General features: G+C 70.9%; 101 protein-coding genes and 1 pseudogene (1 of these 102 only partly in view). 49 read left to right on the top strand and 53 right to left on the bottom strand.

The features are described 5' to 3' along the window. On the top strand, positions 1-737 hold the 3' portion of the coding sequence (fdhD, locus tag ACZ68L_RS00510) for a formate dehydrogenase accessory sulfurtransferase FdhD (protein WP_469572944.1). It extends 112 nt beyond the left edge of the window; the window shows 737 of its 849 coding nt (coding positions 113-849); the start codon falls outside the window, past its left edge; the stop codon is at positions 735-737. 186 nt (positions 738-923) lie between these two features. On the opposite strand, the gene ACZ68L_RS00505 is transcribed toward fdhD, so the two are convergent. After that, positions 924-1,967: a bile acid:sodium symporter family protein gene (locus tag ACZ68L_RS00505; RefSeq protein ID WP_469572942.1), complete on the bottom strand. Its 1,044-nt coding sequence runs from the start codon at positions 1,965-1,967 to the stop codon at positions 924-926. Positions 1,968-2,085: 118 nt separating this feature from the next. Here ACZ68L_RS00505 and ACZ68L_RS00500 point away from each other — a divergent pair, with 118 nt between their 5' ends. Both ACZ68L_RS00500 and ACZ68L_RS00495 read left to right on the top strand, forming a co-directional pair. Next, positions 2,086-2,988: a LysR substrate-binding domain-containing protein gene (locus ACZ68L_RS00500; protein WP_469572938.1), complete on the top strand. Its 903-nt coding sequence runs from the start codon at positions 2,086-2,088 to the stop codon at positions 2,986-2,988. Positions 2,989-3,337: 349 nt separating this feature from the next. Beyond that, a complete protein-coding gene (locus ACZ68L_RS00495; RefSeq protein WP_469572936.1) occupies positions 3,338-5,137 on the top strand; it encodes an AMP-dependent synthetase/ligase in 1,800 nt (599 codons plus the stop codon). A gap of 94 nt (positions 5,138-5,231) precedes the next feature. Here ACZ68L_RS00495 and ACZ68L_RS00490 read toward each other — a convergent pair whose 3' ends face one another. From ACZ68L_RS00490 to ACZ68L_RS00480, 3 genes are read right to left on the bottom strand one after another with little or no spacing between them, the layout of a single operon-like run. Then, on the bottom strand, positions 5,232-7,295 hold the full coding sequence (locus ACZ68L_RS00490; protein ID WP_469572934.1) for a PQQ-dependent sugar dehydrogenase: 2,064 nt from the start codon (positions 7,293-7,295) through the stop codon (positions 5,232-5,234). Positions 7,296-7,306: 11 nt separating this feature from the next. Next, complete coding sequence (locus tag ACZ68L_RS00485; RefSeq protein ID WP_469572933.1) at positions 7,307-8,947, bottom strand: glycosyl hydrolase family 8; 1,641 nt, start codon at positions 8,945-8,947, stop codon at positions 7,307-7,309. Positions 8,948-8,956: 9 nt separating this feature from the next. Next, positions 8,957-10,018: a chitinase gene (locus ACZ68L_RS00480; RefSeq protein ID WP_469572932.1), complete on the bottom strand. Its 1,062-nt coding sequence runs from the start codon at positions 10,016-10,018 to the stop codon at positions 8,957-8,959. Between the two features lie 344 nt (positions 10,019-10,362). Between ACZ68L_RS00480 and ACZ68L_RS00475 the strand changes: the two genes are divergently transcribed. Together ACZ68L_RS00475 and ACZ68L_RS00470 are read left to right on the top strand one after the other, a co-directional pair. Further along, positions 10,363-11,199, top strand: coding sequence for an aldo/keto reductase (locus ACZ68L_RS00475; protein ID WP_469572931.1), 837 nt, complete (start codon positions 10,363-10,365; stop codon positions 11,197-11,199). An 88-nt stretch (positions 11,200-11,287) separates the two neighbouring features. Next, entirely contained in the window at positions 11,288-11,770 is a 483-nt protein-coding gene (locus ACZ68L_RS00470; protein ID WP_469572928.1) for an RICIN domain-containing protein, read from the top strand. 508 nt (positions 11,771-12,278) lie between these two features. On the opposite strand, the gene ACZ68L_RS00465 is transcribed toward ACZ68L_RS00470, so the two are convergent. The 5 genes from ACZ68L_RS00465 to ACZ68L_RS00445 all read right to left on the bottom strand — a co-directional run bounded on the left by ACZ68L_RS00465 (position 12,279) and on the right by ACZ68L_RS00445 (position 17,038). Next, entirely contained in the window at positions 12,279-12,836 is a 558-nt protein-coding gene (locus ACZ68L_RS00465; RefSeq protein ID WP_469572926.1) for a hypothetical protein, read from the bottom strand. Between the two features lie 435 nt (positions 12,837-13,271). Beyond that, a complete protein-coding gene (locus ACZ68L_RS00460; protein ID WP_469572924.1) occupies positions 13,272-14,429 on the bottom strand; it encodes a CaiB/BaiF CoA transferase family protein in 1,158 nt (385 codons plus the stop codon). Beyond that, a complete protein-coding gene (locus ACZ68L_RS00455; protein WP_469572922.1) occupies positions 14,426-14,791 on the bottom strand; it encodes a hypothetical protein in 366 nt (121 codons plus the stop codon). Before ACZ68L_RS00455 ends, ACZ68L_RS00460 begins: the two co-directional genes overlap by 4 nt. Positions 14,792-14,870: 79 nt before the next feature. Beyond that, positions 14,871-15,896, bottom strand: coding sequence for a class I SAM-dependent methyltransferase (locus ACZ68L_RS00450; protein WP_469572921.1), 1,026 nt, complete (start codon positions 15,894-15,896; stop codon positions 14,871-14,873). Between the two features lie 20 nt (positions 15,897-15,916). Continuing rightward, on the bottom strand, positions 15,917-17,038 hold the full coding sequence (locus ACZ68L_RS00445) for an AraC family transcriptional regulator (protein ID WP_469572920.1): 1,122 nt from the start codon (positions 17,036-17,038) through the stop codon (positions 15,917-15,919). Positions 17,039-17,119: 81 nt separating this feature from the next. On the opposite strand from ACZ68L_RS00445, the gene ACZ68L_RS00440 reads away from it, so the two are divergent. Continuing rightward, a complete protein-coding gene (locus ACZ68L_RS00440) occupies positions 17,120-17,989 on the top strand; it encodes a Rossmann-fold NAD(P)-binding domain-containing protein (RefSeq protein WP_469572919.1) in 870 nt (289 codons plus the stop codon). Positions 17,990-18,048: 59 nt separating this feature from the next. On the opposite strand, the gene ACZ68L_RS00435 is transcribed toward ACZ68L_RS00440, so the two are convergent. After that, positions 18,049-18,792, bottom strand: coding sequence for a class I SAM-dependent methyltransferase (locus tag ACZ68L_RS00435; RefSeq protein ID WP_469572917.1), 744 nt, complete (start codon positions 18,790-18,792; stop codon positions 18,049-18,051). An 80-nt stretch (positions 18,793-18,872) separates the two neighbouring features. Here ACZ68L_RS00435 and ACZ68L_RS00430 point away from each other — a divergent pair, with 80 nt between their 5' ends. Beyond that, positions 18,873-19,835 carry a LysR family transcriptional regulator gene (locus tag ACZ68L_RS00430; RefSeq protein ID WP_469572916.1) on the top strand — a complete coding sequence of 321 codons (963 nt, stop codon included), beginning with the start codon at positions 18,873-18,875 and terminating at the stop codon, positions 19,833-19,835. A gap of 406 nt (positions 19,836-20,241) precedes the next feature. On the opposite strand, the gene ACZ68L_RS00425 is transcribed toward ACZ68L_RS00430, so the two are convergent. Then, complete coding sequence (locus tag ACZ68L_RS00425; RefSeq protein ID WP_469572914.1) at positions 20,242-20,547, bottom strand: 4a-hydroxytetrahydrobiopterin dehydratase; 306 nt, start codon at positions 20,545-20,547, stop codon at positions 20,242-20,244. A 63-nt stretch (positions 20,548-20,610) separates the two neighbouring features. Here ACZ68L_RS00425 and ACZ68L_RS00420 point away from each other — a divergent pair, with 63 nt between their 5' ends. Beyond that, positions 20,611-21,516, top strand: coding sequence for a helix-turn-helix domain-containing protein (locus tag ACZ68L_RS00420; protein WP_469572912.1), 906 nt, complete (start codon positions 20,611-20,613; stop codon positions 21,514-21,516). Here the strand turns inward: ACZ68L_RS00420 and ACZ68L_RS00415 are convergent. The 10 genes from ACZ68L_RS00415 to ACZ68L_RS00370 form a co-directional block, all read right to left on the bottom strand. Further along, positions 21,506-22,249, bottom strand: coding sequence for a YoaK family protein (locus ACZ68L_RS00415; RefSeq protein ID WP_469573309.1), 744 nt, complete (start codon positions 22,247-22,249; stop codon positions 21,506-21,508). The genes ACZ68L_RS00420 and ACZ68L_RS00415 overlap by 11 nt on opposite strands. 501 nt (positions 22,250-22,750) lie before the next feature. Continuing rightward, positions 22,751-25,078: a protein translocase subunit SecD gene (secD, locus tag ACZ68L_RS00410; protein ID WP_469572910.1), complete on the bottom strand. Its 2,328-nt coding sequence runs from the start codon at positions 25,076-25,078 to the stop codon at positions 22,751-22,753. Between the two features lie 30 nt (positions 25,079-25,108). Continuing rightward, positions 25,109-25,711, bottom strand: a complete 603-nt coding sequence (locus ACZ68L_RS00405) for a hypothetical protein (protein WP_469572907.1) — start codon at positions 25,709-25,711, stop codon at positions 25,109-25,111. Then, positions 25,708-26,532 (bottom strand): rod shape-determining protein, encoded by an 825-nt coding sequence (locus ACZ68L_RS00400; RefSeq protein ID WP_469572905.1) that lies wholly within the window; start codon positions 26,530-26,532, stop codon positions 25,708-25,710. Before ACZ68L_RS00400 ends, ACZ68L_RS00405 begins: the two co-directional genes overlap by 4 nt. Before the next feature lie 154 nt (positions 26,533-26,686). Continuing rightward, entirely contained in the window at positions 26,687-28,798 is a 2,112-nt protein-coding gene (ligA, locus tag ACZ68L_RS00395; RefSeq protein WP_469572903.1) for an NAD-dependent DNA ligase LigA, read from the bottom strand. Between the two features lie 46 nt (positions 28,799-28,844). Continuing rightward, positions 28,845-30,908, bottom strand: a complete 2,064-nt coding sequence (locus ACZ68L_RS00390; protein WP_469573307.1) for a phage holin family protein — start codon at positions 30,906-30,908, stop codon at positions 28,845-28,847. A gap of 140 nt (positions 30,909-31,048) precedes the next feature. Then, positions 31,049-31,462 carry a hypothetical protein gene (locus ACZ68L_RS00385; protein ID WP_469572901.1) on the bottom strand — a complete coding sequence of 138 codons (414 nt, stop codon included), beginning with the start codon at positions 31,460-31,462 and terminating at the stop codon, positions 31,049-31,051. 162 nt (positions 31,463-31,624) lie between these two features. Then, positions 31,625-33,064, bottom strand: a complete 1,440-nt coding sequence (locus tag ACZ68L_RS00380) for a gamma-aminobutyraldehyde dehydrogenase (protein ID WP_469572899.1) — start codon at positions 33,062-33,064, stop codon at positions 31,625-31,627. 90 nt (positions 33,065-33,154) lie between these two features. Further along, entirely contained in the window at positions 33,155-33,556 is a 402-nt protein-coding gene (locus tag ACZ68L_RS00375; RefSeq protein WP_469572896.1) for a YybH family protein, read from the bottom strand. 48 nt (positions 33,557-33,604) lie between these two features. Beyond that, entirely contained in the window at positions 33,605-35,146 is a 1,542-nt protein-coding gene (locus tag ACZ68L_RS00370) for a purine-cytosine permease family protein (protein WP_469572894.1), read from the bottom strand. A 98-nt stretch (positions 35,147-35,244) separates the two neighbouring features. On the opposite strand from ACZ68L_RS00370, the gene ACZ68L_RS00365 reads away from it, so the two are divergent. The 3 genes from ACZ68L_RS00365 (at position 35,245) to ACZ68L_RS00355 (ending at position 38,239) form a co-directional block, all read left to right on the top strand. Further along, on the top strand, positions 35,245-36,696 hold the full coding sequence (locus tag ACZ68L_RS00365) for a PucR family transcriptional regulator (protein ID WP_469572893.1): 1,452 nt from the start codon (positions 35,245-35,247) through the stop codon (positions 36,694-36,696). A gap of 143 nt (positions 36,697-36,839) precedes the next feature. Then, the gene (locus ACZ68L_RS00360) at positions 36,840-37,622 is read left to right on the top strand and encodes an MBL fold metallo-hydrolase (protein ID WP_469572891.1); all 783 of its coding nucleotides are present in this window, start codon (positions 36,840-36,842) and stop codon (positions 37,620-37,622) included. Next, positions 37,619-38,239 (top strand): DedA family protein, encoded by a 621-nt coding sequence (locus tag ACZ68L_RS00355; RefSeq protein ID WP_469572889.1) that lies wholly within the window; start codon positions 37,619-37,621, stop codon positions 38,237-38,239. The genes ACZ68L_RS00360 and ACZ68L_RS00355 overlap by 4 nt, the downstream gene beginning before the upstream one ends. On the opposite strand, the gene ACZ68L_RS00350 is transcribed toward ACZ68L_RS00355, so the two are convergent. From ACZ68L_RS00350 to ACZ68L_RS00340, 3 genes are all read right to left on the bottom strand, one after another. Continuing rightward, complete coding sequence (locus ACZ68L_RS00350; RefSeq protein WP_469572887.1) at positions 38,229-39,287, bottom strand: MBL fold metallo-hydrolase; 1,059 nt, start codon at positions 39,285-39,287, stop codon at positions 38,229-38,231. The genes ACZ68L_RS00355 and ACZ68L_RS00350 overlap by 11 nt on opposite strands. 49 nt (positions 39,288-39,336) lie before the next feature. Then, complete coding sequence (locus tag ACZ68L_RS00345; protein ID WP_469573305.1) at positions 39,337-40,614, bottom strand: aminotransferase class I/II-fold pyridoxal phosphate-dependent enzyme; 1,278 nt, start codon at positions 40,612-40,614, stop codon at positions 39,337-39,339. Between the two features lie 210 nt (positions 40,615-40,824). Next, on the bottom strand, positions 40,825-41,676 hold the full coding sequence (locus tag ACZ68L_RS00340) for an SMP-30/gluconolactonase/LRE family protein (protein WP_469572886.1): 852 nt from the start codon (positions 41,674-41,676) through the stop codon (positions 40,825-40,827). A gap of 472 nt (positions 41,677-42,148) precedes the next feature. Here ACZ68L_RS00340 and ACZ68L_RS00335 point away from each other — a divergent pair, with 472 nt between their 5' ends. From ACZ68L_RS00335 to ACZ68L_RS00325, 3 genes are all read left to right on the top strand, one after another. Next, positions 42,149-43,657 (top strand): phosphatase PAP2 family protein, encoded by a 1,509-nt coding sequence (locus ACZ68L_RS00335; RefSeq protein WP_469572884.1) that lies wholly within the window; start codon positions 42,149-42,151, stop codon positions 43,655-43,657. A gap of 175 nt (positions 43,658-43,832) precedes the next feature. Next, positions 43,833-44,642 carry a methyltransferase domain-containing protein gene (locus tag ACZ68L_RS00330; protein WP_469572883.1) on the top strand — a complete coding sequence of 270 codons (810 nt, stop codon included), beginning with the start codon at positions 43,833-43,835 and terminating at the stop codon, positions 44,640-44,642. Positions 44,643-44,666: 24 nt separating this feature from the next. Further along, a complete protein-coding gene (locus ACZ68L_RS00325; RefSeq protein ID WP_469572882.1) occupies positions 44,667-45,020 on the top strand; it encodes a VOC family protein in 354 nt (117 codons plus the stop codon). Positions 45,021-45,197: 177 nt separating this feature from the next. Here the strand turns inward: ACZ68L_RS00325 and ACZ68L_RS00320 are convergent, their stop codons facing one another. From ACZ68L_RS00320 to ACZ68L_RS00285, 8 genes are all read right to left on the bottom strand, one after another. Next, entirely contained in the window at positions 45,198-47,177 is a 1,980-nt protein-coding gene (locus ACZ68L_RS00320) for a DUF5107 domain-containing protein (RefSeq protein WP_469572881.1), read from the bottom strand. Positions 47,178-47,514: 337 nt separating this feature from the next. Continuing rightward, complete coding sequence (asnB, locus tag ACZ68L_RS00315) at positions 47,515-49,362, bottom strand: asparagine synthase (glutamine-hydrolyzing) (protein WP_469572880.1); 1,848 nt, start codon at positions 49,360-49,362, stop codon at positions 47,515-47,517. A 1,013-nt stretch (positions 49,363-50,375) separates the two neighbouring features. After that, complete coding sequence (locus ACZ68L_RS00310) at positions 50,376-50,951, bottom strand: GNAT family N-acetyltransferase (RefSeq protein ID WP_469572878.1); 576 nt, start codon at positions 50,949-50,951, stop codon at positions 50,376-50,378. 127 nt (positions 50,952-51,078) lie between these two features. Next, positions 51,079-52,854 carry a CocE/NonD family hydrolase gene (locus ACZ68L_RS00305; protein WP_469573304.1) on the bottom strand — a complete coding sequence of 592 codons (1,776 nt, stop codon included), beginning with the start codon at positions 52,852-52,854 and terminating at the stop codon, positions 51,079-51,081. A 181-nt stretch (positions 52,855-53,035) separates the two neighbouring features. After that, on the bottom strand, positions 53,036-53,980 hold the full coding sequence (locus tag ACZ68L_RS00300; protein WP_469572877.1) for a S66 peptidase family protein: 945 nt from the start codon (positions 53,978-53,980) through the stop codon (positions 53,036-53,038). After that, positions 53,977-55,965, bottom strand: coding sequence for a prolyl oligopeptidase family serine peptidase (locus ACZ68L_RS00295; RefSeq protein ID WP_469572875.1), 1,989 nt, complete (start codon positions 55,963-55,965; stop codon positions 53,977-53,979). The genes ACZ68L_RS00300 and ACZ68L_RS00295 overlap by 4 nt, the downstream gene beginning before the upstream one ends. Positions 55,966-55,987: 22 nt before the next feature. Continuing rightward, the gene (locus ACZ68L_RS00290; RefSeq protein ID WP_469572874.1) at positions 55,988-57,331 is read right to left on the bottom strand and encodes a M20/M25/M40 family metallo-hydrolase; all 1,344 of its coding nucleotides are present in this window, start codon (positions 57,329-57,331) and stop codon (positions 55,988-55,990) included. After that, positions 57,324-58,157 (bottom strand): M55 family metallopeptidase, encoded by an 834-nt coding sequence (locus tag ACZ68L_RS00285; RefSeq protein WP_469572873.1) that lies wholly within the window; start codon positions 58,155-58,157, stop codon positions 57,324-57,326. The genes ACZ68L_RS00290 and ACZ68L_RS00285 overlap by 8 nt, the downstream gene beginning before the upstream one ends. 217 nt (positions 58,158-58,374) lie before the next feature. Here ACZ68L_RS00285 and ACZ68L_RS00280 point away from each other — a divergent pair, with 217 nt between their 5' ends. Genes ACZ68L_RS00280 through ACZ68L_RS00270 form a run of 3 tightly spaced genes read left to right on the top strand, consistent with a single transcriptional unit; the run spans position 58,375 to position 60,740 of the window. Continuing rightward, entirely contained in the window at positions 58,375-59,319 is a 945-nt protein-coding gene (locus ACZ68L_RS00280; protein ID WP_469572872.1) for an ABC transporter ATP-binding protein, read from the top strand. Beyond that, the gene (locus tag ACZ68L_RS00275; protein ID WP_469572871.1) at positions 59,316-60,290 is read left to right on the top strand and encodes an ABC transporter permease; all 975 of its coding nucleotides are present in this window, start codon (positions 59,316-59,318) and stop codon (positions 60,288-60,290) included. Before ACZ68L_RS00280 ends, ACZ68L_RS00275 begins: the two co-directional genes overlap by 4 nt. Positions 60,291-60,335: 45 nt before the next feature. Further along, the gene (locus ACZ68L_RS00270; protein ID WP_469572869.1) at positions 60,336-60,740 is read left to right on the top strand and encodes a GntR family transcriptional regulator; all 405 of its coding nucleotides are present in this window, start codon (positions 60,336-60,338) and stop codon (positions 60,738-60,740) included. 87 nt (positions 60,741-60,827) lie between these two features. Here the strand turns inward: ACZ68L_RS00270 and ACZ68L_RS00265 are convergent, their stop codons facing one another. Beyond that, complete coding sequence (locus ACZ68L_RS00265) at positions 60,828-61,385, bottom strand: DinB family protein (protein ID WP_469572868.1); 558 nt, start codon at positions 61,383-61,385, stop codon at positions 60,828-60,830. Between the two features lie 31 nt (positions 61,386-61,416). Then, positions 61,417-61,767: an alpha/beta fold hydrolase gene (locus ACZ68L_RS00260; RefSeq protein ID WP_469572866.1), complete on the bottom strand. Its 351-nt coding sequence runs from the start codon at positions 61,765-61,767 to the stop codon at positions 61,417-61,419. A gap of 5 nt (positions 61,768-61,772) precedes the next feature. Here ACZ68L_RS00260 and ACZ68L_RS00255 point away from each other — a divergent pair, with 5 nt between their 5' ends. After that, positions 61,773-62,171, top strand: a complete 399-nt coding sequence (locus tag ACZ68L_RS00255; RefSeq protein WP_469572865.1) for an amidase family protein — start codon at positions 61,773-61,775, stop codon at positions 62,169-62,171. Positions 62,172-62,173: 2 nt separating this feature from the next. Here ACZ68L_RS00255 and ACZ68L_RS00250 read toward each other — a convergent pair whose 3' ends face one another. Then, the gene (locus tag ACZ68L_RS00250; RefSeq protein ID WP_469572863.1) at positions 62,174-63,175 is read right to left on the bottom strand and encodes an aldo/keto reductase; all 1,002 of its coding nucleotides are present in this window, start codon (positions 63,173-63,175) and stop codon (positions 62,174-62,176) included. A 114-nt stretch (positions 63,176-63,289) separates the two neighbouring features. Between ACZ68L_RS00250 and ACZ68L_RS00245 the strand changes: the two genes are divergently transcribed. Further along, the gene (locus tag ACZ68L_RS00245; RefSeq protein WP_469572861.1) at positions 63,290-64,180 is read left to right on the top strand and encodes a LysR family transcriptional regulator; all 891 of its coding nucleotides are present in this window, start codon (positions 63,290-63,292) and stop codon (positions 64,178-64,180) included. Positions 64,181-64,199: 19 nt separating this feature from the next. On the opposite strand, the gene ACZ68L_RS00240 is transcribed toward ACZ68L_RS00245, so the two are convergent. From ACZ68L_RS00240 to ACZ68L_RS00225, 4 genes are all read right to left on the bottom strand, one after another. After that, positions 64,200-64,931, bottom strand: coding sequence for a methyltransferase domain-containing protein (locus ACZ68L_RS00240; RefSeq protein WP_469572858.1), 732 nt, complete (start codon positions 64,929-64,931; stop codon positions 64,200-64,202). A 110-nt stretch (positions 64,932-65,041) separates the two neighbouring features. Beyond that, positions 65,042-67,489, bottom strand: a complete 2,448-nt coding sequence (locus ACZ68L_RS00235; protein WP_469572857.1) for an ATP-binding SpoIIE family protein phosphatase — start codon at positions 67,487-67,489, stop codon at positions 65,042-65,044. Positions 67,490-67,686: 197 nt separating this feature from the next. Beyond that, positions 67,687-70,149 carry an MFS transporter gene (locus tag ACZ68L_RS00230; protein ID WP_469572855.1) on the bottom strand — a complete coding sequence of 821 codons (2,463 nt, stop codon included), beginning with the start codon at positions 70,147-70,149 and terminating at the stop codon, positions 67,687-67,689. A gap of 188 nt (positions 70,150-70,337) precedes the next feature. Continuing rightward, positions 70,338-70,781, bottom strand: coding sequence for an SRPBCC family protein (locus tag ACZ68L_RS00225; protein ID WP_469572853.1), 444 nt, complete (start codon positions 70,779-70,781; stop codon positions 70,338-70,340). 567 nt (positions 70,782-71,348) lie between these two features. Here ACZ68L_RS00225 and ACZ68L_RS00220 point away from each other — a divergent pair. Both ACZ68L_RS00220 and ACZ68L_RS00215 read left to right on the top strand, forming a co-directional pair. Next, complete coding sequence (locus ACZ68L_RS00220) at positions 71,349-72,953, top strand: alpha/beta hydrolase (protein ID WP_469572851.1); 1,605 nt, start codon at positions 71,349-71,351, stop codon at positions 72,951-72,953. 54 nt (positions 72,954-73,007) lie between these two features. After that, the gene (locus ACZ68L_RS00215) at positions 73,008-73,568 is read left to right on the top strand and encodes a GNAT family N-acetyltransferase (RefSeq protein ID WP_469572850.1); all 561 of its coding nucleotides are present in this window, start codon (positions 73,008-73,010) and stop codon (positions 73,566-73,568) included. A 125-nt stretch (positions 73,569-73,693) separates the two neighbouring features. Here the strand turns inward: ACZ68L_RS00215 and ACZ68L_RS00210 are convergent, their stop codons facing one another. Beyond that, complete coding sequence (locus tag ACZ68L_RS00210) at positions 73,694-74,266, bottom strand: adenylosuccinate lyase (RefSeq protein WP_469572848.1); 573 nt, start codon at positions 74,264-74,266, stop codon at positions 73,694-73,696. A gap of 360 nt (positions 74,267-74,626) precedes the next feature. Here ACZ68L_RS00210 and ACZ68L_RS00205 point away from each other — a divergent pair, with 360 nt between their 5' ends. From ACZ68L_RS00205 to pssA, 10 genes are all read left to right on the top strand, one after another. Next, the gene (locus ACZ68L_RS00205; RefSeq protein WP_469572846.1) at positions 74,627-76,408 is read left to right on the top strand and encodes a 3-hydroxyacyl-CoA dehydrogenase family protein; all 1,782 of its coding nucleotides are present in this window, start codon (positions 74,627-74,629) and stop codon (positions 76,406-76,408) included. Between the two features lie 91 nt (positions 76,409-76,499). Next, complete coding sequence (locus tag ACZ68L_RS00200; RefSeq protein WP_469572844.1) at positions 76,500-77,315, top strand: TetR family transcriptional regulator; 816 nt, start codon at positions 76,500-76,502, stop codon at positions 77,313-77,315. Between the two features lie 102 nt (positions 77,316-77,417). Further along, a complete protein-coding gene (locus ACZ68L_RS00195; protein WP_469572842.1) occupies positions 77,418-78,215 on the top strand; it encodes a GNAT family N-acetyltransferase in 798 nt (265 codons plus the stop codon). A gap of 359 nt (positions 78,216-78,574) precedes the next feature. Next, on the top strand, positions 78,575-80,092 hold the full coding sequence (gene ccrA / locus ACZ68L_RS00190; protein ID WP_469572840.1) for a crotonyl-CoA carboxylase/reductase: 1,518 nt from the start codon (positions 78,575-78,577) through the stop codon (positions 80,090-80,092). Between the two features lies 1 nt (position 80,093). Next, positions 80,094-82,106: a protein meaA gene (locus ACZ68L_RS00185; RefSeq protein WP_469572838.1), complete on the top strand. Its 2,013-nt coding sequence runs from the start codon at positions 80,094-80,096 to the stop codon at positions 82,104-82,106. Next, positions 82,103-83,065, top strand: a complete 963-nt coding sequence (locus ACZ68L_RS00180) for an HpcH/HpaI aldolase/citrate lyase family protein (RefSeq protein ID WP_469572837.1) — start codon at positions 82,103-82,105, stop codon at positions 83,063-83,065. Before ACZ68L_RS00185 ends, ACZ68L_RS00180 begins: the two co-directional genes overlap by 4 nt. Positions 83,066-83,067: 2 nt before the next feature. Then, the gene (locus tag ACZ68L_RS00175) at positions 83,068-83,595 is read left to right on the top strand and encodes a MaoC family dehydratase (protein WP_469572836.1); all 528 of its coding nucleotides are present in this window, start codon (positions 83,068-83,070) and stop codon (positions 83,593-83,595) included. 2 nt (positions 83,596-83,597) lie between these two features. Next, positions 83,598-84,803 carry an acyl-CoA dehydrogenase family protein gene (locus ACZ68L_RS00170; protein ID WP_469572835.1) on the top strand — a complete coding sequence of 402 codons (1,206 nt, stop codon included), beginning with the start codon at positions 83,598-83,600 and terminating at the stop codon, positions 84,801-84,803. 181 nt (positions 84,804-84,984) lie between these two features. Then, complete coding sequence (locus tag ACZ68L_RS00165) at positions 84,985-85,632, top strand: phosphatidylserine decarboxylase (RefSeq protein ID WP_469572834.1); 648 nt, start codon at positions 84,985-84,987, stop codon at positions 85,630-85,632. Further along, on the top strand, positions 85,619-86,476 hold the full coding sequence (gene pssA / locus ACZ68L_RS00160; protein ID WP_469572832.1) for a CDP-diacylglycerol--serine O-phosphatidyltransferase: 858 nt from the start codon (positions 85,619-85,621) through the stop codon (positions 86,474-86,476). Before ACZ68L_RS00165 ends, pssA begins: the two co-directional genes overlap by 14 nt. Positions 86,477-86,711: 235 nt before the next feature. On the opposite strand, the gene ACZ68L_RS00155 is transcribed toward pssA, so the two are convergent. Further along, positions 86,712-87,743: a zinc-binding alcohol dehydrogenase family protein gene (locus ACZ68L_RS00155; RefSeq protein WP_469572829.1), complete on the bottom strand. Its 1,032-nt coding sequence runs from the start codon at positions 87,741-87,743 to the stop codon at positions 86,712-86,714. 117 nt (positions 87,744-87,860) lie between these two features. Here ACZ68L_RS00155 and ACZ68L_RS00150 point away from each other — a divergent pair, with 117 nt between their 5' ends. The 3 genes from ACZ68L_RS00150 to ACZ68L_RS00140 all read left to right on the top strand — a co-directional run bounded on the left by ACZ68L_RS00150 (position 87,861) and on the right by ACZ68L_RS00140 (position 90,488). Then, entirely contained in the window at positions 87,861-88,721 is an 861-nt protein-coding gene (locus tag ACZ68L_RS00150; protein ID WP_469572826.1) for a PP2C family protein-serine/threonine phosphatase, read from the top strand. 156 nt (positions 88,722-88,877) lie between these two features. Next, the gene (locus tag ACZ68L_RS00145) at positions 88,878-89,831 is read left to right on the top strand and encodes an MASE1 domain-containing protein (protein WP_469572824.1); all 954 of its coding nucleotides are present in this window, start codon (positions 88,878-88,880) and stop codon (positions 89,829-89,831) included. 129 nt (positions 89,832-89,960) lie between these two features. Next, on the top strand, positions 89,961-90,488 hold the full coding sequence (locus ACZ68L_RS00140) for an SRPBCC family protein (protein WP_469572821.1): 528 nt from the start codon (positions 89,961-89,963) through the stop codon (positions 90,486-90,488). 128 nt (positions 90,489-90,616) lie between these two features. On the opposite strand, the gene ACZ68L_RS00135 is transcribed toward ACZ68L_RS00140, so the two are convergent. Beyond that, a complete protein-coding gene (locus ACZ68L_RS00135) occupies positions 90,617-91,732 on the bottom strand; it encodes a glycerate kinase (protein WP_469572820.1) in 1,116 nt (371 codons plus the stop codon). Positions 91,733-91,863: 131 nt separating this feature from the next. Here ACZ68L_RS00135 and ACZ68L_RS00130 point away from each other — a divergent pair, with 131 nt between their 5' ends. The 3 genes from ACZ68L_RS00130 to ACZ68L_RS00120 all read left to right on the top strand — a co-directional run bounded on the left by ACZ68L_RS00130 (position 91,864) and on the right by ACZ68L_RS00120 (position 94,585). Next, complete coding sequence (locus ACZ68L_RS00130) at positions 91,864-92,358, top strand: NUDIX domain-containing protein (protein ID WP_469572818.1); 495 nt, start codon at positions 91,864-91,866, stop codon at positions 92,356-92,358. A gap of 192 nt (positions 92,359-92,550) precedes the next feature. Then, complete coding sequence (locus ACZ68L_RS00125) at positions 92,551-93,777, top strand: hypothetical protein (RefSeq protein ID WP_469572817.1); 1,227 nt, start codon at positions 92,551-92,553, stop codon at positions 93,775-93,777. Positions 93,778-93,820: 43 nt separating this feature from the next. Next, the gene (locus ACZ68L_RS00120) at positions 93,821-94,585 is read left to right on the top strand and encodes an SIR2 family NAD-dependent protein deacylase (protein ID WP_469572815.1); all 765 of its coding nucleotides are present in this window, start codon (positions 93,821-93,823) and stop codon (positions 94,583-94,585) included. 236 nt (positions 94,586-94,821) lie between these two features. Here ACZ68L_RS00120 and ACZ68L_RS00115 read toward each other — a convergent pair whose 3' ends face one another. After that, the gene (locus ACZ68L_RS00115) at positions 94,822-95,226 is read right to left on the bottom strand and encodes a (2Fe-2S) ferredoxin domain-containing protein (protein ID WP_469572813.1); all 405 of its coding nucleotides are present in this window, start codon (positions 95,224-95,226) and stop codon (positions 94,822-94,824) included. 336 nt (positions 95,227-95,562) lie between these two features. Here ACZ68L_RS00115 and ACZ68L_RS00110 point away from each other — a divergent pair, with 336 nt between their 5' ends. After that, a complete protein-coding gene (locus ACZ68L_RS00110) occupies positions 95,563-96,147 on the top strand; it encodes a TMEM165/GDT1 family protein (protein ID WP_469572811.1) in 585 nt (194 codons plus the stop codon). Positions 96,148-96,291: 144 nt separating this feature from the next. Here ACZ68L_RS00110 and ACZ68L_RS00105 read toward each other — a convergent pair whose 3' ends face one another. Both ACZ68L_RS00105 and ACZ68L_RS00100 read right to left on the bottom strand, forming a co-directional pair. Further along, positions 96,292-96,816, bottom strand: coding sequence for a methylated-DNA--[protein]-cysteine S-methyltransferase (locus ACZ68L_RS00105; protein WP_469572810.1), 525 nt, complete (start codon positions 96,814-96,816; stop codon positions 96,292-96,294). 20 nt (positions 96,817-96,836) lie between these two features. Further along, positions 96,837-98,309: an AlkA N-terminal domain-containing protein gene (locus tag ACZ68L_RS00100; protein WP_469572808.1), complete on the bottom strand. Its 1,473-nt coding sequence runs from the start codon at positions 98,307-98,309 to the stop codon at positions 96,837-96,839. A gap of 342 nt (positions 98,310-98,651) precedes the next feature. On the opposite strand from ACZ68L_RS00100, the gene ACZ68L_RS00095 reads away from it, so the two are divergent. From ACZ68L_RS00095 to ACZ68L_RS00085, 3 genes are all read left to right on the top strand, one after another. Then, the gene (locus ACZ68L_RS00095; protein ID WP_469572807.1) at positions 98,652-99,839 is read left to right on the top strand and encodes a PstS family phosphate ABC transporter substrate-binding protein; all 1,188 of its coding nucleotides are present in this window, start codon (positions 98,652-98,654) and stop codon (positions 99,837-99,839) included. 176 nt (positions 99,840-100,015) lie between these two features. Further along, a complete protein-coding gene (gene rpmF / locus ACZ68L_RS00090; protein WP_469572805.1) occupies positions 100,016-100,186 on the top strand; it encodes a 50S ribosomal protein L32 in 171 nt (56 codons plus the stop codon). Positions 100,187-100,190: 4 nt separating this feature from the next. Further along, the gene (locus ACZ68L_RS00085; protein WP_469572802.1) at positions 100,191-100,337 is read left to right on the top strand and encodes a hypothetical protein; all 147 of its coding nucleotides are present in this window, start codon (positions 100,191-100,193) and stop codon (positions 100,335-100,337) included. A 355-nt stretch (positions 100,338-100,692) separates the two neighbouring features. Here the strand turns inward: ACZ68L_RS00085 and rpsN are convergent, their stop codons facing one another. Then, positions 100,693-100,998 (bottom strand): 30S ribosomal protein S14, encoded by a 306-nt coding sequence (gene rpsN, locus ACZ68L_RS00080; RefSeq protein WP_469572801.1) that lies wholly within the window; start codon positions 100,996-100,998, stop codon positions 100,693-100,695. Beyond that, positions 100,998-101,234, bottom strand: a complete 237-nt coding sequence (gene rpmB, locus ACZ68L_RS00075) for a 50S ribosomal protein L28 (RefSeq protein WP_469572800.1) — start codon at positions 101,232-101,234, stop codon at positions 100,998-101,000. Before rpmB ends, rpsN begins: the two co-directional genes overlap by 1 nt. 67 nt (positions 101,235-101,301) lie before the next feature. Here rpmB and rpmG point away from each other — a divergent pair, with 67 nt between their 5' ends. From rpmG to rpsR, 4 genes are all read left to right on the top strand, one after another. Further along, on the top strand, positions 101,302-101,466 hold the full coding sequence (gene rpmG / locus ACZ68L_RS00070; RefSeq protein WP_469572798.1) for a 50S ribosomal protein L33: 165 nt from the start codon (positions 101,302-101,304) through the stop codon (positions 101,464-101,466). A gap of 32 nt (positions 101,467-101,498) precedes the next feature. Then, positions 101,499-101,753 (top strand): type B 50S ribosomal protein L31, encoded by a 255-nt coding sequence (locus ACZ68L_RS00065; protein ID WP_361449992.1) that lies wholly within the window; start codon positions 101,499-101,501, stop codon positions 101,751-101,753. Next, complete coding sequence (locus tag ACZ68L_RS00060) at positions 101,753-102,907, top strand: CobW family GTP-binding protein (RefSeq protein WP_469572796.1); 1,155 nt, start codon at positions 101,753-101,755, stop codon at positions 102,905-102,907. The genes ACZ68L_RS00065 and ACZ68L_RS00060 overlap by 1 nt, the downstream gene beginning before the upstream one ends. Positions 102,908-102,971: 64 nt before the next feature. Next, entirely contained in the window at positions 102,972-103,208 is a 237-nt protein-coding gene (rpsR, locus tag ACZ68L_RS00055) for a 30S ribosomal protein S18 (protein WP_361449986.1), read from the top strand. 763 nt (positions 103,209-103,971) lie between these two features. Here the strand turns inward: rpsR and ACZ68L_RS00050 are convergent. Continuing rightward, positions 103,972-105,387, bottom strand: a complete 1,416-nt coding sequence (locus ACZ68L_RS00050) for a phytoene desaturase family protein (RefSeq protein ID WP_469572795.1) — start codon at positions 105,385-105,387, stop codon at positions 103,972-103,974. 173 nt (positions 105,388-105,560) lie between these two features. On the opposite strand from ACZ68L_RS00050, the gene ACZ68L_RS00045 reads away from it, so the two are divergent. Then, positions 105,561-105,956, top strand: a complete 396-nt coding sequence (locus ACZ68L_RS00045; RefSeq protein ID WP_469572793.1) for a VOC family protein — start codon at positions 105,561-105,563, stop codon at positions 105,954-105,956. A gap of 15 nt (positions 105,957-105,971) precedes the next feature. Here ACZ68L_RS00045 and ACZ68L_RS00040 read toward each other — a convergent pair whose 3' ends face one another. Beyond that, complete coding sequence (locus ACZ68L_RS00040; RefSeq protein WP_469572791.1) at positions 105,972-106,403, bottom strand: MarR family winged helix-turn-helix transcriptional regulator; 432 nt, start codon at positions 106,401-106,403, stop codon at positions 105,972-105,974. A 92-nt stretch (positions 106,404-106,495) separates the two neighbouring features. Here ACZ68L_RS00040 and ACZ68L_RS00035 point away from each other — a divergent pair, with 92 nt between their 5' ends. Then, on the top strand, positions 106,496-107,362 hold the full coding sequence (locus ACZ68L_RS00035) for an SDR family NAD(P)-dependent oxidoreductase (RefSeq protein ID WP_469573302.1): 867 nt from the start codon (positions 106,496-106,498) through the stop codon (positions 107,360-107,362). A 148-nt stretch (positions 107,363-107,510) separates the two neighbouring features. Here the strand turns inward: ACZ68L_RS00035 and ACZ68L_RS00030 are convergent, their stop codons facing one another. Both ACZ68L_RS00030 and ACZ68L_RS00025 read right to left on the bottom strand, forming a co-directional pair. Continuing rightward, entirely contained in the window at positions 107,511-108,356 is an 846-nt protein-coding gene (locus tag ACZ68L_RS00030) for an inositol monophosphatase family protein (protein WP_469572789.1), read from the bottom strand. A gap of 63 nt (positions 108,357-108,419) precedes the next feature. Continuing rightward, positions 108,420-110,402: a gamma-glutamyltransferase family protein gene (locus ACZ68L_RS00025; RefSeq protein WP_469572787.1), complete on the bottom strand. Its 1,983-nt coding sequence runs from the start codon at positions 110,400-110,402 to the stop codon at positions 108,420-108,422. A gap of 678 nt (positions 110,403-111,080) precedes the next feature. Between ACZ68L_RS00025 and ACZ68L_RS00020 the strand changes: the two are divergent. Then, positions 111,081-111,191 (top strand): annotated as a pseudogene (locus ACZ68L_RS00020) (hypothetical protein); the annotation flags it as partial. A gap of 287 nt (positions 111,192-111,478) precedes the next feature. Here the strand turns inward: ACZ68L_RS00020 and ACZ68L_RS00015 are convergent. Both ACZ68L_RS00015 and ACZ68L_RS00010 read right to left on the bottom strand, forming a co-directional pair. Continuing rightward, on the bottom strand, positions 111,479-111,838 hold the full coding sequence (locus ACZ68L_RS00015; RefSeq protein WP_469572784.1) for a PhlB family protein: 360 nt from the start codon (positions 111,836-111,838) through the stop codon (positions 111,479-111,481). A gap of 145 nt (positions 111,839-111,983) precedes the next feature. Further along, positions 111,984-112,655 (bottom strand): TetR family transcriptional regulator, encoded by a 672-nt coding sequence (locus tag ACZ68L_RS00010; protein WP_469573300.1) that lies wholly within the window; start codon positions 112,653-112,655, stop codon positions 111,984-111,986. Positions 112,656-112,800: 145 nt separating this feature from the next. Between ACZ68L_RS00010 and ACZ68L_RS00005 the strand changes: the two genes are divergently transcribed. Continuing rightward, positions 112,801-113,328, top strand: a 528-nt coding sequence (locus ACZ68L_RS00005; protein ID WP_469572783.1) for an electron transfer flavoprotein subunit beta/FixA family protein, incomplete at its 3' end; no start/stop codon positions are given.

Here is a 113,328-nt window from a genome sequence, read left to right as displayed (position 1 = left end):
AGCCGCTCGCCATCACGATGCGGACGCCGGGCGACGACTTCGCGCTGGCGGCGGGCTTCCTGGTGAGCGAGGGCGTGATCGGCGACGGATCCGAGGTGCAGCAGATCGTCTACTGCGCCGGGGCCGCGGCGGACGGCGTCAACACGTACAACGTGGTGGATGTGAAACTCGCCCCCGGTGTCGCGGTTCCCGACATCACGCTCGAACGCAATGTGTACACCACGTCGTCCTGCGGGCTGTGCGGCAAGGCGAGCCTCGACGCGGTGCGCACCACGACCCGGCATCCGATCGCCGACACTCCCCCGGTGCGGGTGGAGCCCGCCCTGCTCGCCGTCCTCCCCGACCGGCTGCGCGCCGCCCAGCGGGTCTTCGACCGGACGGGGGGTCTGCACGCGGCGGCGTTGTTCTCCGAGACGGGTGAGTTGCTCGACGTCCGGGAGGACGTCGGCCGGCACAACGCGGTCGACAAGCTGGTGGGCCGCGCCCTGACGGACGGCCGGCTGCCGCTGTCCCGGAGCATTCTGCTGGTGTCGGGGCGGGCCTCGTTCGAGCTGGCCCAGAAGGCGGTGATGGCCGGGATCCCCGTGCTCGCGGCGGTCTCGGCACCGTCGTCCCTCGCCGTCGATCTGGCGGCCGAGACCGGGCTGACCCTGGTCGGTTTTCTGCGGGGTCCTTCCATGAACGTGTACGCGGGTGAGGAGCGCGTCGCCCTGGAGGTGACGGCCGGCCGGAGCTGAGTCTCCCCGCCCGCCTGCACGGGTCCGGGTTCCGGCCGACGGGGAGCGCGCCCCCTGCGCCGGCCGGCCCCATCCCGTGGCGTGCACGCCCGCGACGGGACGTCGACGCGTCACAGGGGCGGTTTCAGCCCACCATCCGTGTCACAGGGGCGGTTTCAGCCCACCCGCCCGCGTCACAGAGCGGTTTCAGCCCACCGCCAAGGACTCCTCCGCCGCCGGACCACTCGTCCTCGCCGCCCCGACGGGGTTGTCCTCCAGCGGGTCGCGCGAGCGGCGTTTGGCGATCACCGCGCACACCATGAGCTGCATCTGGTGGAAGAGCATCAGCGGCAACACGGCGAGGGACGCCTGTGCACCGAACAGGACGCTCGCCATCGGGAGTCCGGAGGCCAGGCTCTTCTTCGAACCGGCGAACTGGATGGCGATCCGGTCCTCCCGGTCGAAGCCGAGCCGCTTCGCCCCGTACCAGGTCAGGATGAGCATCAGCGCGAGCAGCACCGCTTCGGCACCGAGCAGCGCCCCGAGCCGGGCCGGGGTGACCTGGTGCCAGATGCCCGCGACCATGCCCTCGCTGAACGCCGTGTAGACGACGAGCAGGATCGAGCCCCGGTCGACACGGCCGAGGACCTTCTTGTGGCGGGTGATGAAGCCGCCGATCCAGCGGCGCAGCAGCTGCCCCGCGACGAACGGCAGCAGCAGCTGCACCCCGATCTTCAGCAGCGCGTCCGCCGAGAATCCACCGCCGCTGTTGCCGAGCAGCGCGGCCGCGAGCAGTGGGGTGAGGAAGATTCCGGCGATCGAGGAGAAGGAGCCCGCGCAGATCGCCGCCGGCACATTGCCGCGGGCGATCGACGTGAAGGCGATCGAGGACTGGATGGTCGAGGGGACGAGGCAGAGAAAGAGGAAGCCGCTGTGGAACTGCGGCGTCAGGACGTACGGCACCAGCCCCTTGCCCGCCAGCCCGAGGAGCGGAAACGCCACGAAGGTGCAGACCAGGACGGTGAGATGGAGCCTCCAGTGCTTGAGGCCGTCGAGCGCCTCGGCGGTGGAGAGGCGGGCGCCGTACAGGAAGAAGAGAAGGGCGACCGCTCCGGTCGAGGCGCCGCCCGCCACGTCCGCGGCGGTCCCCGACGCGGGCAGTATCGCGGCGAGTACGACCGTGCCGATCAGCGCCAGGATGTACGGGTCGATCGGCAGCCAGGACGGCAGCTTCAAGGTGCGGCGGCTCATGTGCTCCACATGTTCTGTTGGTTCCGGTCGTGCCCTGCCCATCCTGCTCTTGATCAAGGCAATCGGGAATCCCGCACACCACTCTCACTGTCATCACGGTTCGCGATAACCTGGGCTCATGTACGACCCCGCTCAGCTCCGCACCTTTCTCGCCGTGGCCCAGACGCTGAGCTTCACCCAGGCCGCCCGCCGGCTCGGGGTACGGCAGTCCACGGTGAGCCAGCATGTGCGGCGGCTGGAGGACGCGGCCGGGCGCCCGTTGTTCACCCGGGACACGCACCGGGTCGACCTCACGCCGGACGGCGAGGCGATGCTCGGTTTCGCCCGGACGATACTTGAGGCGCATGAGCGGGCCGCGGCCTTCTTCACCGGCACCCGGCTGCGCGGGCGGCTGCGGTTCGGGGCCTCGGAGGACTTCGTACTGACCCGGCTGCCGGAGATCCTGGAGTCGTTCCGCCGCGACCATCCGGACGTCGAGCTGGAGCTGACGGTGGAGCTGTCCGGGACGCTCCACCAGCGCCTGGCGGCGGGCCGGCTGGATCTCGTCCTGGCCAAGCGGCGCACCGGCGACACCCACGGGGAGCTGGTCCGGCACGACGCGCTGACCTGGATCGGCGCGCCGCGACTGCGGATCGACCCGGACCGTCCGGTTCCGCTGGTGCTCTTCCCGCCGCCGGGCATCACCCGGGCCCGCGCCCTGGAGGTCCTGGAGGAGCACGGCCGGTCCTGGCGGATCGCCTGTACGAGCACCAGCCTCAGTGGGCTGATCGCGGCGGCCCGTGCGGGGCTCGGCGTGATGGCTCACAGCCGGGGGCTGATCCCACCGGGCCTGGCACCGGTGCCGGCCAGATCGGGACTGCCTGAGCTCGGCGACGTGGACTTCGTCCTGCTGCACGGCCGCCGCCGGGACGGCGCCCAGGAGGCGGCTGACGCCCTGGCGGCGGCGATCCTGACGGGCGGCGACCGGCTGATCCGAGATGTCGGCACGATCGGTTCGCTCAGTGGCCGGGTCGATGCATGACGGTACGCCGTCATGGGGAGAGCGGACGGCAGCCGCGGTTGCGCGGCCGGCCCGGTCGGGCACGACGGGCGTCGGCCCATCTACGGACCAATACCCCGGTATCCGCCCGGAACGGGAGTGACTGAGGCGTACAGATTCGGTGGAGATTCCGCCGTCGGCCGCTTACTCCGTGGTCTCAGCCACGCCCGAGCCTTGCCCATCTGGCCGGATTTCGGTGGCTGACCTGTGCATATGCCACGTTGTCCGCCGGTTCGGGCCCCTCCCGCCGCGCCGTCCGGTGGGGTAGCGTCACGGCGCTGTGCGGAGCGCCACGAGGAGCAGGTCATTGCGCGAGTTCACTGTCCCACCCATGGCGGCCGCGCCCCTCGTGGGCGGCTTGGCCGATGTGGTGTTCGACTACGCCGAGGAAGATCCGCGCCGGGTCTCGCTCGGCCGGAAGGACGAGAGCGGTCACTGGCGGGATGTCACCGCGGCGACGTTCCGCGACGAGGTCCTGGCGCTCGCCAAGGGGCTGATCGCGCACGGCGTCAGGTTCGGCGACCGGGTGGCCCTCATGTCGCGTACGCGCTACGAGTGGACGCTCTTCGACTTCGCCCTGTGGACGGTCGGCGCCCAGTCCGTACCGGTCTACCCGACCTCCTCGGCCGAGCAGGTCTTCTGGATGCTGCACGACGCCGATGTGTCCGCCGTCATGGTCGAGCACGAGGACCACGCCATGACGATCGCGTCGGTGATCGACCGGCTGCCCCGGCTGCAGCGGCTCTGGCAGCTGGACGCGGACGCGGTGACCGAGCTCGTCGGAGCGGGCGCCCATGTCGAGGACGAGGTGGTGCACCGGCACCGGCGCGCGGTGACGCCCGAATCGGTGGCGACCATCATCTACACCTCGGGGACGACCGGACGCCCCAAGGGCTGTGTGATCACGCACGCCAATTTCATGTTCGAGACGGACACCATGGCCTCCCGCTGGGAGTCGGTCTTCCACTCCAAACCGGGTGACGAGGCCGCCACGCTGCTCTTTCTGCCGCTGGCGCATGTCTTCGGCCGCATGGTCGAGGTCGCCGCCGTGCGCGGCCGCGTGAAGCTGGGCCATCAGCCGGAGCTGTCGGCGAAGGCCCTGATGCCGGACCTGGTGTCGTTCCGGCCGACGTTCATCCTGGCGGTGCCGTACATCTTCGAGAAGGTCTTCAACGCGGCCCGGCGCAAGGCGGAGGCCGAGGGGCGGGTCGGGCCGTTCGACAAGGCCGTGGACATCGCGGGGAAGTACGCCGAGGCGATGGAGGCGCGAGCGTTCGGGACAGGTCCCGGACCGTCCGCCGGACTGCGGGTGCAGCACCAGTTCTTCGACAAGGTCGTGTACAGGAAGGTGCGCGAGGCGATGGGCGGCCGGATCCGGCACGCCATGTCCGGCGGTTCGGGGATGGAGCGGCGGCTAGGGCTGTTCTTCGAAGGCGCGGGTGTCACGGTGTACGAGGGGTACGGGCTGACCGAGTCGACCGCGGCGGCCACCGCCAATCCGCCGGAACGCACGCGGTACGGCACGGTCGGGCAACCGATCCCCGGCACCACGGTGCACATCGCCGAGGACGGCGAGGTGTGGTTGCACGGCGGCAATGTGTTCACGGGCTATCTCGGGGCGCCGGAGGCCACCGACGCGGTGCTGCGCGACGGCTGGCTGGCCACCGGGGACCTGGGGTCGCTCGACGAGGACGGCTATCTGACGATCACCGGGCGGAAGAAGGAGATCCTGGTGACGTCGGGCGGCAAGAGCGTGTCACCGGCCGGTCTGGAGGAGCGGGTGCGGGCGCATCCGCTGGTCGCGCAGTGCATCGTCGTCGGCAACGACCGGCCGTACATCGCGGCACTGGTCACGGTCGACCAGGAGTCGGTGGACCACTGGCTCGCCATGCAGGGGCGGGAGCCCATGAGGCCGGAGGACCTGGTGCGGGATCCGGACCTGGAGATGGAGGTACGACGGGCGGTGGTGGCCGCCAACACGGCGGTCTCGCAGGCCGAGTCGATCCGTACGTTCCGGATCCTGGCGCATCCGTTCACCGAGGAGCACGGTCTGCTCACCCCGTCGCTGAAGCTGAAGCGCAAGGCGATCGAGACGGCGTACGCGGTGGAGGTCGACGCGCTGTACCGCTGAGGCACGGTCGTGCCCCAGCGGTACCGCGCGGGCTGGAGTCTTTCGTTTGGATCAGGCCCGATCACCGGGCCCGGCAGGATCCGCACGAGAGGCTTCAGGTGATCGAGATGCGGAACAGCTTGTCCGAGCCGTCCGGTTGGTTCCCCTTGTTGTCGCAGTTGGTGGTGGAGAGCCAGAGCTGGTCCTGGCCGGGCACCTTGGTGACCGTGCGCAGTCGGCCATAGGTACCGACGTAGTAGGCGCTCGGCGTGCCGAGGTTCTCGGTGTCACCGGTGATCGGCACCCGCCACAGCCTCTCGCCCTTCAACGCGGCCATGTAGATGACGTTGCGGACGATGGCTATCCCGCTGGGCGAGGCCTCGGAGACGCTCCAGGTCTTCTTCGGGTTGGTCATTCCGGCGGTGGAGCAGCTGCCCTCGCAAACGGGCCAGCCGTAGTTGTTTCCCGGCTTGATGAGGTTGAGCTCGTCCTTCTTGCTGTCGCCGAACTCCGCTTCCCACAAGCGGCCGTTGCGGTCGAACGCGAGGCCCTGGGGGTTGCGGTGGCCGTAGCTGTAGACGTAGTTGCCGAACGGGTTGCCGGGGGCGGGCCTGCCGTCCGTGGTCATCCGCAGGATCTTGCCGTTCAGCGAGTTCTTGTCCTGGGCGAGGTCAGGGGTCTGGGCCTCGCCGGTCGAGGCGTACAGGTAGCCGTCGGGGCCGACGGCGAGCCGTCCGCCGTTGTGGTACCTGCTCTTCTTGATTCCCTGGAGCAGGACCGTGTATCCGCCGAGGGAGGTGCCGTCGTACGTCATGCGGGCGACCCGGTTGCCCTCGGACGCGGTGTGCATGAAGTACACGTAGTGGTTCGTGGACCACTTGGGGTCGACAGCCACGCCGAGCAGACCGCCCTCACCGTCGGTCGTGACGGCGTTGGGCACGGTGCCGACCTGGGTCCTGGTGCCGCCGGGCGTGACCTTGAAGACCTTGAAGCTGTCCCGCTCGGTCACCAGCGCGGTCTTCCCGTCGGGCATCCAGTAGGTGCCCCAGGGGATGGACCAGCCGGTGGAGACGGTGGCGATGCCGGACGGTACGCCGCCGTCGGTGGCGCAGGCCTGGGTGGTGAAGGTGACGGTGTTGCTGGGCGGCGAGGCGTTGCCCGCCGCGTCCTTGGCGACGACGTCCAGGGTGTACGGGCTGGCGCAGGCGAGCCCGGTGAGGGTGGTCGTGGTGGCGGGTGGGGTGCCGCTCACGGTCTTGTAGACGGTGCTTCCGCTGCGGACCTCGTAGGCGGTGACGGCCTTGTCGTCCGTCGAGGCGCCCCACTTCAGGACGACGTCGTTGGCGGTGAGGCCCGAGGTGGACAGGGTGCCGGGTGCCGAGGGCGCGGTGGTGTCGGAGCCGGGCAGGGTGGTGCAGTCCACGACGGGGCTGACCGGGGAGACATTGCCGGCCGCGTCACGCGCGAACACGGTGATGTTGTACGTGGTCCTGGCCGTGAGCCCGGTCAGGTTCTTCGTCGTGGCGTTCCCGGCCGCCTCGGCGAACTTGTTGCCGTGTTCGTAGATGTCGTACGCGGTGACGCCCACGTTGTCCGTCGCGGCGCCCCAGTTCAGCGTGAGGCTGTTCTCGGTGATCGCCGAGCAGCCGGGCTGTCCCGGTGCGGTGGGGGCCTCGGTGTCCGACGGGCCGACCGTGAAGTCGACGTAGTCGAGGTTGGGCAGCCCGTCGGCCGTCATGGACGTCAGCCGGATCTTGTTGCTGCCCGCCTTCACCGGGGTGGTCAGAGTGGAGGTGGCCCAGGTGTTCCAGTCGGTGGTGGCGTCGAAGGAGCGGGCGGCGGAGACGACCGTACCGCCGACGGCGACATCCGCGGCCCGGCCGGCCGTCGTCCCGTTGGAGTACCGGATGGCGATCCTTCCGGTCCCGGCCGAGGCAGCGGTGACGGTGAACTCCACATAGCTCCCGACGACGTTGTCGCCGTTGACGAAGCCGGTCCCGGAGTAGCCGGAGTGGTTGGACTCCACGACTCCCCGGACGATCGTCGCGGACTCCGCCTCGTACCGGGCGGCGGCCGCGGAGGCGGATTGCGGGACGGCCTGCACCAGTGCGGTACAGAGCAGCGCCACCGCGAGGGCGGCCGTCGTGCTCCGTAACGTGGTGAGCGTTCTGACCTGCATCTGAACCTCCGTCAGGGAACCCAGTAGTTGCCGGATGCGACGATCATCGACTGCAGCTGGACGCTCCCGCCGTAGTAGAGCTGGGGGTCGATCGAGGTGGTGGCGAGCTTGTTCCAGAGAGCGTCGAGCCAGGCCTGGGAGCCGGAGTCGGTCAGCGCGGTCACGACGAACGGGGCGGTGAAGGCCATGTCGTCGCCGCTGTCGAAGGAAGTGCCGTTGAGGTGGTATCCGGTGACGATCTTCTTCGGGTCACCACCGGTCTTCGACTTGATCCAGGAGTTGAGCTTGCGTGCCGAGGCGAGCGAGGCGGCGTCCCCGCTGGTGACGGCATCGGTTCCGATGCGCCACGGGTCGCGGCAGGCGTTCCAGGAGTAGTCGCCGTCATTGGGCCCTTCGAGCACCTCGCCGGCGGCGGGCTTGGGCGTGCTGTTGGTGTTGACGACGAAGTCCGCCAACAAGCCCGTATTCGCAGCGTACTTGGACTGCTGACTGGTGATCAGACCCTGATGCGCCGTGCGCACGGTGTCCCAGGCGCCATCGCCCGTGGCCTTCTTGAAGGCGCGGAAGTGGTCGATCATCCAGTCCGAGGACCGGGTCATCCAGTAGTGGGACTCACCGGAGTCCGACCAGTCGCCGAGCAGCATGAGGTGGGTGGTCGGGTTGACCTCGCTCTTCTTGATGGCGTTGATGTGCTTGACCGCGAGATCCTTGTAGTTGTACGTGCCCGTGGAGCCCCACTGCTTGTCCGCGAGAAGCAGGCCGTAGGCGACGTCGAGGTCCCCGTCGGTCGCCGAGTCCGAGCCGTCGACGCTCTTGCAGGAGGCGTCCTGTTCGGCGGCGAGCAGGTTGGCGTTGTTGACCGAGGGATGCGCGAGCATGTACTTCACCATGCCGTCGAAGACGGTCTTCGCCTCCGGATCCGCCCCCGCCATCGTCGCGGTGACGACCATGCCGTACCCCTGGGCCTCGGCGACGTAGGGGTGGTCGGCGTCCGGCGAGATGACCTCGTACCAGCCGTTTCCGCAGTTCTTCCTGATGAACGCGGACTTCCAGGCGTTGTACGTCTTGATCACGGCCTGGTCGAGCGTCGACTGCGAGCCCGACGGCTTCAGCGTACCTGCCGTGTAGGGGAATTGATGGCTGCCGAAGGGCACCGCGGGACCACCGGCGGCGGGGACCGCGATGTCCAGGTAGTCGAGGTTGGGGCCGCCGTTCGCGGTGGTCGCGGTGGCCCGGACGGTGTTGGCTCCGGTGGCCGGCTGCACGGGGACGGTCTTCGTCGCCCAGGTGTCCCAGGATCCCGTAGCACCGAACGAGACTCCGGAGGCGACGACCGTACCGTTGACACTGATGTCCATCGGCCGGTCGGTGGCGGTGCCGTTGGCATAGCGGATGGCGAGCGAGGTGCTCCCCGCGGCGGCGTTCACCGTGAACTGCACGGATGATCCCGCGACGTTGGTGTAGTCGACGAAGCCCGTGCCGGAGTAGCCGGTGTGGTTCGTGGCCACGACCGCCTGGGAGAGCGTCGCGCCCTCCGCCTCGTAACGGGTGGCCGCCGCGGCCGCGGGCGGCGCGGCGAGCAGGGGCAGCAGCAGCCCGGCGGCGGCGAGTGCCGTGCCGCCGATGGTCAGCGTGCTCGAAGTGGTGCGCATCGGACCTCCTCAGCCCTTGTACTGGACGACGATCCTGGTGAAGTCGTACGGGGACTGGGACACCCCACTGCAGGCGTCCGGGTCGCCGCCGGAGCCGCAGGCGCGGTCCCGGTTGACGGACCAGAAGGCGTAGCGCGCGATGTGGTGCTGCTGCGCGTAGCCGAGGATCGTCCTGAAGTCGGTGGTGGTGACGGTCTCGTCCGACTCGTCGGTCTTCCCGTTCATCGAGGAGACCCCGATGTGCCGGTACGCCGCGTCGTCGCTGTATCCGTAGGCGCTCTTGACGGCGGCCTTCAGCCCGTCGAGCGCGCTGACCGTGGCCGCGCCCATGGTGCCGGTGTGCCCGCCGAAGTCGAACGGCATGACGACCCAGCCGTCGTTGTCCAGGCCTGCCGCGGCACCCCGCTTGATGAGGTCCTTGCCGTTGGCGTCGGGCCCGGTCGGGGTGGTCCCCGTGGTCACGTACGTCACGATGCCCGGGTTCCTGGTCTTGACGATCTTCAGTGCGTCGACCACCCGCTGCCGCACGGTCGCCTTGGAGAACTCGGTGTCCTCGATGTCGATGTCCAGCGCCTTGAGGTGGTAGGCGTCGATCACCTTCTGGTAGGCCCCGGCCAGCGCGGAGGCGCTGGAGCACTTCTCGCCCAGCTTGTTGCCGCTCCAGCCACCCGCCGATACGACGATGTCGCCACCGGCCGCCCGGATGGACTCGATGGCGGCCTGGTCCGAGCCGCCGGTCAGCGCCCGGTCGCCGTCCCACTTCGGGTTGCAGGTGCCGTCCGAGAGGATGAAGGCGAGCGTGAACCACTTCACGCCCGTCGCCGCCATCACATCGGCCGGTTTCTGCGGGTTTCCCCAGCCCAGGTACTCGTACGGGGCCGCGGCCATCGCGCCGGGGCCGCTGGCCGTCGTGGCGGCGCCCGTCGAGGCAGCGGTCGGGGAGTCGGCACCCGGAGCCCCGTCCGCCGTGGCGGCGGTGGCCTTCGGGACGTGGGCCAGCAGAGGCAGAAACATACAGCTGAGGCCCGCGAGGACGGCGACGGTACGGCGTGGGGGTCGGTCAGCGTGCACGGGTGCTCCCTTCCGGATCGACGTTAGGAAAGGTTCCTAACCATCACTGCATGGGATTCCCTGGAGGACGATCTGTCAATGCTCCGCGCGGGCCCAAATATCAAGACGCGTACGTGAGTTCGCAGGATCTGGGACAGCTCGGACGCGAACCGAGGACGTCGCGTCACGCCCGGGACGAGGTCGGGCGGCACCGGGTGAGGCCCGGACGGGGCGAGATCGACGGGCCGGGATCACCGCGGGCCCGACAGGGGGCGGCCACGCACAGTGGGTCGGCGGGGAATGCCTGGCCCCCCGTGATCGTTGACCATGAGAATCCCAACCGACGACGTAAGGATCGACCGCTCGTGAGCAAGGTCCCCTCCATCACCCTCAACAACGGCGTCGAAATGCCGCAGCTCGGCTACGGTGTCTGGCAGGTGCCGGACGACGAGGCCGCGAGGACGGTCGCGACAGCCATCGAGTCCGGGTACCGGAGCATCGACACCGCCGCGATCTACGAGAACGAGAAGGGCACCGGCCGGGCTGTGGCAGCCTCCGGCGTCGCCCGCGAAGAGCTCTTCATCACGACGAAGCTGTGGAATTCCGAGCAGGGCTACGACTCCACCCTGCGCGCCTTCGACGCCTCGCTCGACAAGCTGGGTCTGGACTATGTCGATCTCTACCTGATCCACTGGCCGGTCCCGGCCAAGGATGCCTACATCGACACGTACAAGGCGTTGGAGAAGATCTGCTCCGAAGGCCGCGCGAAGGCCATCGGTGTCTCGAACTTCCTCCCGGAGCACCTGGAGCGCCTGCTCGGCGAGACCTCCGTGGTCCCGGTGATCAACCAGATCGAGCTCCACCCGCAGCTCCAGCAGGCCGAGTCGCGCGCCTTCCACGCCAAGCACGGCATCGCGACCGAGGCCTGGTCCCCGCTGGGCCAGGGCAAGGGGCTCCTGGAGGTCCCGACGGTCGTAGCGATCGCCAGGAAGCATGACCGCACACCGGCCCAGGTGGTGCTCCGCTGGCACATCCAGACCGGCAACGTGGTGATTCCGAAGTCCGTGACGCCGTCCCGGATCGTGGAGAACCTCGATGTGTTCGGCTTCGAGCTGGACGCCGACGACCTGGCCGCGTTCGCCGCGCTGGACGAGGGCAAGCGCCTCGGTCCGAACCCGGGCGAGTTCAACGTCGGCGCCTGAGCCGAGCAACCGCGTATCGACGGCGACACCGACCGCCGCCCGGCCGCCCGGCCGGGCGGCGGTCCGCCACACAGGGAGGAACCGGAGCATGAGCGGCAACAGCGCGCCGGTCGTCGCAGCGGGCCGCTATCGGCTGCGCAACGTGGGCAGCGGTCTGCTGCTGGAGGTGTACGGCTCCGCCAAGGGCGGCGGCGCCCCGGTACAGCAGGGCGAGGAGAACGGTTCGGCGACCCAGCGCTGGCAGCTCTCGCCCGTCCACGAGGGCGCGGCGCTCCACCACCTGGTCAACGTCCACAGCGGCAAGCGGCTGGACGTCGCCAACGCCTCCACCGAGAACGGCGCCCTGGTCCAGCAGTGGCGTGCCAACAACTACGGCGCCCAGGAATGGCTGATCGAGCAGCACCTGGACGCACCGGGGGTGGTGACGCTGGTCAGCTTCATCAGCGGACTCGTCCTCGAAGTGGCCGACGGCAGCACGGCGGACGGCGCTCGGGTCCAGCAGTGGGAGGACACCGACTCCCCCGGTCAGTGGTGGCAGTTGGAGCCGGCGCCCGACACCCCCGAGAGTTAGGGCCGGCCCGGCGGATCACGGATCAGGGGCGGACGGGCCACGCACTTCGAGGGCCGTGCGCCCCTCGCCCCTTCACCCGTCCGGACCAACGTCCACCATCGGGGCGCGTCCGGGCATCGCGTGATTCCCGGGGGCCTCGTCGTCCGCTTCCGGGTGCCGGTCGGCCCGGCCGCAGGAACGGCCCGGGTTCCTGGCGACCGGGGCGCGGGGCGGCGTCCGCCGCGCCGGAGCCGGGTCCTGCCTCCCGGCCACCGGCCCCTGCCGCGAGCCGAAAGCCGGAGGCCACGCGCGACGCGGCCCTCATGGCCCGCTGGCAACGCCTCGCCGTCCGGCTTTAATATGGCATGGCAGGTGAATGGGTTGTCAGGCGTTGGTCAGATGTGGGCATCTGGAACCGGCGCGTGTACCGGTTCCAGATGCCCGGCTGGAACCCCGGCCCGATTCCGGCGGGCCGGGGTTCTACGTCAGGCCGGTGACCGGGTCACCGACCTTGGTCCGACGGGTTCGGTCACCACTTGCCGCCCTCGAAGTGGCGCTCGATCACCCGGAAGCTGCCCACCACTCCGTTCTCGACCCACACGCCGCCCCGGACGTGGCCCGGGAAGACGCCGTCGCTGGAGCTGTGCGGTCCGACGGTGGCGATGGGGGCACCGTTGTCGCAGGTGACCCCACGGAAGACCTCGATGGTCCGGCGGCTGTCGTTGCGGATGTTGAGGCTGGTGGAGCCGAGGCCGCTGACCACGGTGATGCAGCCACCCGGCTCGTCGGAGTACGTGCGCTCGTTGATGTGGATCCGGCCCTCGTAGTGGTCACGGCCTTCGTCGTAGCCACGACCCTCGTAGCCACGACCCTCGTAGCCACGACCCTCGTTGCCCTTGCCCTCGCCGCCCTTGCTCTCGTTGCCCTTGCCGGCGTCGCCGCCGTCGAGAGCCGAAACGGGTGTGGCCTGCTGGGCGACCGGGGCGGCCTGAGCCGACGGGGCAGCGGAGGCGTAGGTGATGCCGGTGGCGGCCAGAGCCGCGGCGGCCGCGACGGCGGCTGTAACGATGGTGGAACGGGTAACCATGTCGCTTCTCCTGTCTCAGAGAGGTCGGCTGAGCAGTCGACCCGGGATGAACGTACTGACGGCTCTCATTCCTTTCATATCGGACACGTTGACGGCCGACGCCGGGACGCCGATCGAGGGACAATGAGTACGCCAAATGCTATTTCCATATAATTGGATAAGACGCCAATCGCCTTGATCCGAAGGCAAATTGATGTCCCGTTAGCCTGTAAGGGCGACATTCTGACGCCCACTCACCCTGGCGGCAGCGTGTCTCCTCTTGACACGCCACGGGCGAGTCGGCAAGCGCCGTGCCGGAGGAAGCGAGCGGGACCATGACAACCGTTCCACCGGGGAACTCTCCGGCACGCGCGCACCCGGGTCGTGGGCCGAGAGGGGTACGGACGCGGTGCCGACCGGCGGCTCAGCTGTTCAGCTGTTCAGCTGTTCAGCTGTTCAGCTGTTCAGCCAGCGTCTGAGGTCGTCGGTGTGCTCGCCGAGCCTCGGCGGGCGCCGCTCGTAACGCGGCGGGGTACGGGACAGCCCGATGGGGTTGGCCACCAGGCACAGCGGATCGTCGGGGTCCGAGTCGGCCGGTGTGACACGCGGGGACAGACCCAGGCGTTCGGCCAGGCCGAAGGCGCCCGCAAGGTCGTTGACCGGACCGCAGGGCACCCCGAGCGGGGTGAGCAGGTCGAACCACTCGGTGGCGGTGCGCAGGACGAGCCGCGCGGAGATCTCCTCGGCCAGCGCGTCGACGTGCGCGACGCGGTCCTGGTTCGAGGCGAATCTGGCGTCGGTGGCGAGTTCCTCGGCACCCAGGCCCCGGCAAAGGGCGAGGAACTGGCGGTCGTTGCCGACGGCCACGACCAGCGGCCGGTCCGCCGCCCGATAGACCTCGTACGGGGCGATGGACGGGTGCCGGTTGCCGAGGATGCCCGGCACCTGACCGGCCAGAGTGTATCCACCCGCCTGATTGACCATGCTCGACAGCAACGTGGACAGCAGGCTGACCTCGACGTGCTGGCCCTCGCCGGTCGCGTCGCGGTGGCGCAGCGCCGCCAGGACCCCCACGGCCGCGTGCAGGCCCGTGAGTACGTCGACGAGTGCCACGCCCGTCTTGACGGGCTGCCCCGGCGCGGGCCCGGTCACACTCATCAGCCCGCCGACCGCCTGCAGCAGCAGGTCGTAGCCGGGCAGCGCGGCGCCTTCACCGGCCCCGAATCCGGTCACCGAGCAGTAGACGATGCCAGGGTTGAGCGCGTTGGCCTCCTCGTAGGAGAGCCCGTACTTGCCCATCGTGCCGGGACGGAAGTTCTCGAAGAGCACATCGGCGCGGCGCACCAGTTCGCGGGCGTCGCGGCGACCCTTCTCCGTGCCGAGATCGATGGCGAAGGACCGTTTGTTGCGGTTCACGGAGAGGAAGTAGGTGGACTCGTCATGGGCACGCGGCGGACCCCAGGCCCGGGTGTCGTCGCCGGAGCCCGGACGTTCCACCTTGATGACGTCGGCGCCCAGGTCCGCGAGGAGCATGGTGGCGTACGGGGCGGCGAGCACCCGCCCGAAGTCGGCTATCACCACACCCGACAGGGGTCCGGGGACGGCGGCGTTCACCGGGCCACCGTCCGGGGGCTCCGCGCGTACACCGCGGTCGTGGTGGTGAAGAAGTCCCGTGCGGCACAGCCCTGTTCACGCCCGACGAAGCCGCTGTGCCCCGACCCGTCGAAGGATGCGCGTGAATCACCTCCGGCCGACTCGGCGTCGGTGCGTGAATCACCTCCGGCCGACTCGGCGTCGGCGTGCGTTTCGTCGGCGTCGAGGCGTCGCACCGTCGTCTCCTCGCCGAACCAGCGGGTGGGGACGGCCAGTTCGCCATGGGTCGGCCCCATTCCCTCGCGGTCGGGCGCATCGTGGCCCGCGAGCACGGCCGGGCCGGGTCCCTGGCGGCGGGTCGGCCGGTTCAAGGTCTCACCCACGCGTCGGCCCCCCGCACCCGCACCGCGGACCGGCCGGTCCGGTCCGTCGTTTCCCGGGAACCTAGCAGGTCGACACCGGTCAGCCCCTTCGGCCCAGGTGCACCGTGCGTGCCATGAGCAGGAAGACGTCGGGGCGGTGGCGCAGTCCGGCCGGGTCCTCGGGGTCGAGCAGCCGGTCCAGTACGGCGATGTCCTCGGCCGAGAGGACCTCTCCGAACATCTCGCGCCGACGGCTGAACTCGGCGATGACGTTGTCGAGCGCCGGCCCTGAGAGCGGTGCCGGAAGGTCGAGCAGGAAGCTCCGGGTGCCCTGCGGGTCCAGCCCCACCGCCGTGAACAGGGCGCTCCAGTCCTCGGTCTCCCGCTTGGAGCCGGGCAGTGCCGCCCGCATGTCCTCGAACCGGTCCGCGGTGATCACGTCGAGCCTGGCCTCCAGACCGGGCCGCCCCATGCCGATGTCACGCGGGAGCTGGCGCGGCGGCAGACCGCCCTCGACCAGGGCGACGGTCCCACCGGGGCGCAGCAGCTCGGCGAACCCCGCGAGAACGGCGCGCTGGTCACCCATGTGATGCAGGGCGTTGCCCGCCCAGATCAGATCCGCCTCCCCCAGTCCGTCGAGGTCGTCGGGGAGTTCGGCCTGCTGGGTGCGGACCCGGTCACCGAGGCCGAGCCGCTGCGCGCGGGCCCGGGTGCGTTCCAGCAGGGCCGGGGTGCCGTCGACGGCGATCACCTCCGCCTCGGGGAACACCTGGGCGAGCAGACAGGAGATCACGCCGGGACCGCTGCCGATGTCGAGCACCCTGCGGACCTCCGGGGCCGTGGGCAGACCGGCGATCCAACGGGCCGCTTCCGTGTACTGCGGGCTGCTGAGCTCGGCATTCTGCTCCAGCAGCGGGCCCATGACGTCCCAGCCGAATTCGGTGTTGTCGTGGTGATGACCATGCGTGGTGTCCGAGTGACCACCGTGCACGGTCCTGTGCTGACGGCTGTGGGTGGCGCGGTCCTGATCGGCGTGAGTGCCATCGGACTGGGAACCGTGACCGCCATCGTGCCCAGAACCGTGAGTGGCGTCGTGCTGGTGACCGTGATCGGTGTGCTGAGTCATGCGGACAGCCTCACCACACATCACGCATCCGGCAAGCTTTCTTGCCGGTTCAGCAATCCGCCGCCGCTCCGGTACTCCTGCGGACTGACACCTCGGACGCGCTTGAACGCGGTGCTGAACGCGAAGGACTGGCTGTACCCGACCCGCCGCGCCACCGCCTCGACCGTGGCGTCCGTCTCCCGCAGCAGGTCCGCGGCGACGGCGAGGCGCCATCCGGTCAGGTAGGTCATCGGAGGCTCCCCGACCAGCTCGGTGAAACGCCGGGCCAGCCCGGCCCGGGAGACCCCGGTACGGGCGGCGAGACCGGCGACCGTCCAGGGGTGGGCGGGGTCCCGTTGCAGCAGCCGCAGAGCCTGCCCGACGACAGGATCACCCATGGCCCGGTACCAGGCGGGGGCTTCGGCGCCGGGCCGGGCGAACCAGGTCCGCAACACGGCGATCAGCAGCAGATCGAGAAGACGGTCCAGGACCACGCTCTGGCCGGGCTCGTCCTTGGAGATCTCCTCGTCGAGCAGCGTCAAGAGAGGGCTGCCCCGCCCGTCCGAGGGCAGATGGACCAGCGGGGGCAGGGCATCGAGCAGTCGCCGGCTGATCTCGCCGTCCAGCAGATAGGTGCCGATGAGCATGGCCGCCGCGCCACCGGGGGCGTTGCCCCAGGTGCGTACCCCCAGCTGCATGGATTCGGAGAGCGGCTCGCCGCGCAGTGTGGTGCAGGTGCCGCCGGGTCCGATCACGGCGTGCGGCGCGGTGCCGGGGGTGTCGGCGACGGTGTACGCATCCGGACCGCGCGCTATGGCGATGTCACCGGGCCGCAGCCGCACAGCGTCCGTGCCTGTGCCCGTGCCTGTGCCTGTGCCTGTGCCTGTGCCTGTGCCTGTGCCTGTGCCTGTGCCTGTGCCTGTGCCTGTGCCTGTGCCCGTGCCCGTGCCCGTGCCCGTGCCCGTGCCCGTGCCCGTGGCTGTAGCTGTAGCTGTAGCTGTAGCTGTAGCTGGAACGATCCAGGCCTCCCCGTCGGTCACCGACATCAGACAGAGCGGGGCCCGGTCCTCGATCCGTACGGACCACGGAGGCTCCATCACCATCCGGAGCAGGAAGGCGCCCTTGGCCCTCGGCCCGTCCAGGAGTCCCGCGAGTGCATCCATGCCCAGCAGCGTAGACGCACGCGTATGGAGCTGAGCGGTACGGGGATGTCGTGGACTGCGCCGCCGGACGATCCTTGAGCCATGACACAGAACACGGAGAACGTGCGGCGGCAAACGGTGCTGGTGACGAGTGGTACGGGAAAGACCGGCCGCCGGGTCGTGGAGCGGCTGGCCGCTCGCGGGGTCCCGGTGCGGTCCGGTTCGCGCGGTGGTGAGGTCCGCTTCGACTGGGCGGACGAGTCCAGCTGGGCGGAGGCGCTGCGGGGTGTGGACGCGTCATATGTGACGTACTACCCGGATCTGGCGGCGCCCGGTGCGCCGGAGGCGATGGCGGCCTTCGGGCGGATCGCGGTGGAGAACGGGGTGCGGCGGCTGGTACTGCTGTCCGGACGGGGCGAGCCGCAGGCGGTGGTGGCGGAGGAGAGCCTGCGCGCATCGGCGGCGGGGGTGGAACTCACCGTCGTCCGGTCGGCGTTCTTCGCACAGAACTTCAGCGAGGGCGCGATGTTGGACGGAGTGCTCGGCGGTGAGGTGGTGTTCCCGGCGGGCGGGACCGCTGAACCGTTCGTGGACGTCGACGATCTGGCCGACGTGGTGGTGGCCGCGCTCACCGAGGACGGCCATGCGGGCGTGGTGCATGAGCTGACCGGGCCGCGGCTGCTGACGTTCGACGAGGTCGCGTCGGAAATCGCGCGGGCCACGGGGCGCACGGTGCGGTATCTGCCGGTGACCGGACCGGATTACGCGCGAATGCTGGAGCGCTACGGCGTGCCGGGGTCCGAAGCCGGTTTTCTGGCCGACCTGTTCACGGTGCTGCTCGACGGGCACAACGCGACGGTGACCGCGGGCGTGAAGCGGGTGCTCCGGCGCGATCCGCAGGACTTCGGGGCGTTCGCCCGTGCGGCGGCGCGGGCGGGTGCGTGGGAGGTCCGTGACACGGTCCGGGATTAGCACCGTCGGCCCGTGGGGCGGCCGAGAGCATCGGAACGCACTCGTGGGGGGCGCCGGTCTCAGTCTCCGCGTCTCAGCGCCAGGAGCCGGTAGCGCGGATCGGGGCGCGGCCGGTCGGGCTCGGGCAGCGCCGTCAGTACGGCCGCGAGCCGCTCGGCCGCCGCCCCCGGCAGGTGCAGGCGTGAGGCGTAATAGCCCGCACGCACCGCCTGTGCCGCACTCAACGGGGTCCGGCCCTGGCCATGCCCCCGGAAGTGTGCCTCCCCCACCACGTCGAGGCCGACCTCCGATCCGTACCCGACGACCAGGTTCGCTGAATCGGACGGACCCGCGTCGAGATAGGGGGCGAAGGCCTCGTCGATGTCGCTGCCCACGTCATGGGCCGCGTCCTTGTCGACGGTGGTGACGAACACACCACCGGGCCGCAGTACCCGCGCCGCCTCGGACACCACCGCCCGCACATCCCCTTCGCCACGCAGCAGATGCAGCAGCCAGATCGCGCCGACCACGTCCACCGCAACGTCCGGCAGCGGCAGCCGGCGCGCGTCGGCGAGCGCCACCGCACCGATCCGCTGCCGGGCCACCCGTGCCATGCCGTACGAGGCGTCGGTACCGAACACGCCGAGTCCGGGACGGGCGAGGGCCATTCGCTCGGTGACCAGGCCCGTACCGCAGCCGATGTCCAGCAGGGTGCGGGCGGCGGACGGGACCAGCCCGAGCACCGCCGCAGCCGCCGCCTCGGCCCTGGGCACGCCACCACGGGTGGCGTCGTAGGCAGCCGCCTCGGTGTTGTAGTTCAGCACCTGGCCAACTCTAGGACAGACCTCTACCGAATGGGCACCGACATATTGCCGGTAGGCGACTGGGCCCATAACTTTCGTTTATGGAGCTGGAGTTGCGGCATCTGCGAACCGTACGCGCCATCGCCGACACCGGAAGCCTGACCAAGGCCGCCGCGGCCCTCGGCCTGGCCCAGCCGGCGCTGAGCGCGCAACTGCGACGGATCGAGAAGGCTCTCGGCGGCCCGCTCTTCGAGCGGGACCACACCGGCGCGCGGCCCACGCTCCTCGGTGAGCTGGTGCTCGAACGGGCCCGGGTGGTGCTGCCCGCCGTGAGCGAACTCCAGGAGGAGGCGGTGCGCTTCGCCAATGCCTGGGGAACGATGGAACGCTTCCGGCTCGGTGGCACGCACGGACCGCTGCTGGGCGGCCTCGTCGACCGCCTGGTCGCCGCGCACCCGACCGCGCCCGTGTCGACGTACACCTCCTGGTCGGTCGCCGAGATCGCTGCCCAACTGGTCGACGGGAGGCTTGACTTCGCGCTCATCGGGACCTGTGGGGAGAGCCCGCCACCGGCGAACGACCGGCTGACGTGGCAGGTGGTCGGGGTCGACCCGGTCTTTGTGATGCTGCCGGACTCCCATCCGCTCGCCGACGAGCCGGAGCTCGACCTCTCCGCGTTGGCGGGCGAGTGCTGGGCGGACGTGCCGGGCGAGGGTTGCTTCGCCGACTGTTTCGTCGGTGCCTGCGCGCGGGCCGGGTTCAGCCCGGTGTCGGTGTACGAGACGGACACGGCGTCCGTCGTCCATCTGGTCCAGGTCGGGCGGGCGGTCGGGCTGTGCCGGGCGACCTTCCCGCCGACGCCGGGGGTGGTGACCCGCCCGCTCTCCGGTTCACCGCTGAGCTGGCGCCATCTGCTGGGCTGGCACCCCCGCTCGGCTGCGGCCGCAGCGGCGTCCGGAGCGGTGAGCGGGCACACCCGGGCGGCGTTCGCGGAGGCGGCCGGGCGCAGCGAAAGCTATGCGCGCTGGCTCGCCCGGCATCCACGTTTCGGCGCCGCGATGTGAGGTGGTCGCGATGGGACATGGCATCGCGTGCCGGCGGATCGGCGCCGCACTGTGACAGGTCACCGCATACCGACATGCCGACGGTCACATTGCGATGTGACATGCCACCACACACCAACAGATTTGGCATCGCAATGTGACATGTCACATTGCCAGCGCCTCGCCCGGGTCCCGTAAGGAGACCCGGCCTGGCCCATCCGCCGGCCCGGCCCCACCGTGCCACCCCACCGCCTCGAACCGGCGGTGCGCGCCATGCCGCGACTGCGCACCGCCCCGTCACGGCGCCCACTCGCGTCACCCACCCGAGTCGCCCACCCACGTCACCCCGGCCCCCATCGGGCGCCCGCCCCCCGTCGGGCGCCCGGCCCGGAGGCGTCGGGGTTGGGCGGCGTGCCCGCCCGTCCTGCTATCTCACGCCGTGTCCGGGAGCGATCGCCGCCACCCGCGCCGCCAGGTTGAGATCGTGCTCGGTGACCACGCCACCCGCGTCATGGGTGTTCACGGACAGGGTGACCGTGTTGTAACCGAGGGTCAGATCGGAGTGGTGATTCAGTTCGTCCTGGATCTGGGCCACGTGCACGGTCAGCCCTACGGCGGCGAAATGCGTGTGGAGCCGGTAGGTACAGGTGATGCTGTCACCCTCCAGCGACCAGCCGGGCAAGTCGCCCAGACGGTCCTCGATCTCTTTCTGAGACAATGGTGCGGCGGGCATGCTGCGACTCCCTCACGAGCGATCGGTGCCGGTCGACGGTGCCGGTGACGTTACGGTCTTGGTATGACAACTGTCGCGCTTGACACGGGGGTAGGGCCGCTACTGCGCAGCTGGCGGGAGCAGCGTCGGATCAGCCAGCTCGAACTGGCCCTCCGCGCCGATTCCTCGGCCCGGCACATTTCCTTCATCGAGACGGGCCGCTCCCGCCCCAGCGAAGACATGATCCTGCGGCTGGCCGAACACCTCGACATCCCGGTCAGGGAACGCAACGCCCTGCTCGTGGTCGCCGGTTACGCGCCCCGATACGCACAGACCGCGCTCGACGACCCGGCGCTGGGCGCGCTGCGCGAGGGGATGGAGCGGCTGCTCCACGGGTACGACCCGTATCCGGCGCTCGTCGTCGACGGCATGTACAACGTGGTGGCGGCCAATCGGGGTATCGCGATGCTGCTGGAGGGCGTGGCCGGGCATCTGCTGGTTCCGCCGCTGAACGCCATGCGGCTCACGCTCCATCCGGAGGGCCTGGCGCCACGCATCCGTAACCTTCGGGAGTGGCGGGCCGATCTGCTGGCACAGATGGAACGCCAGATCGCCCTGGCCCGGTCGGCCGAGCTGCGTGAGCTGTACGAGGAGGTCGCGGGCTATCCCGCACCGGACGGCACCGACAGGGCCGAGAGCTCCGAGGGCGCCGGAAGCGGCGGGAGCGGCAGAAGTACCGGGGCCATCGGCGAAAGCACGGGCAGGAACGGGGGCGGCGGGCACGGGGACGACAAGGCAGTCGGCCCCGCGTCATCTCTGCCCTTCGCGTTGCCCCTGCACATCGAGCACGGCGGGCAGGTGCTCTCGTTCGTCTCGTCCATCGCGACGTTCAACACACCGATGGACGTGACGGTGGCCGAACTGGCCATCGAGACCTTTCTGCCCGCCGACCCTGCCACCGCCGACCATCTGCGGTCCCTTACTTCCTGACGACGGGGCGGGCCCAGGGTGCGTCCGAGCGTGCCAGGACGGCGGCGACGGTGCTCGCGACGGCCAGCACCGCCACGGCGAGCAGCAGAGGGAGGCTCGGGTGCCCGTGCAGCACGGCCGCGGCACCGATGAGCGCGCCGGTCATCATGGCTGCGGCTGAGAGCGCCCGTCGTCCGGCCTTGCTGCCCCGTCCGCCGGCGAACCGGCTGTCGGAGAGGATGCCGGTGATGGTCAGGGTCAGCACGGTGGTGGTGAGGTCGGGAACCGCCAGTGCCCGGGACACGGCGTTCTGCGCCCCGAGACCGAGGCCGAGCAGTGCGACGAGGGCGAAGCGGACCCCGCCGATGAAGGGATGGCCGGACACCACGGTGACGACCAGCGCGGCCAGGACGCAGACGGTCTCCACGAGGAGCGCGTAGAGCAGCATCCGGCCCCGATGCGACAGCGCACGGTGCACGATCAGACCGCCGAGCAGTGCCCCCACCGCGAACGCCGCGAGTGCGACGAGGGAGGCCGCGAACGAGAATCCGGGGGCTCCCGCGATCGCGAAGCCGGAGAAGACCACGTTGCCGGTCATGTTCGCCACGAAGACCCGGCCGAGTTCCAGATAGCTGACGGCGTCGACGAGTCCGGTGACGACGGTCAGGGCGAGCATCAGGGGCGGCAGCGGTCCATGCCGGTCATTCAGGTCCGGTACGACGGTGGACCATGCCTCACGCAGCACGACGGGCACGGGCATGGGCACGCTCCGATCACGAGGTGGGTGCTCGGAATTGTGCCGCCCCGGGTGTCCGTAACACCACGACCGCCGCACGCGGCCCCCGCCCGGAAGGAAACATGGGTTCCTGGGACGGGGGCATCATGCGGCGCAAAGTGGCCAGGGGCCGTCCGGCCCCGGCCCGTCGGACAGGCGCCAGGCCCTCTCGTTCGGATCAGGTGGATCACGCCGGGCTCGGGTGCCCGATGTCGGGCCTCGCCGCGTTGTCGTCGGCCGCCATGGCTCTCCTCCGCCATGCGATCCACACCACCGGGCTCCGCTCGCCGATCCGGCCTGATCCGAACGAAGGTCCCTAAGGGCTGTCCCGCAATCCCTGACGGGCGCGCGACGACAGCTACGGCACCTCGCCGCGTTGTCGGAACGTCCGCATACATCCAGTATGCGGACGTCCCTCCGCCTTGCGATGCACCACATCTGACGCCGCGCGCTGATCCACCACGGATTGCGGGACAACCCTTAGACGCGTGCTCCGTTGTCGAGCGGATCCCGGCGCGCCGTTCGCGTTCCGGAACGGCGACTCGGGGCCCTCTTGCGGGCGGGTGGCGGGGCCTTGCTGCTCCGCTCCAGGACGAGCGCGGCCGGTACGGCGGTCAGCACGGAGGAGTACGTGCCGACGCAGATGCCGATGAGCAGGGCGAGCGCGAAGTCCGCGAGGGAGTCGCCGCCCAGCACGGCGAGAGCGGTCAGGATGAACAGGGCTCCCATCCCGGTGTTGACCGTTCTGGGGACGGTCTGGAGAACGGCCTGGTTGGCGATCGTGCCGACGGGTGTGCGACGGGCCTTCGCCCACAGTTCCCGTAGCCGGTCGAACACCACCACCGAGTCGTTGACGGAGTATCCGATGACGGTGAGGAGCGCGGCCAGGAAGATGCCGTCGACGGTGCGTCCGAGCCAGGCGAAGGCGCCGACCAGGATGATGACGTCATGGACCAGCGCCCCGACCGAGGCCAGGGCGAAGGTCCAGCGGAACCGGATCGCCAGATACGCCAGCTGCACGAGGACGGCGATGCCCAGCGCGATCAGGGCATTGCGCCGGAGTTCGTCCCCGAGGCTGGGGCCGATGAGTTCGTCACGGATCTTGGTGGTGTTGCCGCCTTCCTCCGCGAGGGCCGCCCGCAGGGCCTGTTCGCCGTCGTCGTCGAGCTCTCCGGTGCGTACCGAGAGGTCGCCCGCACCGGCCGTGGTGACCTCGGCGTCGCCGAAACCGGCGTCGGCCAGGGCGTCGCGGGCGCGCTCGACGTCGACGGGCCGGCTCGTCGAGTACTCGACGAGCCGCCCGCCGGTGAACTCGACGCCCAGGTTGACGCCGCGTACGACGATGCCGAGGACCGCGACGGCGATCAGTGCCGTGGAGATCAGCAGCCAGCGGCGCGGGGAGCGCATCAGCTGGGGGTCGCGGCGGGTCAGCCAGGTCCGCACCCGGCCGGGACTGGCGATGCCGTTGACGCCCCGGTAGTCACTGACGAAGCGTGAGCCGGAGGCCATCTCGGTGAGCGCGCGGGCGATGACGAGGGCGGAGAACATCGAGGCGATGACACCGATGGCGAGTGTGACACCGAAGCCCTTCACCGGTCCGGAGCCGAGGAAGAAGAGCAGCCCGGCTGCGATCAGTGTCGTCACGTTGGAGTCGGCGACGGCACTCCAGGCACCGCGGAACCCCGCGGTCAGCGACGAGCGCAGCGTGCGGCCCGGACGCTGCGCGTGTTCTTCCCTGGCCCGTTCGAAGACCAGCACGTTGGCGTCGACCGCCATCCCGACGGCCAGAACGAATCCGGCGAGGCCGGGCAGGGTGAGGGTGACGCCGAGAGCGACCAGGGCCGCGTAGGAGATCAGTCCGTAGGCGGCGAGCGCGACGGCGGCGAGCGCGCCGAAGAGCCGGTAGACGACGGTGATGAAGAGCGCGGTGGCCGCGGCGCCGATGAGGGCGGCACGGGCGCTGGCGTCGATGGCGGCGGCGCCGAGCGTCGGCCCGACGGTCCGCTGCTCGACGATCTCGACCGGGAGCGGCAGGGCGCCGCCCTTGATGAGCAGGGCCAGTTCTCTGGCCTCGTCGGCGCTGAAGGAGCCGGTGATCTGGGTGGAGCCCGAGGGCAGACCCACGCCGCAGCCGACCGAGGGGGACACCTGCGGCGAGGAGATGATCTGCTGGTCGAGGACGATGGCGACGCGCCGCCGCTCGTCCTGGACCGGATGACAGGCGGCCTCGCCGGTCAGCCGGGTCCAGTCCCGGCCCGCCTTCTTGTGGAAGTCGAGGGAGACGGTCCAGCCGGCACCCTGTTGGGCGTCGAACACGGCGGTGGCGTCCTTGACTCCCGCGCCGGAGAGCCGGGCCGGGCCGAGGTCGAGGGAGCGCCCCTGCTCGTCGGCGAGCGTCGGCCCGCGGTCGGCCCGGTCGTCCGCCTTGCCGTCCGCCTCGTCGTTGTTCCGTGTGCCGGGGCCCTGGACGGCGTGGAAGCTGAGCTGAGCGGTTCTGCCGATGACTTCGGCGGCCTTGCGCGGGTCCTGCACGTCCGGGAGCTCGACGATGATCCGGTCCTCGCCGGAGCGGGTCAGGGTGGGCTCGGCGACGCCGAGGGAGTCGATGCGCTGGCGGAGCACCTCAAGGGTGCGGTCGGTGCTCTCCCGGTCCGCTTTCGCGGTATCGGAGTCCTTGGCCTGGAGCACCATTCTGGTGCCGCCCTGAAGATCGAGGCCGAGTCTGGGTGACATGGTCAGGGTGATGAGCGCGGAGACGAGCAGAACGGCCGCAGCCAGAACCGCTCGCACCGTGGTGGCGCGAGTCATGGGATTCCTCCGAGGGGGCGCCGGGCGCCCTCACCTCGGCGAGGACGGGACGGCGGTTCTGTGGGACGGGCCCGGTGGCAGGACGGGTGGCCGGTGAACGGCCGTCCCCGGAGGTCCGCGTACGCCGGGGAGCGCGACGCGGAAGCGGCCGGTGGCACGAAGGAGTGCGGCGGGGGGCCGCTGGTGGGTGTGGTGCGGCGGGCGGATGCCGGGTGGGCCGGACAGCAGGATGTCGGGGCCGGGCGGCTGGAGTTGGTGCGCGGTCCGGGCGTGGTCGGTGCCGGCCCTGGGCTGGGGAGCGGTCGTGGGCGCGGGCCGGTGGCGGTCGGTCGCCGTGGCCGTGCGGGTGCGGCGGGTGTCCTGGGCGGTGCTTGTCCGGGCGGTCCGGTCGGTGTGCGGGGTGGGCTGATGGGCGCCGGGCGAGTACGCGGCGGCGGGCGGCACACCGGCGAACGGCTGGACGGGGAGTACGGCTCCGGCTGCCGCGGGGGCGCCGCCGACGACGGTGAGTACGACGAGCAGGAGGGCGACGAGGAACTGCCTGGCCGCCGGTACGCGTTCGCGGTGCGCCGGGGTGCCCGGCCGTGCCCTCGGGGGCGCGTTCCCCGGGGGCGGCCCCGGGAGGGGGGTCACCTCTGTCGACCGGGCAGGGCCGGTGCCGCGCCGGCGCGGCGGAGCACGGAGCTGAGGATCAGCCCGGCGCCGCGTACGACCGTGGTCGCCGGGTCTTCGGCGAGACGTACCGGAACGCCGAGCCGGACCGCGATCCGGTCGGTGATGTCGGGGCGGGCGGCGCCGCCCCCGGCGAGCAACGGGCCCTTGCGCAGGGCCCCCAGGACGGCGCCGTGCCGGTCCTGCTGCCACATTGCCATGACCATGTCCAGGACGGTGTGCACGACGGCGGTGGGTGGCTCGCAGGGGTCGAGGTCGCTCAGTCCCGTCTCGGCCTGGCGGGCGTCACGGACCAGTCCGTCGACGAGAAGGGTCACCTCGGTCAGCTCGGCGCCGAGGTCGACGACGAGCAGCGGGCCGCCGTCCCGCGGTCCGGCGTACGCGGCGGCGGCTCTCGCGCTGTCCAGGGCGATGACGCCGATCGGCCCGAGCGCGGCGATGAGTTCTCGCGCGACGGCGCGGTGCTCGGATCCCGCGAGGACGGGATGGCTGAGGACGATCACGGTGTCGGTGCGGTCCGCGCCCAGCGCCGTCTCGGCGATACGGCCGAGCATCCGGCCGCAGGACACGGGGTCGACGATGCGCCCCCGCCGGACGGGGCGCCCGTGCCCGGGTTCGGCGCCGGGGTCGCCGCAGGCTCCGGTGTCCGCGATGACGCCGTGGCCGGGCAGCCAGGCACGGGTCCGGGAGCTGCCGAGGTCGAGCGCGAGGCCGCGAGTGACACCCCGGTAGTCCCGGCGGACGGACGGGTCGAGTCCCGGTCCGTCGTGCAGTGAACGCATCGCCCCTCCCCCCGGCCTGCCACCGCGGCCGTTCACACCCATGGATCCGCTGATAGCGAGGCATGGCCGAGCCCTCACTATGCAATAGGGAGGCAAAGAAAGCCACTCCCAGGTAAATCCAAGGGCTCGGCGTTGCGTGGTCTGCGTCCTGTCGTCAGACCTCCGACGGAAGGAATCCGGCGATCAGTTCGGCGAACTCGTCCGGCGCCGCGATCCGGACACCGAGGTCCTCGGCCTTGGTGCGCTTGGATCCGGCCTTCTCGCCGGCCACGAGGAGGGTGGTGCGCTTGGAGACGCTGGACGAGGACTTCCCGCCGGCCCGCTCGATCAGTTCGTTCATCTGATTCCGGGACAGCTTCTCCAGCGCACCGGTCATGGCGCCGGTCACCACCACGGTCATTCCGTCGAGGGGCAGCCCGGCGGCCCTCTCCCCGTCCGCCGTGGCGGCCGCTTCCGCACCCTCCTCGCCCGGCTCGGGCGGCGGCGTCGCTCCGGGCTCCGACATGGTGACCCCGGCGGCCACCAGCTTCTCGATCAGCGGGGCCAGCTCCACCAGCTCCGCGACGACGCCCGCGGCCTTCTCCTTGCCGATGCCGTCGACCCGCTGGAGCTCCTCGGCGTCGGCGGCCCTGATCCGGTCCATGTCCGCGAAGTACCGGGCGATCCGCCGTGACATGGAGCGCCCGGTGCCACGTACCCCCAGCGCGCAGAAGACGCGGGAGAGCGGCTGGGTCCGTGCCGTTTCGATGGCGGCGAGGAGGTTGTCGGTGCTGGTCTCGCCCATCCGCTCCAGGCCGAGCAGCTGCTCCCGGTCGAGAGTGAAGAGGTCCGCGAAGTCGGCCACCAGGCCGGCGTCGACGAGCTGGACCACCCTGGTGGCGCCGAGGCCCTCGATGTCGAGCTGGTCGCGGCCCGCCGCGTACGAGATGGACGCGACAAGGCGGCAGTCACGGCCCCGGACACAGCGCCAGCGCTGCTCGCTGGTGTCGATCTCCGAGCCGCATTGCGGGCACGCCCCGGGGAAGACGACGGGCTGCTCGTCACCGGTGCGCACATGGGCGACGGGCGCCTCGATGCGGGGGATGATGTCGCCCGCCTTGTAGACCATCACCCGGTCGCCGATGCGCAGATCGCGGCGGGTGATGTCGGCCGGGTTGTGCAGCGTGGCATAGCTGACGGTCGAGCCGTCGATCTCGACCGGTTCCAGAACGGCGCGCGGTGCGATGATGCCGGTCCTGCCCACGTTCCACTCCACGCCGAGGAGCCGGGTGACCTTCTCCACGGCGGGGAGCTTGTAGGCGATGGCCCAGCGCGGCGCCCTGGTCCCGGAGCCGGCCTCGCGCTGATCGGCCGCGAGATCCGCCTTGATCACGATGCCGTCGATACCGAACGGCAGCGACGCGCGCAGGGCCGCGACCTCCTCGACCCGGGCCTGCACCTCCTCGACGCCGGTGACGGTGCGCGGCGCCACGTCCGTGTCCGCCGCGGTGTGCACGCCGAGCGCGGCAACGTAGGAAAGGACCTCGCTGTGCGGGAGTTCGGCGAGGGTGCCCGTCAGCTCTCCGGACTCGGGCAGCGGCAGGGCGCCGTAGGCGAAGAACGTCATCTCCACCGTGTACGCCCGGTCCTTGGCGCGCAGGGTGCCGGCCGCGCCGTTCCTCGGGTTGGCGAAGGGGGCACCGCCGTGCTCGGTACGCACGGCGTTGGCCTGTTCGAACTGCTCGTTCGTCATGAGGATCTCGCCGCGTATCTCGATCGTCACCGGCTCGGCGAGTCGCTCGGGAAGGCCGGACACGGTGCCGATCGCGTGCGAGACGTCCTCGCCCGCGGTGCCGTCGCCCCGGGTGATCAGCCGTTCCAGACGGCCCGCCCGGTAGCGGGCGGCGACCGCCAGGCCGTCGAGCTTCGGCTCCACGCTCCACGCGGCGACGGGCCTGCCGATCCGGCGCTCCAGGGACGCGGTCCAGGTGGCGAACTGCTCGGCGGAGAAGACGTTGTCCAGCGAGAGCATCGGCACCGTGTGCGGCACGTCGCCGCCCGCGGCGCCGCCCGCCACCTTGCCGGTCGGCGAGGCCGCCAGCACCTCCTGCGGGTGCTCCTGTTCGTATGCGGCGATCCCCCGCACCAGCCGGTCGTACGCGTCGTCGTCGAGCGCGCTCTCGCCCGTGGCGTAGTACGCGGCGGCGGCCTGCGACGCCTCTTCGACCGCGGCGGCGTAGGCGGCGGCATCGGCGAGCACAACAGCTGAGTTCGTCATGGCCCCCATCCTGCCGCCCACCACTGACAACGCCCCTCAGCACTGACAACGCCCCTCAACCGACCGCCGGAACCGTTCCGTCCGCCTCGTCGGCGCCACCCACCGCGCCCGGCTGTGCCAGCGGGATCTGCGGTCCCGAGCACTCCCGGAGCCAGCGCCGCAGCACCTTGTGCACCTGCTCGGCCCCGACCAGCTCCGTGCCTTCCGCCACCGGTGCCGACAGGTCCGCCGGCCAGAGCAGGAACGGCCGGGACTGCTCGCCGCCCAGACCGCCGTGCGAGCCGATCTGCTCCTCGAAGGCGTGCACACGGCCCGTGGGTTCGTCGTACATCGAGTTCACCATGATGTCGGCGACGTGCGGGAAGGTGTCCGTGCGGCGCACCGCGGCCGCCGTGCCGGGCCCGAAGGACGCCAGTGGCCCCTCCCCGTCCTTCAAGTCCGACAGCGGGATCTCGACGCCACCGCGGCCCAGCACCACCGATCCGTGGCGCTCGCTGCGCACCAGCAGGAAGCCGATGCCGGGGTGGTTGGCGAGGGTGCCGAGCAGTGCGGGTCGGCTCCGGTCGAGCTGTTCGCGCGAGGCCCGCCCCGCCATGTCGGGGAAGGAGATCAGGCCGAGGTTGCCGGAGGCGAGGACGACGGGGTCGGACGGTTTCGCGCGGTGCTCCGCCTCGCCCTCCTCGACCGGCCGGCGGTGCAGGGCGATCCGTACCGCGTCACGCGCCTCCGAACCGCTGCGGGTGCGCTGAGCCCGACGGGGCACGGGCAGCCCGCAGCCCGCCCGCACCAGGTCCTTGAGCGTCAGCCCGTACGCCCCCGCGAAGGTCTCGCCGGGGCTCTGCCCGTGGTCGGAGAGCAGCACGATCCGGTAGGTGCGCGGGGTGTGTTCGGCGACCTTGACGATCAGGGCGAGCGAGCGGTCCAGGCGCGCGAGTACCTTCTCCGCGTCCCGGCTGTGCGGTCCGGAGTGGTGCGCCACCTCGTCGTACGCGACCAGGTCGGCGTAGACGGCGGTGCGTCCGGCGAACATGTCCCCGATGACGGCGGCGACCACCACATCGCGTTCGACGACGGTCGCGAAGGCCCGGATAAAGGGGTAGAGCCCACCGCGCTTGATCCGGGGCGCGTCCTTGCGTATTCGCGCCCTGGTGGACTGGCCGATCTCGCGGCAGACCTCGGCGGCGAACGAAAGCGCGGTACGGACAGCATTGGCCGGATCGGAGAAGTAGGCGAAGTACCCGGCGCGGGAGCGGCGGCCCTTGCCGAGCCGGGCCGCCATGGACAGGACGAGCGCCAGCTGGCCGGCGCCCCCGCTGAAGAGGTTGCCGCGGCTGGCTCCGTCGACCGTGAGCAGCCCGCCGTCACGGGTGCGTGCGATGGCCCGGCGCTGGAGTTCGAGGGCGCTCGCGGGGCGGCTGGAGACGATGACGTCGCCGCTCTCCTTCTCGTACCAGCGGAAGGCGGGGATGTCGTGGTTGCTGCCGTGCAGGATGCCGAGCTGGCTGGACCCGGTCTGGCTGGACCAGTCGGTGCGCCAGGGTATGAGCCGGTGGCCGTCCTCGTCCGCGAGCCACCGCGCGACGGTCGGCATCAGGCCGGATGCGGCGGCGTGGGCGAGCACGTCGTGGCCGACGCCGTCGAGCTGGATGAAGACGGTGCCCGGTGGGCCGCTGCGCCCGCTGTCCGTACCGCTGCGCCGTCGGCGGCGGTCGGCGAGCCGGGAGAGGCGGCGCCGGTAGGCGTTGTCGTCGCGGACGGCGAGCGCCGTGGAGGTCGCGGAGGCGACGGCGGACATCACCGCGGCGACGACGACCGCGGTCTCCGGGTTGGCGGCGCCGCGCCCGTCCGGTATGAGTCGCAGGGCGAGGAGCAGCAGCGAGCCGTTCAGGAAGAAGACGAGCATCCCGAGGACGAGTGCGGGCACGATGAGCAGCGCCCGTACCAGGACGGGCCAGACGAGTGCGGAGAGCAGACCGAACGCGCCGGCGCCCCAGGCCGCGGTGAACGCGGTCTTGGTGATGCTGTCACCGTCGTCGGACTGGAGCTGGAAGTCCGGCAGAATCCCGGCGAGTGCCAGCATCGTGAGCGTCGAGACCGCCCACACCACAACCACTCGCATCAGGGCGCTGCCGGCTGTTCGCCATCGCCCGTCATCCACGCCGTTTCCCACCTCACGTCCGGACCCCGCCGATCCGGGCCCTTGCGCCCCAGCCTTTCACAGCGGGGCCCAGGGCCGCCGCCGACGACGGCCGGGGGCGGTCAGCAGCCGTCGTATCCGGCGGTCGGCATGGAGAGCCGACGGTGCACGCTGGCCTTGGTACGGGCGCTGTACGGCGGCTCGTCGAGTCCCGCGAGCTCCAGGCGCACGCCGCGCCGGGCGCACTCCGCGGCGAACTCGGGCACTGAGGTGAGAGCCCGCGCCAGCACCCGGTCGTTGGCGGCGACGAACAGTTCGACGTCACCGCTCTCGACGTCCGTCCACAGGGCGTGGTGGTCGGGGCGCAGCCCGTAGAAGCGCAGTTGCCGGGTGACGACGTATCCCTTGTCGGCGGCCCAGCGGGCGCACATGTCGTGCTGGCCGCGGGTGTCCACGAGGAACGGATCGCGGTCCAGTTCTTCGAGCGGCGTGAGACTGGCGATGGCCGCCACCCGTACGTCCTGCCCGTCCCCCATGGCCGTTCCCCCCGTGCTAGGCGTAGGGGGCGACCCTACCCCTCCGGCTCCCGCGCAAAAAGGCGCGTGCCGGGACGACGGGAGCGCGGAACACGGACACGGAACACCGGTGCGCCCCCGCGCCGGACGGAACCGGGCGGGGGCACACGTGGGAGGCAGGGATCAGAGCGACGTCATGACGTGCTTGATGCGGGTGTAATCCTCGAAGCCGTACGCGGAGAGGTCCTTGCCGTAGCCGGACTTCTTGAATCCGCCGTGCGGCATCTCGGCGACGAGTGCCATGTGGGTGTTGATCCACACGCAGCCGAAGTCGAGGTTCTTGGACATCCGCATCGCCCGTGCGTGGTCCTTGGTCCATACGGAGGAGGCCAGGGCGTAGTCGACGCCGTTGGCGTACGCGACGGCCTGGGCCTCGTCCGTGAACTTCTGGACGGTCATGACCGGGCCGAAGACCTCGTTCTGGATGATCTCGTCGTCCTGCTGGAGACCGGACACGACCGTCGGGGCGTAGAAGTAGCCCTTCTCGCCGACCCGGTGGCCGCCCGCCTCGACCTCGGCGTGCTCCGGAAGGCGGTCGATGAAGCCGCTGACCTGGGCGAGCTGACCGGCGTTGTTGAGCGGGCCGTACAGCACGTCCTCGTCGTCCGGCTGCCCCGTCTTCGTGTCGGCGGCGGCCTTGGCGAGGGCGCTGACGAACTCGTCGTGGACGGACTCGTGGACCAGGACCCGGGTCGCGGCCGTGCAGTCCTGGCCCGCGTTGAAGAAGCCGCCGACGATCAGGTCCTCGACCGCCTTCTCCAGGTCGGCGTCCTCGAAGATCACGGCCGGGGCCTTGCCGCCGAGCTCCAGGTGGACCCGCTTGACGTCCTTGGCCGCGCTCTGCGCGACCTGGATGCCGGCCCGTACCGAACCGGTGATGGAGGCCATCGCCGGGGTCGGGTGCTCGACCATCGCACGGCCGGTCTCGCGGTCGCCGCAGATCACGTTGAAGATGCCGCGGGGCAGCTCCAGCTCCTCCAGTACGCCGCCGATGATCTCGGCGATCAGGACGGTGGAGGCGGGGGTCGTGTCGGAGGGCTTGAGCACGACGGCGTTGCCCGCGGCGAGCGCCGGGGCGAACTTCCACACGGCCATCAGCAGCGGGTAGTTCCACGGCGCGACCTGCGCGCAGACGCCGACCGGCTCGCGGCGGATGATCGAGGTCGTCCCGTCCATGTACTCGCCGGCCGAGCGGCCTTCGAGCATCCGCGCCGCGCCGGCGAAGAAGCGGACCTGGTCGATGGCCGGGGCCAGCTCCTCGGTGCGGGTGAGGTGGAGCGGCTTCCCGGTGTCCCGGCTCTCGGCGGCCACCAGCTCGTCGGCCCGTGCCTCCATCGCGTCGGCGATCCTGAGCAGGGCCAGCTGCCGTACGGACGGGGTGGTGTCCCGCCAGACGGGGAACGCGGCAGCGGCGGCGGCCATCGCCGCGTCGACGTCGGCCTCGCCGGAGAGCGGGGAGGTCGCGTAGACCTCGCCGGTGCTGGGGTCCACGACGTCGAGGGTGCGGCCGTCCGAGGCGTCCGCGAAGACGCCGTCGATGTAATTACGGAACGTGGTGCTCATGGAACCGGTCTCTCTCATGGTCGGGCTCGTGGTCGGGCGGCGGTGGAGGTGGGACGCGTGGTCGGGCGGCGATACCGGTGGGAGGCGCCGTCACTCTGCCGTACGGGCGGACAGGTGCTCATGGACGGCGGGCCAGCTGCCGTCGGCGGCGCGGGCGAACACGATGGTCTCCCGCTCGTGGACGGTCTCCTCGCCGGCCCGGGTGGCGATCGTGGTCTCCACGTCGTGGCTGAAGACGGCCGTGGTGCCGTAGTGCTGGATGAGCTGTCCGGTCGAGACGCAGCGCACGATGCGGAAGTCGTCCTCGGTCACCCACCGCTGCCACAGCTTCCGGTACTCGGCGGTGGAGCCGAGCCGCTGCGGGGTGGAGTGGAAGACGAAAGTGGCGTCCGGGGCGAAGGACCCGAAGTACTCGTCGAGGCGGCCGTCGGCGAAGGCGGCGATCAGCGCGTCGGCCGCGGCCCGGACTTCCTGGACGGGGGTGGTGCTCATGTACGGCTCCTGGTGACGGGGCGTCGGGGTGGCAAAGGGCCGGGCCGTTCAGCTCGCGGCGGCCGGTGCGGCTGCGACGGTCTCGTCGTCCGGGCCGCCGGTGATGGGCACGACGGCCGTGTCCGACGCCCTGACGAGCCGGGGGCCGTCCGGGCCGTACACCCCGCGCGGTTCGGGGAAGAGCGTGAGCAGGCCGAGGTAGACCACCGCCGCGAGGCCCAGGGCGACCGGCAGGGAGATGTCGGTGCCGTTCGCCAGGTTGCCGAGCGGGCCGACGAACTGGCCGGGCAGGTTGGTGAACAGGAGCGCCACACCGGCGGAGAGGAACCAGGTGGACATCCCCCGCCAGTTCCAGCCGTGGTTGAACCAGTAGCGGCCACCGGTCTGACGGCGGTTGAAGACCTGGAGCGCGTCCGCGTCGTACCAGCCACGCCGGGTGATGTAACCGAGTGCCATCACGATCATCCACGGGGCGGTGCAGGTGATGATCAGGGTCGCGAAGGTGGAGATGGACTGCGCGAGGTTGAGCGCGAAGCGGCCGAAGAAGATGAAGGCGATCGACAGGGCGCCGATGAAGAACGTCGACTGCACCCGGCTGAATCGAGTGAAGACGCTGGAGACGTCGAGGCCGGTGCCGTACAGCGCGGTCGTGCCGGTCGACAGGCCACCGATCAGGGCGATCAGGCAGAGCGGCAGGAAGTACCAGCCGGGCGAGATGGCGAGCAGTCCGCCGACGTAGTTGGGTGCGGCCGGGTCGAGGTACTTGCCGGCCTTGGACGCGATGATCGAGGCGGTGGCCAGGCCGAAGACGAAGGGCAGCAACGTGGCGATCTGGGCGAGGAACGCGGCGCCCATCACCCGGCGGCGGGGCGTCGTGGCCGGGATGTAGCGGGACCAGTCGCCGAGGAACGCGCCGAAGGAGACCGGGTTGGACAGCACGATGAGCGCGGCGCCGATGAACGACGGCCAGAACAGCGGGTCGGAGGTCGAGGTGAAGCTGCCCGCGTAGCCGGCGTCGAAGTCTCCCGCGAAGGCGAAGGCGCCGAGGACGAAGAGCGCCGAGGCGGCGACCACCGCGATCTTGTTGACCATCAGCATGAAGCGGAAGCCGTAGACGCAGACCACCAGGACGAGCCCGGCGAAGATCGCATACGCGATGCCATAGGTCACGTCGGACTCGGGCAGACCGGCGAGTCGGTGGGCGCCGCCGACGAGCGCGTCACCCGAGGACCACACCGAGATCGAGAAGAACGCGACCGCGGTGAGCAGCGAGAGGAACGAGCCGACGATCCGGCCGTGCACACCCAGGTGGGCGGAGGAGGAGACGGCGTTGTTGGTGCCGTTGGCCGGGCCGAACAGCGCCATCGGGGCGAGCAGCAGCGCACCGGCGACGAGGCCGAGCAGTGTCGCCGCGAGTCCCTGCCGGAAGGAGAGTCCGAACAGGATCGGGAAGGCGCCCAGCACGCATGTCGCGAAAGTGTTGGCACCACCGAAGGCGAGCCGGAAGAGGTCGACCGGACGGGCCGTACGGTCGGCGTCGGGAATCCGCTCGACACCATTGGTCTCGACTTCGGTGATCGAGGCAGTCACGGGCGCTCCACCTTTTGTTCATGGGGACGGTCCCACAGTCTGTGGCCCTCGACGACGGTCGACAATTGTGCAGATCACAGAGCATTAGGCTGTTGTCTGTGGCTGACAACAAACTCACCGTGGAGGATCTGCTCTCCTTCCCCGCTCTCCAGCTCTCCGTGAAGGCGGGCAGCAGCGGGCTGGGACGCTCCGTTTCCTGGGCGCACGCCAGCGAACTCGCCGATCCGACGCCCTGGCTGCTGGGCGCCGAGGTGATCATGACGACGGGCCTCGCGGTCCCGCGCACCGCCACCGGGCAGCGCGGGTATCTGGAACGGCTCGACGACGCCGGTGTCTCCGCGCTGGCGCTCTCCGCGCAATTGCACATGCCACCGCTGCACGACGCGTTCTTCCGGGCGGCCGAGGAGCGTGGCTTCCCGGTCCTGGAGGTCCCGCTCGCCGTCCCGTTCATCGCGGTCTCCCAGGAGGTCGCCGCCTCGGTCCAGGAGGACGCCCGGCACCGGCTGGGCGCGCAGCTCCAGGTCTTCGGATCGCTGCGCTGGCTGGTCGCCGAGGACCTGGACACGCCGACGCTGCTGCGTCGCCTGGAACGCCTGTCCGGTTACGACGTGTATCTGTGCACGCCGCAGGGGCGCCCCCTCCTGCCCGGTGTGCCGGTGCCCGAGCCGGGCGTCCTGCCCGCTTCCGTGGACGCCCCGCCGACCGTCCCCGGCGGGTTCGTGCTGCCCGTTCCGGCGCCCGGCGGCCCGGCGGGGTTCCTCGTCGCGTACGAACGGGAGGGTGCCCAGCCCGCCGGCCTCGCCGTCGTCCAGCACATCGCCACGGTGGCGGCGCTGCGGGTCGCGATGGTGCGCAACGAGCGCGAGACGCTGCGCCGCGAGGGCGCGGAGACCCTGGCCGAGCTCCTGCAGGAGGTGCTGGACCCGGAGACGGCCCGGCGTCGGCTCGCCCGGCACGCGATCGAGGGCGACACCGTGCTGATCGTGGTGCGGCGGACCACGGACGAGGCGCTGCTGCGCTGTCTCCAGGACCACCCGCATCTGCTGCTCACGTGGGGGGCGGACCGCTATGTCCTGGGCGCGCCCCGGCTGGCCGGGGAGATCGGTGGACTGCCGGACGTGGCGGCCGGGATGAGCCGCCCGTTCCTGCCGGGTGCCGCGCTGCGGGTGGCCCAGCGCGAGGCGCTCTGGGCGGTTTCGAAGGCGGTCGAGTCGGGCCGCTCCGTGGTCCGCTACGGCGACGACTCCCTGGGCCGCTGGCTGCCCGAGGACCCGGCGGTCCTTACCGCGCTGGTCGAGCATGTGCTGGGCGAGGTCCTGCGCTACGACCAGGCCCATGACTCCGAGCTGCTGGTCTCCGTCCGTACGTGGATGGAGCGGGACCGCCGCACGGAGACGGCGGCGGCCGCGCTGCACATCCACCCCAACACCCTCGCCTACCGGCTGCGGCGCTTCGGCACGCTGACCGACCGCGACATGGCGTCGACGGGGGCGCTGACGGAGGTCTGGCTGGCCATCCAGGCGGCGGGGGCGCTGGGACTCACCGACTGACCGCGACCAGCCGGGACGGCGACCGGCAAGGACGGCAAGCAGCCGGGACGGCAACCGGCCGGAGCCGGGTCACCCGATCCGGTCACGGCACTAGGCTCGTTGCCAGGGCCGGAACAACGAACCCGGAAACGAGGAGGCGCCGCGTGCCGGTGGAAGTCACCTGGTGGGGTCATGCCACCTGCACGATCGAGGACTCCGGGGTCCGGGTGCTGACCGATCCGCTCTTCGCACGGCGCTTCGCGCATCTGCGCCGCCGCCGCGGGGAGCTGCCCGGCCCCGAGGCCGCGGTCGCCGATGTCGTGCTCGTCTCCCATCTGCACTCCGACCACCTGCATCTGCCGTCGCTGGCCCGTCTCGCCCCCGGAAGCCGGCTGATCGTGCCGACGGGTGCGGTGCGCTCCGTGCCGGGGCTGCGCATGCTGCGCGCGGTGCGCGGGCTGCGCATCACCGAGGTGGGACCGGGCGACGAGGTCCGGGCCGGCGAGGTGCGGGTACGGGCGGTCCCCGCGCTGCACGACGGCAGGCGCCTGCCCATGGGCCCGCATCGCTCCCCCGCGCTCGGCTATGTGGTCGAGGGCGAGGCGCGGACGTACTTCGCCGGTGACACCGGGCTGTTCGACGACATGGCCGGGGCCGTCGGTCCGGTGGACGTGGCCCTGCTGCCGGTGGGCGGCTGGGGTCCATATCTGGGCCACAGCCATCTGGACGCGGGCCGGGCCGCGCAGGCGCTGGCCCGGCTGGCGCCGCGGTCGGCCGTGCCGGTGCACTACGGCACGTACTGGCCGGTCGGGATGGACGCGGTCAGACCCCACGAGTTCCACTCACCGGGCGACGAGTTCGTCCGCAAGGCGGCGCAGCTGGCACCGGAGGTGGCGGTGCACCGGCTTGCGCACGGCGAACAGGTGCGGCCGGAGGCCGCCAGGTGATCCAGGAGGTCGTGAGACAGCTGCCCACCGAGTCGACCCAGCAGGCCGTCGGATATCCGTCCCTGTTCCTGCTGGTGGCGCTGGGCGCACTGGTGCCTGTGGTGCCGACGGGGGCGCTGGTGAGTTCGGCCGCGGTGGTGGCGCTGCACCAGTCGTCGCCGTTCTCGCTGCTGATCGTCTTCGGGGTGGCGTCGGCCGCCGCGTTCCTCGGGGACATCTGTCTGTACTGGCTCGGTCAGCGCGGGGTGCGGTCGAAGAACGGTTCGAAGTGGCTGCGGGCGATTCGCGACCGGGCCGCTCCGGAGCGGCTGGCGCAGGCGCAGCGGAAGCTGGACGAGCACGGCGCGATGGTGCTCGTGCTGTCGAGGCTGGTACCGGCGGGACGGATTCCGGTGATGCTGGCCTGTCTGCTGGGCCGGATGCCGCTGCGCCGGTTCGCCCGGGGGGATGTGCCGGCGTGCCTGGCGTGGGCGGCGACGTACCAGCTCATCGGAGTACTGGGCGGTTCGCTCTTCCCCGAGCCGTGGCAGGGCGTGGTCGCGGCGGTGGGCCTGACGCTGCTGATCAGCGGGGCGCCGGCGGTGTGGCGCAGGACGCGGGCGCGGTTCAGCCACTGATCGTGCGGGGTACCGGCTCCAGCACGCGGGAGCCGCCGATCGGCAGGTCCCAGAGCCGTGTCCGGGGGTGTCCGGCCCGCTGCCAGGCGGTGCGCAGCCGGGCCAGCGGTTCGAGTACGGGCTCCGCGGAGAGCACGAAGGTCGCCCAGTGCATGGGCGCCATCGCATGGGCGCCGAGGTCCTCGTACGCCTGCACGGCCTCCTCCGGATCGGTGTGCACATCGCCGAGCCACCAGCGGGGTTCGTACGCCCCGATCGGCAGCAGTGTCAGATCGATCCCGGGGTACCGGCGGCCGATCTCACCGAACCAGTGGCCGTATCCGCTGTCCCCGGCGAAGTGGACGCGCTGCCCGCCGCGGTCGGCGCTGTCGATGATCCAGCCGCCCCAGAGGGAGTGGCAGGTGTCGGTGAGGGTCCGCTTGGACCAGTGGTGGGCGGGCACGAAGTCGAAGCGGACGCCGTGCAGGCGGGCGGACTCCCACCAGTCGAGTTCGGTGACGCAGGTGAAGCGGCGACGGCGGCACCAGCGGCCGAGCCCGGCGGGGACGAACAGCGGGGTGTCCCTGGGCAGCCTGCGCAGGGTGGGGGCGTCGAGGTGGTCGTAGTGGTTGTGGCTGATCACGACGGCGTCGACGCGCGGCAGATCCTCCCAGCGGACCCCGACCGGGGTGATTCTCGGCGGGGTGCCGAGGATGCGCCGGGACCAGACGGGGTCGGTGAGGACGGTCAGTCCGCCGGTGCGGACGATCCAGCTGGCGTGCCCGGCCCAGGTGACGCAGGTGGTGTCCGCCGGGGTGGCGGGCAGGGGCTCGGGGGCGTACGGGAGCCGGTGGACGCCGCGCAGCCCCTCCGTGTTGGGCCGCAGCGCGCGTTCACGGGCCAGGCGAGACATGCTCATGGCACCAGGGAGGGGTGCGGTGAGCCGGTCGGCGAAGGACTTGGGCCAGACCCGGACCTCGCCGAGCGGGCGCGGTCCGACGACCTCGCCCTGGGTGATCCGGTGCGCGGGGGCGGTCCCGGCGGAGGAGTGCTCGGTCTGTTCCGTCATCGAGAAACTCCCGTCTCGGTTCGGCGTCTCGGTACCGGCGCCCGGTCCGTCATCGGAGCTCGTCGAGAGCCGCTGCGAAAATGCTCAGGGCTTGAGCCACGTGCGGCAATTCCAGGGGCTCCACAGCGGTGAGGGACTCCGTCTGCTGCTCCGGCGTCGTCCCGAGCAGCTTCCCGGTACCCAGCCGAACGCGCAGCGCACCCAGTTCGTCGCCGAACCGGTGGCCTCCGGGCGTCGGTGCGCCGAGACGCTCCGTCAGGTACTCCTCCAGCTCCAGCGAGTCCGTGACGCCCCGGTCCGCCAGCTGGGATCTGAGCGGGCCGAGGTCGGCATAGAGATGGCGCCCCGCCTGCGGGGGCCTGGCGAGCGCGCCCGACGCGAGGACCGCGCGGTGGGCCGCCGCGGCGATCCGCGCCTGGAGCGCGGCGGCCCGGCGGACCCGCTCCGTGACGGCATCCGGTTCGCGCAGCGCGTGGGCGGCGGCCATGGCGACCGGTCCCGCGACGAGCGCGCCGAGTGCGGTGAGGATGTCGAGAGTACGGGCGTGGCGCACCGCCGCCCGCTCGGTGTCGGGGAACCGGGCGACCGCGACCGGCCAGGAGGACGGGGTCAGCGCGCCGGCGAGGTCGCAGACGACCGTGACGTCGTCCGGGCACATTTCGGCCGGACTGAGCAGGACCGTGTCGTGCGGCCGGTGCAGGGTGTCGCGCCAGGTCTCGTCGCTGACGATGTGCAGCCCCTCGGCGACCGCGGCCTCGCACGCCTCGCGCACGAGTTCCGGCGGGGCGACGGTGGCGGTCGGGTCGTCCACGACGGAGATCAGCAGCAGCCGGGGCCGGCCGCCCTCGGCACGCACTCTGCGCACGGTCTCCAGCAGCGCGTACGGATCGGGCACACCGCCGCACTCGGCCGGGGTCGGCACATGGTAGGCGGGCCTGCCCAGCAGCCGGGCCTGCGGAATCCAGGTGGCCGTGCAGGGGCGTGGCATGAGCACGTCGCCGCCGTGTGCGGCGATCAGCGCGAGCAGCAGCGGCGAGGCACCCGGGGCGGCGGCGACGCGCTCCGGGGTGCCGTGCAGTCCGCGCCGCGCCCAGTAGGCGGTCGCGGCCTCACGCAGGGCGTCGCCGCCACCGGTCGGTTCCGGTGCGCCGCGGCCTGCCGCGGCGGCGAGCACCTCGGCCAGCTCGGACAGGACGGGCAGACCGGGATCGGGGGCGGGCGGCCCGTACCGGACGGGGCCGTGGTCCTCCCGTACGCGGCGCGCCCCTCCGCCGCCCTGCTGCCTACGCCCCGCCCGTCCGGTCCGCTCGGTCCGCTCCCGCGCCATCCGGGCCTCCTTCGCCACCGCCCCGTCGTCCCGCACTCAGGACCCTTGAGCACTCAGGGCCCTTTATACGAGGGATCCACCGGGGGCGCCCGCCCAGCGGAGCCGTCGCTGGTGGGGGCCGGGGAGGCGGGGAGCGGGTAAGCGAGGGGCCGGGGAAGCGGGAAGCCGGGGAGCCGGGGAAGCGGGGAAGCGGGAAGCCGGGGGCCGGGCTCAGCCCGCGAACGCCGTACCGGGCAGCCCGCGCCCCGCGCCCGGCAGCACCAGCAGCGAGCCGGAGAGCGGATGCGGTGCGGCGAGCCCGGAGCGGGCCGAGGTGATGTAGAGATCGCGCAGGTCCGCACCACCGAAGGCGCAGGCCGTCGGGCGCTGCACCGGCAGGGCGACCGTCCGGTCCAGGGCACCGTCGGCCGTGTAGCGGCGGACCGCGGCGCCGTCCCACAACGCGACCCAGACGGCCCCCTCGGCGTCGACGGTCAGGCCGTCGGGAAATCCCGCGCCCTCCTCGACGGTGGCGAACGGACGCCGGTTCGCGGCGTACCCGCCGTCGAAGTCGAAGACGTCGATGCGGCGTGTGGGCGTGTCGATGAAGTACATCAGCCGCCCGTCCGGGCTCCACCCGATGCCGTTGCTGCAGGCCACGACGGGCAGCACCGGGGTGACCGCGCCGTCGGGCGCGACGCGGGCGAGGCTGCCTCCGGTCTCCGCGCCGTCGTCACGCATGGTGCCCGCCCACAGCGCCCCGTCCGGAGCGACCGCCGCGTCGTTGCCACGGCGCCCCGGCTCGGGATCGTGGACCAGCCAGCGGAAGCGGCCGTCGGGGTCGTACAGCCCGATGCCCTCCCGCAGATTGACCACGAGTCCGCCGCCCGCGCGCGGTTTGGCCGCACCGACGTGCTGTTCGGTGGCCATGACCGTACGACGGGCACTCACCGGGTCGTAGGTGTGCACCCGGGCGGAGACGATGTCGACCCAGATCAGCCGGCCGGTGGCCGGATCCCAGGTCGGGCCCTCGCCGAGTTCGGCCTGCTCCTGTACGGCCACATCCAGGCCTGCAGTGGTCATTTCTGCCCTTCGTGGTGGACGGGCCGGCCAAAGAGCGCGTCGGCGCCGTCGAGCACGGAGCCCACCGTTCCTCCTCGCGCTCCTCGGCCCGGCGGATCACGGATACGGAGAGGGAGAACGCGACGACAACGCCTGTGCGGTCCCGCGGCGACGCGGCACCACGGCCGGCATCGGGAACACAGAGTAGTCGCGCGCCACGTGCCGCGACAATGCCGACACCGACGGGCGACGGGTGATGCCCGAAGGGCGGCACCGGCCCGTCGGTCGGGCAGCGTGAGCGGCTGGGCCGGGCCTGGCGCGAGCGGCCCGGCCGGCACATCGGCGTCCGACGGCGTCCCGACGAGGCCCCGACGGGCGGAGCGGAATTCCCTCCGGTGGACGCAGGCCTCACGGAGCCGCCCTCCCGGCCCGGTGGCCCGTGCGCGAGCGCGCCCACTGGTTCGGTGCGTCCGGGCGGGGTAGGCGGTGTTCCATGTCCGCACCACGTCGCACTCCGTTCACCGGCCCGTCGTCCACCTCATTGCGCGGTCGGCTGCACCGCCGCGATCTCGCCTTGTTCCAGGCCCTGGCCCACCGCGACTGGCCGGGCGCCGGCCCCGTGCTGCCACGGCTGAGCCGCAGCGCCGATCACGGGCTGCTGTGGTTCGGGGCCGCCGCGGGCCTGGCCGCGCTGGGCGGCAGCGCACGGGCCCGGCGGGCCGCGCTGCGGGGGATCGCCTCGCTGGCGGTCGCATCGGCCGCGATCAACACGATCGGCAAGGGCGCGGTGCGCAGGGAGCGCCCACTGCTGGACACCGTGCCGGTGATACGGCAGCTCAAGCGTCAGCCGTTCACGACGTCCTTCCCCTCCGGGCACGCCGCGTCGGCCGCGGCCTTCGCCACGGGCGTGGCTCTCGAATCGAAGGGCTGGGGCGCCGTCGTCGCCCCGCTCGCCCTGTCCGTCGCCGCCTCCCGCGTCTACACCGGAGTCCACTATCCGAGTGATGTGCTGGCGGGTGCGGTGCTCGGCGTGGGGGCCGCGCTGGCCCTGCGGGGTGTCGTGCCGACCCGCGGACAGCTCCCGGCACCGGGGCGACCGCCCGGCCACGCGCCCGCCCTGCCGGCCGGCCAGGACCTGGTGGTCGTCGTCAACCAGGAGTCGGGCACCGCGACCGCGACGGCCTCCCTGGTACGGAACGCGCTGCCGCGCGCCGAGGTGGTGGAGTGCGTCCCCGAGGAACTCCCGGCCGAGCTGGAGAAGGCGGCGGGCCGGGGCCGGGCGCTGGGGGTCTGCGGCGGGGACGGCACGGTCAACCGGGCCGCGGCCGTCGCCGCCGTGCGCGGTCTGCCGCTCGCCGTGTTCCCCGGCGGAACGCTGAATCATTTCGCGTACGACCTGGGCATCGAGACAGTGGACGACACGTGCGCCGCGCTGATCGCGGGCGATGCGGTCCGGGTCGATCTCGGCCGCTTCCGGCCCGGCCCCGAGGGACCTGGAGGCGCGCACGGCTACTTCCTCAACGCCTTCAGCCTCGGCGTCTATCCCGAACTGGTACGGACGCGTGAGCGCTGGGCCCCGCGTATCGGAGGCTGGCCGGCGGGCCTGGTCGCGGCGTGGCAGGTGCTGCGGGGCGAGCGTCCGCTGGAGGCCGAACTGGAGGGGCGGCGGCGCCCGTTGTGGCTGCTGTTCGTGGGCAACGGGCTGTTCCAGCGCGTCGGTCCGGCGCCCGGACGGCGGCACAACCTCGGGGACGGCCTGCTGGATGTGCGAGTGGTGCACGGTGGCCGCACACCGGGCCTGCGGCTGCTAGCCGCCGCCGTCGCGGGCCCACTGACCCGCTCCCCCGTACATGCGGCGGAACGGCGCCGAAGGGTGCGGATCGCCGGCCTGCGGCCCGGCACGCCCTACGCGTACGACGGCGAAGTCGCCTACAGCAAAACCGAGTTGATGATCGACAAGCTTCCGGAGGCGCTGACGGCGTACTGCCCGATGACGAGGTGAAGAAGCCCACCGGAATCCGCCGCGCACAGGCGAGCCAGGGGCGGCCGACTGCCATTCGGCCGCCCCTGGCTCATGCACCGACCCACCCTCTGTCCACATAACAAGACTGTGATCTCATTATTCGACATCCGGGCGTACGGTGGCCGTACCGATCAGCGAGAAAGGATCCACGGCCATGCCGAAGGAGACCGCCGTCTACACCCACGGCCACCACGAGTCGGTGCTGCGCTCGCACCGCTGGCGCACCGCCGCCAATTCCGCGGCCTACTTGACCGATGAGCTCCGCCCCGGCATGACCGTGCTGGACGTGGGCTGCGGACCCGGAACCATCACGGCGGATCTGGCCGCGCTGGTCGCCCCCGGCCGGGTGACCGCCGTCGACACCTCCGGGGAGGTCCTGACCTGCGCGGCCGAGGCCGCGGCCGAACGAGGCCTGGACAATGTCGAGTTCGCCACCGCCGACGTGCACGCCCTGGACTTCCCCGACGACTCCTTCGACGTCGTCCATGCCCATCAGGTGCTCCAGCACGTGGGCGATCCGGTGCGGGCGCTGCGCGAGATGCGGCGCGTCTGCCGTCCCGGTGGCATCGTCGCCGCCCGTGACAGCGACTACGCGGCGATGACCTGGTACCCCGACGTGCCCGGCATGGACTCCTGGCAGGAGCTGTACGGCCGGGTGGCCCGAGCCAACGGCGGCGAACCGGACGCCGGACGCCGGCTGCTCTCCTGGGCCCGCCGGGCCGGCTTCACCGACATCACCCCGACCGCGGCCAACTGGTGCTTCGCCACCCCGGAGAACCGCGCCTGGTGGAGCGGGCTGTGGGCGGACCGCACGGTCGGCTCGGTGTACGCGGAGCAGGCCGTGGACGGCGGCCATGCGAGCACCGAGGAGCTGGCGGCGATCGCCGCGGCCTGGCGGGAGTGGGGCGCGCGGGACGACGCCTGGTTCATGGTCCCGCACGGCGAGGTGCTCTGCCGGGCCTGATCACCGCCAACTACCCTTGCCCGCATGGATATTCTGGGAACCACGCTGCGCATCTGTGTCGACGACCTGGACGCCGCGGTGGCCTTCTACGAGGACCTCACCGGAAGTTCCGCACTGCGCTTCGAGCGCGGCGGGGTCTCGGTCGCCGCGATCAGCTGCTTTCTGCTGATGAGCGGCCCGGAGTCGGAACTGGAGATCCTGCGCAAGGTGACGGCGACGATCGCCGTCGAGGATGTCGACGAAGCCCACGCCTCCCTCGCCCGTGTCGGCGCCCGGATCCTCGCCGGACCGGTGCCGACGCCGGTGGGCCGCAATCTGATCGCCGTGCACCCGGACGGCTCGGTCTTCGAGTACGTCGACCGGAACCTGACCGTTTGACGGGCGGCCGTCCGGCCCGCGACCACCCGACCGGGATCGCCCGTGCCACGGCCGCCCCCGCCCCGCGGCCACCCGGCTCACGGCCGTCCCTGGCCCGCCTCCCCCGCCCCGCCGCCCGGCCCGCGCCGGTGGAGGCCGGACGGAGCGGAGCGGGACTGGGCGGGGCGGCCTTCGCCGTCACGTCCTGGGGCGCATCCGGTAGTTGTATCTGTCCGGCAGCGGCTCGTCGGTGAGCTCGGCCCACACCTCGTCCAGGATTTCCGCGCCCTCCCGCAGATCCGCCACCTCGAAGCCCTCGTCGAAGACGGCCCGTGCGGCGACGGGGTCGCCCTCGGCGATCAGCAACCGCGCCTCCAACAGGCGGAAACGGCCACGCTGTCGATGCTCCGCGCACAGGCCGTTCCACACCGTCCGGGCCGCTTCGGGGCGCCCTGCCGTCAGCAGCGCCTCCATCGCCTCGCGGGCGAGCGCCGCCATGGCGGACATCCAGGCGTCGAAGCCGCCGTCACCGTCGGGGCGTTCCGCGCACAGGCCGTCGAACGCCTCGGCGTAGAGCTCCGCGGCCCTGTCCCACTGGGCGCCCTCCTCGGCCGCGACGGCGAGGCAGCGCAGCAACGGCCAACGGGACGTGGCGAGGGCCAGTCCGCGCTCCCAGCTGCGGACAGCCTGGGCGCGGTCGCCGGCGTGCCACTGGGCGACGCCGAGGTGGTATTCGGTAAGGGGTTCGGCGGAGGCCGTCTCCAGCATGTCGCGCCAGTGCGGGGAGACCAGGGAGGGGCCGGGCGGAACCGGCCCGAGCGGTTCGGGAAAGGCCCCTTGTTCGAGCAACTCCAGCCAGGGTCGCTGCTGTTCACCGAGAGTCGACTCGGCGAACGGTGTGCCGGGGAGCCGGTGGCTACCACGCCGGACTTCGAGGGCACCCCAGCCGGAGCCGGTGGCGAGCGACTCGCCGGGCTCGGTGTCGGCACACGGGCGCCAGGCGGCGTACGCGGCATCGACGTCGGCGCGCGGCAGCGCCTCGGCGAGCCGCCGCTCGGTCTCGGCACGGGCCGCTGCCCAGTCGTCGCCGTGCACGGCCGCGGGGTCCGCGGACAGTGGTCCGTACGACTCCAGCCAGCTGAACTCGGCGCCCGGTGCCAGGGGAATGTGTTCCAGCTGGGTGCGGGCGAGTCCGGCCTGGATCTCGGCGTAGCCGACGGTGCCCGGCTCGGTGAGCCACTCCTGCCAGCGCCGCCCGCCCGGCCCGCTCCCCCACAGGAACAGCTTCCGGCCGCGCAGCAGGTCGGTGGACGTCTGGACGAGTCCGTTCCCGTCCTCGTCGAGGGAGGCGATCCAGCGGCGCGAGCCGTCGGGCACCTCGTAGAAGTAGTCGGCGGGGAAGTCGCCGCGCAGGGGGTACGTACGGTCGACGTGGCCGGACTCGGGGACCGGCACCCGGGTCAGGGTCCGCTCGTAGCCGAAGTGCCACGCCTCGTCGGCCGGGGCCAGCACGCGGGTGCGTTCGCCTTCGGGTACGGCGATGTTGGACCACCAGTAGACGGGTGCGGTGTGCTCGTGCGGATTGCGTATCCGTACGCCGACGTGCAGGAAGTCCGAGTCCTCGGGCAGCCAGAGGTCCACCTGGAACGGCAGGTCGCGCAGCCGCTCCCACTCCCACAGGCGGACCATGTCCCCGCCGTCGGGCGCGGGCACCCGAGCGGCGTGCACCGGGGCACAGGACAGGGTGGTGTGGCCCGTGGCGCCGATGTTCCATTCGATGCCGCCGGAGAACCAGGCACCGTTGAGCGCGAAGTCGGCGGGCTGCAGGACGGGGTTGGTGTAGAGGAGTTCGCGGCCGGTGGGCTTGTGGTGGAGGGAGTGGATGCGTCCGCCGAGTCCCGGCAGGACGGTGGCCCGCAGCCGCTCGTTCTCGATGACGATCGCGTCCAGTGCGGTGGGGACGCGTCGGCGACCGTACCCGTCGAGGATGCGCACCGGCAGCACCGTGGCCAGTGGCTCGTAGCCGATCTGGTGTGCCATGTCACGTGGCAGTCCGGCCCGGTCGCGGTCGTCGAGGACATGCATCTCGTCGAGCGGCCGCAGTGCGGGCAGCGGGTTCTCCGGGCCCAGTGGTGCGGCAGGCAGAGTCAGTACGGCACGTCGTACGGTCGTGGCCAAGACAACCTCGCTCCCTCGCGCGGGCCGCCGCAGGTCCGGGCGCCCCCCGATGACCATGGAACACGCTGGACAGCGGCCCGGCCAGAGGGGTCGCCGTCAGACTTCGGCAAAAGCAGGGCCAGGTTCGGGAGACCGGAGGCGACGAACGTGCTGCCCTGGACCGCTCCCCGCGATATTTCGCGTGTGTCTCGTCCCCGTCGCCGTGGCCTGGGCGCTCAACGGTGCACACCGTCTTGTCTCGCTCACCCGTACCGACCAGGCTGCTCGGGGCGGGAATCGGCCCGGTCTCCTCCCTGGAGTGGGCTCCCCGGAAGGGGATGCGCCGGCACCGGCCCGCTCAGCCGAGGTCCACCTCCGGCTCGTACATGTCCAGCCACATCGCGAGGTCCAGGGTGCGCTCCAGCCCACGACGGGAGGCCGAGGTGATCCCGGGCGCGTCGTGTTCGGCCACCCGCTGCAGCCGGTCGCGGTCGATGAGGTCGAAGACCCGGTGGTCCGGACGCGCGAGCAGGTCGTGGGCGTGCTCCTGGAGTGCGACGGCGTACTTCGGGTCCTGGGTCGACGGATAGGGGCTCTTGGTCCGCTCGTACACGGACCGGGGCAGCAGGTCGGCGGTGGCCTCGCGCAGCAGGCTCTTCTCCCTGCCGTCGAAGGACTTCAGGGCCCAGGGAGTGTTGTAGACGTACTCGACGAGCCGGTGGTCGCAGAACGGCACCCGGACCTCCAGGCCGACGGCCATGCTCGCGCGGTCCTTGCGGTCGAGCAGGATGCGAACGAACCGGGTCAGGTGGAGGTGGCAGATCTTGCGCATGCGGTACTCGAAGTCGCTCTCACCGGTGAGCCGTTCGATGCCGGCGACGGCGGAGTCGTAGCTGTCGCGGATGTACGCCCGCAGGCCGAGTGCCTGGTTCACGTCGTCGCGGAGCATGCCCGCGTCCTCACCGAAGTGCTCGGCGAAACGCACCAGCCAGGGGAACGTGTCGGCTTTCCGGGCCTCCTCGTCGAAGAACTGGAGGTAGCCGCCGAACACCTCGTCGGCCGACTCCCCGGACAGCGCGACGGTCGAGTGCTCGCGGATGGCCCGGAAGAGCAGAAAGAGCGAGGCGTCCATGTCGCCGAGGCCCATCGGGATGTCCCGGGCCCTGATCATCCGGGCGCGTACCTCGGGGTCGGCGAGGGTGTCCGGATCGAGCACGATGTCACGGTGGACGGTGCCCGCCTGCCGCGCCACGTCGTGAACGAACGGGGTGTCGGGAGTGGTGCGCAGTTCGTCGGCGACGAAGTTCTCGGTCCGCCCGACGAAGTCGACGGCGAAGGTGCGGACCTTCTCACCGCTCCTGGCGAGCTGTTGGGCGGCGAGCAGAGTGACCGCGGACGAGTCGAGGCCACCCGAGAGCAGGACGCAGCGGGGTACGTCGGAGACCAGTTGCCGGCGCACGATGTCATCGAGCAGCGTCCGCACCCTGGCGATCGAGGTGTCCTGGTCGTCGGTGTGCGGGCGGGTCTCCAGCCGCCAGTAGACGTGCCGGCGCAGACCGCCGCGGTCGACGGTGACGACCGTGCCGGGCTGTACCTCGTACATGCCGTCCCATACGGCGTGGCCGGGGGTCTTGACGAGGCTGAAGAGTTCCCGGAGCCCGTCGAGGGTCACCCGGGGACGGGACAGCGGATTGGCGAGGATGGCCTTGGGTTCCGAGCCGAAGAGCACTCCGTCGGGCGTCGGCCAGTAGTAGAAGGGCTTGACGCCCATCCGGTCGCGGATCATGACGAGCTTGTCGTGGCGGCTGTCCCAGAGGGCGAAGGCGTACATTCCGTTGAGCCGTTCGGCGACGGACTCGCCCCACTCCAGATACCCGTGCAGCACGACCTCGGTGTCGGAGTCGGTGAGGAAGCGGTGCCCGCGGGCGATCAGCTCGGTGCGGAGTTCGGTGAAGTTGTATGCCTCGCCGGAGTAGACGAGGGCGACCTCCCCTTCGGGGGTGGAGACGGACATGGGCTGGCGTCCGCCGGGAAGGTCGATGATCGCGAGCCGACGGTGTCCGAGCCCCGCGTGCTCGGCGGTCCAGGTCCCGCGGTCGTCCGGGCCCCGGCAGGCCATGGTCTCCGTCATCGCGTCCAGCGTCGCGACCTCCGCGGCGGCCCTCAGATCGCGGTCGAAGGAAACCCAGCCGACGATGCCACACATAAGCGTCCTCCCGATTCGGTCCCGGCCGGGAGAGCGGTCCGTACGCACGGTGCCGCCCCTTGGGCGGCATGCCGAAGGCGGGGGCCCGGCAGAACCAGTTGTATCTAGCAGCTATGTATCGAGCCTGTGCCTGCGATTGCGTACGGTCAACACGGTCGACACATGCGTGGAGGCCGGCTCCTCATACTTTCGGCCGCCGCTTTCCCCTTCCTATACGGGACCACCATGCTTCGCAGCCCGTACGGAGAGGGCCCGAGGGCTCCGAAGGCGGCCCGAATCAGCCACGGGCAAAGACTTTCCCAATCCGGGATGGGCCGGTGGAGTGCACTCGGCGGTCTGCGGACGATCCGGTACGGCCGATCAGGGTGACCGATCCGGGTGACCCGTCCGGCGGACCCGCTCGATAGGCTGGTCAGGACCTGGTCCACGTCGGTGACCTGCGGTGTCCCGGGCGGTCCGCCGCCGGAGCGCCCGGCCGACCGGCTGATCCGGAGTACCGCGTGCCCGTGCCGCCCACCGTCGCCCTCACCGTGGCCGTCGCCCAGCCCCGCTGCGTCCCTCTGGACGTCGCCGTCGCCGCCACCGCCCATGCGGAGGCGGTCGGCCGGTCGGGGCACGGCTGGTCGTCTTCCCGGAACTGTCCCTCACGGGCTCCGACCTCGCCGCTCCTGCCGTGTCCCCCGACGACCCGCGCCTGCGCCCGATCGTCACGGCGTGCCACGCGTCGGGGGCGACGGCCCTGGCCGGGGCGCCGGTGCGCGCGGCGGACGGGCGTGAACACATCGCCACCCTGGCCATGACGCGACGACCGCCACACGTGGGTCGATCGAACGCTGCAACCGCGTCCTCGCCGTGGAATTCCTCCACGCCCGCACTTGGGCCTCAGAAGCCCGACGAGTTGCAGCACCGAACACGTGGAACCCGCACTGCAACCACCACCGACCCCACGGGGCTCTCGACCGCCGACCACCCGCATCACAACTCGGCGCAAGCGTCAGCAACGTCCTGACCTCCTACGACTGGACGCCGTTCTGGCTCAGCATCTCGGCCGTGATCGCCCACCGCTCATGGTCGCGCCAGGCACCGTCGATGAAGAGGAAGTCCGGCGAGAATCCTTCGAGACGGAACCCGGCCCGTCGCACGAGGGCGAGCGAACCTTCGTTGCCGGGCTGGATGTTGGCTTCGAGCCGGTGCAGGCCGAGCGGCCCGAAGGCGTACCGCAGGACCAGTTCCAGCCCTTCGCTCATCAGCCCGCGCCCCGCTGCATGGGCGAAGGCCCCGTATCCGAGCGCGCCGCAGAGGAACCCGCCGCGGACGATGTTGTTGATGTTGATGAAACCCGCGATCCCGCCGCCGCGCCCGCCCTCGCCGCCGTCTCGCTCGCAGACGAGGAATCCGGCCTTCGTGGGGTCATCGATCAACCGGCCCGCGTAGGCCCCGTACGAGCGGGCGTCGGCCGGCGGGAAGAGCCAGGGACTGTGCAGCCCCCGGCTCTCCCTCGCACGGGTGGTGAATTCCTCGGCATCCGCTTGCGTGTAAGGGCGGATCGCCGCGCGCCGCCCCTCGGCCAGGTAGTCGGTTCCAGTCATCCGGCCAGCCTAGATGTACTGATCACGAGCGCTGCCGGTGCTCGCGCAGGCGTGCCTCGGCCAGTCGGAGCAGTCGGAGCAGTCGGAGCAGCCTGGGCCGCGCCGATGTGACGCCGCCTTCGGCGGGTCACTCCCCCCGGTCGCCGACCACCGGAAGCTCCAGCACACCGGTGTCCTCGGGGGCACTGACCACCGTCACCGGCTTGATGCCGCGGTTGCCCGAGTAGGCGCTGTCGCTGGCCGCGATGACGAATTCGAGCCGGTGGCCCGCCTCGTACCGGTGGACGATGCCCGGCAGCTGCACGGTGAACGAGCGGGTGACGTCCGGCACGCGCACCGGGGAGACGAGCCGGTTCACCAGTGTCCTGGAGCCGTCCGGTGCCACGTCGTACACCTTGGCGAACAGGACGAGCTTGTCGGCGGCGTCCCCGCTGTTCTGTACCCGCTCCGTCTTCGGCGAGACGACCTTCAGCGTGGCCTTCGGCGCGCCGACGACGTCCACGGCGGCGGTCAGCGGGGCGCTGCTCCAGCCCAGATAGGTGCCCTTGATATCGTACGGCTCGGGGTCGGGCAGTCCGATGAGTCCGGCGAGCGAACTCTCCGAGTGACTGGTCGGCACGAGCCAGTTGGCATACTGACGGCTGCCCCGGGTGACCTCGGACCGGTTGTCGACGAGCTTGCCGTCGCCGGAGAGGTACATCTTCCGGCTCGGGGCCGGTACGCCGGTGGCGTTGCCGTAACCGCTCTGCCAGTCCCGGTAGTAGGCGAACTCCGGCCCGGTGTCGGTGTTCTTCCTGTGCTGGAGGTAGCGGTCGAACCAGGCGAGGACGCGCTGTCCGACGTAACTGGTCTCCAGATTGCCCTTGCCCAGGTCGAGTTCACCGGGCGCCTGCCCGCCGCTGTGTCCCCAGGCCTGCCAGATCATCTTGGTCGTGGTGCCCTGCGCCTTGAGGGTCCGGTACGTGGCCGTGGCCTCGTTCAGGTTGAACAGGCTGTCGGCCTGGCCCTGGACGAGCAGGGTGGGCGCCTTGACCCTGCTGAGGTAGTCGACGGGCGACACGCTGCGCGCGTAGTCGAGCATCGCGGCGGTCCTGTCCGCGGGGTAGCGGCCGGAGTTGAGCAGCCGGATGGTGTCGCAGGCCCGCGCCGCGAAGTGCAGGCAGGTGAGACTGCCGAACCGGGACGGGTCGAGGCTCGCGTTGAGGATCGTCTGCCCCTCCCCCATCAGATAGAAGCCGTTGGTCCACTGCCACTTGAAGACACCGGCGGTGTCGGACGAGACTCCCTCGCGCGTACCGGCGTTGTTGGGCGAGAGCGCGTAGGCGAGGTCGTTCCAGGTGATCAGCGGCACGAGGGCGTCGACGCGCTGATCGACGGCCGCGGTCGCCATCTGGATGGCGCCGCCGTACGAGCCGCCGATCATGCCGACCCTGGGGTCACCCGTGCCGTCCTTGGTGACGTAGTCGGCCTTGGTGCCGTCGTCGGCGGCGCGCGTTCCGGCGAGGAAGTCGATGAGTCCGGCGGCGGCCTTCCCGTCGATGGCCGGGTCGTCGAGCGTGATGAGACAGCCGGACTTGCCGAAGCCGAGGCCGGAGTAGACGAGGCCGACGTAGCCGCGGGAGGCGAAGGCCTTGCCGATGGCGTCGGTCGAACCGTCGGACTTGCTGCCGCCGAAGCCGTTGGTGGCGAGCACGGCGGGGGCGGGGTGCTGGGCGTCGGCCCCGGCAGGACGGTACAGATCGGCGTCGACGGTACAGGACCGGCCGCCCGCCTCAAGGGTGAACTTCAGCGGGGTGACGGTGTACGGAGAGGTCTCGATGGCGCTCGCGTGTGCCGCACCGGCGAGGAACAGCGGTGCGGCGAGCGCGGCTGTGGCCGCGTACGCGGCCGACTTCCGGGACAGCGTCCGGTGCCCGGACCGGGAGCGGGAAAGAGCACGTGACACGAAGACCTCCACACCGAGAGCATCTTACCGACCAGTAAGTACTGGACCGCGCTCATGCTGTGACGGGTGTCATAGTGATGTCAACGCTCAGGACCGCGTTTCCTGAAGGATGCTCAATTTCTTCGCGATTCACCGCCGTTCAGGCCAGCGCGGGTACCTCGACGGTGAGTGTGGCGGGGCCGCCGTCGGCCGGCGCGTCCAGCACGGCGGGCACTCCGAGCGGAATCGTCAGCGCGGTCGGCCCGTGCCCGAAGCCAAGCTCCTCGACGACGGGCACACCCAGCGGGCCGAGCCGGTCGGCGAGGACCGCCCGCACCTTCTCGTACGGACCGCAGCCCGCCCAGGAACCGCAGGCCACGCCGGACACCCCGTCGAGCGCCCCCGCCCGCAGCAGTTGGGTGAGGATGCGGTCGATGCCGTACGGGTCCTCGGTGGTGTCCTCGATCACCAGCAGCCCGCCGTCGGCCGACGTCCGTGCGTGCGGGGTGCCGATGTCGGCGGCGAGCAGGCTCACGCAGCCGCCGTAGGTGATGCCGCGGGCCCTGCCGGGAACCAGCACCCGGGCCGAGGGAAGGCCGAGGGTACGCACCGAATCGGGCTCGAACAGGGTGGCCCGCAGGGACTCCTGGGTGTCCGGGTCCTTGAGGAAGGTCTCGGTGCCGGCCATCGGCCCGTGCAGGGTGGCAAGGCCCATGCGCCGGGCGAACGCCTCGTGGAGCACGGTGATGTCGCTGTAGCCGATGAACACCTTGGGGCCGGCCGCGCGCATCGCCGCCCAGTCCACCAGGTCGACCATGCGGTGCACGCCGTATCCGCCACGAGCGCAGATCACCGCGTCGACGGACGGATCGCACCAGGCCTCCTGGAGATCCCGGGCCCGCTCCTCGTCCGTGCCCGCGAGATAGTCCAACTCCGTGTGCACGGCGCGCGCATGGGGAGCTTCGACGGGGACGAGGCCCCAGCCACGCAGTACGTCCAGGCCTGCGTCCAGACGGTCGGCGGGCACCGGTCCGCTCGGGGACACGACGGCGATCCTGGCACCAGGACGCAGCCGGGCGGGGCGGGTCAGGGGGGCGAGGGTCACTTCTTCAGCTCCAGCCGCGGTACGTCGGGACGGTCGATGCCGAAGGTCTGGCCGTACAGGGAGAGTTCGGCCTCCAGAGCGCGGACCATGGTGTCCGCGCGCCGGAACCCGTGCCCCTCCCCCTCGAAGGTGAGATAGGCGTGCGGGATGCCGCGCCCTTCGACCCGGTCCAGGAACCGCTCGCACTGGACGGGCGGGCAGATCGGGTCGTCCAGCCCCTGGAGCAGAATGAAGGGGGCGGTCAGCCGGTCGGTGCGGCTGACCGGCGACCGTTCGCGGTAGCGGGCCGGGACTTCGGCGATCGGGCCGACCAGGGATTCCAGGTACTGCGACTCGAAGTCATGGGTCTCGTCGGTGCCCCAGCCGGTCAGATCGAGGATCGGGTAGATGATCGTGCCGCAGGCGTAGACATCGGTGCCGGTCAGCGAGGCCGCGGTGGTCCAGCCGCCGGCGCTGCCGCCCCGGATGGCCAGCCGCCGCCCGTCGGCCGTTCCCTCGGCGGCCAGCGCCTCGGCGACGGCCGCGCAGTCCTCGACGTCGACGACGCCCCACTGTTCGCGCAGCCGGTTGCGGTAGGTCCGCCCGTAGCCCGTGGAGCCGCCGTAGTCGACCTCGGCGACACCGATGCCGCGCGAGGTGAAGTAGGCGATCTCCAGGTCGAGTACGAGCGCGGCATGGCCGGTGGGACCGCCGTGCGCCCAGACCACATAGGGCGGCAGCTCACCTTCGGGACCGGTCCGGTCGGGGTTCCGGGGCGGGTAGATGTGGGCGTGGATCTCCCGCCCGTCGGGCCCGGTGAAGGTGCGGTCGTCGGGCCGCGGGTAGTACGCGGGGTCGACGGCGTCCTCGTGCGGTGTGCCGATGATCCGGGTGCGGCCGGTCGCGGTGTCCAGTTCTACGACCTCGTAGGCACTGTACGGGCTCGCGGCGATGCCGATGACCCGGCTGCCGTGCACGGCGAGCGACTCGGCCCATTCGGTCCAGGGCCCGGCGACATCGACGAGTTCGCCGGTCTCCGGGTCGAGGATGCCGAGCGTGGTGGTGCCCCGGCCGTGGACGGTGGCGATCAGGCCGTTCTCCAGGGGCCGGAACCAGCTGAGGCCGATCTTCCAGAGCGGTCCGGCGAACTCCTGTTCCCGGGGGCAGAGCGCCACCGCGCCCCGGTGCGGGTCGGCGCGGTACAGGTTCCACCAGCCGCTGCGGTCACTGGCGAAGAGCAGCTGTCCGTCGGCACCCCACTCGATCTGCGGAACCGACTCCTCGGGGCCGCCGCCGAAGCTCCAGGCATGCTGGAACGTACCGTCCTCGGTGACGTCCGCGAGCATCACCTCGGTGCCGTCCCACGGCATGCGCGGGTGGTCCCAGGCGATCCAGGCCGCCCGCCGTCCGTCGGGCGAGAGCTTCGGTCCGGTGACGAACCGATGGCTGTCGTCGGTGAGTTCACGTACCGCCGAACGGTCGTCGGCCGCGGAGCCGTCCAGGGGTACGGCGGCGAGCACGCGGCGCAGTTCGGTGGGTGCCTCGCCGGTGAACTCCTCCAGGACGCACCAGACCTCGCCCTGCTCGCCCCGGTCGAGGTGGAGCTGCGGGTCGACCCAGCGCAGCCCGCCGCCGACGGGTGAGACCGGGGTCAGCGGCCGGGGTTCACCGGATCCGTCGGGGGCGTAGGCGTACAGCCGCTGGTCGGCGAAGTCGACGAAGACGATCAGCGGGCCCCCCTCGGCGCGTTCGGCCCCGGCCCAGGGCTGTCCGCCGTACTCGATGACGCGGCTCCGTACGTTCCACGGAGCGGGCAGCGCGGTGCCGGTGGTCCCGTCCGCCCGGCGGCGGACCAGGGCGCGGCGGCCCGCCTCGGCAGGGCGCGGCTCCGTCCACCACACCTCGTCGCCGACCACGCCGACGTACTCCGGGCGGCCGTCGTGCGACGCCGCGAGCCGTGCGTCGATGGGTGACGGCCATGTTCCGTAGGCCCCTGTGGACACCATGATGAATTCCCCCCGTAGCGGGTCAGGCCGTGCGCAGATAGTGATCGAGGACGCGGACGCCGAAGTGCAGCGCTTCGACGGGGACGCGTTCGTCGACGCCGTGGAACAGCGCCTGGTAGTCGAAGCCGACGGGCAGCTTCAGGGGCGAGAAGCCGTAGCCGACGATGCCGAGCCGGGAGAACTGCTTGGCGTCCGTGCCGCCCGACATGCAGTACGGCACGACATGGCCGTCCGGGTCGAAGCGCTCGATCGCGGCGCGCAGCTTCGCGAAGGTCGGCGAGTCGACCGGCGCCTCCAGCGGGACCTCGCGATGGTGGAACTCCCAGCCGACATCGGGTCCGGTCAGCCGGTCCAGAGTGGCGTGGAACTCGTCCTCGCCGCCGGGCACCATCCGGCCGTCGATGTACGCGGTGGCGTGGCCCGGGATCACGTTGACCTTGTACCCGGAGTCCAGCATGGTCGGGTTGGAGCTGTTGCGGACGGTCGGCTCGACCAGGGCGGCGGCCGGGCCGAGCTTGCCGAGCAGTTCGTCCACGTCGAAGCCGGGGGCGTCGAGGTCGGGGTGGATGCCGTGCAGTGCGGCGATCTCGGTGAGCGCGGCGCGGACCGTCGGGGTGAGCCTGACCGGCCATTCGTGCTGGCCGATCCGGGCGACGGCCGCGGCGAGTTTGCTGACCGCGTTGGCCTTGTTGACCTTGGAGCCGTGCCCCGCCTTGCCGTGTGCGGTGAGCTTGAGCCAGGCGGTGCCGCGCTCGCCCGCGGCGATCGGGTAGAGCGGCATGGAGGGTCCGGCGTGGAAGGTGAAGGCACCGGATTCACTGATGCCCTCCGTACACCCTTCGAAGAGCCCGGCGTGCCGGTCGGCGAGGAAGCCGGAGCCGTCCTCGGCGCTGGCCTCCTCGTCGGCGGTGTACGCGATCACGATGTCGCGACGGGGCCGGACACCGGACCGCGCCCAGGCCCGGACGACGGCCAGGACCATGGCGTCCATGTTCTTCATGTCGATGGCGCCGCGCCCCCAGACGACTCCGTCGCGGACTTCCCCGGAGAAGGGGTGCACGGTCCAGTCGTCGGCCTCGGCCGGGACGACGTCGAGATGGCCGTGCACGAGGAGGGCGTCGGCGGACGGATCGGTGCCCTCGATCCGGGCCACCACGTTGGTGCGTCCCGGGGTGCGCTCCAGGAGGGTGGGTTCGAGTCCGGCGTCGGCCAGCCGCTCGGCGACGTACTCGGCGGCCGGGCGTTCCCGGCAGTCGCCGCCGCCGCGGTTGGTGGTGTCGATCCGGATCAGCTCGGAGGTGAACGTCACCGATTCGTCGAGCGTCCGCTCGTCGACGCTCTCCCGGGGGTCGGTCGTCTCAGCCATACTGTTCCTCCACGGCGGACGACACGATGGTGGTCACCGCCTTGAACGTGCGGATAGCTTCGTACATCGTCTCGCTGGTGTAGGCGACGCGCCGTTCGCCGCTGGGTGTCACGCCGGGAACGACGGTGGCCGCGCCGGCCAGGTGCTCGGCGTCGAATTCCAGCTCAAGGGTGAAGGGGCCGCCCTGCACCGGGGTGTGGCGCACCGCCAGCGCGGTCGCGTCCTTGGCCGCCGCACGGATGTCGGCGGCGGTACGGGCCGGGGTGCGGCACACCGCGGCGTACCGCGACACATAGTCCTTCACGGCGACCTTGCGTGCCTCCGGGGCGTACCCCTGCGCGTCGGTGCAGGTCAGGTCGTCGCCGGTGACGAGGATGACGGGAACGCCGTACTCGGCCACGACATGCGCGTTGAGCAGCCCCTCGCTCGCCCGGACTCCGTTCAGCCAGACCCCGGTGAGGGAGTTCGCCAGATAGGTGTGGGCGAGCACCCCCTCCGTGCCGGCGCCCGTGTGGTAGCCGACGAAGGCGATGGCGTCGACGTCGCCGTGCTGGACGCCTTCCACCATGGAGAGGGACTTGTGCCTGCCGGTGAGCATCTGGACCCGGTCGTCGAGCCGCTCCAGCAGGAGGTTGCGCATGGACCAGTGGGCCTCGTTGATGAGCACCTCGTCGGCGCCGCCGTCGTAGAAACCGAGCGCCGCCGCGTTCACGTCGGAGGTGAACATGGCGCGGCATCGCTCCCACTGCGGGGTGCCCGGCAGCACATCGGCCGGCCAGGTCACGCCGGTGGCGCCTTCCATGTCCGCGCTGATCAGGATCTTCATGCGGGGTCACGCTACGCGCCGAAGAACCGCCAGGCCAGAGCCACAGATACGTTCAATGGTCCAGTCCTCCGAAGAGAGTGCGACCCACACCCTCATCAGGCGCATTCCGGACACTTCCCGCCCTGCCGTCGACCCGGCCGCCCCTCGTCGCCTTGACAGTCCTCGCGCACGAAGACCATGATTCCATTAATTGACTAATGGAATTGAGGCGAAGTGCATGGCAGACGCATTCACTCCGGGCGGCACGTCCGGCGTCGGGGCCCTGGAGGCCCGCGGCCTGGGTAGGCGCTACCGTCGCGGCTGGGCGTTGCGCGACTGCTCGTTCCGGCTGCCGGCCGGACGGATCTGCGGTCTCGTCGGCCCCAACGGAGCGGGCAAGAGCACCCTGCTGGGTCTCGCGACCCGGCAGGTGCAGCCGACGGAGGGCGAACTCCGCATCTTCGGCGTACCGGTGGACGATCCCGCGGTGATGCCGCGATTCGCGTTCCTCGGGCAGGACAAGCCGCTGTTCAAGCGGTTCACCGTGGCGGAGACCCTGCGCATGGGCAGCGAGCTCAACCCCGGCTGGGACATGGCCGCGGCGGAGCGGATCGTACGGTCGGGCCAGGTGCCCATGGACGCCCGGGTCGGCACCCTCTCCGGTGGTCAGCGCACCCGTGTCGCGTTCGCCCTTGCCTTCGGCAAGCGGCCCGACCTGCTGCTGCTCGACGAACCGATGTCCGACCTCGACCCGCTCGCCCGTCACGACATGAGCACCCTCCTGATGTCGGAGGCCGTCGAACGCGGCACCACCGTGCTGATGTCCTCGCACATGCTGTCCGAGCTGGAGGACATGTGCGACTACCTGCTGGTCCTCGCGGACGGCAGGATCCGGATGGCCGGCGACGCGGACGCACTCGTTCCGGCACACGCGCTGGTCACCGGGCTCGCCGCTGACGGGAATCCGGCCGACCTGCTGGCGCCCCACACGGTGATCGAGTCCCGCGTCCAGGGCAGGCAGTTCCACGCGCTGGTACGGCCGAACGGTCCGCTGCGGGCCGACTGGGTGGTCGCCGAACCCAGCCTGGAGGAAGTGCTGCTGGCGCATCTCCGCTCGCCGCAGGCGCCTGCCCTGTTCGCGCCCGGTGCCCGTATCGAGTCCGAAGGGATCCACAGCTCATGAGCGCCACCCTGACCGACACCTCCCGGACCGGCCGGGCGCCAGGGACCCGCCTGCTGCGCGGGGTGCACTGGCTCGTCGCACGACAGCACCGGGCCGCGCTGCTGACCCTGCTCGCCCTGATGGTCCTCGGCTCGATCTGGCTCGCGTACCAGCGCGGCAGGATGGGCGACCAGCTCGCAGCGCTCGGCTGGCCGGACAGGGATCTGGCCCAGCCGACGTTCAGCTCGACGGCAGTCGACCTCACTCTCACGGGCCTGGGTTCGCTGCCCGTGGTCCTCGCCGTGTTCCTCGGAGCCCCGCTGATCGCGACCGATCAGGAGCACGGCACCGCGCAGTTGGTCACCACCCAGTCCGTGTCCCGCCGCCGCTGGCTGACGGTGAAGCTCGCCTGGTGCTACGCGGCCGTCGTCCTGTCCGGTGCGGTGCTCTCGGCGTTCTTCACCTGGTGGTGGAGGCCGTACCGTTCGGTGTTCTCCAGCCTGTGGTGGGACGGGGCGATCTTCGACAGCACCGGTCCGGTGCTTCCCGCGCTCTGCCTCTTCCTGACCGCCGTCGGTGTCACCGTCGGCATGCTGCTGCGCCGCGTCCTCACGTCCATGGCGATCACGTTCCTCATCGCCGTGTTCATCGGGATCGTCTGGGACCGGATGCTCGCGCACCTCGCACCGTCGCGCATACTCACCTACCCGCTCGAAGGCAACATGCCCGCACGGCTGATCGAGTCGTACGAGGTGGACCGCTGGGTCGGCTCGGCCGACGGCCATCTCTACGGCTGGGGGCTCTGCGCCAAGACGACCGAGGCGGCCTCGAACGCCTGCGTCAAGGAGCACGGCATCGTCAACAACGTCTACAAGTACCTCGGTTACGACCAGATGCAGGCCATGCAGTGGACCGGGGCGGGCATCCTGCTCGCGGCAACCCTCGTGCTCACCGCGTTCGCCCTGTGGCGGATCTCCCGGAGCCCGCTCTAGGACCCGTCACCGCAGGTACATATCGTTTCGGCAGTCCAACGGGAGGTGAAGACGGTGGTTGTGTTCCGCATCGACAGACGCAGCGGAGTGGCGACGTACCTCCAGATCGTGCGACAGGTCGAACAGGCGCTGCGGATGGGCGCCCTGGAGGAGGGCGACCGGCTGCCCACGGCAGCACAGGTGGCGGCGGAAACCAAGGTCAACCCGAACACCACTCTCAAGGCGTACCGCGAGCTGGAGCGCGCGGGCCTTGCCGAGGTCAGGCAGGGGGCGGGCACCTTCATCACCCGCTCCCTCGCTTCGGCACAGGAGGGTCTGGACTCCCCGTTGCGCACCTCGCTGGCCCAGTGGCTGGACGAGGCACGCTCCCAGGGGCTCAGCGGCCAGGAGGTCACCGCTCTCTTCCGGTCGGCCTACGCGGCCGTGTATCCGTCCGGGACGGACGGCTGAGGGACGGCCGAGGAACGATTGAGCGACGGTTTCGTACTCCTCGTCCTCGTCCTCGACCTCGGCCTCGTCCGGGGTACGAAACCGCGTTCAATCCCGTTCCGGATAGTCCCCCGTGGCACCGTCGGTCCGCTCGCGCAGCAGGTCCGCGTGGCCGTTGTGGCGGGCGTACTCCTGGATCATCGCCAGGTACACCCAGCGGAGGCTGACGACCCGGCCACAGGTCGTCGACAGGAATGTCTCGTCGAGGCCGCGCCCCGCCACGGCGGCCTCGCACGCCTCGACCTCGGCGCGGAACGCGGCGTAGTCGCGTTCCGCGTGGGCGGCGTCGACACCGTCGATGCCTTCGTCCCCGTCGTCGGGACCGGTGAAGACGTCACCGATCGGCTCACCCGCGAAACTCCGCCGGAACCACCAGCGTTCGATCTCCCCCATGTGCCGGACCAGGCCAAGGAGCGTGAGGTCCGACGGTTCGGCGGCGGTGCGGGCCAGCTGCTGCGGGCCGAGTCCGGCGCACTTGGTGAGCAGCGTCTCCCGGTGCCATCGCAGCCACCCGTCCAGCACGGCCCGCTCGTCCGCCGCGCTCGGAACGTTCAACTGGTCGCCGTCGGCCGTCGTGCGTTCGACGCGAGGTGCCGTCCATGTCATGCCGGTCATCCTCGCACCGGGCGCACCGCGTTCAGGTCAGTTCCCGGATCAGCGGGTCCGCGTCCAGGAGAAGGAAGAGGTGCCCGCCGTCGGGGACGGTGTGCAGCTCGGCGCCGTCGATCTGCGCGTGCGCCCAACGCGCCACCTCGATGGGGACGTTGCCGTCGGCGTCGCCGTGGATGAACACGGTGGGCACAGAGATGGAGCCCAGCGGGTCCGGCGGGGGGCGGAGTAGCCGGCGAGGGCGGCACGGCCGCGTCCACCCCTGGCGCCGGGCCTCGGTCGTGTCCGGATCCGACAGGGCCAGGAACGCCGGGGTGCTCATGACCGGGCGGTCGGCCCGGGGCCAGGCGTCGAGGTTCGGCTCACGGCTGCCCCTCACAGGAGTTGACCTCGGGCGAGCCGACCGCCTCGACCGGTGTCGTCCAGGCGAGGGCGCGGGCCTGGACGCTCGCCCACGCGGACGCCGACGTCGTGGTCACCCCGACCGTGACGACCCCGCCGACGCTCATCGGTCAGCTGCGCGACGACACCGATCCGGCGGCGGAGCCGGCGGCGATGACCACCTTCACCGGCAACACCGTCCTCGGGAACGCCACCGGGTTCCCGGTCATCAGCCTTCCGTTGGGCCGGAGTTCCGAGGGCCTGCCGCTCGGGGGCTCCCTCACGGCCGGCTGGAGCCGCGAGGACCTGTTGTTCGGGGTGTCAGCGGCCCTGGAGGAGGCCCTGCCGTGGGCCCACCGCTACACCGGCCGGGCAAAGGCGCGAACAGCCGCCGCGGACTGAGCTCAGCGGCTGTCCGGGCCCTTGAGGATCTCCTCGATCCGGGCCAGTTCCTCGTCACCGAACTCCAGATTGCGGACCGCCTCGACACTGTTCTCCAGCTGGGGGACGCTGCTCGCCCCGATCACGGCGGAGGTGACCCGGCCGCCCCGCAGCACCCACGCCAGGGCCATCTGCGCGAGGGACTGCCCGCGTGCGGAAGCCACCTCGTCCAGCGCCCGCAGCCGGTCCGCCAGCTCCGGAGTGACCGAATCGGGCGTCAAGAAGGGGCTGTTGCCGGCCGCGCGGGAGCCTTCCGGGATGCCACGCAGATAGCGGTCGGAGAGGATGCCCTGCTCCAGCGGCGAGTAGGCGATCGAGCCGGTGCCCAGTTCGTCCAGCGTCGTGAGCAGACCGTCCTCGACCCAGCGGTCCAGCATCGAATAACGCGGCTGGTGGATCAGGAGCGGGGTGCCCAGCTCCTGGAGGATCCGGGCTGCCTGTCGGGTCTGCTCCGGGGAGTAGTTGGAGACGCCGACGTAGAGCGCCTTGCCCTGCCGTACCGCCGAGTCGAGTGCGCCCATCGTCTCTTCGAGCGGGGTGTCCGGGTCGAAGCGGTGGGAGTAGAAGATGTCGACGTGGTCGAGCCCGAGCCGGGTGAGGCTCTGGTCCAGCGAGGAGAGCAGGCTCTTCCTGGACCCCCACTCCCCGTACGGGCCGTCCCCCATCCGGTTGCCCGCCTTCGTCGAGATGACGAGCTCGTCCCGGAGCCGGGCGAAGTCCGTTCCCAGCGCGCGTCCCATCGCGGTCTCGGCGGCGCCGGGCGGCGGCCCGTAGTTGTTGGCGAGATCGAAGTGGGTGATGCCGAGATCGAAGGCCCGGCGCAGGATCCGGCCCTGGCTCTCCGGTGTCCGGTCGCCGCCGAAGTTGTGCCACAGGCCGAGGGAGACCGCGGGAAGCAGCAGACCGCTGCGTCCGGTGCGCCGGTAGGGCATGGAGTGGTAGCGGTCGGCGGACGGCAGGTACATGCGGGCTCCACGGAAGAGGGGCGGTTGCGGTGGGCAGGGGTCCAGGTTCACCGACAACGATCCAGCAGTCCAACAGGAGATTCTGCTGGGATTCAGCGGCTACATTTCTCAATCATGGAATTGCGCCAGCTGGAACACTTCGTCGCCGTCGCCGAGGAGCAGCACTTCACCCGTGCCGCCGAACGCCTCTCCGTGTCGCAGTCCGGCCTCTCCGCCTCCGTCCGGGCCCTGGAGCAGGAGCTGAGGACCCCGCTCTTCAGCCGCACCACGCGCAGCGTTCGGCTGACCGAGGCGGGACGCGCCCTGCTGGTGGAGGCCGAGCGCACACTGGCGGGCGCGCGGGCGGCCAAGGACGCCGTCGACGCGGTACGCGGACTGCTGCGCGGCACCTTGTCGGTGGGCGTCGAGCAATGTGTGCCGGGGGTGCATCTTCCGCGTCTGCTGGCGGCGTTCCACCGCAGGCATCCACTGATGGAGATTCGGCTCCGTCAGGAAGGCACCACGAGTCTGGTGGACGGGGTGGCCGGCGGCCGACTCGACGCCGCCTTCGCCGCGACCGTCAGCTCCGTCGAGTGGCGCGGTGAACTCCACCCGCTGGCACGTGAGCCCATGGTCGTGCTCTGCGCCCCCGGCCACCGGTTCACGGCAGCGGACCGCGTCGCGTGGGACGAGATGACCGGTGAGTCCTTCATCGACTTCCATCCGGACTGGGGGCCGCGGCGAGCGGCGGACGGGGCGTTCGCCGAGGCGCGGGTACGGCGCACGGTGGGCCTGGAGGTGAACGACGTGCACAGCCTGCTGGAGCTGGTGCAGGAGGGGCTGGGGATCGCCCTGGTGCCCCATCACTTCTCCCGCAAGCCCGAGGCGCGGGGGCTGACGGCGGTCGCGCTCGAAGGGCCTCGGCAGCCTTGCTACGAGAGTGCCGTGGTGCTCCCGGAGGTCCAGGCCATGAGTCCGGGCGCGCGGGAGTTGATGGCACTGCTGCGGAGCGGCGAGGGGACGTGAGGACGGTCCCGCCCGGCCCTCAGCCGACAGCGGTCGTCGCGGCCAGTACGAACCAGCGCGCGGGCAGGTCGACACGGGTTCCGTCGGACAGGTACGCGGTCTGGGCCAGGGCGGTGTCACCCTGGGCCAGTGTGGTCAGTCCGGCCGCCCGCAGCAGCCGGGGCACCTCCTCCGCGCTGACGCTCGCCGGATTGAGCCCGTGCTCCAGCACCCGGCGCAGCTTCTCCGGCGGACCGTCCGGGCCCTGCGCCACCTGCTGGAGCACCGCCTTGGAGTCCGGGGTCAGCTCGGCGACGAACGCCCGGCCCCGCTCCCCCAGCAGCGTCGCGACCGCCGCGGCGACGGCGGGCCTGGCCTCGGCATCGCTCTGGTGGATCACCGCACGCATGTAGACGTTCGTGTCACCGATCCGCTCGTGCAGGGCCGACACGGCCTCGGCCTCGACCAGGTCGAGCTGGGCGAACTCGGCGGCCCCCTCGGTGTCCGCGCGGCGCGCGTGCGCGATCGCCGCGTGCGAGAGGTCCACGCCTATCGCGCGCGCGAAGCGCGTGGCGAGATAGCGGGTCTGGGTGCCGTTCCCGCAGCCGAGGTCGACGACCGGCAGTGCGGTGTCGGCGTACGGCAGGAGCAGTTCGCTGTGGGGGACGGAGCTGAGGGCCGGGTCGGCGTCCCAGATTGCCTCACCGGGCGTGTCCGAGGTGGCGGACCAGTAGCCCTCCCACGCATCGCGGTACCGTTCTGACACTCCCATGGGCACTCCCGAGTCCATTGCTTCCGGGGGATGTTACTCAGGTCCGGACCACCGTCCCGGGAAGGTGGCGGCAAGACCACGCACCGCATCCACCCCCGCGACGACATCCTTCACCAGGTGTGCGACCTGGGGCGCGGAACCCGGCCGAGTGTCTGTTCGAACCAGACGGTCTTGCCACGCGCCGTGGCACTGGTGCCCCATTCACGGGCGAGGCTGGTCACCACCAGCAGGCCTCGGCCGGACTCGTCGTGGGAGGCGGCGTCGAGCAGTGTGGCCGGGGCGGGTTCGTCGTCACTGACCTCGCAGAGCAGGGCGCCGGTGCGGACCAGACGGAGCCCGATGTGGTGGCTGCGGCCGTGCTTCACGGCGTTGGTGACGAGCTCGCTGACCATCAGCTCGGCGGCCTCCACCGCGTCGGGAAGATCCCAGTCGAGGAGCTTTCCGCGCACCAGGCGCCTCGCGCGGGCCACTTCGCGCGGGTCCAGGGCCAGTTGCCACTCGGCGACGTCGTCGTCCGGGATTCCGTTCAGCCGCGCCATCAGCAGCGCCACGTCGTCCTTGCGGCCACCGCTCGGGTTCAGGGCGCGGATGATGGTGTCGCAGGCGTCGTCCATCGAGGCGGCGGGGTGGGCCGCGGAGGCGCAGAGCGCGGCGAGGCCCGCGCCGATGTCCTGGCCGCGCACCTCGACCAGACCGTCGGTGCACAGGACGAGACGGTCACCGGGCCGCACCCGCACGGTCGCGGTCTCGAAGGCGACACCGCCGACGCCGATGGGTGCGCCGGTGGGCAGGTCGAGCAGCTCGGCCCGGCCGTCCTCGGCGCGGACCAGCACGGGCGGGATGTGCCCGGCGTTGGCGATCTGGACCTCGGAACGGATCGGGTCGTAGACGGCGTAGAGACACGTCGCCAGATACTGCTCGCCGAGGCGCTGCGCCAAGTCGTCGAGGTTGCGGAGCAGTTGGGACGGCGGCATCTCCATGGTGGCCATGGTCAGCACTGCGGTCCGCAACTGCCCCATCATCGCAGCCGAGTTGAGGCCGTGGCCCATGACGTCGCCGACGACGAGGGCGGTGCGCGAACCGGGGAGCTTCACCGAGTCGAACCAGTCGCCGCCGATCCTTCCGAGCCGGGCGCCGGGCAGATAGCGGGTGGCGATGTCGCAGCCCGCCATCCGTGGTTCGACCTGGGGCAGCATGCTGTCCTGAAGGGTCTCCGCCACGTTCTCCTGGTAGGTGTACATACGGGCGTTGTCCAGTACGAGCCCGGCACGGGCGGCAAGTTCGGCGCCGGTGGTGCGGTCCATGTCGTCGAAGGGCTCACGGCCGGGGCGGCGCATCAGGACCATGAAGCCGAGGACCACGTCCCGGGCCTTGAGCGGCACGATCAGCAGGGAGCGGTGGGTGATCAGCGGGCGCAGATCGCGCTTCTCGAACTCGCCCGAGATCCGGTTGCTCATCTCCTCGCTGACGTACGGGACGAGGACGGGCTCGCCGGTGACCATGCACTGGAAGAACGGGGTGTGTTCGGGGAAGGCGATGGACTCGCCGACCGGGACGGTGTCGTCCCAGCGGCCCGGCTCGTCGTTGTGCTCGACCCAGACCCGGTGCCAGACGGTGGTGACGTCGGGCGGCCCGTCCGGAAAGCCCTCGCCGGCCAGGACCGCGGCGCGCAGATGTGTACCCGCGAAGTCGGTGAAGCGGGGCACGGCGGCGCTGGTGACCTCGCGAATGGTGCGGGCCAGGTCGAGGGAACTGCCGATCCGGCCGCTGACCTCGTTGAGGAATTCCAGCCGTTCACGGACCGCCGCGTATTCGAGGTCGAGTTCGGGACGGGGAACGGTGCGGGGTGCGTACGACCCGCCGTCGTCGGCCCGCGGGTTCTCGGCCGGCCGGCGGGAGGTGCGTCGCGGCACTCCCCAGTCCGGGGTCACGGGAACCTGATCGAGGCGACTGAACTCCAGTACGGGATAGCCGAGTTCAAGGACCTGGGAGACGATTCTGGTCGCCTCGTGGACGCTCATGCTGGGCAGGATCTCGGACAGCCGGGCTGCCGGCTCCCGATAGCCGGGGAAGTCGGTGTGCAGAGCGAAGCCGGGGGCGATCGTCTCGGCGTCCGGCCCCTCGGCCCCTCCTCCCTCGGGCAGCTGAGCGGCGTCCGCGGCGAGCACCAGCAGCCGCCCGGATCCCGGGCCGACCAGCGGGTAGGCCCACCACAGGACGTCGATCCGGCCGTGCTCGCGTTCATCGACCCGGGCCCGGCCCGCCGCCGGACAGGCGAAGGTCCCGCTGAGCGAACCGTCGAGTGCGAGGCCGGGCCCGTCGTGGACCTCGTGGCCCGCGAGCCCGTCTTCCTGCCTCAACGCCCCCGACACCGGCAGGAGTTCACCGGCCGCGCAGCCGACCGCCCGCTCTCTGGTGACGCCGAAGAGCCGCCTCGCGCCGGTCGACCAGTGTGAGATGAGTCCGTCCGCGTCGACCACCACCACGGCCAGCGGCACACGGCCCGCCGCGGGGTCGCGCGGCGGTGGTGTCCTCTGCGGCGGCACATCGAGATCCATGGGTGGAAGGCTCCTTCCCCACCGCAAAACCCTGCGGTATGTGACTCCACGGTACGGCTCCGCGTCCGCCCTCCGCCGGTCATCGGCACCATCACCCCCAGGGGTGGTGCGCCCGGCGCGCCCGGCCGCGCACGTACCGGGCGGACTGCGGTGCCGGGCCGGCCGGTCCGATCCCCGGCCGGCCCACTGCTCCTCGGTCAGTCCTCGTGCCCCAGTTGCAGATCGCGTTCGGTGCGTCCGCCGCCGGCGACCTGGAGGACGGTGGCCACCGGCGGGTACCCGGCCGCGATCACCGTGTACTCACCGGTGGAGAGGTCCACGAACCGGAACGCCCCGTCGGGCCCGGTGGTGAGCGTGTCGACCACGTTGCCCGCCGCGTCCAGCAGCGTGACCCGGGCGTCCTCGACGGGCCGGCCACCGCTCGCCCGCACGATGCCGCGCAGCACCGCGCCCCCGGCGAGTTCGATGTCCTGCCGGGTCTCCCTGGCGGCCTGCACGCTCACCGGCAGCGCGGCGGGCCGGAAGGCGGGGGCACTGGCGGCGAGGGTGTACTCGCCGGCCACCAGCTCCGAGATCACGTAACCCCCCTCGCGACCGCTGCGGGTGGACGCGACCACTTCGCCGCGCACGTCGGTGAGGGTGACGGCGGCATCGCGCACCGGGATGCCGTCGGCGGTGACGACGACCCCGGCGAGACGCCCGGCACCGCCGAGCACCACATCCAGCTCGACGGGCCGTTCGCCCACGGTGACACTGACGGCCTGCGGCTGGTGCCCGCCCGCCGCGGCGATGAGCACGTACGCGCCGGCGCCGGGCACGCTCAGCGCGTACCTCCCGTCCTCACCGCTCGCGCCCCGCCCGACCTGCTGTCCCTGGACGTCGATGAGGGTGAGGGCGGCCCTCGGGACCTTGGTGCCGTCGGGATGCTGGACACTGCCGCTCACCGGCACACCCGACAGGTACACGGGCGGCGGCGGGGCGGCGGTGACGCGGGCTGCGGGGATCGGTGCGGACTCGGTGGTGGACTCGGCGGCGGATTCGGGGCTGTGGTGGGACACCAGCGGTTTCTCCTTGAGGAAGAAGGCGAGGAACAGGCCGAGCACAAGCACCGGCACGAGGTAGAGGAAGATCCGCGGCATCGCGTCGGCGTACGCCTGGATATAACTGTCGCGCAGCGCTGGCTCCATCGCGTGGACCAGCTGCGGGGTGATCGACTCGGGGTCGGGGAGGGCGGCGCCGGACGGCAGGCGGGCGGCGAGCGCGTCCGCGAGGCGGCCCGCGAAGAGCGTCCCGAAGACGGCGGCGCCGACGCTGCCGCCGATCTGCCGGAAGTAGTTGTTGGCACTGGTGGCGGAACCGAGGTCGGCGGGCTCCACGGAATTCTGGACCGCGAGCACCAGTACCGGCATGATCAGGCCGATCCCGATGCCGAGCACCGCCTGCGCGAAGCTGTATTGGAGGCGCGGGGTGTCCGTTTCGAGCCGGGAGAGCAGCCACATCCCGAGGACCGAGAACGCGCCGCCGAGGATCGGATAGACGCGGTATCGGCCGGTGCGGGAGATCAGCTGACCGGAGACGATGGAAGCCCCGACGATGCCGCCCATCATCGGGAGCATCAGGAGGCCGGATTCGGTCGCCGAGGCCCCGTCGACCATCTGCAGGAAAGTCGGCAGATAGCTCGCGGCGCCGAACAGCGCGACTCCGACCACCGCGCCGACGAGGGCGGTGACATTGAAGATGGAGTCACGGAACAGCCGCAGCGGGATGATCGGTTCGGCTGCCCGGTGCTCGACCACGAGGAACAGCAGGGCCGTTCCGGCGGCTCCGGCGGCGAGCCCCAAGATGGTGCCTGACCCCCAGGCGTACTCCGTCCCGCCCCAGCTGGTCAGCAGCACCAGACAGGTGGAGGCTGCCGCGAGCAGCAGGGCGCCGAGGATGTCGAGGCGGGGCCGGACGGTGGGCCGGGGGAGTTTGAGGACGACGGTGATGACGGCGAGGGTGATCAGGCCGAACGGGACGTTGATGTAGAAGCACCAGCGCCAGGAGGCGTGGTCGGTGAAGAACCCGCCCAGCAGCGGCCCCGCGACCGAGGCGAGGCCGAAGGCGGCGCCGATGAGCCCCATGAACCGGCCGCGTTCCCGTGGCGGTACGACATCCGCGATGATCGCCTGGACACCGATCATGAGTCCGCCGCCACCGATGCCCTGGACGGCCCGGAAGGCGATCAGCTCGTCCATGGTGCGGGACCAGCCGGCCAGCGCGGAACCGATGATGAAGACGACGATGGCGAACTGGAAGACGCCCTTGCGGCCGAAGAGATCGCCGAGCTTGCCGTAGATCGGCAGGCCGATGGTGGAGGCGAGGAGGTACGCGGTGACGGCCCAGGACATCTTCTCCAGGCCGTGCAGCTCACCGACGATCTTCGGCAGTGCCGTGGCGACGATCATCTGATCGAGCGCCGCGAGCAGCAGCGTCAGCATCAGTCCGAGGAAGACCAGCCGGATGTGGCGGGGGCTGGTCTCCGGCTCGGCGGATAGGGCGGGGGCGGCCTCCTCCCCGGCGGGCGGCGGCGAGGGCGGCGGAATCGGCAGCGTGGTCGCCGCCTCGCTGGCCCCCGTACCGTTCGGCTCGTCCTCCAACAGAGTGATCCCACCCACCACGTGCCGCTCCCCTCGTCGCGTCTGCGCCGCCCATTTCTCGCATTGCGCGACAAGGGAGGGCAAACGCGGCGAGGGGGCGCTGACGGCGCACTCGGGGGGCTTAGCTCCCGGTCGGAGCCACTACGGCGCACAACCGGCGGGCCGAGAAGACCACCCGAACCGGTGAGGCCGGTCAAGCGCGCGCGGAGCTACTTCTCGACCTCGGCGGCGAGGTTGCGCAGCAGCTCGTCGTAGATCCGCCCAAGTCCCTTGGGCGCGAAGGTCTTCTCGAAGAATCCGCCGATGCCTCCGGCGCCGTTCCAGACGGTCGAGACGACTGTCTTCGACTTGCCCTCACCGGCCGGGGTGACGGTCCAGGTGGTGACCATCGAGGAGTTGCGGTCCTTCTCCACGAGCTGCCCGTCGGTGGGCTCGGTGACCTCCAGCAGGCAGTCACGCACCCGCTTGCTGGTGGCCTGGAGCTTCCAGTGGACGAGCGTGCCCTCGCCGTCGCCGCCCTCGCGCACCTCGTACTCGCTGAACTGTCCGGGCAGCACCTTGCGCCGGGCCTCCTGGTAGTCGGCCAGCGCGTCGAACACCGTCTCCGCGTCCGCCGCGATGACTCGCTCCGTCGTTGCCTCGACCTGCGCCATGGCTGTTCCTCCAGCACTCGGTTGTTCGGGGGTGTGCTGAGCCAACCACCTCGGGGAACCTCCTTCAAAATCCGGGCCGGGACGAAGGGGAGAAAACGATCAAGGGAACACGTGTTCTATTCTCTGTCCAGCGCTACCGCGGAGGCGTCCATGCGCGGGGACAATCTGGTCGAGAACACCCGGGAGGCCGGGGCCGGCGCGCTCTTCGCCGCGGACGCGGTGACCACACGCACCAGAAGCGCGTCAGAGCACGAAAGAGCCCCACTCCTCCCCCGAGGCGCAGGGAAGAGCAGGGCTTCAGGGCGTACAGGGTCCGGCTGTCGACCTCATTCGGAGGGCCGGACCCCGCCGTCCCTCCACGCTCCACCCCCGTGACGGGCCGGCACGCGGAGTCAGGGGCCGGATGGGCGGCTGTCCGGCGGCCCCGGCACGGGCAGGACCGGTGCGGAAGAGACAGGCAAACGGGTCAACTCTCCACAGAATATGTCCTCCCGGACGCGAATGCGGGGAGCATGCGGCGGGGGCTGCGCCACGCGCAGCCGTCTTTCCCCCACCACGGGAGGCCATATGACGAAACGTCCAGGAATTCTGTTCGCCGTCGGGGCGACGGTCGCTGGTCTGGTGACCGCCGCCCCGTCCCCGGCAACCGCCGACACGGGCGCGCGGCGCGCCGCCGCCCAGCTCGATTGGACCGACTGCGGCACCGCGTCGTATCCGCGGCTGCAGTGCTCATCGGTCAGCACGCCGCTCGATCATGACGATCCGTCGGGCCGGCGGATCACCCTCGCCCTGTCCCGGATCCCGCACACCGCGAAGAGCTTCCAGGGGCCTTTGCTGGTCAATCCGGGCGGCCCCGGGGGCAGCGGCCTGTCGATGGCCGGCTTCGTCGCGTCCTCGCTGCCGAAGGCGGTCGCCGCGCAGTACGACGTGATCGGCTTCGACCCGCGCGGCGTCGGGAAGAGCGAGCCCGCGCTGGACTGCGTGCCGAAGTACTTCGATCCGCTGCGTCCCGACTCGATGCCCAACTCGCCCGAGGTCGAGCAGGCCAACCGGAACCGGGCCGCCGCGTTCGCGAAGGCGTGCGGGGAGAAGTACCCGGACCTGCTGCCCCACATGGACACGGTCAGCGCCGCCAAGGACCTCGATGTGATCCGGGAGGCGACCGGCTCCCGACAGCTCAACTACTTCGGCTACTCCTACGGGACCTACCTCGGCGCGGTGTACGCCAAGCTGTACCCGGAGCGGGTGCGGCGCCTGGTGCTCGACTCGAACGTGGACCCCGAGGGCGTCTGGTACGAGGACAACATCGGTCAGAACTACGCCTTCGACGCCCGCCACAAGGCGTTCGCCGCCTGGGTGGCGAAGCACGACACCACGTACGGGCTCGGCAGCGATCCGGCGAAGGTCGAGGGCGCCTGGTACGCGATGCGCGAAGCCGTCCGGGCCCACCCCGCGGGCGGGAGGGTCGGAGCGAGCGAACTGGAGGACACCTTCCTGCCGGGCGGCTACTACAACGGCTACTGGCCCTACCTGGCCGACGCGTTCGCCGCGTATGTACACGACCACGACCAGGAAGCGCTCGTGGAGGCGTACAAGCGGTTCGGCGCGGTCGACTCGAAGGGCGACAACGGGTACTCCGTGTACTCGGCCGTGCAGTGCCGCGACACCCCGTGGCCCCGCCAGTGGAACACCTGGCGCGATGACAGCTGGAAGGTGCACGACAAGGCCCCCTTCTTCACCTGGAACAACACCTGGTACAACGCGCCGTGCGCGGACTGGCCGGTGGAACCGCTGAACCCGGTACGGGTCTCCAACAGGAACCTGCCGCCGGTGCTGCTCTTCCAGGCCACCGAGGACGCGGCCACGCCTTACGAGGGCGGGGTCACCCTGCACCGCAGGCTGCACGGCTCCAGCCTGGTCGTCGAGCAGGGCGGCGGAAATCACGGCATCACGCTGAGCGGCAACGACTGCCTGGACACCTATCTGGCCGACTATCTCGCCAAGGGCACCGTCCCGCGCGGCGAGGGCGGCCGGGCCGACGCGGACGCGGTCTGCGCCAAGTCCCCCGACCCGCGACCACTGACCGGCAGGGCCGCGGCGAAGGCGGCCCGGGGAACGGGTTCCGGCAGCAGGGGCGGCATCCTGCACGGCCTGCTCGGCTTCCGCGGCTGACGGTCCACGGACCGGGCGATATCCGGTACGGGTCATCCTGGCGCATGCGTCAGGATGACCCGCATGACGATACGGACCGGGCCCGATGTGCTCGTACGGGACATGACGGTCGACGACTGCGAGGCCGTCGCGGAGGTCCGGGTGCGCGGCTGGCAATCCGCGTACGCCGGGCTGATGCCGCAGCCCTATCTGGACGCCATGGACGTCGCCGAGGACGCGGAACTGCGCCGCGGATTCTTCGCCGAGGGCAACTCGGTGGTGAATGTGGTGGCCGAACGGGCGGGCCTCGGCGTGATCGGCTGGGGCTGCTACGGCCCGTACCGCGAGGACGGCAGGCGGCTGGACCGGGGTGAGCTGTACGCGATCTATCTACTGCCCGAGCAGATCGGGACCGGGGCCGGGCGCGCCCTGGTGGCGGAGCTGCTCGCTCGCGCCGCCGCGGACGGCTTCCCGGACCTGGCGCTCTGGGTGCTGAGGGAGAACGGCCCGGCCCGCCGCTTCTACGAGCGCGCCGGCTTCCTTCCCGACGGCGCCGAGGAGTCCTTCGAGGTGGACGGCGTGCTCGTGCCCGAGCTGCGGTACGTACGCGCCCTCGGGCTCCCCGGCACCGCCTGAACGCGTCCGCACGCCACCCGCGCACGGGTATGGGGGTCACCGGCAGCTCGGCAACTTCCCGCAGGCGCCGCATGCCACCCGCGCACGGGTATGAGTGCCGCCGGGGGACGGGCATCCGCCCGTCCTCACGCACCCCGCAGCCGGCTGAGCGCGTCGCGGGCCGCGCCGCCCAGCCGCGGGTGCGGGAGGGCCGCCTCCAGGAGGGGACGGGCCCGTTCGTCCCCCAGCCGTCCGAGCCCTTCCACGCAGGCCAGCGCCACCCGCCAGTGCGGTTCCTCCGGGGTCAGAAGCGGCTTCAGGGTGGTCATCAGCGCCGGTACGGACTCCGGGGCCCGGAGCGCCGTGAGCAGCCGCACCGGGTGCAGGGCGTACGCGGTGCGCAGGGTGTTGGTCGCCAGGGCGGCGGCGGCCCGGGCGGTGCGGGGGTCGCCGAGGCGCTCCAGGGCGTGGGCGGCGCAGACGCAGCGCTCCGGGTCGCGGTGGTTGAGCAGCAGGACCAGCGCCTCGAAGGCCCGTCGGTCACCGGCGCAGCCGAGCCGGAACGCGGCGATCTCCCGTGCCCAGAGCGGGCGTTCGGCTTCCACGAGGACGCCGGCCAGTTCCTCGTCGTCGTCGGTGGCGAGGAGCCTGCGGTACGCCGCGGACTCCCCCGCCTCGTCGGCCAGCCGGTCCGTCAGCGAGCGGAACTCCTCATCCATGACCCTCAGCGTATCGACGGGAACTCTGCGTATCGAGAGTCGGGGTGAATGTGACATGACGCACGGCGCCTCAGGGCTGGCATGCTCGTTACCCACCGGTTAAGCTCATGTGAGCGGGACACACTCCCCGCTTGCTCCGGTGGCCTGGTGACGCAGCCACTCGGAGTGCTTGTCGGTTCGGCAGCTTCGCAAGACGTGACTCCGGGACAGAGTCCGTCGCCCCTTCCCGGTCCGAGCGTGCCCAGCACGCCCCGGCCCTGAGCACCACGACACGCAGTTCCCGCACGCCAGGCGCCCATTCGTCTTCTCGAGGCGCGCCGTGCTTCCTCACAGTCGTCACTCATTCTCTGGAGTCCCGTGATGGACATCCCGCTCAGCACCATCGCCGTCGTCGGTCTCGGCACCATGGGCACCGGCATCGCCGAGGTCCTCGCCCGCGCCGGCCACGAGGTCATCGGTATCGACATCAGCGAGGCGGCCACCCGTCAGGCCGTCGCCTCCCTGGAAGCCGCGACCGCCCGCGCCGTGCGGCGCGAGCGGATCACGGAGCAGGAGCGGAGCGACGTCCTCGCCCGGTTCCGCACCTCCGGTGACCTCCGGGCCGCCGCGGAGGCGGAGCTGGTCATCGAGGTCGTGCCCGAGTCGTACGAGATCAAGCAGCAGGTCTTCCGGGAGCTCGACGCCGCCGTCTCCCCCACCGCGATCCTGGCGACCGGCACCAACGCCCTGTCGGTGACCCGGCTGGCCGCCGAGTCGCTGCACCCCGAGCGCGTGCTCGGCCTGCACTTCTTCAATCCGGCGCCCGCGATGAAGCTGGTCGAGGTGGTCTCCTCGGTGCTGACCGCGCCGCCGGCCGTCGAGGCCGTCACCGAGCTGGCCCGCAGCCTGGGCAAGGAGCCGGTCGCGGTCGGGGACCGGCCGGGCTTCGTCGCCGACGGGCTGCTGTTCGGATACCTCAACCAGGCCGCCGCGATGTATGAGGCGAACTACGCCTCCCGTGAGGACATCGACGCGGCGATGAAGCTGGGCTGTGGCCTGCCGATGGGCCCGCTCGCCCTGCTCGACCTGATCGGGATCGACACCGCCCGCACCGTCCTGGAGGCGATGTACTCCGCGTCGCACGACCGGCTGCACGCCCCGGCCCCCGTCCTCAGGCAGCTCAGCGAAGCGGGGCTGACCGGCCGCAAGTCGGGCCGCGGCTTCTACACGTACACGGAATCCGGCAGCCAGACCGTGGTGCCGGACGCGCTGACCCCGCAGGAGGGCGCGTCGGCGGCCGACGGGCGCACCGTGCGCTCGGTGGGGGTCGCGGGCTCCGGCACCATGGCTTCGGGGATCGCCGAGGTCTTCGCGAAGGCCGGCTACGACGTGGTGCTCGCCGCCCGCGGCCAGGAGAAGGCGGACGCGGCGAAGGCCCGGATCGGCAAGTCGCTGGAGCGTTCCGTGTCCAAGGGGCGGCTGACGGCCGAGGCGCGGGACGAGACACTGGCCCGGATCACCGCGGCCGGTTCGCTCGACGCGTTCGCCGATGTCGATCTCGCGGTCGAGGCGGTCGCCGAGGACCTGACGGTCAAGCAGCAGCTGTTCGGGACGCTGGACAAGGTCTGCAAGCCCGGTGCCGTGCTCGCCACCACCACCTCGTCACTGCCGGTCGTGGCGATCGCGCGGGCCACCTCGCGTCCGCAGGACGTCATCGGGATGCACTTCTTCAACCCGGCGCCCGCGATGAAGCTCGTCGAGGTCGTCCGTACGGTGCTCACCGCCGACGACGTCCACGCCACCGTCCGTGAGGTGTGCGTCAAGGTCCGCAAGCACCCGGTGGACTGCGGGGACCGGGCCGGTTTCATCGTGAACGCGCTGTTGTTCCCCTATCTCAACAACGCGATCAAGATGGTCGAGGCGCACTACGCAAGCCTCGACGACATCGACGCCGCGATGAAGCTGGGCGGCGGCTACCCGATGGGTCCGTTCGAGCTCCTCGACGTCGTCGGGCTCGATGTCTCGCTCGCCATCGAGAAGGTGCTGCACAGCGAGTTCCGCGACCCGGGCCTGGCCCCGGCGCCGCTGCTCGAACATCTGGTGGCCGCCGGCTGCCTCGGTCGCAAGACGGGGCGCGGCTTCCGCGAATATGCCCGGCGTTGAGCCGGGCGCCGGCTGGGGAGGGCTGCTCGACCCGTCGGGCGGCCCGCCCCCGCAGGCGCGGTCCCCCGCACCGATGCAGTACGTTCACACCATGTCCCAGCCCGCCAGGTCCTCCCGTGTCTCCGCCGCGCCCGACACCCCGGAAAGTGCCGCAGGCACCCGCGCCGCCGCCCAACGGCTCAAAATGCGCCGCGAACTGGCCGCCGCGGCGATGGAGCTCTTCGCCACGAAGGGGTACGAGGCGACGACGGTCGACGAGATCGCGGGCGCCGCGGGCGTCGCCCGGCGAACCTTCTTCCGGCATTTCCGCTCCAAGGAAGAGGCGATCTTCCCGGACCACGACGACACCCTCGTCAGGGCCGAGGCCGTCCTCAACGCCGCCCCCGCGCACGAGCACCCGCTCGACACCGTCTGCCGCGGCATCAAGGAAGTCATGAAGATGTACGCGGCGAAGCCCGCGGTCTCCGTGGCGCGTTACAAGCTGACCCGTGAGGTTCCCACGCTGCGCGAGGCCGAAATCGCCTCGGTGGCCCGCTACGAGCGGCTGTTCACGCGGTATCTGCTGGGCCATTTCGACGAGCGCGACCACCATGTCGGCAATGACGACCCGTTGCTCGCCGAGGTCGCGGCATCCGCTGTCGTCACCGCGCACAACCATGTGCTGCGCCGCTGGCTGCGGGCGGGCGGCGAGGGCGATGTGGAGGCCCAGCTCGACCACGCCTTCTCGATCGTCCGCGACACGTTCGGGAGCGGCATCGGCGCGGGCCGGATCGCCGGAACCGAACCGGCGAGGCAGCCGGCCGCCTCGGTGGCGTCCCAGGGCGAGGTACTGGTCGCGGTGGCGCGCACGGACGCGCCGCTCGACGAAGTGATGCGGACGATCCAGCAGGCGCTCCAGGACCGCTGAGCGGGAGGCGTGCCGGCCGGCCCCACCCCGCCCCGCGCGCCCGACGGCCGGGGGTACCGAAACCCGGTTGCCCCGTCCGCACCCCGGTGCTGTGGTGTGCGGATGAATCATGACCGCGACACACTTCTGGCCCTTTTCGACCGCGAGATGCGCGAACACGCCCGCCCCGACGGCCCCGGCGTCCGGCTCGAACACACCGGTGGCGTCGTACGCCAGGTCGGCACGGCCCACGACTGGAACGGTGTGGTCTGGTCGGCCCCGGACCTGGATCCGGTGGGCGCGGACGCGGCGATCGCGGCGCAGGTGGCGCACTGCACGGCCCTCGGGTACGACGAGTTCGAATGGAAGCTGTACGCGCACGACCGGCCGGCCGACCTGCCGGAGCGGCTTCTCGCCGCCGGTTTCGAGGCACAGGAGCCGGAGACCCTGCTGGTCGCCCCGGTGGCGGACCTCTCGACGACGGTGGAACTCCCCGAGGGCATCCGGCTGCGCACCGTGAGCGACGCGGACGATGTGGAGCTGATGGCCCGCGCCCATGAGCGGGCCTTCGGCTCGGACTGGTCGCGGCTGCGGCATCAGGTGCTGGCCAGGCTGGCCGAGAATCCGGACGGTTTCGTGGGCGTCCTCGCGATGGCGGGCGACGAGCCGGTGAGCTCGGCCAGGATGGAGCTGTACCCGGGAACGGGCTTCGCGGGGCTCTGGGGCGGCGGAACAGTCCGGCCGTGGCGCGGCAGGGGCATCTACCGCGCCCTGGTCGCCTTCCGCGCCCGGATCGCGGCGGAGCGCGGCTACGACTACCTTCAGGTCGACGCCTCCGACCAGAGCAGCCCGATCCTCCAGCGACTCGGATTCCTGGCCCTCAGCACCACGACCCCGTACGTGTACCGGCCCTCGCGCTGACCGCATCCAGCAGGACGTAACCACCCAGAACACCTCTCTCCTTGCTCATGCGTGCCCGGCGGGTGACAAGTGAGAGAAATTGTTGGCACCGAGTGCCTTGCCAGGTGTCACGGAGTGCCATACGTTGAAGTTGTCCGGGCGGCCGGCGTGCTGAGATCTCACGTACGCCGGCTGTCCCCGCAAGCAAGGTGCCTGCGCGCCCGGACGCCTGCGTCACAGGCAAACCCTTCTGCTCCACAGAGCAAGCCGCAGCCTTACCAGCCGAACCGACGGCAGCACCTCCACACCACACAGCTCCCCGTCTGCTTGCAGGGACTCTCAAGCGTTCCCTCAGCGCCCCCATCCGCCGGAGGCACACCGTGAAGGAAATCCTGGACGCGATCCAATCGCAGGACAGCACAGCCGCGGACTTCGCGGCCCTGTCCATCCCTGAGTCGTACCGCGCGGTGACCGTGCGCAAGGACGAGACGGAGATGTTCGCCGGGCTCGAAACCCGCGACAAGGACCCCCGCAAGTCACTGCACCTCGACGAGGTCCCGGTGCCCGAACTCGGGCCCGGTGAAGCACTGGTCGCCGTCATGGCGAGCTCGGTCAACTACAACTCCGTGTGGACCTCGATCTTCGAGCCCATGGCCACCTTCGGCTTCCTGGAGCGCTACGGGAAGCTCAGCGAGCTCACCCGGCGCCACGACCTGCCGTACCACGTCATCGGCTCGGACCTCGCGGGCGTCGTCCTGCGCACCGGCCCCGGTGTCAACGCATGGCACCCCGGCGACGAGGTCGTCGCGCACTGCCTCTCGGTCGAGCTGGAGTCCTCGGACGGCCACAACGACACGATGCTCGACCCCGAGCAGCGCATCTGGGGCTTCGAGACCAACTTCGGCGGCCTCGCGGAGATCGCGCTGGTCAAGTCCAACCAGCTGATGCCGAAGCCCCAGCACCTCAGCTGGGAGGAGGCCGCGGCCCCGGGCCTGGTCAACTCCACCGCGTACCGCCAGCTCGTCTCGCGCAACGGCGCGGGCATGAAGCAGGGCGACAACGTCCTGATCTGGGGCGCCAGCGGCGGACTTGGTTCATACGCCACGCAGTTCGCCCTGGCGGGTGGCGCCAACCCGATCTGCGTCGTCTCCAGCGAGCAGAAGGCGGACATCTGCCGGAAGATGGGCGCCGAGGCGATCATCGACCGCAACGCCGAGGGCTACAGGTTCTGGAAGGACGAGCACAACCAGGACCCGCGCGAGTGGAAGCGGTTCGGCAAGCGCATCCGCGAGCTCACCGGCGGCGAGGACGTCGACATCGTCTTCGAGCACCCGGGCCGCGAGACGTTCGGCGCCTCGGTGTACGTGACCCGCAAGGGCGGCACGATCGTCACCTGCGCCTCGACGTCCGGCTACAACCACGAGTACGACAATCGCTACCTGTGGATGTCGCTGAAGAAGATCGTGGGCTCGCACTTCGCCAACTACCGCGAGGCGTGGGAGGCCAACCGGCTCGTGGCCAAGGGAAAGATCCATCCGACGCTGTCGAAGGTCTACTCCCTGGAGGAGACCGGCCAGGCCGCGTACGACGTCCACCGCAACCTCCACCAGGGCAAGGTCGGCGTGCTGGCGCTCGCCCCCCGCGAGGGCCTGGGCGTGCGCGACCACGAGCTGCGCGAGAAGCACCTCGACGCCATCAACCTGTTTCGTGACGCGGCAGCGGAGCGAACCAACAAGCACAGCCGTGACGCGGCAGCGGAGCGGACCGACGAGCACAGCCGTGACGCGGCAGCGGAGCGAACCAACAAGCACAGCCGTGACGCGGCAGCGGAGCGAACCAACAAGCACAGCCGTGATGCGGCAGCGGAGCGGACCGACGAGCACAGCAGGAACGTCTGACATGACGGGCCGCCAGAAGGACCGCCCGTGGCTCATGCGGACGTACGCCGGCCACTCGACCGCCGAGGCGTCCAACGCGCTCTACCGGCGCAACCTCGCCAAGGGCCAGACGGGCCTGTCGGTCGCCTTCGACCTGCCGACGCAGACCGGCTACGACCCCGACCACGTCCTCGCCCGCGGCGAGGTCGGCCGGGTCGGCGTGCCGGTGTCGCACCTCGGTGACATGCGCCTGTTGTTCCGGGACATCCCCCTGGAGCGGATGAACACCTCGATGACGATCAACGCCACCGCGATGTGGCTGTTGGCGCTCTACCAGGTGGTCGCTCAGGAGCAGGGCGCCGACATCACCGGGCTCCAGGGCACCACGCAGAACGACATCGTCAAGGAGTACCTCTCGCGCGGGACGCACGTCTTCCCGCCCGGTCCCTCGCTGCGGCTGACCACCGACATGATCACGTACACGGTCAACCACATCCCGAAGTGGAACCCGATCAACATCTGCAGCTACCACCTGCAGGAGGCGGGAGCCACTCCGGTCCAGGAGATCGCGTACGCCCTGTCGACGGCCGTCGCGGTCCTGGACGCCGTGCGCGACTCCGGGCAGGTGCCCGAGGAGAAGTTCGGCGACGTGGTCGCCCGGATCTCCTTCTTCGTGAACGCGGGCGTCCGCTTCATCGAGGAGATGTGCAAGATGCGCGCCTTCGGCCGCATCTGGGACCGGATCACCCGCGAGCGGTACGGCATCACCGATGCCAAACAGCGCCGCTTCCGCTACGGCGTCCAGGTCAACTCCCTCGGTCTGACCGAGGCACAGCCGGAGAACAACGTCCAGCGCATCGTCCTGGAGATGCTGGCGGTGACCCTGTCCAAGGACGCCCGCGCCCGCGCCGTTCAGCTGCCGGCCTGGAACGAGGCACTGGGGCTCCCCCGGCCCTGGGACCAGCAGTGGTCGCTCCGAATCCAGCAGGTGCTCGCGCACGAGAGCGATCTGCTGGAGTACGAGGACATCTTCGCCGGATCCCACGTCATCGAGGCCAAGGTCGACGAGCTGGTCACGGAGTCGCTCGCCGAGATCGACCGGATCGAGGCGATGGGCGGCGCCATGGCGGCCGTCGAGTCCGGCTATCTGAAGTCGGAGCTGGTCTCCTCGCATGCCGCGCGCCGGGCCCGGATCGAGGGTGGCGAGGACAAGATCGTCGGCGTCAACATCTACGGGACGACGGAGCCGAACCCACTCACCGCGGACCTCGACGGGGCCATCATGACGGTCGACCCCGCCAACGAGGCCGGGGTCGTCGCGGCCCTCCGCGAGTGGCGCGACAACCGCGACGAGGCCCGCGCCACCGACGCGCTGGCCGCGCTGAAGAAGGCCGCCGCGGGCACCGAGAACATGATGGAAGCGACCGTGGAGTGCGCCCGCGCGGGCGTCACCACCGGCGAGTGGTCCTGGGCGCTGCGCGATGTCTTCGGCGAGTTCCGGGCCCCGACGGGCGTCTCGTCCGCCCCGGTCGCGGTGACCGCGGAGCCCGGCACACCGCTCGCCCTGGTCCGCGAGAAGGTCGCCCGCACGGCGGCCGATCTGGATGCCGGGAGGCTGCGGCTGCTGGTCGGCAAGCCGGGCCTGGACGGGCACTCCAACGGCGCCGAGCAGATCGCCGTACGGGCCCGTGACGCCGGTTTCGAGGTCGTCTACCAGGGGATCAGGCTGACCCCCGAGCAGATCGTCTCGGCCGCCCTGGCCGAGGACGTGCACTGCGTCGGTCTGTCGATCCTGTCCGGCTCGCACGCCGAACTCGTGCCGGACGTGCTCTCCCGGCTGCGCGAGGCGGGCGCCGCCGACATCCCGGTGATCGCCGGCGGGATCATTCCGCCCGCCGATGCCGCCGCCCTGGTCGGGGCCGGTGTCGCCGCCGTGTTCACCCCGAAGGATTTCGGTATCACGGAGATCATCGGCCGTATCGTCGACGAGATCCGGAAAGCGAACAAGCTCGACCCTCTGGAGGTCCCCGCATGACTGCCGTCAACCGCCTGCGTCCGCGCCGCTCGTGCCTGGCCGTGCCCGGCTCGAACCCGCGGTTCCTGGAGAAGGCCCAGGGCCTCCCGGCCGACCAGGTCTTCCTCGACCTGGAGGACGCCTGCGCGCCGCTCGCCAAGGAGGGCGCCCGGCACACCATCGTCGACGCGCTGAACAACGGCGACTGGACGGGCAAGACCCGGGTCGTGCGGGTCAACGACTGGACGACCCACTGGACGTACCGCGATGTCATCACGGTCGTCGAGGGCGCCGGCCAGAACCTCGACTGCATCATGCTGCCCAAGGTCCAGGACGCCCAGCAGGTCGTCGCCCTCGATCTGCTGCTCACCCAGATCGAGAAGACGATGGGCTTCGAGGTCGGCAGGATCGGCATCGAGGCGCAGATCGAGAACGCCAAGGGCCTGGTGAACATCGACGACATCGCGGCCGCCTCGCCCCGCCTGGAGACCCTGATCTTCGGCCCGGCCGACTTCATGGCGTCGATCAACATGAAGACCCTGGTCGTCGGACAGCAGCCGCCCGGGTACGGCGCAGACGCGTACCACTACATCCTGATGCGCATTCTGATGGCGGCCCGTACGCACGACCTCCAGGCGATCGACGGCCCCTTTCTGCAGATCCGTGACGTGGACGCGTACCGCGAGGTCGCGGGCCGCGCGGCGGCGCTGGGATTCGATGGCAAGTGGGTGCTGCACCCCGGTCAGGTGGACGCGGCCAACGAGGTGTTCTCGCCCTCGCAGGAGGACTACGACCACGCGGAGCTGATTCTCGACGCGTACGAGTGGTGCACCTCCGAGGAGGGCGGCAGGAAGGGCTCGGCGATGCTGGGCGACGAGATGATCGACGAGGCGAGCCGCAAGATGGCGCTCGTCGTCGCGGGCAAGGGCCGCGCGGCCGGTATGCAGCGCACCTCCAAGTTCGAAGCGCCGGAGGCCTGATCATGCAGTTCGGACGCACCTTTGAGGAGTTCGAGGTCGGTGCGGTCTACAAGCACTGGCCCGGAAAGACGGTCACCGAGTACGACGACCACCTCTTCTGTCTGCTGACCATGAATCATCACCCGCTGCACATGGACAGCAACTACGCGGAGAGGACGACCGACTTCGGAAAGAACGTTGTAGTCGGCAATTACATCTATTCCCTGCTGCTCGGCATGTCGGTTCCGGATGTCTCCGGAAAGGCGATCGCCAATCTTGAGGTCGAATCGCTCAAGCATGTCGCGCCGACCTTCCACGGCGACACGATCTACGGCGAGACGACCGTCCTGGACAAGACCCCGTCAAAATCCAGGAGCGACCGCGGAATCGTCCAGGTGGAGACGAGGGGATACAAGCAGGACGGCACGCTCGTCTGCGTGTTCCGTCGCAAGGTGATGGTCCCCACCGAGACGTACATCAAGGAGCGTGGCGGAGAACAGCCCGGCCGCCCCGAGCTGAACCAGCCTTCGCAGAAGAACGTGGAGAAGTAGCCATGACACGACTCGCCCAGACTGCCGGTCTCAACGATGTCCAGCAGGAAATCCTCTCCACGGTCCGGGATTTCGTCGACAAGGAGATCATTCCGGTCGCGACCCAACTGGAACACCGTGACGAGTACCCGACCGAGATCGTCGAGGGGCTCAAGGAGCTCGGCCTCTTCGGGCTGATGATTCCCGAGGAGTACGGGGGCCTGGGCGAGTCGCTTCTCACCTACGCGCTGTGCGTGGAGGAAATCGCCCGCGGCTGGATGAGCGTGTCGGGAATCATCAACACGCACTTCATCGTGGCGTACATGCTCAAGCAGCACGGCACCCAGGAACAGAAGGACACGTTCCTGCCCCGGATGGCGCTGGGTGAGGTCCGGGGCGCGTTCTCGATGTCCGAGCCGGCACTGGGCTCGGACGTCTCGGCGATCACCTCCAAGGGCGTCAGGGACGGCGAGGAGTACGTCCTGAACGGCCAGAAGATGTGGCTGACGAACGGCGGCACGTCCTCGCTCGTCGCCGTCCTGTGCCGGAGTGACGAAGGCCACCCCGAGGGCACCGCCCCACACAAGTCGATGACGACGTTCCTGGTGGAGAAGGAACCCGGATTCGGCGAGGTCCGCCCCGGCCTCACCATTCCCGGCAAAATTGACAAAATGGGTTACAAGGGCGTCGACACGACCGAATTCATCATGGACGGGCTACGCATTCCGGCCAATCGGGTGCTGGGCGGCACCACCGGCCGGGGGTTCTACCAAATGATGGACGGCGTCGAGGTCGGCCGGGTAAATGTGGCCGCGCGTGGCTGCGGTGTCGCTCAGCGTGCGTTCGAGCTGGGCGTTTCCTACGCCCAGCAGCGTCAGACCTTCGGAAAGCCGATCGCCCAGCACCAGGCGATCCAGTTCAAGCTGGCCGAAATGGCCACCAAGGTCGAGGCCGCCCATGCGATGATGGTCAACGCAGCACGCAAAAAGGACTCCGGGGACCGAAACGACCTGGAGGCAGGGATGGCGAAGTACCTCGCCTCCGAGTACTGCAAGGAAGTCGTCGAGGACGCCTTCCGAATCCATGGCGGCTACGGCTTCTCCAAGGAGTACGAGATCGAGCGCCTCTACCGGGAGGCCCCGATGCTGCTGATCGGTGAAGGTACCGCCGAGATCCAGAAAATGATCATCGGGCGCCGACTCCTTGAGGAGTACCGGTTCCAGGGTTGATTGCCCCTTTCGAGGCGATTTAGTCGCGAAGAAGATCACACCCTGTCACCCTCAGGCGGTGCCTTCAAGCCGTCCGACTCGGCTGCCGGCTTGCCCAGTTGCTGCTCGCAACCGATAGCATCGCCGGAAAAGCCGCCGTCCCCCGTTGCCAGCGCGGCATCATCCGCTACGAAGGTCATCCATGCCCGACAGCCAAACCTCTGCACCGCGCGGCGGAGTCCGCCTTGCGCGCGGAGCTTCGCCGTGGCTCCTCCCGACCGTCGCCACCGCGGCGCTCAGCCTCACCCGGGCCCGTAAGTCCGGACGCTGGGCCGCGGTGGCCGTGCCCACCACCGCGCTCGCGGCGGGCATGCTGTGGTTCTTCCGCGACCCCGAGCGTGAGATCACCCAGGGCCGGGTCATTTCGCCGGCCGACGGCGTGGTGCAGAGCATCATGCCCTGGAAGGACGGGCGCACCCGCGTCGCGATCTTCATGAGCCCGCTGAATGTCCACGTCAACCGTGCGCCCCTGGCCGGCACGGTCGCCTCGGTCGAGCACGTCCCCGGTGGATTCGTCCCGGCGTTCAACAAGGAGAGCGAGAACAACGAGCGCGTTGTCTGGCACTTCGACACCGAGCTCGGTGACATTGAGATGGTGCAGATCGCGGGCGCGGTCGCCCGTCGTATCGTCCCTTACATCCCGCAGGGCACGAAGGTGGAACAGGGCGAGCGCATCGGTCTGATCCGTTTTGGCTCCCGGGTCGACATCTACCTTCCGGAAGGTATCGATGTCGCGGTCGAGGTCGGCCAGGCCACCACCGCGGGGGTGACTCGAATTGACCGTGATTGATCCCGACACACAGGCCGGCTGGGTGCCGGAGTCGGAGTCCGAGGAGGACGCCGGCGAGGACATGCCGCTCTCTCTGCGGCTGTCGATAGCGGACACCCTCACTCTCGGCAACGCCACCTGCGGTTTCATGGCGGTGTACTTCACCACCACCGGAATCCTCATCCCGCACCTCACGGGCAGCGACGAGAGCGGCATGGCCCGGCACTCCGCGGCCACCGCGGTGATACTGATGCTCCTGGCCGCGGTGTTCGACCTCTTCGACGGGCTCGTGGCACGCAAGCTGCGCTCCTCGCCGATGGGCGCCGAGCTGGACAATCTCTCGGACCTGATCAGCTTCGGGCTCGCCCCGGCGTACTTCGTCCTCGTGTACGGCATGGTCGCGGACGACGCACACCAGCGGGTTTCGGCGCTGGCGGCGATCGTGGTGCTGCTGGCGGTGGTGCTCAGGCTTGCCAGATTCTCCTGCGTGACCATGAAGGACGGCATGTTCCAGGGCATGCCGAGCCCCTTCGGAGCGCTCACGGTCGTCTCGATCGTGCTCCTGGAGCTGCCCTTCGTGCCGACGCTGCTCGCCATCGTCGGTGTGGCGTGGCTGATGGTCAGCCGGGTCGAGTACCCGAAGCCGCGGGGCATCCTCGCGGTGGCGATGCTCAGCTGGATCGTGGCCGCGATGGGCCTCCTCGCCGCCTGGGCGTTCGACGCCCCCGGCGGTCAGCTGCTCCTCCAGACCGGCTGTGCGCTCCAGGTGGTCCTGGGAGCGGTCATCCCGCTCTTCGCGACGGCACGGAGGGTGAACACCTTCCGCGGCAACCGCCGTGAGGCACGGACGGCTCAGCTGCCGTAGCAACACAGAACGCATAGCGAAGGGCCCCGGGTGTTCCCCAGCACCCGGGGCCCTTCCGTGTGTGCCGGGGCCGTCCCGCCGATGGCGCAGCTCGCGTCCCGCAAGTCCGGTCGGCCGGCGATCGGTCGGCCGGCGCGCGATCTGCGCGCACCGCCGTCGCCGGTGAGCCGGTGTACGGTCCGATGCCGGCGGTCCGCGGGAGCCGCCTCTGTCGTTCGCCGCCGCCGCCCGGTCATCAGCCGGGTACGAGCACTGCGGCCCCGTTGACGCGGTCGGCCGCCAGGTCGTTCAGTGCCCGGTCCGCGCCGCTCAGCGGGTAGGTGCTCACCGTGGCCCGGATGCCCGCGCGTCGGGCCAGGGCCAGGAATGTGCGGCCGTCCTCACGGGTGTTGGAGGTGACGCTGCGCAGATTGCGCTCCTGGAACAGATGCCGCTGGTAGTTCAGCACGGGAATGTCCGACAGATGGATCCCGGCGATGGCCAGGGTGCCCGACCTGTCCAGTGCCTCCATCGCCACCGGCACCAGGTCGCCGACGGGTGCGAACAGGATGGCCGAGTCCAGGGGCTCCGGCGGGCGGTCGTAGGCGCCGCCCGCCGACGCGGCGCCGAGCTCCAGAGCCAGCGCGCGCGCCGCTGGGGAGCGGGTGAGCACATGGACGGTGGCGCCCTCGGCGAGGGCCACCTGGGCCGCGAGGTGGGCCGACGCGCCGAATCCGTAGATCCCGAGCCGTCCGCCCTCCGGCAGTGCGCTGCGCCGGAGCGAGCGGTACCCGATGATCCCCGCGCAGAGGAGCGGTGCGAGCCGGGCGGCGTCCTGATCCTCCGGAAGCCGGTAGGCAAACGCCTCCGGGACCAGCGTGGTGTCGGCGAAGCCGCCGTCCGCGTCCCAGCCCGTGTAGCTGGACCGCGGGCAGAGGTTCTCCCTGCCGCCGCGGCAGTACCGGCAGCGTCCGCAGGTTCCGCGCAGCCAGGCCCCGCCCACCCGCTCACCGACACGGAACAGGCCCGCCCCGTCGCCGACCGCCGCCACCCGGCCGACGATCTCGTGGCCCGGGACCGTGGCGGGGCGGTGCGGAAGGAGATCGCCCTCCGCCAGATGGAGGTCCGTGCGACAGACACCGCACGCCTCGACGTCCAGCAGGAGCTCCCCCGGACCGGGACCGGGCACCCTGCGACGTACGTGCGCCAGGGGCCCGGTGCCGATCGGACCGGGTGCACGGACGGCCCAGACGCTCTGCTCGGCCGGGACGGACGCGGGGACTGCCACACATCCAGCCTGCGGCGGCGGAGTCGAGGAGGCAACCGCCTGCCGCCGGACCCCTGCAGCCGGCGGCAGGAGGGCTAAGGTTTTCATCAGGGGCACTCCCAGACGCCCAGGGACGTCATGCACCGACACCGCAGCGCACCGGACAGTACCCAGGAGCTCCTGGTCACCCTCGGGCGTCTGGTCGATCAGGCGTTGGAGAACATCAAGGTCCAGCGAGCCCGCGCGGAGCTGGGCATGGCGCTGCAGCGGCACATGCTCCCGGCCGAGCTGCCGCAATTCCCCGGCATCCGGATCGCGGCCCGGTACTCGCCCTCGCAGGACGGTCTGGCCGTCGGTGGTGACTTCTACGACGCGTTCGCGATGAAGGACGGAGTGGCGGGGATCGCCATCGGTGATGTGCAGGGGCACGGGGTGGAGGCCGCCGCCTTCATGGGTGAGGCCCGTGCCAGTCTCAGGGCCCTCGCCAGCGTCACGGTCGACCCCGGGGAGGTGCTGGCCTGCGCCAACGACCTGCTGATCTCACTGGGCTGTGACCTGTTCACGACCTGCTGTCTGCTGAGCGTCGTCCCGGAGAGCCGCGAGCTCTCCATTGCCCGGGCCGGGCACGTCCCGATCATCTGGGGCACCGACACGGGCGACTCGGGCGTCTCCCTGGATGCCGGCGGGGTGCCCCTCGGCATACTGCCCGGCCAGCAGTACCCCGTGACGCGTCGGCGGCTGATACAGCCCGGGTATCTGGTCCTGGTGACGGACGGCGTCGTGGAAGGACCGGCCTACCCGATGGACGAGGGGCTGGCTGCCGTGTCCGGGCTGATCGCCTCGGCGGACGGGAGCGATCCCGGGGAGCTGGCTTCGAGGGTGATCCAGGTGGCGGACCTGACCGGTCATGAGGACGACGCCGCCGTCCTCGTCATCCGCTGCGACGGCGGGCCGGACATCGGCCGGGGCCTGCCCGGCGGACCGGGTCCGCGTCCGTGATCCGCCGGACGGGCCCCGGCGCCGAGATGCTCCGTTCGTCGGTTCCGTGGCCGCCGTCCGTACACCGGACCAGGGGCGTGCCCGTGGACGTCACGCGTTCGTCCGCTCCATCGGCGTGGTGTCGGCGCGCCTGACCGCTCGGGACGCCTCGGCCTGGTGTCTGATGCTGCTGTGGTGGACAACGCACGGCTCCGGCAGCACACGGCCACGGTCCTGACGTGCGTGGCGGTGGCCGTCTGCTACTACGTGACGGGCCGCCTGGGGCTGCTCCAGCAACTGGTGCGCGGGCAGGTCACGCCCCTGTGGCCACCGACCGGGATCGCGGTCGCGGCACTGCTCCTGTTCGGTGTGCGGGTCTGGCCCGGAATCGCGATCGGCGCCCTCGCCGTCAACATCTTCATCGGGCCTTCCGTGCTTCCCGTACTGATCATCGCGACCGGAAACACCCTTGCTCCGCTCTGCTCGTACCTGATGCTGCGCCGGGCCGGCTTCCACAACGACCTCGACCGTCTGCGGGACGCGCTGGCGCTGGTCTTCCTCGGTGCGCTGGGCGGCATGCTGGTCAGCTCGACCGTGGGCACCGGCACCCTGGTCCTGTCGGGGGCGCTCCGGTCCGGTGAGTTCTGGCCGACGTGGTCGGTGTGGTGGACGGGTGACGCCATGGGCGTCATGGTCGTCACCCCGTTCCTGCTCGTCGTGCGAAGGTTCCGGTGGCCGCGCGGCGCCGGCCTGTTCAGATGGGCCGAGGGGGCAGCTCTGGTGGCGTGCGCGGTGACGGTCACCGTCGTGACGACCGACGCCCAGGCCTCCCTGCTCTTCCTCGTGTTCCCCATCCTGATCTGGGCCGCCTTCCGCTTCGAGCGGGCCGGCGCCTCTTGCTGCGCACTGGGCGTGTCCCTCATCGCGATCCTCGCCGCCGGACGGATGACCGGCCCCTTCGCCCATCGCGGTCTTCTCACCAACATGATCACGCTCCAGGCTTTCAACGGAGCCATCTCGCTCACCGCTCTGCTGCTCGCGGCGGCCGTCACCGAGCGGAATCGCACCTACCAGGAAATCAAGCGACTCTGTGTGCAACTCTCCGAGAAGGTGGCACGACAGGACATCTGAATCACTCCATCGGCCGTGCGAAGGGTGCGCGCCCCCGCGATCCGACGCAGGCTGATGGTCGAACGGCACCGCGACGAAGGCAACCGGACGCCGACATTCAGGCGGACGGGCGCCGTAAGAGGTGGAGCCATGCCCCGTGTGTCTGCGAATGTCCATGTGTCCCGCCCCGCCGACGAGATCTTCTCGTTCCTCCGGGATCCACGGAATCTGGCCGTGTGGTCATCGACCATAGATCACGTGATCGAGGGCCCGATCATCACGGAATTCGGCGACGAGTACACCTGCAAGTTTCCGGGCCGGCGCCGGGCGCACCGCCTCACGTGCACCGCGAGCGCGCCCGTCGAGTACCTGGCCTTCCGCGGGGCGTGCATGTGGACCCCGCTGGGCCGTCATTCCCCGGAGCTCGAATTCCGGCTGAGTCCGAGCCGACAGGGAACGATGGTCGATGTGTCGGTCAAGCCCCATCTGGACGGCGGGATGATCATTCTTGCCCCGTTCGTGACGATGGCGTGGCGTCGTGACCTGCCGTCGGAGCTTCGGTGTCTGGCGGAGCTGCTCGCGGACGGCGACCTCACCGACGGACACGACGGGGGTACCGGAGCGGGCCCCGACTCCGGCCTGAGTGGCGGTCAGGATGCGGAGCCCTCCGTGGGCTGACCCGGTGGGCGTTGGGCGGGTGGGGTGCGTCCCGCTGCGCGGGCCCGCCCCACCCGCCCCTGCCGAAACAGAGGGAGTCCCAGGGGCCCGCCCCGTCCGCCCTCCGTTTGTCCTCGGACGCCTCCGCCCTAGAGCAGGAAGTCGCGCGCGAGCGCCTCCGAGGCACGCTCCAGCAGGGGGCCCGCCTGGGCCATGGAGACCGCGGGGTCCGGTTCCAGGTCGGCAAGCGCGTACGCGCGGCTGATGCCCGCGGCGGTCAGTGCTTCCGGTGGCAGGGCGAGGCGGCCGCAGACCGCCACCACCTCGATGCCCGCGGCGCGGGCGGCCGCGGCCACGCCTGCCGGGGCCTTGCCGTGGAGTGTCTGCTCGTCGAGCGATCCCTCCCCGGTGATCACCAGTGTGGCCCGCGCCAGCGCCGGGGCGAAGCCGAGGACGTCGAGCATCACCTCGATACCGGGGCGGAACCGGGCGCCGAGGGCGACCAGCGCCCCGTAGCCGATGCCGCCCGCCGCGCCCGCCCCGGGCAGCGCGGCATGCTCCGGGCCGAGGACGGACGCGTAGTGGGCGAGCGCGGCGTCGAGGGTCGCGATGTCCTCCTCCGTCGCACCCTTCTGCCGGCCGTACACCTCCGGGGCGCCCTTCGGGCCCGTCAGCGGGTTGTCGACGTCACTGGCGAGGATGAGGTCCACGTCGGCCATGCGCGGATCGAGGCCGGACAGATCCGCCTCGGCCAGGTCGGCGAGCCCGCCGCCACCGGGACCGACGGGCTTGCCGTCCGCGTCCAGGAAGCGGGCCCCGAGTGCGGCCAGCATGCCCGCACCGCCATCCGTGGTCGCGCTGCCGCCGACGCCGAACACGATCGTCCGGGCACCCGCGTCGAGCGCCGCGGCCAGCAGTTCGCCGGAGCCGTACGTCGTGGCCGTGAGCGGAGCGAACGTCCCTGCGGGGAGGTGCTGGAGGCCGGAGGCCTCGGCCATCTCCACCACCGCGGTGGTGTCGCGCAGCGCGTACGCCGCGGTCACCGGTTCACCGAGCGGCCCGGTGACCCGCGCCTCACGGCGCTCGAACCCCGCGGCCACCGCCGCCGCCACCGTGCCGTCGCCACCGTCCGCCACGGGCAGGGTCTCGACCTCCACATCGGGGACGACGCGCCGCAGCCCGGCCGTCACCCGCTCCGCGACCTGCACGGCCGTGAGCGAGCCCTTGAACTTGTCCGCCGCGACGAGCACGCGTGCGGTCTCCATCACTGCTCCGTCCGCCACCTTGAATCCCTTGCTTTCGAACAGGCAGTCGCGCCGCCCCCGACCCTATCGGCACCACATAGCCGCTGCCCAGAGCCGTCTCACTCCGGCGCCTCCCCTACTACGCTGCCCGCGTGACCACCACTGACTACGCCACCTACATCGCGGGGCTCCCCCGGGTGCTGGCCGCCGCCGCCACCGTGTTCCGGGACGCCCGCGGACACGTACTGCTCGTCGAGCCGAACTACCGGGAGGGCTGGGCGCTGCCCGGCGGGACCGTCGAGTCCGACACCGGCGAAAGCCCCCGGCAGGCCGCGCACCGCGAGACTGTCGAGGAGATCGGTCTCGATCTGAAGCCGGGACGGCTGCTCGCGATCGACTGGGCGCGCGGCCCGGAGCGGCCCCCCATCGCCGCGTATCTGTACGACGGCGGAGTGCTGGACGAGGCCGCCATGAAAGCGATCCGGCTGCAGGAGGAGGAACTCCTGTCCTGGGAGCTGGTCGAGCGCGGCGACCTCGGCCGCTATCTGCGCGACGGTCTCGCGATGCGTCTGAGGGCGGCGCTGGACGTGCTCGACTCGGGCGGCGGCGCGGTGGAACTGGAGGACGGCCGCTCGGTCGCCGGCTGACCCGCGGGCCCGCCCGCGTCCCGCGTGCACCGCTCGACGTGTTCAGCCGGTATTCCCGTTGTGTCCTGTTGCCTTGACGGGCCGTCGGCTGATAGTCCGGTCGTCCGCTGCCGGACACCCTCGTTCATGTGTCATTGGTCCGCAGTGCACGCTCGACCGGCATCATCCGAACTCCACGACAGCGGAGGGATCATGCGCACGCACACGGGACACCTCGGTGGACTGCTGGCCACGATCGTCGCAGCGTTCGCCTGTACAGCGGTGGTCGCCACGGCGTCGACCGCCACCGCGGAGCCGGTCTCGGCTCCGGCCGCGCACCGCGAAGTGCCGCTGTCGGTCGACGGCGGCGCCTGGCAGTCGGGCCATGTCCAGGGCATGGCCATCGACCGCCGCAAGGGCTTCATGTACTTCTCGATGACCAACCTGCTGGTCAAGACCGACCTCAAGGGCAGGCCGGTCGGCTCGGTCACCGGCTTCACCGGCCACCTCGGTGATCTGGACTTCGACGAGAAGGACGGCCGGGTCTACGGCTCGCTGGAGTACAAGGAGGCGAAGTCCTTCTACATCGCGATCCTCGACGTCGACCGCATCACCCGGATGGACATGGACGCCCAGTCCACGGGGGTCGTCTCGACCGTCTACCTCAAGGAGGTCGTGAAGGACTTCACCGCCGACATGAACGGCGACGGCGTCTTCGACGGTGACACGGGCAATACGCCCGACCACCGATACGGCTGCAGCGGCATCGACGGCGTCGCGTTCGGGCCGGCGTTCGGTGACCGGCGCGGCAGTCGTGGTGAGCGCAGGCTGACGGTCGCGTACGGTGTGTACGCCAACACCGGCCGTACGGACAACGACCATCAGGTGCTGCTCCAGTACGACGTCGCACGGTGGAAGAAGCACGAGCGCCCGCTGACCGAGTCCGCCCCGCACACCAGCGGACCCGCCCACGTCGACGGCAAGTTCTTCGCCTACACCGGGAACACCACGTACGGCGTGCAGAACCTGGAGTACGACGGGTACAGCGGCAACTGGCTGATGGCCGTCTACAAGGGCACCAAGCCCGGTTTCCCGAACTACTCCGTCTTCGCGCTGGACGGTGCGAGGAAGCCGGTGCGCGGCATCGTTCGCGGGCAGCGGAAGCCGGAGCGCGGTCTGCTGCTCCCCCTGCTGCGTGCGGGGGCGCACGACGCCGCGACGGACACCTACGGGTGGTCGGCGCCGGGGCAGTACGGACAGTACGGGCTCGTCTCGCTCGACGACGGCCGGTTCTACGTCGCGCGCAGCGGCACGGTCCAGGACGGCGGCGTCACCAAGCAGACCGCCCGCGCCGTGCTGAACACCTGGACCGGCGGGACCCCGTCGCCGTTCAGCCCGGTCCCGGCTCCTGCCGGGCCCACGGGATCCGGCACCGGGTGAAATGGCCTCGCAGGTGAGGGCCGGTGCTGCATAGGGTCGTTCCATGACTCTCGTCGCGATCCTCAGCGGCGCCGGCATCTCCACGGACTCCGGCATCCCCGACTACCGTGGGCCCAACGGGCTCTGGCGCAAGGACCCGGAGGCCGAGAAGCTCGTCACGTACGACTTCTACATGGCCGATCCGGAGATCCGCCGCCGCTCCTGGCAGATGCGCCGTACCAGCGCGACCTGGGGCGCGGAGCCGAACGCGGCCCATCGCGCGGTGGCGGAGCTGGAACGGTCCGGCGCCCCGGTGCGGGTCATCACCCAGAACGTCGACGGTCTGCATCAGCTCGCCGGCCTCCCCTCCCGCAAGGTCCTCGAACTGCACGGAACCGCGCGCGAGACGGTCTGCACCCGCTGCCGTGCCCGTTCCCCGATGGCCGAGGCGCTGGCCCGGGTCGAGGCGGGCGAGGCCGACCCGCCGTGCGCGGCCTGCGGAGGCATCCTGAAGTCGGCGACGGTGATGTTCGGTGAGCGGCTCGATCCGGTGGTGCTCGGTGAGGCGATGTCGATCGCCAAGGCGTGCGAGGTGTTCATCGCGGTGGGTACGACGCTGCAGGTGCAGCCCGCCGCCTCACTGGCCGGGATCGCGGTGGACAACGGGGCGCGGCTGATCGTGGTGAACGCGGAGCCCACGCCGTACGACGAACTGGCCGACGAGACCATCCGCGAGCCCATCGGCACGGCGCTGCCGACGCTGCTGAAGCGGCTGACCGCCACTCCGGACACGGGCACGGGCCCGTCCGGAACGGACTCGCCGGCCTGAGGGCAGGTACGGCCGCAGGACGACACCCTTGGGACGTGGACAGGCCCGACGAGGTGGCGGAGCCGCTCGTGAAGTCCGGGTTCCGTGAACGGGCCCGGCCGGTCCGTGAGGCCGACGCGAGGGAGAGCACCCGCAGGCCTTCCTGCTGATCGTCGAGCCCGTGGCGGTCCGGTGGAGCCGGTGCACCTCCCGGTCACAGCACCGGGGGCACCGCCTCGTCGCCCGTCGGACGGCCCTCAGTGATCGAGTTCCTGCTGTACGCGGCGAGAGGGACGGAACGTGTACAGGTCGAGGATCTCGGGCGGGTCCACCAGCCCGGGGCCGCCCGCCGCGACCCACGCGGCGATGTCCCGCACGGCGTCCTGGTCATTGACCAGCCCGAGCCAGACCGGACGGCCGCCCGCCCTGCGCCCCTGCGCCGAGGGCTGTACCACGACGACGTCGGCCTGCTCACAGGCGTCCAGGCACTGCACGGCTCGGACCGTGGCCGTTTCGCCGAGCGTGCGGCGCAGCTCGGCGAGCTGCGCGGCGTGGTCCACATCCGGGATCTTCGGTGTTCCGCAGCAGCAGCCGCGGCAGACACTGACGGTGGGCCGGGGCGTGCCCTGGGAGGGGACGGCCCTGCGGGCGCGGCGGCTCATGCGGGGGCACTTCCGGTGCGGGCGCGGATGATCACCGTGGGACTGTATCGATCTCCGCCTCCGGATCGAACACCTGCACTGCGCCGTCGGCCGGTGCGGTAGTGTTGATGGCTGCGAAGGGGAGTAGCCCCGCAAACCGGTCGTCGACACACTGGAACCCTCGGGTTCCCGGTGGCCGGGCCCGTAGAACGGTACGGGCGGGCGAGACCTTCGGTCAGGTATGACACGCCCGCGCCCTGTGGGCGCTGACGTCATGCCGGGCCGAGTGGTCCTCCGAAAGCCCGAGTGGCGCTTCGCGAAGGCCCGGGGCCCGGCTCTCACAGAAAGCCACCCTGAATGCACCTCGACCCCCTGGCGATCCTCACCGCCTTCGGGCTGATCTTTCTCGCGGAACTCCCCGACAAGACGATGTTCGCGTCGCTTGCCATGGGCACCCGCATGCGTCCGCTGTACGTCTGGTTCGGTACGTCGTCCGCGTTCATCGTGCACGTCGCCATCGCCGTCGGGGCGGGCAGCCTGATCGGGCTGCTGCCCGACTGGATCGTCAAGCTCGTCTCGGCTTCCCTCTTCGCGTTCGGGGCGTTCATGCTGCTGCGCAACGGCGGCGGCGAGGACGAGGAGGAGGGCGGCAGCAAGACGGTGACCGGGTTCTGGCCGGTCTACTCGACCGCGTTCATGGCTGTCTTCATCAGCGAGTGGGGCGACCTCACCCAGATCACCACGGCCAACCTGGCCGCGAGCAACGGCACCTGGTCCACGGCGATCGGGTCCGCGGCAGCCCTGATGTCCGTCTCGGCGCTGGCACTGCTCGCGGGGCAGTTCATCGCGAAGCGGGTGCCGCTCAAGACGGTTCAGCGGATCGGCGGGCTCTGCATGCTGGGGCTGGCGATCTGGACCCTGGTGGAGATCTTCATCGGCTGACGTCCTCGCCGCGTCGGCCCGCTCCCGCGCGACTTCCGGACGGGCTCGGTCCGCCGAGCCCGTCCTCGCGCTCCCGGACCCGTCCTCGCGTTTCTTCGTGTGGGCGTCGTGACACGGCGTGGGCGGTGTGACGCGCTGCCGATGTCAGAAGAGCGCCGGGGTGGAGTCCTGCGTGCCGTTCTCGAAGGCCAGCAGTCGCTGCTTGCGGTCGAGTCCGCCGCCGTAGCCGGTGAGGCCGCCCGAGGCGCCGATGACGCGGTGGCAGGGGACGATGATGCCCACCGGGTTCTTGCCGTTGGCGAGGCCCACCGCACGTGAGGCGCCGGGTTTGCCCAGGCACTCGGCCAGTTCGCCGTACGAGCGGGTCTCGCCGTACGGAATCAGCTGGAGCTGCGCCCATACGCTGCGCTGGAACGGGGTGCCGTCCAGACGCAGTTGCAGGTCGAACTCGCGCAGTTCCCCGGCGAAGTAGGCGTCCAGCTGGCGGATCGTCTCCGTGAAGGGGCGCGGGTCCCGGTCGCCGAAGGTCTCCTCGGGCGGGCGGTGCCGCTGATCGGTCATGTAGAGGCCCGCGAGGACGCCGTCGGTGGCGACGAGGGTGAGCGGACCGTACGGGCTGTCGACGACCGTGTGCCGCCGGGTCGCCTCGCGCGTATGCGTCGCGGTCATGGGTGGACTTCCCAACTTGCTTATACGGGCAGGTGGTTGATGGGGTGATCATCCACGGTCCAAAGATACTGGACCGCGTACGCCCGCCAGGGCCGCCAGGCGGCCGCGCGGGCGGTGAGTGCCGCCGGCGTCGACGGGAGGCCGAGCTCCCCGGCCGCGCGCCGGATGCCGAGATCGGTCGGGAGGAAGGCGTCCGGGTCGCCGAGCGCCCGCATCGCGATCACGTCGACGGTCCAGGGTCCGAAGCCGGGAAGGGCGGCCAGTTCGGCCCGTGCCTTCTCCCAGTCGCTGTCGGTGCCGAGCCGCAGTGTGCCGTCGGCGAGTGCGGCGACCAGCGTGGTGAGGGTGGTGCGGCGGCTGCGCGGCAGGGCGAGTTGTTCGGGGTCGAGCCCGGCGAGGGCCTCGGGCGCCGGAAAGAGATGGGTGAGACCGCCCTCCGGGTCGTCGACCGGGAGGCCGTGCGCGGTGACCAGCCGGGCCGCGTGGGTGCGGGCTGCGGCGGTCGAGACCTGCTGGCCGAGCACCGCCCGTACGGCGAACTCCGCACCGTCGACGGTGCGCGGCACCCGTCGGCCCGGGGCCTTGTCGACCAGGGGGGCGAGCGACGGATCGGAGCGCAGCTGGTCGTCGACGGCCACCGGGTCGGCGTCCAGGTCGAGCAGCCAGCGGCAGCGGCTGATCGCGAGGGTGAGATCGCGCGGATCGGTGAGGAGAAGCCGGCAGCCGATGTGGTCGGGGTGCGGTGTGAGGGCGACGAGGCCGTGCCCGTACCTGAGGGTGAGCGTGCGGCGGTAGGCGCCGTCGCGCCACTCCTCGACGCCGGGGACCGCGGTCGCGACAAGATGGCCGAAGAGGTTGGAGGGGTTGAGCGGGGCCCGGTACGGCAGCCGCAGCGCTATCACGCCGGGTACGGGCGACGGTGTCGCGGACCTGGCGGCACGGCTGCGCAGTTCGCCCGGGGCGAGCGCGAAGACCTGACGGACGGTGTCGTTGAAGGTGCGGATCGAGGAGAACCCGGCGGCGAAGGCGACCTCGGCCATGGGGAGCCCGGTCGTCTCGATGAGCAGCCGCGCGGTCTGGGCGCGCTGCGCGCGGGCCAGGGCGAGCGGGCCGGCGCCCAGCTCGGCGAGCAGCTGGCGCTCGATCTGCCGTGCGGAGTAGCCCAGCCGCGCCGCGAGTCCGGGGACGCCCTCACGGTCGACGACACCGTCCCGGATCAGCCGCATCGCGCGGGCGACGGAGTCGGCGCGCGCGTTCCACTGCGGGGAGCCGGGGGTGGTATCGGGCCGGCAGCGCTTGCAGGCCCGGAATCCGGCCTGCTGACAGGCGGCGGCGCTGGGGTAGAAGGTCATGTTCTCGACCTTGGGCGGTACGACGGGGCAGCTGGGACGGCAGTAGATGCGGGTGGTCAGGACCGCCGTGAAGAACCAGCCGTCGAAGCGGGCGTCCTTGGACTGGACGGCCCGCACGCAGCGCTCGGTGTCGGTGTGCATGGTTCAAGGATCGGTCACCGGCCACCTGCGGGCTGGCGAAAATCCGACATCAACCTTGCACGGCCAGGACCTCTTCGAATTCGACATTTCGCGAATGAACATGAATGAACACGAGTGCAGGCGAATTAAGACGAATGAATACGAACGAGCGCTGATCACCTTTGAGCAGAATGATCTAAAGGGAGATCAATAAGCATAAGCAGCGTCCTTATGGCTCCCTCCCGGCCCCCGCCCCTAGCGTTCCCGTCGCCATCGCAGGACAGGCACCCGGGTACGGAGCATTCCTCCCGGATGCCCTTCGAACCCACATCCGGGAGACCATCGATGAAACGTACGGCTCGCATGGCAACCGCACTGGCCGCCGCCTTCGCACTCGCGGCAGCCGGATCCGTCACCAGCCTCGCCGCCGGCGACAATCACGCCGGGAACCTCACCACCTGGGCCGTCGCACCGCAGAAGAAGGTGACCCCGCAGACCCCCGAGCAGGACGAGTACAACAAGACGCACGGCCGCCCCCTCCCCACCCCTGAACTCCTCCAGCCGGCGCTCGACGCCGGCCTCGGGAATTACCGGGCCCGTCCGAAGAACTCGCTGCGCGGCGACTACGACTGCGCCGCCTCGGACGTGCTCGCCGATCTCTCACAAAAGTGGATCAAGGAATTCGAGAAGAAGTATCCCAAGGTCCACATCAGCGTGAACCCGCCCTACGCCGGAAGTCTCGGCGCTCTGGAGCTGATCAAGGGCAAGCTCGACTGCGTCTTCGTATCGCGCGAACTCAAACCGACCGACATCCAGGGCTTCCACGACGCCTTCGGCTACGACCCGCTCAGCATCCCCATGTCCGGCGGAAGCTACCGGCACTTCGGCTTCCTCGACTCCGTCGGGTTCATGGTCAACAAGAAGAACCCGGTGGACAAGCTCTCCCTCGACCAGCTCGACGCCGCACTGTCCACCACTCACCACCGCGGCGGCACGGCCGCCACCACCTGGGGCGATCTGGGCGCGACCGGCGACTGGGCCGACAAGCCGGTCCACATCGTGGGCCTTCAGCCATGGAACGGCTTCGAGGAGTTCGTCCGCCAGCGGGTGCTCGACCACAACGGCAAGCGCGGCGAATGGCGCCCGGGGGCGGCGGACGGCACGACCCCCGCCGATCCCGCGGTGCACTGGGAGAAGACCGTGTTCAACCTCTCCAAGGCCGTCTCCGACGATCCCTACGCCATCGGTTACACGGGGATGGCCTACGTCGACTCGGCGGTCAAGGTCATCTCTCTGAGCGACCACGCCGGTGACCCGGCATACGCCCCCACCTACGAGAACGTCGCCTCGGCCGCGTACCCCCTGAGCCGGGTCACGTACTTCAACGTCAACAAGAGGCCGGGGAAGCAACTGGACCCGGTCATGGAGGAACTGATCCGGTTCATCCTCAGCAAGCAGGGCCAGCAGGTGGTTTCGGGGCAGCAGGTCTTCCTGCCGCTGCGCTCGGAGCAGACGCGCGACAGCCTCGACACACTCGATACGGCTCCCTGATCCCCTTTGCCGAGGCTCCGGTCCGGGCGGTCGCGCACACCCGGACCGGAGCGGCGCGCGTGCACCCCGCCCGTGACGTAAGACGCCACGCACGACCCGTACCCCCTGAAACAATTTGATAATGGGATCCATTTTCATGTAACTTTCGGAGCCGCCCACCGAACCAGGAGACCGACATGGCCGTCCCCAAGCGGAAGAAGTCCCGCAGCAACACCCGCCACCGCCGCGCCCAGTGGAAGGCCATCACGGCGCAACTGACGCCGATCACCGTCGACGGCACCACCCGTCTCGTACCGCAGCGGCTGGCCAAGGCCTACGAGCGTGGTCTGCTGCACCCCGAGGGCTGAGCCCTTGACGCACGACCGAGCGCCCGCGAACGCCCCGCCCGGTTCCCCCGGCGCCGACAGGACGCCCGTCACCCCGTTCCCCGCGCGGAGCAGCGGTGGAATCGACGACACCTGCGAGCACGAGCACCCCGAACTCGTACCGCAGGCCTGAAGACTCCGGGGCGGGCAGTGGTCGCAGCCACGGCACTGTCCGGCCCGGTACGTACGACACCGGCCCGCAACACTCACAGCTCCACGGCCACACAGAGACACAGCCCCGGTCAGCCGATTCGGCCACCGGGGCTGTGCCATGTCACACCTTCGATGCCCTGCCATGTCACATCGTCAGGGTCGTGCCATGTCACGTCACCAGGACCCTGCCATGTCACACCTTCACGCGGCTCGCCGCCGCAGCAGGGACGGCGCCACGAACGGCCACCGACGGGCGACCCCGCCCGGGCGGGCAGCGGGCCGGCCGCACCTCTCCTGTCGGAGATCGCGACCGGCCGCCTCTGCCGACGGACGCCTCACCAGGAGGACTTGGTGACTCCGGGGAGGAATCCGGCATGGGCCTGCTCGCGCATGCGCACGCGAGAGAGACCGAACTTCCGCAGATGTCCGCGCGGCCGTCCGTCCACGCCGTCACGGTTTCGCACCCGGGTCGCGCTGGCGTCACGCGGCTGGCGCCGGAGCTCGTCCACGGCGGCGCGGCGCTCGGCATCCGTCGAGGACGGGCGGCGGGCGATCTCCTTCAACTCGGCGCGACGGGCGGCATACCGCTCGACGATCACCTTGCGCTTCTCGTTCTGCGCGATCTTGCTTTTCTTGGCCATCAGACCTTCACTCCCCTGGCACGGATCCGGGCGACGGCCGCCTCGATCCCGATGTCGTCGATCGTCTTGATCGCCTTGGCGCTGAGGGTCAGCCGGACGTTCCGGCCCTCACTCGGCAACCAGTACCTCTTGCGCTGGATGTTGGGGTCGAACCGACGCGAAGTGCGCCGGTGCGAGTGGGAGATGTTGTTGCCGAACCCCGGCCGGGCGCCGGTCAGTTGGCAGTGGGCGGGCATGGCGTCACCTGCTCTCCGCGCCGAAGCGCGTATTGGAAATGGAAATCATTGCCATATAGTAGCGCCCATGGCACGCAACGAACTACGCCCGGTCGTCAAGCTCCGCTCCACCGCGGGGACCGGCTACACCTACGTCACCCGCAAGAACCGCCGGAACGATCCCGAGCGCATGGTTCTGCGCAAGTACGACCCGTTCGCCCGCAAGCACGTCGACTTCCGCGAAGAGCGCTGACCGCTCCCCCTCCCGAACCAGAAGGACGCCTCATGAAGCCCGGAATCCACCCCGCGTACGGCCCCGTCGTCTTCCGCGACAAGGCCGCCGGCTCCGCCTTCCTCACCCGTTCCACCGCGACCAGCGACAAGACCGTCGAGTGGGAGGACGGCAACACCTACCCCGTCGTCGATGTCGAGATCTCCTCCGCGAGTCACCCCTTCTACACGGGCACCGCCCGTGTGCTGGACACCGCCGGCCGCGTCGAGCGGTTCGAGCGCCGCTACGGCCGCCGCGAGGCGAACTGATGCGGGACCAGTCGCGGTTGCCCGTCGTGATCGTGGGTGGACTCCACTCCGATGCCCGCAAAGAGGTCGTGGAGGGACTGCTGCGCACCGTCCCCGGCAGCGTCGCCCTCCATCACGATCTGGCCACCGCCGCCGAAGGCACCGTGCGGCGCCTCGTGCGGGACGTGTCGGGTGAGCTGTCCCGCGGTGACGCCCCACTCGTCAACGACTGCGCCTGCTGTGCGCTGCGCGAGGACCTGGTCCCCGAGCTGGAGCGGCTGGCCGACAGCGGTTCGGCCAGGCTGGCCGTCGTCGAGCTGTGGGACTCCGTCGAGCCGAGGGCGATGGCCGAGGTCGTCGTCGCGCACGGCGGTCACGTCCTGGAACTCACCAATGTCGTGACCGCCGTCGACCCCGCACTCGTGCTGCCCTGCCTGGGGAACGGCGACGACCTGGCCGAGGCGGGACTCGCCGCAGCCGCCACCGACCAGCGAACCGTGGGTGACACCTGGGCGCGACAGCTGGAGTACGCGCCCGTGCTCGCTCTCGTCGACAGCGAAGCGGCCGACGACGAGGACCGCGCGCTGCTCACCCAGCTCCACCCGACCGCGCGTCAGGTGCCGGCCGGTTCGGGCGAACTCGGCCAACTGGCCTTCGCCGGCTTCGACGTGGAGACGGCCGCCGCTGCCCAGCACCCCGCCTGTGCCCTGCTGCCGCAGGAGGCGGACGAGGCCGGGGTCGCCACGCTCGTCTGGCGCCGCCGCCGTCCCTTCCACTCCGAGCGGCTCTTCCGGGCGCTGGAGGATCTGTGCTGCGCGGCCGCACGCAGCCGTGGCCGGTTCTGGCTCGCCGACCGTCCCGACACCCTGCTGGCCTGGGACGCCGCCGGTGGTGCGCTCTGTGTGGAGAACGCCGGCCCGTGGCTGGCCTCCCTGCCGGACGCGGCCTGGGACCTGGTGCCCCCGATGCGCAGGGCGGCGGCCTCACTCGACTGGGACCCCGAGCACGGTGACCGCTGCCAGCACCTCGTCTTCACCTCCCCGGGCCTCGACCGCGACGGGCTGGCCCGACTCCTCGAATCCTGTCTGCTCACCGACACCGAATACGCCGCGGGGCCCGAGGCGTGGAAACGGCTTCCAGCCCCCTTCGACTCGCTCCTCGATCCAGTCTCCTGACCGTCCTTCACCTGCGTGCGGCTCCGCGACGGCTCCCCTCGCAGCTCACCTCCAAGGAATGCCCATGGCACGACGCACCGACCCCCACAAGCCGTTGAAGTCCCGCCCCAATCCGCTGGACACGGCCGGGATCACCTACATCGACTACAAGGACACCGACCTGCTGCGGAAGTTCATCTCGGACCGCGGCAAGATCCGCAGCCGTCGCGTCACCCGGGTGACCGCCCAGCAGCAGCGGCAGCTCGCGCGGGCGATCAGGAACGCCCGCGAGATGGCCCTGCTGCCCTACGCCCACCGGTGACCACACGCGCCGCGTGCGTTCGGCGGGCCTTCCCGGCCCATCGGACGCACGCGGCGTGCAGGTGTCCGGTTCTCGTGAGCGCCTCGCCGGACAGAAAGACCCTGGGTCGTTCGGTGAACCGGGCGCCAGTACAAGGAAGAGAATCTCGACCCGCGAAAGCCGTCGAGCGCGGCTGTGCGGCATCATGCTCCCGCCCGACGGTGCTGACCGTCATCGCCGGTGAGCACGGACTCGCCCCCCGAGCCGACGGCATTGCCCCGTTGACGATCACGTAGGTCCGGCGCACACGGACCAGATGTCCTGAAGGAGTGCCGGACAGTCCTCGACTGACAGTGCCGCTCCCCCGGCGTGCGGCGGGTGGCGACGGTCCTGGGATCTGCTGCGTGTCCGGGAGGCCGTGCAGGTTCGCCTCGCTCCGGCTGGAGTCAGCCTGCTCCAAGGCCGTCACGCACACGAGGAGCGGGAGTTCGGCGCGGTACTGCGACCGTGCGCAGGGTCCGAAACCGCCATGGTCGGGCCCGCGCGCCGCTCGGCTTCGGCCGGACGGACCGAGCGGGTCCGCGGACACCATCGGGCAGGTGAGGGAACACCTCATGGGGGCCTGATGGCTCGCGTCAGACGCTGGACCGGCTGCCGGAGGCTCAGATCCTGCCGAGTCGCCCGGTGTTGCCCCGTCCTTGGACAGCTCGCCACTCCGGTCGGCCGCCGCCCGGTCGCTTCGGGTGGCGGCCCCTGAGCTGTGACGATCCGGGCCTTGCGATGCTCAGGCCGCCCGCAAGCGCCTCCAGACCGCCTTCGCCGCGTGGTGACCGGACATGCCGTGCACTCCCGGGCCGGGCGGAGTGGCCGAGGAGCACAGGAACACCGCCGGGTGCGCGGTCGCGTACGGCACGCGTGCGAGCTTCGGCCGGATCACCGTCTGGAGCCCGGCGAACGCTCCGCACGCGATGTCGCCGCCGACGTAATTGGCGTTGCGCAGGGCCAGTTGGGGTGGCCCCGCGACCGCTCGGGCGAGCACCAGGTCACGGAAGCCGGGGGCGAAGCGCTCCAGCTGCCGCTCGATGACGTCGGTGGCATCGCCTTCCCAGCCCGCCGGAACATGTCCGTAGGCCCAGAAGACATGACGGCCCTCGGGTGCGCGGGACGGATCGACCAGGCTGGGCTGAGCGGTGATCAGGAACGGGACGCTGGGGTCGCGGCCGGCCACCGCGGCGCTCAGCGCGGCGTCGATCTCACCGGCCGTGGGGCCGATGTGGACCGTTCCGGCCCGGCGGGCCTCCTCCGCGGTCCAGGGGACGGGGCCCGAGAGCGCGTAGTCGATCTTGAAACAGGACGCGCCGTACCGATACCCGCGATAGGCGTTGCCCAGCCCCGCGATACGGGCGAGAGCGGTCGGCGAGGTGTCGAAGATGTAGGCGCGGGCGGGCGGGAGCTCGTCGAGGCGCTTGACCTCCGTACCGGTTCGGATCGTGCCGCCCTGTTCGCGTATGTACGAGGCGAGGGCGTCGGAGATGGCCTGCGATCCGCCGCGCGGCACCGGCCAGCCCTTCTCGTGCGCGGCGAGGGCGAACAGCAGGGCGATCCCTCCGGTGGCCACGCCGCTGACGGGGGCTATGGCATGGGCGCCGAGCCCGGCGATCAGACCGCGTGCCCTCGCACCGCGGAAGCGGCGCGAGAGCAGCGTCGCGGGCTGGAGCGCGTCGAGACCGAAGCGCACCCAGCGGTACGGGTCACGGGGCAGCCCGTCCCACGGAGTGCGCAGAAAGTCCTCGGCGAGGGTGTCCCAGTGACCGAGGAACGGGGCGACGAGCCTGCGGTAGGCCCCCGCGTCCTGAGCACCCAGCGACATGGCGCTCTCCCCCACCGACCCGGTGAGCACGGCGGCCGAGCCGTCCGGAAAGGGGTGGGCGAGCGCCAGCTCGGGCTGCAACCACTCCAGTCCGTGCCGGGCCAGCGGCATCGCGGTGAACGCGGGCGAGCCGACGCCCAGCGGATGGACCGCGGAACAGGGGTCGTGACGGAAGCCGGGGAGGGTGAGCTCTTCGGTGCGGGCACCGCCCCCGACGGTCCCAGCCGCTTCGAAGACCTCCACGGCGAAGCCACGGCGGGCCAGTTCGGCCGCGGCGGTCAGTCCGTTGGGCCCCGCCCCCACGACGACGGCATCAAGCATCGACGGCACCTTCGGACTCCTTCGTCAGCCGACGGCCAGGACACCCAGGATATTCCGAGGGACCGACAGCGACATCGCGGGTAGGGTCGCCGCTCGATGGACACACCGAACTCTTCCTCGCCGCCCCGCCGTCCGCTCTGCCCGCACCGCGCGTCGCGCGACCAGGATCCGGGGGTCCGGCCGTGATCGCCGAACTGCAGTGCGTGGTGCTCGACTGCCCCGATCCCGCACGCCTCGCCGAGTTCTACCACCACCTGCTCGGCGGAGAGGTCGATCGGCCGGACCCGCGGTGGGCAGTGGGTGAGGGATGGGCGACGCTCCACACGACCGCCGGGCTGGTCCTCGCCTTCCAGCGGGTGGCGGACCACCGTCCGCCCCGATGGCCGGACCCGGCACACCCTCAGCAGTTCCATCTGGACTTCGGCGTCCCGGATCTGGACGCGGCACAGACGCAGGCCGTGGCGGCGGGAGCGACGGTCCTCGACGACGGTGCCGGGTCGGGGCGGCCGTGGCGGATCTGCGCAGACCCGGCGGGGCATCCGTTCTGCCTGGTCAGGCACGGCAACGGCGCGGTGTGACCGTCCCCCGGGCGCTCAGTTCCGCTGGATGGCCGTGAGGCAGCGGGCCAGCAGACCCCGCAGGGCTTCCCGTTCCTGCGGCGTGAACTCGTCGGCCAGGCGGCGTTCGATCCGTACCGCCTGCCCGTCGGCGAGCCGGAGCGTTTCACGGCCCGCTTCGGTGAGACGGGTCTCCAGCATCTTCTGGTGCCACGGGTGTGCCGAGCGGACCACCAGACCGCGTTCTTCCAGGTGTTTCAGCACCGCCGCCATGGCCTGCGGGGTGACCAGGCAGGTACGCGCCAACGCGGCACCCGAGATACCGGGGTTGTCGGCGAGCGCGAACAGCGCCGCGTACTGCGCGACGGTGAGTCCCGTGCCCTTGAGCGCTGCGCTCTTGGCCGTCATGAGGGCCTGCTCCGCGCGCTTGATGTCCGCACCCAGGCGCTCGTCGGCGGTCATTCCCATGACGGCGAGCGTACAGCCACCGGGATTCATCAGGCCCGCACACATATCAAGCTCTTGATATAACTCAAGGCATGGATACTCAATCGGCTTCCATGTCCCACGAGACCGCGTTCCACCAGGACGCGTGCCATCGGGAGGTATTCCGCAAGACCGTCCTGATCACCGGATCCACTCAGGGGCTGGGCCGGCACATCGCACTCGACCTGGCCCGCCGGGGTGCGACGCTGCTGCTGCACGGCAGGGACCGCGCACGGCTGGACGAGACCGCCGCCGAGGTGCGTGCGGCGGGGGCCGGGCCCGGGGCCGTCGTACGCACGTATCTCGCCGATCTGGCCGACCTGGACCAGGTCCGGATCATGGCTGCCCGGATCCGTGACGCCGAGCCCCGGCTCGACGTCCTCGTCAACAACGCCGCACTCGGCGGCGGCACCACTCCGCTCCGCCGCGAAGTGACCCGCCAGGGCCATGAACTCCGGTTCGCGGTGAATTTTCTGACGCCCCGGCTGCTGACGCGTGAGCTGTTGCCCCTGCTCACCGCGTCCGCGCCCGCACGTGTCGTCGATGTGGCCTCGATGGGCCAGGCACCCGTCGACTTCGACGACGTCATGATGGAGCGTGGCTACGAGGGCCTTGAGGCCTACTGCCGCAGCAAGCTCGCGATGATCATGTCGACGTTCGATCTCGCAGCCGAGACGGCGGGCAGTGCGGTCACGGTCAACGCCCTGCACCCGGCCCACCTGATGGACACGCGGGCCGTGCGCGAGTACGGGCTGACGCCGGCCGTCCCCGTCGAGGAGGGTGTACGGCCCACCGTGCGGCTGATCACCGACCCGGCCCTGTCCGAGGTCACCGGCAGATACTTCGACCGGTTCACGGAGAAGTCCGCCCACGAGCAGGCGTACGACCCGCAGGCCCGCGCCCGGCTCAGGGCGTTGGCACAGGAACTCCTCGCATCGTGACTCCGCCGGATCGGCGCGGCGGCCGACCGGACAGCGGCTGAACAGGACAGCGGCTGGCAGGACGGCGATCGGGTGTCACGCCGGTCGGGCAGCGCACGCGCCGGACAGCGCCACGGCCGGACAGCGCCGCGGTCGGGCAGCGTTCCGGTCAGCCTTCGCCGCGCAGTGCCTGAAGGATGCGTTCGACGGTCGCCGCGTCGCGGGCCGCCGTGAACGGCAAGGTGTTGCCGCCGGTGATGCTGAACGGGGCGCCGGAGAGCGTGGCCTGGGCACCACCCGCCTCGGTGACCAGGAGCAGCCCCGCCGCGTGGTCCCAGGCGTACTCCCAGTTGAAGGCGACCGCGTCCTGGTCGCCGCGCGCGACGGCGAGGTATTCGAGACCGGCCGAGCCGCAGGGGCGGGCGTCGATGCCCTCGGCGCGCAGGCCGAGCAGGGCACGCTTCTGGGCATCCGTGGTGTAGTCGGGGTGCGACATGGCCACGCGCAGCACGGCGCCGGGCGCGGGCGAGCCGGAACGGATCGGCTTGCCGTTGAGCGTGGCGCCGCGGCCTCGGACCGCGACCGCCATGTCGTCGAGCGCCGCCGCGTACGTCCAGGAGGCGAGGAGCTCGCCACGGTGGGCGAGCGCGACCAGGGTGCAGAAGCCCGGTTCGCCCCGGACGAACTGGCGGGTGCCGTCGACCGGGTCGACGATCCACACCGGTGCGTCACCGCCCAGGGCGTCGTACACCTTCGGATCTGCGTGGACCGCCTCCTCGCCGACGACCACCGAGCCGGGCAGGAGCCGGGTCAGGGACACGGTGAGGCGTTCCTCGGCGAGGCGGTCGGCAGTGGTGACGAGGTCGTGCGGGCCGCTCTTCTCGATGATCTCGTGCGCGGCGAGCTGTCGGTAGCGCGGCATGATCTCGGCGGCGGCCGCTGCGCGGACCGCCGCCTCGACCTCGGTCGGGCGCCCGGCGTCCCCGGTGTTCTCAGCGAGAAAGTCATCGATCATGACCCCAGCTAAGCACGGCCCTCCGCGAGGCCGACGACCTGGTCATTGCGGGAAGGTGACCGGTCAGCGTCCGACGGCGTACCCCTGCATGCCGCGCGGGTTCGCGGCCGCGGAGAGCACCCCCGTCTCCGGGTCGCGGGCCACGGCACACATCCGGCCCTCGGACCAGGGGTCGCCCACCGTGACGTCGTGGCCGCGGCGGCGCAGCTCCGCGACGACCTCCGGGTCCATGCCCTCCTCGACGGTGACGCTGCCGGGCCGCAGTTCGCGCGGGAAGAAGGAGCCGGGGAAGCTGTCGTTGTGCCAGTTCGGGGCGTCGATGGCGCCCTGGAGGTCGAGGCCGCCGCGGACCTCGGCGCGCAGGGCGACCGCCAGGAAGAAGTGGACCTGCCACTGGTCCTGCTGGTCGCCGCCGGGGGTGCCGAACGCCATGACCGGGATGCCGTCGCGCAGGGCGAGGGACGGGGTGAGGGTGGTGCGGGGGCGACGTCCGGGGGTGAGGGAGTTCGGCAGGCCCTCGTCGAGCCAGGCCATCTGGAGCCGGGTGCCGAGCGGGAACCCGAGCTCCGGCACGACCGGATTGGACTGCAGCCAGCCGCCGCTGGGGGTGGCGGAGACCATGTTGCCCCAGCGGTCGACCACGTCGACATGGCAGGTGTCGCCACGGGTCGTACCGTCTGCGTCGACGATCGGCTCCCCGATTCCCGCGCGGATCTTCGTCACGGTCGCCCCGTCGGCTCCGGCGCGGCTCTTCGCCACCGTCGGTTCCTCGAAGCCGGAACCGCCCTTCGCCACCGTCGGCTCCTCGAACCCGGAACCGCCCTTCGCCACCACCGGATCGGTTCCGACGTCGTTCTTCGCCACCGTCGGTTCACCGACGCCCGCCGCCGGGATGCCCAGGGCGTCGAAACCGGCTGCGCCGGCGGCGACGACGTGGGCGTGTCCGCTGAGAACGGGGGTGCGGCCGTCCGGGCTGCCGGGCCGCAGTTCGCGCGAGGCCCGGTCGGTGATGAGGGCGCGGCGCTCGGCGTTGTAGGGCTCCGAGAGCAGCGTGTCGAGGGGTACGTCGGCCGCGTCGCCGTACCAGGCCTCACGGTCGGCCATCGCGAGCTTGCAGCCCTCGATGAGCAGGTGGACGTATTCGGCGGAGCCGTACCGCGGCAGTTCGGCGGGGAGCAGCGCGAGCTGCTGGAGGAAGACGGGGCCCTGGCTCCAGCCGCCCGCCTTGGCGAGCGTCCAGCCGTTCCAGTCGTACGTGGCGGGCGCCTCGTAGGACGCGGACCAGTCGGCCAGGTCGGTGGCGGCGAGGGTGCCGGTGTGGCGGGAGCCGCTGGTGTCCATGGTGGGGCGGGCGGCCTGGCGGACCAGGGCCTCGGCGACGAAGCCCTCGCTCCAGATCTTGCGCGCGGCGTCGATCTGGGCGATGCGGTCCTCGCCGCCGGTCTCCTCCGCCTCGGCGATCAGCCGGCGCCAGGTGGCGGCGAGGGCGGGGTTGCGGAACAGCTCACCCGGCTGCGGCGATCTGCCGCCGGGCAGATAGACGTCGGCGGAGGACTGCCACTCGGTCTCGAAGAGTTCACGCACGGTCTCGACGGTCTGGCCGATCCGCTCGACGGGGGCGTGGCCGTCCTCGGCGTACCCGATCGCGTACCGCAGCACTTCGGCGACGGTCTTCGTGCCGTGGTCGCGCAGCAGCATCATCCAGGCGTCGAAGGCGCCCGGCACGGCCGCGGCGAGCGGTCCGGTACCGGGGACCAGGTCGAGGCCGAGGGAGCGGTAGTGCGCGACGGTGGCGCCGGCGGGGGCCGGCCCCTGGCCGCACAACACCCGTACCGCGCCGTCCTTCGGCGCCAGGATCATCGGCACTTCGCCGGCCGGCCCGTTGAGGTGGGGCTCGACGACATGCAGGACGAATCCGGCGGCGACGGCCGCGTCGTACGCGTTGCCGCCGTCCTCCAGGACGGCCATCGCGGACTGCGAGGCGAGCCAGTGGGTGGAGGACACCATGCCGAAGGTGCCCTGGAGAGTGGGACGAGTGGTGAACATGCCCTGAATCCTTGTCACTTGGACACGCGCAGACACGTGGACGCACAGATGGCGCTCACGGCCTGGCCTGGGGAGAATCTGGGGAGTTTGGAACCATGTCTCCGTTGACCTGACCATCGAGCAGACTATCGATCGCCCGACGCCCCTTCCGGCCTGCCTCCGGCCTGAAATGGGCATAGTGATGCAGCGTGATGGTGGGAGACGAGTGCGCCGGCCACCCGGCCGGTGTCACCACTGACGCTCCAGCCTCCGCGCACGCGCGGGGCCGTACCGGTCAAGCACATGTGCCCTCTCGGCAGGACAAAGACTCGTCGAGGAGCAAGTGGCTGGACCACGACGTCGAGCGGCAACCTGTCCGGGCCTCCTGCGGACTCGAACGCGCTCCAGGCCGCACCGAGCCGGTCCACGGCGGCGCGGAGCTCCGCGGGCTCGGCCACGAACGCGACACGAAGGTGATCCGCGAAGCTCCGGTCGGGCGACGTTTTCGCACCCGGGATCACCTGCACCCCGTGCCACAGGGCGAGCTGGGCAAAGGAAGCGCCGTCGCCGAACGGGAGCCGGACCCACAGGAATGGCCCGCCTGATGGGCGGGTCCACGACCAGCTGGGCAACCGTGACCGCAGCAGTTCGCCGAGCAGGTCCAGACGTGCGGTCAGTTGCCGCCGCCGAACTGCGGCCATGTGGTCGAACGAACTGACCGAGGAAGAGCTCGCAGAGGCAGGAGTCGCCGGCGGCCTGCTCCGGTTCGCAGTCGGACTTGAGCACGAACGCGACCTGATCGCGGATCTCGGTCAGGCGCTCGCCGGGCTTGCACAGGAGTCACCGGGAGCAGAGGCGAGCGACCTCATTTCGAACGACACTCCATGGGCGCACACGGAGCTTGATACTCCCGCCGGACTGACCAGCACCCGGTCTGCGGCGGCGTCGGCCGGCACGCCGAGGTCGCGGGTGACCAGGTCGGACGATCGGACAACGGCCCACCGGAAAGCGGCTGTTCGGGGCACCCGCGCGCCGACGGACGCCGGCGCCGCGGCAGTACACGACCGTGGTGCCCCGCGGGCCGGACGAGCAGAGGCTCAGAACCAGTCGTCGCACCGGGGTGGTTCGCAGAGCTCGAAGACGACCTCTCCCGCCTCCGGATCATCACCGGCGACCGGGCGCACCCGCGCGCCGACCGACACCAGATGCGGTGCGGCGCCGACGACTCTGCAGCGGAACACAAAGCCCTCGGGGAGCCGGACGAGGGACTCGTTGCGTGCCGCCTCCGTGTAGCGGTGCACGACACCGGACCTCACCACGACACCCACTCCGGCGCTGTGTTCGGGCTGCAGATCACTTGACGCGCACACCGGACACAGCAGCCTCCGGAAGGAGGCCGTGCCGCACCAGCGGCAGCGGTGGTAGTTCAGGCCGGCCTTCTCATGCACCGTCTGCACGGTGCCACTTGATGACTGGGACACGTTTCGACCCCCTGCGCTCGGCTCGGATGCGCCGCGGCTGCGCGTCGACGCGTCCGCACCATAGGGCACTGAGTGTCGAAACGTAAAGGCACTCAGTGCCAGAGCATGGTCCGCTCAGGCATCAGTCCTGGCCGATGGCGGACTCGATCTGCTGCACGACGCGCCACATCGGAGTGCCCTTCGTGGCAACCATGACGACCACGTCATCGTCGGACGGCGGCATGGACACGCCTGCGGCAGCCGCGCTCCCCCACACCTGGCGGACCAGCCCGAGGGCATGGTCCACCGCGGCCTCGGCATCCCCCTCGCCGCCCGAACGCAGCCAGGTCCGCAGCCCGTTGTTGTGCGCGGCGACCACGGAGGCGGCTATCACCTCGGCCCGGAGCGCACCGTCCCCCGACTCGCCGTACCGGCCGCGGAGATGACCGGCCAGCGTCTGCTCGTACCGGCGCACCACGGACAGTTCGTAGGTGCGCAGCCCGGGCACTTCCCGGGTGAGCCGGTAGCGCTGAACGGAGAACTCCGAGTTGGCGGAGTACATCCGCAGCACGAGCCGGGCCGCGTCGCACACCGCGTCGACCGGATCCATGTCACCGACCGTCGCGAGGAACGCGGTCATGTCGGCGAGGCAGCGCTCGTGATCCGGGAAGACCGCGTCCTCCTTGGAGGGGAAGTACCGGAAGAACGACCGGCGCCCGACCCCGGCCCGCGCCACGATGTCGTCCACCGTGGTCTGCTCGAAGCCCCGCTCCAGGAAGAGCTGGAAGGCCGCCTCGGCGAGCACCTCCCGCATGGGGGCCTTCCTGGGTGGTCTGCGTGCGTCAGTCATGCGGGGAACGTAGCACCGGAGAGCCCTTTTTGGCACCAGGTTCCTTTACAGAGGGTACTGAGTGCCATATGGTCGTTCCTACGAACCACACCCAGGTAGGAGAGCCGGCGTGAGCTTGAGGATCGTTGTCTGTGTGAAGTACGTGCCCGACGCCACTGGTGACCGGCATTTCGCCGATGATCTGACGCTGGACCGTGAGGATGTCGATGGTCTGTTGTCGGAGCTGGACGAGTATGCGGTGGAGCAGGCGCTGCAGATCGCGGACGAGGCGGACGGTGCGGAGGTCACTGTGCTGACGGTGGGTCCGCAGGACGCGAAGGACGCGTTGCGCAAGGCGTTGTCGATGGGTGCGGACAAGGCTGTTCACGTCGAGGACGACGATCTGCACGGCAGTGATGTGATGGGCACGTCGCTGGTGCTGGCGAAGGCGATCGAGAAGACGGGTTACGACCTGGTGGTCTGTGGGATGGCGTCGACGGACGGCACGATGGGTGTGCTGCCGGCGGTGCTGGCGGAGCGTCTGGGTGTCCCGCAGGTCACGTTGTTGTCGGAGGTGTCGGTCGAGGGCGGTACGGTGACGGGCCGCCGGGACGGTGACACGGCCTCGGAGTGGCTGGAGGCGTCGTTGCCGGCGGTG

The organism is Streptomyces sp. NPDC104309 (genome assembly GCF_055584025.1).
This window is presented reverse-complemented; position numbering and strand designations above follow the sequence as displayed.

What these genes read in the sequence shown, in the direction of transcription:
- ACZ68L_RS00505 (WP_469572942.1), bottom strand. Translation starts at nt 1,967, where the DNA reads ATGAGCCGCCGCACCTTGAAGCTGCCGTCCTGGCTGCCGATCGACCCG.
- ACZ68L_RS00500 (WP_469572938.1), top strand. Translation starts at nt 2,086, where the DNA reads ATGTACGACCCCGCTCAGCTCCGCACCTTTCTCGCCGTGGCCCAGACG.
- ACZ68L_RS00495 (WP_469572936.1), top strand. Translation starts at nt 3,338, where the DNA reads ATGGCGGCCGCGCCCCTCGTGGGCGGCTTGGCCGATGTGGTGTTCGAC.
- ACZ68L_RS00490 (WP_469572934.1), bottom strand. Translation starts at nt 7,295, where the DNA reads ATGCAGGTCAGAACGCTCACCACGTTACGGAGCACGACGGCCGCCCTC.
- ACZ68L_RS00485 (WP_469572933.1), bottom strand. Translation starts at nt 8,947, where the DNA reads ATGCGCACCACTTCGAGCACGCTGACCATCGGCGGCACGGCACTCGCC.
- ACZ68L_RS00470 (WP_469572928.1), top strand. Translation starts at nt 11,288, where the DNA reads ATGAGCGGCAACAGCGCGCCGGTCGTCGCAGCGGGCCGCTATCGGCTG.
- ACZ68L_RS00465 (WP_469572926.1), bottom strand. Translation starts at nt 12,836, where the DNA reads ATGGTTACCCGTTCCACCATCGTTACAGCCGCCGTCGCGGCCGCCGCG.
- ACZ68L_RS00450 (WP_469572921.1), bottom strand. Translation starts at nt 15,896, where the DNA reads ATGACTCAGCACACCGATCACGGTCACCAGCACGACGCCACTCACGGT.
- ACZ68L_RS00445 (WP_469572920.1), bottom strand. Translation starts at nt 17,038, where the DNA reads ATGGATGCACTCGCGGGACTCCTGGACGGGCCGAGGGCCAAGGGCGCC.
- ACZ68L_RS00440 (WP_469572919.1), top strand. Translation starts at nt 17,120, where the DNA reads ATGACACAGAACACGGAGAACGTGCGGCGGCAAACGGTGCTGGTGACG.
- ACZ68L_RS00430 (WP_469572916.1), top strand. Translation starts at nt 18,873, where the DNA reads ATGGAGCTGGAGTTGCGGCATCTGCGAACCGTACGCGCCATCGCCGAC.
- ACZ68L_RS00425 (WP_469572914.1), bottom strand. Translation starts at nt 20,547, where the DNA reads ATGCCCGCCGCACCATTGTCTCAGAAAGAGATCGAGGACCGTCTGGGC.
- ACZ68L_RS00420 (WP_469572912.1), top strand. Translation starts at nt 20,611, where the DNA reads ATGACAACTGTCGCGCTTGACACGGGGGTAGGGCCGCTACTGCGCAGC.
- secD (WP_469572910.1), bottom strand. Translation starts at nt 25,078, where the DNA reads ATGACTCGCGCCACCACGGTGCGAGCGGTTCTGGCTGCGGCCGTTCTG.
- ACZ68L_RS00400 (WP_469572905.1), bottom strand. Translation starts at nt 26,532, where the DNA reads ATGCGTTCACTGCACGACGGACCGGGACTCGACCCGTCCGTCCGCCGG.
- ligA (WP_469572903.1), bottom strand. Translation starts at nt 28,798, where the DNA reads ATGGGGGCCATGACGAACTCAGCTGTTGTGCTCGCCGATGCCGCCGCC.
- ACZ68L_RS00390 (WP_469573307.1), bottom strand. Translation starts at nt 30,908, where the DNA reads ATGCGAGTGGTTGTGGTGTGGGCGGTCTCGACGCTCACGATGCTGGCA.
- ACZ68L_RS00385 (WP_469572901.1), bottom strand. Translation starts at nt 31,462, where the DNA reads ATGGGGGACGGGCAGGACGTACGGGTGGCGGCCATCGCCAGTCTCACG.
- ACZ68L_RS00380 (WP_469572899.1), bottom strand. Translation starts at nt 33,064, where the DNA reads ATGAGCACCACGTTCCGTAATTACATCGACGGCGTCTTCGCGGACGCC.
- ACZ68L_RS00375 (WP_469572896.1), bottom strand. Translation starts at nt 33,556, where the DNA reads ATGAGCACCACCCCCGTCCAGGAAGTCCGGGCCGCGGCCGACGCGCTG.
- ACZ68L_RS00350 (WP_469572887.1), bottom strand. Translation starts at nt 39,287, where the DNA reads ATGACGGAACAGACCGAGCACTCCTCCGCCGGGACCGCCCCCGCGCAC.
- ACZ68L_RS00345 (WP_469573305.1), bottom strand. Translation starts at nt 40,614, where the DNA reads ATGGCGCGGGAGCGGACCGAGCGGACCGGACGGGCGGGGCGTAGGCAG.
- ACZ68L_RS00340 (WP_469572886.1), bottom strand. Translation starts at nt 41,676, where the DNA reads ATGACCACTGCAGGCCTGGATGTGGCCGTACAGGAGCAGGCCGAACTC.
- ACZ68L_RS00335 (WP_469572884.1), top strand. Translation starts at nt 42,149, where the DNA reads ATGTCCGCACCACGTCGCACTCCGTTCACCGGCCCGTCGTCCACCTCA.
- ACZ68L_RS00330 (WP_469572883.1), top strand. Translation starts at nt 43,833, where the DNA reads ATGCCGAAGGAGACCGCCGTCTACACCCACGGCCACCACGAGTCGGTG.
- ACZ68L_RS00325 (WP_469572882.1), top strand. Translation starts at nt 44,667, where the DNA reads ATGGATATTCTGGGAACCACGCTGCGCATCTGTGTCGACGACCTGGAC.
- asnB (WP_469572880.1), bottom strand. Translation starts at nt 49,362, where the DNA reads ATGTGTGGCATCGTCGGCTGGGTTTCCTTCGACCGCGATCTGAGGGCC.
- ACZ68L_RS00310 (WP_469572878.1), bottom strand. Translation starts at nt 50,951, where the DNA reads ATGACTGGAACCGACTACCTGGCCGAGGGGCGGCGCGCGGCGATCCGC.
- ACZ68L_RS00295 (WP_469572875.1), bottom strand. Translation starts at nt 55,965, where the DNA reads ATGGTGTCCACAGGGGCCTACGGAACATGGCCGTCACCCATCGACGCA.
- ACZ68L_RS00290 (WP_469572874.1), bottom strand. Translation starts at nt 57,331, where the DNA reads ATGGCTGAGACGACCGACCCCCGGGAGAGCGTCGACGAGCGGACGCTC.
- ACZ68L_RS00285 (WP_469572873.1), bottom strand. Translation starts at nt 58,157, where the DNA reads ATGAAGATCCTGATCAGCGCGGACATGGAAGGCGCCACCGGCGTGACC.
- ACZ68L_RS00280 (WP_469572872.1), top strand. Translation starts at nt 58,375, where the DNA reads ATGGCAGACGCATTCACTCCGGGCGGCACGTCCGGCGTCGGGGCCCTG.
- ACZ68L_RS00275 (WP_469572871.1), top strand. Translation starts at nt 59,316, where the DNA reads ATGAGCGCCACCCTGACCGACACCTCCCGGACCGGCCGGGCGCCAGGG.
- ACZ68L_RS00265 (WP_469572868.1), bottom strand. Translation starts at nt 61,385, where the DNA reads ATGACATGGACGGCACCTCGCGTCGAACGCACGACGGCCGACGGCGAC.
- ACZ68L_RS00250 (WP_469572863.1), bottom strand. Translation starts at nt 63,175, where the DNA reads ATGTACCTGCCGTCCGCCGACCGCTACCACTCCATGCCCTACCGGCGC.
- ACZ68L_RS00245 (WP_469572861.1), top strand. Translation starts at nt 63,290, where the DNA reads ATGGAATTGCGCCAGCTGGAACACTTCGTCGCCGTCGCCGAGGAGCAG.
- ACZ68L_RS00240 (WP_469572858.1), bottom strand. Translation starts at nt 64,931, where the DNA reads ATGGGAGTGTCAGAACGGTACCGCGATGCGTGGGAGGGCTACTGGTCC.
- ACZ68L_RS00235 (WP_469572857.1), bottom strand. Translation starts at nt 67,489, where the DNA reads ATGGATCTCGATGTGCCGCCGCAGAGGACACCACCGCCGCGCGACCCC.
- ACZ68L_RS00225 (WP_469572853.1), bottom strand. Translation starts at nt 70,781, where the DNA reads ATGGCGCAGGTCGAGGCAACGACGGAGCGAGTCATCGCGGCGGACGCG.
- ACZ68L_RS00220 (WP_469572851.1), top strand. Translation starts at nt 71,349, where the DNA reads ATGACGAAACGTCCAGGAATTCTGTTCGCCGTCGGGGCGACGGTCGCT.
- ACZ68L_RS00215 (WP_469572850.1), top strand. Translation starts at nt 73,008, where the DNA reads ATGACCCGCATGACGATACGGACCGGGCCCGATGTGCTCGTACGGGAC.
- ACZ68L_RS00210 (WP_469572848.1), bottom strand. Translation starts at nt 74,266, where the DNA reads ATGGATGAGGAGTTCCGCTCGCTGACGGACCGGCTGGCCGACGAGGCG.
- ACZ68L_RS00205 (WP_469572846.1), top strand. Translation starts at nt 74,627, where the DNA reads ATGGACATCCCGCTCAGCACCATCGCCGTCGTCGGTCTCGGCACCATG.
- ACZ68L_RS00200 (WP_469572844.1), top strand. Translation starts at nt 76,500, where the DNA reads ATGTCCCAGCCCGCCAGGTCCTCCCGTGTCTCCGCCGCGCCCGACACC.
- ACZ68L_RS00195 (WP_469572842.1), top strand. Translation starts at nt 77,418, where the DNA reads ATGAATCATGACCGCGACACACTTCTGGCCCTTTTCGACCGCGAGATG.
- ACZ68L_RS00185 (WP_469572838.1), top strand. Translation starts at nt 80,094, where the DNA reads ATGACGGGCCGCCAGAAGGACCGCCCGTGGCTCATGCGGACGTACGCC.
- ACZ68L_RS00180 (WP_469572837.1), top strand. Translation starts at nt 82,103, where the DNA reads ATGACTGCCGTCAACCGCCTGCGTCCGCGCCGCTCGTGCCTGGCCGTG.
- ACZ68L_RS00175 (WP_469572836.1), top strand. Translation starts at nt 83,068, where the DNA reads ATGCAGTTCGGACGCACCTTTGAGGAGTTCGAGGTCGGTGCGGTCTAC.
- ACZ68L_RS00170 (WP_469572835.1), top strand. Translation starts at nt 83,598, where the DNA reads ATGACACGACTCGCCCAGACTGCCGGTCTCAACGATGTCCAGCAGGAA.
- ACZ68L_RS00165 (WP_469572834.1), top strand. Translation starts at nt 84,985, where the DNA reads ATGCCCGACAGCCAAACCTCTGCACCGCGCGGCGGAGTCCGCCTTGCG.
- ACZ68L_RS00150 (WP_469572826.1), top strand. Translation starts at nt 87,861, where the DNA reads ATGCACCGACACCGCAGCGCACCGGACAGTACCCAGGAGCTCCTGGTC.
- ACZ68L_RS00140 (WP_469572821.1), top strand. Translation starts at nt 89,961, where the DNA reads ATGCCCCGTGTGTCTGCGAATGTCCATGTGTCCCGCCCCGCCGACGAG.
- ACZ68L_RS00135 (WP_469572820.1), bottom strand. Translation starts at nt 91,732, where the DNA reads ATGGAGACCGCACGCGTGCTCGTCGCGGCGGACAAGTTCAAGGGCTCG.
- ACZ68L_RS00125 (WP_469572817.1), top strand. Translation starts at nt 92,551, where the DNA reads ATGCGCACGCACACGGGACACCTCGGTGGACTGCTGGCCACGATCGTC.
- ACZ68L_RS00120 (WP_469572815.1), top strand. Translation starts at nt 93,821, where the DNA reads ATGACTCTCGTCGCGATCCTCAGCGGCGCCGGCATCTCCACGGACTCC.
- ACZ68L_RS00115 (WP_469572813.1), bottom strand. Translation starts at nt 95,226, where the DNA reads ATGAGCCGCCGCGCCCGCAGGGCCGTCCCCTCCCAGGGCACGCCCCGG.
- ACZ68L_RS00110 (WP_469572811.1), top strand. Translation starts at nt 95,563, where the DNA reads ATGCACCTCGACCCCCTGGCGATCCTCACCGCCTTCGGGCTGATCTTT.
- ACZ68L_RS00105 (WP_469572810.1), bottom strand. Translation starts at nt 96,816, where the DNA reads ATGACCGCGACGCATACGCGCGAGGCGACCCGGCGGCACACGGTCGTC.
- ACZ68L_RS00100 (WP_469572808.1), bottom strand. Translation starts at nt 98,309, where the DNA reads ATGCACACCGACACCGAGCGCTGCGTGCGGGCCGTCCAGTCCAAGGAC.
- ACZ68L_RS00095 (WP_469572807.1), top strand. Translation starts at nt 98,652, where the DNA reads ATGGCAACCGCACTGGCCGCCGCCTTCGCACTCGCGGCAGCCGGATCC.
- rpmF (WP_469572805.1), top strand. Translation starts at nt 100,016, where the DNA reads ATGGCCGTCCCCAAGCGGAAGAAGTCCCGCAGCAACACCCGCCACCGC.
- rpsN (WP_469572801.1), bottom strand. Translation starts at nt 100,998, where the DNA reads ATGGCCAAGAAAAGCAAGATCGCGCAGAACGAGAAGCGCAAGGTGATC.
- rpmB (WP_469572800.1), bottom strand. Translation starts at nt 101,234, where the DNA reads ATGCCCGCCCACTGCCAACTGACCGGCGCCCGGCCGGGGTTCGGCAAC.
- rpmG (WP_469572798.1), top strand. Translation starts at nt 101,302, where the DNA reads ATGGCACGCAACGAACTACGCCCGGTCGTCAAGCTCCGCTCCACCGCG.
- ACZ68L_RS00065 (WP_361449992.1), top strand. Translation starts at nt 101,499, where the DNA reads ATGAAGCCCGGAATCCACCCCGCGTACGGCCCCGTCGTCTTCCGCGAC.
- ACZ68L_RS00060 (WP_469572796.1), top strand. Translation starts at nt 101,753, where the DNA reads ATGCGGGACCAGTCGCGGTTGCCCGTCGTGATCGTGGGTGGACTCCAC.
- rpsR (WP_361449986.1), top strand. Translation starts at nt 102,972, where the DNA reads ATGGCACGACGCACCGACCCCCACAAGCCGTTGAAGTCCCGCCCCAAT.
- ACZ68L_RS00040 (WP_469572791.1), bottom strand. Translation starts at nt 106,403, where the DNA reads ATGGGAATGACCGCCGACGAGCGCCTGGGTGCGGACATCAAGCGCGCG.
- ACZ68L_RS00035 (WP_469573302.1), top strand. Translation starts at nt 106,496, where the DNA reads ATGTCCCACGAGACCGCGTTCCACCAGGACGCGTGCCATCGGGAGGTA.
- ACZ68L_RS00030 (WP_469572789.1), bottom strand. Translation starts at nt 108,356, where the DNA reads ATGATCGATGACTTTCTCGCTGAGAACACCGGGGACGCCGGGCGCCCG.
- ACZ68L_RS00025 (WP_469572787.1), bottom strand. Translation starts at nt 110,402, where the DNA reads ATGTTCACCACTCGTCCCACTCTCCAGGGCACCTTCGGCATGGTGTCC.
- ACZ68L_RS00010 (WP_469573300.1), bottom strand. Translation starts at nt 112,655, where the DNA reads ATGCGGGAGGTGCTCGCCGAGGCGGCCTTCCAGCTCTTCCTGGAGCGG.